This window comes from Trinickia sp. Y13 (assembly GCF_029522115.1).
Classification (GTDB): Bacteria; Pseudomonadota; Gammaproteobacteria; order Burkholderiales; family Burkholderiaceae; genus Trinickia.
Genome location: NZ_JAKWFK010000009.1, coordinates 57,539 through 171,008 on the forward strand (window position 1 = coordinate 57,539; position 113,470 = coordinate 171,008).

A 113,470-nucleotide genomic window follows, 5' to 3' on the forward strand; every position below is an offset into this window, starting at 1 on the left:
CCGCCGCATGGGCCCGCGTGCGTTCGCTGCTGCAAGGCGCGCCGCATGCTTGGCTGCTCACGAGTTCGGAGGGCGTGCGCAACCTCGACGCGCTCGCGCGCGCGCATCTGCGCGAAGACGAGCGGCTCGCGTTGCTGCGCGCGCCGCTCGTCGCGCCGCATCCGCGCATTGCCGAGACGGCGCGCGCGACCGGTTTTGATACGATTACGGCATCCGGCCCCGGCGATGCTCGCATCCTCGGGGCATTGCGCGCCTTATCCGCATCGTCTCGCGCCTTCCTCGAACAACCGGCCACGGCCTCTTTCTCGACCCATTCGCGCATGACTGATACGAACCAAGAATCGGCTTCCTCGCTCCCGCCGGCCCCGCCGCCGCCCTTCCCGCCGTTGACGCCGCCGGCGTACGACGTGCCGCGCCGCCGCCGAGGCGGTTTCGTCTGGATCGTCGTCATCTTGCTGGCGGTCGCGACGGGGGTGGCTGCTTTCGCCTTCAACCGTAAGCTCGACCGGCTCGATGCGCGGCTCGCGGCCCGGCAGCAGGCGCTCGACGCCCAAACGGCCGAGCTGCGCGTGAAGACCGAGCAGGCCGTGGCGACGGCGCATCAGGCCGACGCCGAACTGACGCGGTTGCAAGGCAAGCTTGCCGATGCGCAGACGGCCCAGCAGGCGCTCCAACAGCAGTATCAGGATCTCGCTCGCAATCGCGACGATTGGACGCTCGCCGAGGTCGAGCAGATGCTCTCGAGCGCAAGCGAGCAACTCCAGCTCACCGGCAATACGCAGCTCGCGCTGTTCGCCCTGCAGAGCGCCGATACGCGCCTGGCGGCATCGGCCAGTCCTCAGGCTGCGCTCGTGCGTCGGGCGATCGCTCAGGACATCGACAAACTGAAGGCGGCGCCGTCGACCGACTTGACCGGCCTTGCGATCAAGCTCGACGACGCGATCGAGCAGATCGACACGCTGCCATTGCTCGGCGAAGCGGCGAACCCGCATGTCGGGGCGGCGCCTGGCGCATCGGCGCCGGTGGCCGCGAGCGCCGCGGCCACCGACGAGTCGCGTCTCGCCCATTGGTGGCATGCCTTCTCGAAAGCAGCCGCGGTCGAGCTCAAGAGCCTCGTTCAGGTGCGACGGCTCGACAATGCAGACGCCATGCTCAACACGCCGGAACAAGGGGAATTCATCCGCGAGAACGTGAAGCTGCGCTTGCTTTCGGCGCGCTTGGGCCTGCTCTCGCGCAACTCGGCGACGCTCAAAGCCGACTTGCAAGCGGCCGACGCCGCGCTCGCGCGTTACTTCGACGGCGCATCGAAGCGCACGCAAACGGTCCGCACGCAACTCAAGGACGTGATGCAGGGCGCGGCCACGGTCGAAGTGCCGAACATCAACGCGAGCCTGCAAGCCGTCCACAACTACAAGAGCCGAGGCTGACGATGGCGATCCGAGGACTCGTGTGGCTCGCCTTGTTGTTCCTGATTGCGGTCGTGCTGGCCACGGTAGGCCATTTCGACGCGGGCCAGGTGCTGATCGTCTATCCGCCGTACCGCGTCGATGTGTCGCTGAACCTGGTCGTCGTCGGCGTGATCGCGCTGTTCATCGTGCTTTACGCGCTCATTCGCATTGCACGCAACGTATGGACGATGCCGCAGCGCGTCGCCGCTTATCGCGTGCGCGCCAAGGAAGCGAAGGCCCATGCGGCGCTGCGCGAGGCCATCGGCAATCTCTATGCGGGGCGCTTTTCTCGCGCGGAAAAAGCGGCTCGCGATGCGTTGTCGCTGCAGGCGAACAAAGGCGCGGCCGGGCTCGTGGCGGCCGTCGCCGCGCATCGGATGCGCGAGTACGTGCGTCGCGACGAATGGCTCGCCGCCATCGATTCGCCCGATTGGCAGGATGCGCGCTTGATGGCGAGCGCGGACATGCGCGCCGACGGCCGCGATCCCGAAGGGGCGCTCTCGGCGCTCACGGAGATGCAAGCGCAGGGCACGCGGCGCATTCACGCGCAGCAGATCGCGCTGCGCGCGCAGCAGCAACTGAAGAATTGGGCCGAGGTGCTCAAGCTCGTCAAGACGCTGGAAAAGCGCGAGGCCCTGCATCCGGCCGTTGCTGTGCGGCTGCGCCAGCAAGCGGCCGAAAACCTGCTGCGCGATCGTCGTCACGATCCCGATGCGCTGCTCGCGCTGTGGCATTCGCTTTCGCCGGCCGAACGCCAATCGCCTAGGCTCGCCGATCTGGCCGCCGAACTGCTGATCGCATTGAACCGGCAGCAGGAGGCGCGCAAGATCGTGGAAGACGCGTTGGCGCACAACTGGGACGCGCGGCTCTTGCGCCGTTATCCGGAAACGGCAGGCGACGATGCCTTGCCGTTGATTCAAAAAGCCGAAGCATGGCGCAAGGAACGCCCGGAGGATCCCGACCTGCTATTCGCGCTAGGCCGTTTGTGTCTGCATCAGCAGTTGTGGGGCAAAGCACAATCTTTCCTCGAATCGGCGCTGCGCCTGGCCGAGGACAACGATGCGCTCGTGATCCGCACGCACCGCTCGCTCGCGCGGCTGTTCGAGGAGCTAGGCGATACGGCGCGAGCGGCCGAGCACTATCGTGCGAGTGCGCTGGCGATGAAAATCGTTTAGTCGAATGCGGGGCGCGTTCGGCGGATATTGTCCGCAGGCGCGCTTCGAAGTCACTCGATCCTGAAGGCGTAGTTACGAATGTTGCTCGCGTCGAGCGGCTTCCGGTTCAGCGGTGCTGCGGCTTCGAGACGACATCTTGGGTAGGTGCAGCCTAACCCGCGATGCATCGCCGGCTGTCGCGATCGAGCGAAATCCATCGGACGGCGGCGAAGCGCAAGGACGTGCGCAGCCCAGCTATTTATTGACGAGCCGCGCCGGCACGCTGAGCGCCAGTATCGCGCCGAGCACCATGAACGCGGCGAGCATGTACATGCCCGAATCGTTTGCGCCCGTGACCTGTTTGAGCCAGCCCACGGCGTAAGGGCTCAAGAACCCCGCGAGATTGCCGATCGAATTGACCATGGCGATGCCGGCGGCTGCGCCGGCGCCGGCGAGGAACGCCGTCGGCAAGCTCCAGAACAAGGGCAGCGAGGTGATGATGCCGGCAGTGGCGAGCGTGAGCGCCGCCATGGCAAGCGCCGTGTCGTGCGCCCAGGTGACGGAGAGCACGAGCCCGAGTGCGCCCGCCAGACCCGGCAGCGCGACGTGCCAGCGGCGCTCGCGACGTTTGTCCGCGCTGCGCGCGACGAGCACCATGGCGACGACAGCGACGGCGAACGGAATCGCCGACAGCAAGCCGATCGAGAACGCATCCTTCACGCCCGTCGCTTTAATGATCGTCGGCAACCAAAAGCTCACGCCGTACAGCCCCATCACGAACGACAGATAGATGAAGCTCATGAGCCAGACGCGGCCGCTCGCGAGCACGGCCAGCAGTGGCAATTCTTCCTTGCCTGCGTCTTCGGCGCCGATGTTGCGCGCCAGCAATTGCTTTTCTTCGGTGCTGAGCCACTTCGCATTGTCGATGCGATCGTCGAGCATGAAGAAGACGGCGATGCCCGCGATCACCGAAGGCAGCCCTTCGAGCAGAAAGAGCCATTGCCAGCCTTGCCAGCCGTGGGTGCCGTCGAACGTTTTGAGGATATAGCCGGAGACGGGGCCGCCGACCACGCCCGAGAGTGCGACGGCCGTCATGAACCACGTCGTCATGCGTCCGCGTCGATGCGCGGGATACCAATAGGTCAGATACAGGATGATGCCTGGGAAGAAGCCCGCCTCGGCGAGGCCCAGCAGAAAGCGCATCGCGTAGAACATGGTCGGCGTCGTCACGAACATCGTCAGCGCGGAAATGACGCCCCATGAAACCATGATGCGCGCGATCCATAGCCGCGCGCCGACGCGATGCAGAATCAAGTTGCTAGGAATTTCGAACAGAAAGTAGCCGAGAAAGAAGATGCCGGCGCCCAGGCCGTACACGGCATCGCTCAGATGCAGGGCGGACGCCATCTGCAACTTGGCGAAGCCAACGTTGACGCGGTCCAAATAGGCGACGAGATAGCAGACGAGCAAGAGCGGCAGAAGCCGCCACGACACCTTGCGGTAGGTGGCTTCTTCGAAGGTCGACGCAGGCGCGCCGGCGCCAGGGATGGCGACGGGGTCGAGGGGGTTGGGGCTGGCCATACGGTCTGTCTCCTCTTCGTTATGTGAATGCGATCGTGAGGTGAAACTGGCGGCAAAGCTATCAGACGCAGCGGCCGCCGTCGACTTCGAGGCTCACGCCGGTGATGAAGGCGGCGTCGTCGGATGCGAGATAGAGCGCGGCGTTGGCCACGTCCTGCGGCGTCGAGAAACGGCCGAGCGGGATGCCGGCCAAGAAGCGTTGACGGTTCTCCGGGGTGTCTTCGCAGCCCATGAACTCGGTGAGCAGTCCGGTTTCGCCGATGACCGGGTTCACGCAATTCACGCGAATGCGATCGGGGCCCAGTTCGGCGGCGAGCGCTTTGCTCGCGACGATGACGGCGCCCTTGCTGCCGTTGTACCAAACGAGCCCCGGGCGCGGACGCACGGCCGCCGTCGAAGCGATATTGACGAAGGCGCCTGCCTTTTGCTCGCGAAAGTACGGCACGAAGGCCTGCACGCTCCAATAGAGGCTCTTCACGTTGACCGCGTAGACGCGATCGAATTCGGCTTCCGTCACTTCCAGCACGGGCTTGTTTCGATGCGTCGTGCCGGCGTTGTTGACGACGATTTGCACGCTGCCGAAGTCCTCGAGCGCCGCTTCGCGCAAGGCGTGCCAATCGTCGATCTTGGTCACGTCGCCGGCGACGAAGATCGCGCGGCCACCGGCCAGCGCGATCTCGCTGGCCACGCGCCCGGCGGCCGCGCCGTTCAAATCGTTGACGACGACATTGGCGCCTTCGCGCGCGAACGTCTTCGCGATTCCCTCGCCGAAACCGGAGCCTGCGCCGGTGACGACGGCCGTCTTGCCTTGCAATCGCATGATGTCTTCCTCCTGGCCTCGTGGGCGTCGTTTTGGTGTGATGCCGCTGCAACGCTAGAGAAACGCTGCGGCGCGGCGTTCGTGCTCGATGGACCGTGTGCGTGTGCGTCTGCGTCTGCGTGTGCGTCTGCGTGTGCGTGTGCGTGGGCGACGCGTGCCTACTACTGTCCTATCCGTGACGAATCGCGATCGTCTTGAGCGTGGTGAAACCGTAAAGCGCTTCGAAGCCTTTCTCGCGTCCGTGTCCCGATTGGCCCGTGCCGCCGAACGGCAGTTCGACCCCGCCGCCTGCGCCGTAGTTGTTCACGAAGATCTGTCCCGCGCGCAGACGCCGCGCGAGGCGCAGCTGACGCGCGCCGTCGCGGGTCCAGACGCCCGCGACGAGCCCGTAGCGCGTGCCGTTCGCGAGCGCCAACGCTTGCGCTTCGTCATCGAAGGGCGTGGCCGCGAGCACAGGCCCGAAGATTTCTTCTTGGGCGATGCGGTGCTCGGCCGGGACGTCGACGAAGAGGGCCGGCGCTTGATAGAAGCCGCCGCGTGGCGCATCGGGGACGATCTGGCCTTGAGCCGCGAGCCGGATCCCGTCGCGTCGAGCGTTGTCGACGTATTGAGCGACACGGCCATGCTGCTTGGCGTTGATGAGGGGACCGCAGTCGAGATCGAGCTCGCTCGGGCCTACGCGCAAGGCGTCGAACGCCGCTCGGAGGCGCTCGACGAGCGGCGTATAGATCGCGCGCTCGATCAGTACGCGGCTGCCCGCGGAACAGGTTTGTCCGGCGTTCTGCACGATGGCCGCCATCAGCATGGGCAACGCAGCGTCGAGATCCGCATCGGCGAAGACGATCTGCGGCGATTTGCCGCCGAGCTCGAGGGTGACCGGCGCGTGGTGCTCGGCGGCCAATTGCGTGACGAGCGTGCCCACGCTGGGCGAGCCCGTGAACGAAATGTGGTCGACGCCCGGATGCCGCGCGAGCGCGGCGCCCGCTTCGGCGCCATAGCCCGTGACAATGTTGAGCGCACCGGCGGGTAGACCCGCCTCGGCCCCCAGAGAGGCCACGTGTAACAGCGATAAGCAGGCATCCTCGGAGGGCTTGACGACGCAGGCGTTGCCCGCGGCGAGCGCTGCGCCGACGCTGCGCCCGAAGATTTGCATCGGATAGTTCCAGGGCACGATATGCCCCGTGACGCCGTGCGGCTCGCGCACGGTCATGACCGTGTAGCCGGCTTGATAGGGGAGCGTCTCGCCGTGGAGCTTGTCGCACGCGCCGGCGTAGAACTCGAAGTAGCGCGCGAGCGCGGCGGCGTCGGCGCGCGCTTCGCGCAGCGGCTTGCCGGTGTCGCGGGCTTCGAGACGCGCGAGTTCCTCGCCGCGGGCTGCTATCAGCATCGAGAGCCGAAAGAGGATGCGGCCGCGTTCGGCGGCGCTCGTGTGTCCCCACGGACCCTCGTAGGTTGCCCGGGCGGCGCGCACGGCCGAGTCGATATCGGCTGCGTTGCCGCGCGCGATTTGCGAAAAGACCTGCCCGTCGGACGGATCGATCACGTCGATCGACTCCCCGCTCGAAGGGGATGTCCAGTTGCCGGCGACGAAGTGCTGCGCGTCTTCCATTCAGAGCTCCTTTTGGGGTAGCGCGAATCAGAACGGTCAGTCGTAACGTTACGCGACGGTGATTATGGCCCGATCCGCCGCAAAGTGGGTATCCGCCGCTCGGCTATAATGGCGCGCAATGCTTGCCGCCCGCGCCGGCGGCCTTCGCCCGGCGAGCCTGCACGCCGTTCGGCCGTGTGCCGTCGTCCGTATCGACTGCGGCCACTCCCAGGTTCGGCGTCGCGAGCCAACGTTTTCCCGTTTCCATTTCGTCAAGAGAACGCCATGAGCTTCAATCACGTCCCCGCGGGCAAGGATCTGCCGCAAGACTTCAACGTCGTCATCGAAATCCCCGCGCAAAGCGATCCGGTCAAATACGAAGCGGACAAGGAGCTGGGTCTGCTCGTCGTCGACCGCTTCATTGGCACGGGCATGCGCTACCCGGTGAACTACGGCTACATTCCGCAAACGCTGTCGGGCGACGGCGATCCCGTCGACGTGCTCGTGATCACGCCGTTCCCGTTGATTCCGGGCTGCGTGGTGCGCTCGCGCGCGCTCGGCATGTTGCAGATGACCGACGAATCCGGCGTCGATGCGAAGCTCGTTGCCGTGCCGCACGACAAGCTGTGCCCGATGACGGCGCACATGAAGTCTATCGACGATGTTCCCGGCTATCTGAAAGATCAGATCAAGCACTTCTTCGAGCAATACAAGGCGCTGGAGAAGGGCAAGTGGGTGAAGGTCGAGGGCTGGGCCGACATCGACGCCGCTCACAAGGAAATCACCGAAGGCGTCGCGAACTTCAAGAAGTAACGCGTGTAGGGCGGGTTATGGTTGCGCGAGGCCATCGGCCTCGTGCTCGCCGCCCGCTCTCTCGGGGTCGGGAAGCACCGATTCCAGCGTACGCGTGCCGGCTGCAAGCGCGCGCTTGTCTGCCGGCGAGAGCTGCTTGACACGATATTCGGCGCGCAAGGCGCTCGAACGGTCCGCAAGCTCGAACGACGCGAGCAGCGCAATGGGCTTGCGCGCGCGCGTGTAGCGGGCGCCCTTGCCGCTTACGTGCTTGGCATAGCGCGCGTCCACGTCGGTCGCGATGCCCGTATAGAGGCTGCCGTCCGCGCACTCGATCAAATAGAGAAACCAAGCCATCGTCATTGATTCGCGGTTGTTGGAGCCGGATTCCGATTTGCGAAATTGTATGTCAAGCTCTGGCTCGTTCGGCAAGTATGCTTGAGAGAGCCGTCCGAGCAAGAAAGCGAAGAAACAAAACGAATTCGAATCCGAGGGCTTCAAATTGTCGACCGAGACGATAACGGTTCCTATCGCGCTGAACGAAACCAATCAAGGGACGATTACGTGGCGCTGGTTCGTGCAGCGCACGGAATACAAGCCAAAGCACGCGACGTTTCGGCCGCTCGTGAACGGCGAGGAGGCGTTCGGCGCGGTGTTTGACGCCATCATGGCCGCCAAGCACAGCGTCGACATCATTTGCTGGGGTTTCCAGCCCTCGATGTACTTCAAGCGGGGCGGCAGCGATGCCGTGCCGATCGGCCAGTTGCTCGAGGCCAAGGGCAAGCAGGGCGTCAAGATACGATTGCTAGTGTGGTGCGATGACCTGCGCGTCGCCCAGTTCTCCGAGAATATGATGCCCGGCAACAACCTGGCGTCCCTCATCGGCTCCGATACGCGCAACTCGACCCAGCGGGAGTTCGACCAACTTTGGTATAGGCGTGCGAACCTCACTAACGTGACCCGTCTCACGGCGTTGCAGTCCGCCGATCCGGTGACCGAGGCCAAATATCTTGCCACTTCGGCGGCGAACTACGCGCTGCGTCACAAGGCCTTCGACAACATCGAGTTCGCCACGCGAGAGACTTCACCCTGTGGCAGCGGGTGGAGATCGCGTGGCGCTCGTATACGCAGGCCGCCGACACTAAGCGCAGCAGCGCATCGAAAGATGCGAACGCTGCGGCGATGACCGCCGAGCCGACGCATCATCAGAAAATGGTATTGGTCGACTACGAGAACCCCGCGGACGCGGTCGGCTTCGTGATGGGGCACAACACGCTCGACGCTTACTGGGACCGCGACGACCACAGCAGCATCCGCATGCATCCACAGATGGGGCGCTGCGGTACCCATCCCCGGCAAGACATCTCCAGCCGCGTGACAGGCCCCATTCTCTGCGATCTGAACCAGAACTTTTGCGAGGCGTGGGACGACGCTACCGGGCAGAGCCTCACTCAAGCGCGGAAAGCGCTGGAGTCTCGGTTGGCATTGCGCCGCGACTTCGATACGCCACTGATGGCGCAGATCCTGCGCACCCAGTCACAGTACGCAAAGCAGGACATCAAGGCGTTGTACATGAACGCCGTCAATAATACGGCTAACTTCGTCTACGTCGAAAACCAGTATTTCCGATTCCCGCCGCTGGCCGACAAGCTCAAAGCGGCGGCGAAGGCCCACCTTGCATGGGGACGCGACCCGGGCAAGCACGGTCCGCTGCGCCTGTTCGTTGTCACCAATTCGAACGACGAAGGGATCGGTGCGGGAACTGTCAGCACGTACCGAATGTTGGAAGCGCTCGGGCGCGCCGACACGATTCCGGGTGTGGCCACATTGGAGCGCGAGGATGCGCGTCAGGCGCAGCTTCGCAGCGAATACGACCAAGCACTGGCGCAGCAGGAGCAGGCCAATGACGCGATCATCGGCGCATATGAAGTGCAGCAGTACGCCGGCACCGACGCGGTAGGCAAGCAGGCGGCTGACGCGCAACAAAAGCTCGCGCAGGCAAAGGCGACGCGGGCCGCGCTCGAGAGAGAAATGAAGAAGCCGCCCGAGAAGACCATCGTGCCGAGCGACATCCCTGGCCTGAAGGTACACGTTTGTACGCTGGTCGCGCCGGATTCCCCGCCGGACAAGTGGGACTACGTGTACGTGCATGCGAAGCTGATGATCGTCGACGACGCGTTCATGACCTTGGGCTCGGCCAACGTCAACATGCGCAGCATGGAAGTCGACAGCGAGCTCAATATTTGCCACGAGAACGGTGCGGTGGCGTCGTCGCTGCGAAAGCGGTTGTGGAACATCCATACGAAGGGGCAGGGGGCGCAGGACGATGTGGCAGAGGCGTACGTGCTGTGGGATCGGATCATTACGCGGAATGCTAAAAACCAGCGCGACAAACTGGCACCGATAGCGTCGCTCGTTGGCTTCATGCGTACCTCACCGGCTCGCAGCCGCCTGGATTAATCGATGAACAGAACAATGTTGATCGTACTGCTGGCCGGCCTCGCTTGCGCCTGCACCCATAAGGAGAGCCCGTTGGCTTCGCTACCCGACATGAGCGCTGTCCGCGCCAATCTCGCTTTTACCTGTGTGCACGAGGCCGACCATCTACCGGTCCTCGATCGCGATGCGGACAAACTGTTCCAGTACGGGCGCTATCTGGAAAAAAAAGACGGTCCGAAGGACTTCAACGATATCGCCCGCTACTACCGAATCGCCGCAGCGCACCGCCACTACAAGGCGAATCAAAACCTGCAACTGTTGGTGTCGCAAGGGTTCGCGGATTCGCCCGACGCGCCCAAGGAATCTGTCGATCTTGCGGCGCAATTGGTTAATCAAGGGATACCCGGCGGGTACTATGACATTGGGCACTACCTTGAGCTCGGATATGGTCTGAAACAAGATACGGAAATGGCGCTGCGCTATATGCGCAAGGCGGCCGACTTGGGCAACCCGGATGCGCAATACTACGTTGGCGAAAAGCTGGCGCCAGTCGATGTGGCGCCGGCGATTGCGAAGCAGATGTGGCGGTGCGCGGCAGACCAGGGACACGGCAAGGCGGCGAACACATTAGGCGTCGATCTACAAGCCGATAAATTCTACGCGGAAGCCGTCAAGGTTTTCCAACTGGGGGTCGGATCGGGAGACAGGTCGGCAGCATCATTTCTTGAATATGGATTCAACGATCCTCCTCCTTCGGACCAGTTGAACTATATTGCGTTACCGCATGACCCAGAGCGCTCCCGTCGCTACAAGCTGATCGGCAAATTTCTCGACGACAACGATGGCCGCAACCCGAAAGTCCTCGACATAGACAAGATCGTGCCGCTGCCGCCCGCACCGCTCCCCGCATGGGATGGCACCTTCCAGTGGGAAAAGGACCAAGCGGCGGCCGTACCTCCGCCAAAACCGTCCGACGACCTCATCAAGCGCCTAAGCGAAGAAAAACATCTCGATCCGGCTACCGGTCTGCCTCTGGCCAAACCCGATCATGTCTCGCAGACGGAAATCGCTCCGCCGGCCGAGACGCGATTGCCGATCGGGACCATCGCGCAGACGGGAGAATCGTGCCCAGAAAAGGGCGTGTGGCGTGCGGCTTTGTCGAAAGGCATGGTCGCCGATGCGGAATATCGATTTCCCAAGGGGGTAGCGTTACCTTCGCTGACGGTCTATCGGCCGCGCGCATTCGCCAGCTTGGATGAACGGCTGGGCGTTCGTAAGCAAACGGTGGCCGTGGAGTGGCGGCTTCAGCTACGCGAATGCGAAAATGGCTCCGGTTGCATCGCTCGTCGGCTTTATGCGCACGTCGTCCTCCCGCAGCTATTTAGACTGAACGATGAACAAACGTGCATTGATCACATTGCTGGCGGGGTTCGTCTGCGCCTGCAATCATAGGGAGGACCCGTTGGCTTCACTACCCGACATGAGCGCCGTGCGGGCTAATCTCGCGTTTACGTGTGTGCATGAGGCGGATCATTTGCCTGCCCTCGATGCCGATGCGGACAAGCTGTTTCAGTTCGGGCGTTATCTGCAGAAGCAAGATGGTGAGAAGAGCTTCAACGATATCGCTCGGTATTACCGGATCGCCGCGGCGTACGGGCATTACAAGGCGAATCAAAATTTGCAACTGCTGGTGTCTCAGGGCTTCGCGGATTCGCCCGACGCGCCCAAGGAAACGATCGACCTCGCTGCGCAACTCGTGAATCAAGGCGTGCCGGGCGGCTATTACGACATCGCTCATTATCTTGAATTGGGGTATGGCCTGAAGCAGGATGCGGAAATGGCTTTACGCTACATGCGCAAAGCGGCGGACTTGGGCAACCCGGACGCGCAGTTCTACGTCGGGCAAAAGCTCGCACCGATCGACAATGCCCCCGCGATTGCTCGGCAGATGTGGCAATGCGCAGCGGACCAAGGCCACGGCAAAGCAGCGAACACGTTGGGCATCGATTTCCAAGCAGACAAACACTATCCGGATGCGATCATTGCATTCCAGAAAGCGGTAGCAGCGGGAGAAGCGCAAGGCGCGCTGTCGTTGGAAGCTGCGTTTTCAGGTGTTTCTGAAGGCGACAGGCTAAGCTATACCGGCGAGGGGAAAGACGCAGAGCGATCGCGACGTTATCGCCTCATTCGACAATTCATCAACGACAACGATGGCCGCAATCCGAGGGTCCCCGACATCGACAAGATCGTGCCGCTGCCTCCGGCACCGCTCCCCGCATGGGATGGCACCTTCCAGTGGGAAAAGGACCAAGCGGCGGCCGTACCTCCGCCAAAACCGTCCGACGACCTCATCAAGCGCTTAAGCGAAGAAAAACATCTCGATCCGGCTACCGGTCTGCCTCTGGCCAAACCCGATCACGTCTCGCAGACGGAAATCGCTCCGCCGGCCGAGACGCGATTGCCGATCGGGACCATCGCGCAGACGGGAGAATCGTGCCCAGAAAAGGGCGTGTGGCGTACGGCTTTGTCGAAAGGCATGGTCGCCGATGCGGAATATCGATTTCCCAAGGGGGTAGCGTTACCTTCGCTGACGGTCTATCGGCCGCGCGCATTCGCCTGGTTGGATGAACGGCTGGGCGTTCGTAAGCAAACGGTGGCCGTGGAGTGGCGGCTGATCAGCTACATCGATGAGGCAGAGCAAGCATGACGCGCGAGAGGCTACCGGCGCTAGTGCTCGCCTTGCTCCCGACGGTGTGCTACGCGGATGTCGGCGATCTCGGCAGCATCGTAGTGGTCGTGCTCGATATCTTCCTGGCGACTTGGATAGGCCTGTCGATCATGGTCTTCCTCATCAATCACCGCAAGGTGTCCGTGTGGAAACGGCTTGGGCTGGCCTCGCTATTTTTTATCCACGGCCATAAGCTACCTGCGGGGACCTATATATCGCGGAGTGCGGCCGATTGGGACTTCCTGAGCAACTAGCGTTGGCATGTGCGCATCACATCTCCCCCTACCGCTTCTTGAACGGATCATGTTCGCGCAATTCGTCGAAATGCGCGTGAACGAGGTTCGATTCGTTTTCCAGAAAGCGGGCGACGGCGTCGGAATAAGCGGGGTGCGCAAGCCAATGCGCCGAATGCGTGACGGTCGGCATAAAGCCGCGCGCCATCTTATGCTCGCCTTGCGCGCCGCCCTCGAACACAGCGAGCTTTTCCTCGATGCAAAACTCGAGCGGCTGATAGTAAGCCGTCTCGAAGTGCAAGCACGGCACATGTTCGAGGGCGCCCCAATAGCGGCCGTATAACGCACCGCCCGACGCGTCACGCTGATAAACGATCAGCGAACTGGCGATGGCTCGCCCCTCGCGCTCCGCAATGACGAGCAGCAGATTCTCGGGCATCGTTTGCCCAATCATGCGAAAAAAATCGAGATTCAAATACGGCGACGAAAAATGCTCCCGATACGTCTGCCGATAACAACGATTGAAAAAACGCCAATCGGCGTCGGTCGCGTCCTCGCCGCGCACGCGCCTGAACGTGACGCCTGCTTCGCGCACTTTGCGCCGCTCGGCGCGTATGTTTTTGCGCTTCTTTTGTTCAAGCGTGGAGAGAAATTCGTCGAAGTCGCGATAGCCGTCGTTGAGCCAGTGAAACTGGATGCCTTCGCGCCGCATCATGCCTAGTGCTTCGAGCGTGTCCGCCTCATATTCCGTGGGAAAGAGCACGTGCAGCGACGACACGTCCGATTGCTCGGCCAATGCCACGAGCGTGGCCGCCAGCCGGCTGCGTGCTTGATCGTCGACGGCGATGAGTCGCGTCCCTTGCACGGGCGTAAAAGGGACGGCGCAGACCAGCTTCGGGTAGTAGGCGAGCCCGTTGCGTTGATAGGCATCGGCCCAGGCCCAATCGAACACATATTCGCCGTAGGAATGATGCTTGACGTAAAGCGGCGCGGCGGCCACGAGCACGCCTGTTTGCCCATCGACAAGCGTCACGAAGCGCGGCGCCCAACCCGTTTCTTCGGTCGCGCAATTCGTTAGCGTCAATGCGCTCAGAAACTCGTGCCGCAAAAACGGCGTCGGCTGGGGCTGGCGCGCGACGAGCGCGTTCCATTCGCTCGCGTCGACCTCGAGCGGCGAGTCCAGTAGCCCCATGCGATAATCGATGCGTTCCTGTTTCAACTGTCGTCCGACTGTATTCTTCGGGATGGCGCGATGCGCACCTGTCGCGTTGCGCGCCTGTCGTTTATTTCGCCGAGTCGTCCGGCCGCCACGGCCGCTTGCCGCGCACTGCCATGAACACCCGTATTGCTCTAGCACAAATCAACGTTACCGTCGGCGATTTCGCCGGCAATATCGCCAAGATCGTCGACGTCGCACGCGCCGCGCATCGCGACGGCGCGCAACTGGTCATCACGCCCGAACTCTCGCTATCGGGCTATCCGCCCGAAGACCTGCTGCTGCGTCCGGCCTTCTACGCCGCGAGCGCGGCGGCGCTAGCCGAGCTGGCCGAGCAACTTGCGCCGCTTTCTGGCCTGCGCGTGATCGTAGGTCACCCGCACCGCGCGGCCGATCCATCGGCCCCTGCCGAAACCGCGGCGGCGAGCGGTCATGGTAATGCAAACCGGCCGATCGAGCGCGGCGCGGCGCCCTTCGACACGTACAACGCCGCTTCGCTGATCGTCGACGGCAAGATCGCCGGCACGTATCTGAAGCAGGATTTGCCCAACACCGAAGTGTTCGACGAAAAGCGTTATTTCGCGTCCGATACGACGCCGTTCGTCTTCGACCTCGACGGCGTCAAGTACGGGCTGATCATCTGCGAGGACGCCTGGCATGCATCGGCGGCGCAAATGGCGAAGGCAGCCGGCGCGCAGGTTTTGTTGATCCCTAACGGGTCTCCGTACCATTTGAACAAGGAGGCGACGCGCGTCGACATCGTTCGCGCGCGCATTGCCGAAACCGGTCTGCCGGTCGTCTATGTCAATCTCGTGGGCGGGCAGGACGAGCTCATTTTTGACGGCGGCTCGTTCGTGCTCGATGCGCAAGGGCAGATGGTGGCGCGCATGCCGCAGTTCGTGGAAGGTCACGCCATCGTTCAATTCGACGGCGCGCGCCCGGTACCAGCCGAGATCGCGCCCGCCGAATCGCTCGAGGCGCAGGCGTACGCGGCGCTGGTGCTCGGCGTGCGCGATTACATCGGCAAGAACGGGTTTCCGGGGGCGATCATCGGCCTATCGGGCGGCGTCGATTCGGCGCTCGTGCTCGCGATCGCTTGCGATGCGCTCGGCCCCGAACGCGTGCGGGCCGTGATGATGCCCTCGCGCTACACGGCCGACATCTCGACCTCGGACGCGGCCGAGATGGCCCGGCGCGTCGGCGTGCGCTACGACGAAATCGCGATTGCGCCGATGATGGACGCATTCGGCGGTGCGCTTGCGAGCGAATTCGAGGGGTTGCCGCAAGACGCCACGGAAGAGAACATTCAGGCGCGCATCCGCGGCACGCTGCTGATGGCGCTGTCCAACAAATTCGGCTCGCTCGTGCTGACGACCGGCAACAAGAGCGAAATGGCGGTCGGCTATTGCACGCTGTACGGCGACATGGCGGGCGGCTTCGCCGTCATCAAGGACATTGCGAAAACGCTTGTCTATCGCCTGTGCCACTATCGCAACAGCGCGACGCAGTTCGCCACGCGCGACGTGATTCCCGAGCGCATTCTCACGCGCGCGCCGTCGGCCGAATTGCGCGAGAACCAGACCGACCAGGACAGCCTGCCGCCCTACGAAGTGCTCGACGCCATCATGCGCATGTATATGGAAGAGGACAAATCGCTCTCCGACATCGTCGCAGCCGGCTATGCGCCCGCGGACGTCACGCGCGTCACGCGTCTCATCAAGTTGAACGAGTACAAGCGGCGCCAAGCGCCGATCGGCATCCGCGTGACTCATCGCGCGTTCGGGCGCGACTGGCGCTATCCGATCACCTCGCGTTACGCGGAGCCGATTCAAGCGTAAATGCGTCGCGTCGCGGCGCGGGCCGCCTTGCGGTGGTCGCGGCGTAGAATCGCTTCATCCGTTCGTCCATTTGTTCGTTCTCAGTTCGTTGTGATCTCACGAGGTACGCTATGAAACGCATTACCGCCATCATCAAACCGTTCAAACTCGACGAAGTGCGCGAAGCGCTGGCCGAAGTGGGCCTGACAGGGCTGACGGTGACCGAAGTGAAGGGGTTTGGGCGCCAGAAGGGGCACACCGAGCTGTATCGCGGCGCCGAGTACGTCGTGGATTTCCTGCCGAAGGTGAAGATCGAGGTGGTGGTCGCCGCGGCCCAGTGCGATCAAGTGATCGACGCGATCATCGGCGCGGCGCGCACGGGCAAGATCGGCGACGGCAAGATCTTTGTGACCGAAGTCGAGCGCGTGATTCGCATCCGTACCGGCGAGGAAAACGAGGCGGCGGTCTAGTGGCTTCTCGGTAGCCTAGCGCTTAAGCCGCGGGAACGGTGACGCGATAGAGCGGGGCGCGGGCGGTTGGAATAGCCGCTCGTTTCGCGCACGCTCGATGCGAGTGCGCAATTCGCTCGTCGTCTGACTGCCACGTTGAAAACATAGAACAAAAAAAACGGTGCGACGCCCTGACGGGACACCGCACCGATACGCGCCTCTCGCAGCAGCGTGAAACTGTAAAGCTGTTTAAGTCTGTTCTTTTAGGCTACGCCGCTCGCTTAGAACGAGTGCTGAATACCGGCGTAGACGCCCGATTGGCTGTGGCCGGGCAGCGGGTTGTCCGCATTGCCGACGCCATTCGCTTCCAGGCTGAAGTTCGCATTCTTGCTGTTGCGGGCAGTCGCGATCTGGATGTCGAGCAACGTGCGCTTGGACAGGTTGTACGTGCCGCCGACCGTGTAGATCGTCGCGTTGCCTGCGCCATTGTTGCCGTTCACGTGATAAACCGCAGCGATGGCAGCCAGCGCCGGCGTGGCTTGCCACGTCACGCCACCCCATTCGTGGTCGAGCGTCGTCGGCGTGCCGGCGGCTACACCGGTGGCGCCCGACGTACGGATCGCTTGGTATGCGGCCTGCAGCTTGATCGGACCGAGGAACACGTTCGCAGCAGCCGTGTACTCACGCGAGAACGAGAATGCGCCATCGGCGCCGTTCAGCATGCCGCTCGCCGGATTGCGGATTTCGTCGTAAATGCCGCGCACTTGGAACAGCGAGCTCGTGTACGTCAGTTGCAGACCGGCTTCACGCCCTTGCGGACCCGACCCGTTGCCGTTCCAGCTCGTCTGGTTCGACAGCGCGTACTGACCGTAGATGTCGAAGCCATTCCACTTCGGCGATTGGTACGCGACGTTGTTGCTCGACTGCGGCCAGTTGCGGCCACGCACGAGCGACGCCGACGACCAGCTCGATTGACCGAACGGATCGAAGTCCCACACGCCGTTCGCGATGTAGAGCATGCGGCCCATCGTGAACGTACCGTAGGTCGGGTTGGCGAGACCGACCGTCGCCCACCGATTGAAGAGCGTGCTTTGCAGCGCACCGTTCATCAGGTTGAAGCCGTTTTCCAACTTGAACAGGACTTGGTTACCGCCGCCGATGTCTTCGACGCCCTTCAAGCCCCACAGGCTCGTGCCCCAGTCACCGCTTTCCGCGCGGAAACGCGAGCTCGAGCCGCCGCCCGTAGCGTTGGGGATGCCCGTCATATACTCGATACCGGCATCCACACGGCCATACAGCGTCACGCTGCTTTGTGCGTGCGCGATGACGCCAGCCGACATGAGCGCCGCGGCGAGCAAAGCTTTTTTCATCTTCTCCTCCATTACCCTGTCAAAAGTGAAGCCACTACTGCGAATAGCGCTCGGGCGAGAGCATCGCCCGAGCGGGAATCTTGTTGTGGAGGAGATCCATCGGAACGCTCGAGGGCGAGCTGCGGGCTTGGTAGGCCTCTCGCGCTGCGCTCGGGTTCGAGGCCGCTCGTGGGGCGGTGTCTCCTCGTTTGAAGTAAAACTACATTTGTAGAACTTTGTTTTGCTACTTTGGTTACTAATTTAGCAAAAATACATGCCAGTCGCCAAGCAAATCGTAGTCTTGCTAGCGGGTGTCTCTAAATTGCCATATCCAGATGCTGGGACGCGTGGCCGCGGCCGCCCGCCGCGCCTTGCCGGATGTAGTGCAGCAATGCACTCACAGGTTGTGCAGCGGTGTCGTTCAGGATTTCGGGTATTGACGCGAAATATTGGGTGAGGTAAGTGCGTAGCCGCTCTGTGAAGCCCGGTGTGTGGGAAGTGTGCGGGAGGCGGTGCGAACGAGCGGCGAGATTGGTGCGTTCGGCCGATGCCGACCGACGTGGCCGCGCCTAGGGGACTCGAATCGCGAGGAGTTTGGGGAAAGCCGGAATCGCGTCCGCGACCGATCCCTCGGTCGAACGCTTCGATTGGAAACCGCCCGAGAGCACCCTACTTCAAGCTGCCCGACAAAAACTGCCGGAGCCGTTCGCTCTTGGTGTTGCCGAACACTTCGTCGGGCTTGCCTTCCTCTTCGACTCGGCCCTGATGCAGAAACATCACGTGATTCGACACGTTGCGCGCAAAGCCCATCTCGTGCGTGACGACGATCATCGTTCGCCCTTCCTCGGCGAGCTTTTGCATGACCTTCAACACTTCGCCCACGAGCTCGGGATCGAGCGCCGAAGTAGGCTCGTCGAACAGCATGACGTCGGGGTTCATCGCCAAGGCTCGCGCAATCGCGACGCGTTGCTGTTGCCCGCCCGATAGGTGCGATGGGTATTGCTTCTCGAGCCGCGGCGCAAGCCCCACCTTTTCGAGATACATCCGCGCGCGCTCCTCGGCTTCGCGTCGCGCCAGCCCCAAGACATGCACGGGCGCTTCAACCACGTTCTCGAGCACATTCATATGCGCCCAGAGGTTGAAATGCTGAAACACCATCGACAGCTTCGTGCGCACGCGCTGCAACTGCTTCGGATCGGAAACGCGCAGCGCGCCGCTCTTGCTCTTATTCGTGCGCACCTCTTCGCCGTCGACATAAATACGTCCGGCGCTAGGCTGCTCCAAAAAATTGATGCATCGCAGCATCGTGCTCTTGCCCGAGCCCGACGAGCCGATGACGCTGATCACGTCGCCGGCGTTCGCTTTGAGGGAAACGCCCTTGAGGACTTCGTTGCTGCCGTAGTGCTTGTGCAGATCGTCGATGAAAAGCTTGTGCATGAGTTACTTGCCTTGCGGGCGCAAATAGGCGAGCCAGCGCCTCTCGGCGCGGCGAAACAGTGCGACGAGCGCAAATGAGATAGCCAGATAAAGCAGCGCGGCGATACCGAACGCCTGAAACGACATGTATGTCGCCGAATTGACGTCTCGCGCAATCTTCAAAATATCGGGCACCGTGGCCGTGAATGCCACCGTCGTCGCGTGCAGCATCAAAATCACTTCGTTGCTGTAGAGCGGCAGCGCGCGTCGCAGCGCCGACGGCAGAATCACGCGCCGGTACAGCGTGAAGGTCGACATCCCGTATGCGCGCGCCGCTTCGATCTCGCCGTACGCCGTCGCTTTGATGGCGCCCGCGAAGATCTCGGTGGTGTATGCGCAGGTGTTCAACGTGAACGCGAGCAGCGTGCAATGCATGCCGTCGCGGAAGAAGGCGTTCAGCAGTTCGTGGTTGCGCACGACCTCGAGGCTATACAGGCCCGTATAGCAAAGCAGCAACTGCACGTAAAGCGGCGTGCCGCGAAAGATGTACGTGTAGAGCCAGACGGCGCCAGCAACCAGCTTGTTGCGCGACACGCGGGCGACCGACAGCGGTATCGATAAGCAAAAGCCGATGCCGATCGACACGACGAGCAGCCACATCGTGATGGCAAGGCCCGTGATGTGATAGCCGTCCGTAAAGAGGTAATTGCGCCAGTAGTCGTGGATGATCTCGATCATGGTGATGTGACGTACCTTATAGCTCGGCTTTGCGTACGCCGATCGAGTAGCGCTTCTCGAGCCAGAGCAGCACGAGATTCGATATCGTCGTGATCGCGAGATAGACCGCCCCCGCGATCAGCGTGAAAAAGAAAAACCGCAACGTGCCTTTGCCGGCGTCCTGCGTCGCCTTGACGACGTCGGCCAGCCCAATGATTGACACGAGCGCGGTTGCCTTGACCATCACTTGCCAGTTGTTGCCGATGCCGGGCAGTGCAAAACGCATCATCTGCGGGAACATGATGCGCGAGAACGTCTGCCAGGGCGTCATGCCGTAAGCCGCGCCCGCTTCGAGCTGCCCGCGCGGCACGGACAGAAACGCGCCGCGAAACGTCTCGGTGAAGTAAGCCCCGTAAATGAAGCCGAGCACGATGATGCCGGCGACGAACGGATCGATATCGATCTGATCCCAGCCAACGAGGTCGGTCAGGTTGTTCAGCCAGATTTGAATGCTGTAGAAGAGCAGCAGCATCAACACGAGATCGGGCACGCCGCGCACGAGCGTCGTGTAGACCGTGCCGACGCCGTTGGCGAGCCGGTTTCTCGAGAGCTTGGCCGCCGCGCCGATGAGGCCCAGCACGAAGGCGAGCGCAAGCGACAGCACGGAGAGCTTGACGGTCTGCCAAGTGCCGGCGAGGATCAGCGGGCCGTAGCCTTGTAGAAGCATGGTAGGAAGTGCGGTCCTTGGCGGTGCGCCGAAATGGCGGCGCGCCGCAAAATTCTAGGCGGACAAAAATAGCGTGCCGTAGGGCCGGCGGTTGCGCCGGCCTCCGGCTGCGAGCCTGCGAGGACGGGCTAGGCCGTTCTCGCCACGCTTCGCGGCGCCGATTTTTTTCGTTTGCCCGCGCGCGAGCGAGCCCGTGCAGGGCGAAAAGCGCAGCATTTTACCCGAACGCGCGGTCGGTGCTACTGCGGCGAACCCGGGGGAGGGCGCGCGCGCAAGCGGTCGCGCGGCAAAGCCGTATCTGGGCGCTTTGCGCTCGCGCGCCGATTCACTCATCGGGCTGCCCCGAAAGCCACCGGCGCGCCGATGCTCGAATGCGTGAATGCGTAAACGACGAACGCCGCGACCCGAAGGCGCGGCGTTTCTGGTTTGTCGATTGTCGGTTTCCGGTCGCACCGCGTTGCGCGAGCGGCGCGAGGCGACCGGCACGACTACGCTCGAAGCGTCATTGATTCGCCGGCGCAGCCGCCGATGCGGCGCCGTGCCGCTGTTGCCAGCGTTCGCGCACGTGGTCGCGCATCGACTCCATTTTCGCGAAATGCTGCTTGAACGAGTCGCTGACCACAGTCTTCTGCTGGTCGTCGAGTGCGTTGTAGACGGCGAGCCACGCGCTCGCCGTCTCCTCGTGCAGCCTCTCGCCGTCTTGCCGCGCCTGCATGTGCGTTGTGTGCAACGCGTTCATGTCGAGGATCGGTTGCTGCATCATCGTCTTCAGTTGCGCGTGCAACTTCTCGCGCTCTGCGCGCCCGGCGGCGCCATCGCGCTTCATGGTGTCGGCGGCGCTTTGCCACAGCTTTTCCTGCTCTGGCGTGAGTTTGAGGCGGGCGTGCAAGTCCGCGAGCCGCTTCTCCGTCATGAAGCCGCCGCGGTGATGCCACCCCGCGCCCGGGCCGCCGTGGGGGGCCGGGCCCATTTGCCCGCTGGCCGCGTAAGCGCCGAGTGAGAGGGTCAATGCCGCGGCAGCCGCCGTGAACCAGCGTAAAGGATGACGAGTGGTACGAGATAAAGCGTTCATTCGATAAGCTCCGGTGATCGAGATTGGGCGGCGCACCGCGTTGGCATTCGCCGTCCGTTTCGCCAAGTTAGTCTGGCCTTCGATCGCGGGTGTTACCTGCGACATGCGCGCCGTTACGGTGCATTACGGATTGCTTTCGCCGTAACGTCCAGTAACCCATCCGCCGGGCCGGCGGTGCGTTTCGCGCGCGGCTGGCGTTAAACTTCGCTCCATGGCTACCCAAATCCTTGTCGTCGACGACGACGCCGAACTGCGCGATCTGCTGCGCGACTATCTCGTCCGTCAGGGCATCGAGGTCTCGGTGCTGCACGACGCCGCCACGCTCGAACGCCGGCTCGAACGCGAGCGGCCCGATCTGATCGTCCTCGATCTGATGATGCCGGGCGTGGACGGACTCACCGCGTTGCGCAAGCTGCGTGCGACGGGCGACGACATCCCCGTCATCATGCTGACGGCGCGCGCCGATGACGTCGACCGCATCGTCGGCTTGGAGCTTGGCGCAGACGATTACCTGGGCAAGCCCTTCAATCCGCGCGAACTGCTGGCGCGCGTGCAAGCGGTGCTGCGCCGGCGGCGCACGATTCCGTCGGCGGCCCCCGAGCAGCGCGAGCCTTTCGCGTTCGGGCGGTTCCAGCTCGATTTCCAATCGCGCACGCTCAACCACGAAGGGCGGCCGCTTACGCTGTCCGGCAGCGAGTTCGCACTGCTGAAGATCTTCGTCAATCACCCAATGCGCACGCTCACGCGCGAGCGGCTGCTCGAACTGCTGCATGGGCCCGAGTACGACGGCACGGACCGGGGCATCGACGTGCAGGTGTGGCGTCTGCGGCGCATTCTCGAATCGGACCCGTCGAACCCGCGCTTCGTCCAAACGGTGCGTGGCCGCGGGTACGTGTTCGTTCCCAATGGCGATCCCGATGCGGCGCCCAATTGATTCGCTCTTCGGCAGGCTCGCGTTACTCGTCGTCGCCGTCCTGCTGTTTTCGCATTTCGCTTGGTTCGTGCTCATGCGCGTCGAGCGCAGTCAATCGCAGGCGCGCTACGCCGTCGAGGAAGCGGCGTTCCTGGTCGATGCGGTGCGCCAACACGTCGCCCGCACGCCGTCCGTGCCGCTGCCTTCGCGTGTGCGGCTCGTCGATCCCGTCAGCCCCGAAGTGCCTCCCGCCGATCAGGATCTTCCCCCGCCGCTCAAACGCTTCGTGGAAGATTTGCGCGACCGTTTGCCGCCCGGCTCGCTCGTGCGCGTTGGCTCGCCGGGGCGCCCGCCGATCCTCTGGGTGCACGAGGCGGCCGATCGCGATTGGATCGTCGTGCCGATGCTCGCGCTGCATCCGCCGCGGCCGCGCGATCAGATGCTCGTCTGGCTGGGCACCATTTTTTCGGTCGCGGTCATGTGCGCGCTGTTCGTCGCTTGGCGGCTGCAGCAGCCGCTGGCCGCGTTGGCGGGCGCTGTGGTGCGTTTCGGCCGCGGACAAAATGTTCCGCCGCTCGCCGAGCGCGGGCCGCGCGAGTTGCGCGAACTGACGCGCGGCTTCAACCAGATGGTGCGGGAGGTGTCGCGCACCGACCAGGATCGTGCCGTCATGCTCGCCGGCGTAGCGCACGATTTGAAGACGCCGCTCGCGCGCCTGCGGCTGCGCGCCGAGATGATGGAGGAAGCCAAGCTGCGCGACGGCGTCGTGCGCGATGTCGATTCGCTGGCACACATCGTCGACCAATTCCTCGTGTTTGCGCATGACGGCACGGACCGCAGCGAGCTCGTCCAAGTCGACGAGCAATGCGAGCGCATCGCGCGCAGCTATCGCGCAGTCGCGCCCGGCGGCCCGGCAGTGCGCACGGAATTGACGGCTGGGCCGGGCTTTCGCCTGCCCACCGCGACGCTCGAGCGCATCCTGTCGAACCTGCTCGATAACGCGCATGCGTACGGCGCGCCGCCCGTCGTGGTGGCGACGGCCCGAACGCCGGCGGGCTGGGAGCTCTCGGTCAGCGATCACGGTCGCGGCATCTCGCCGCAAGATCTCGTCAATGCGAGCCGACCTTTCGTGCGCCTCGACCCCGCGCGGGGGGGCAACGGCCACAGCGGGCTCGGCCTGGCCATCGTCGAGCGTCTCGTGCGCCGGGTGGGCGGCGCGTGCGAAATCGGCAACGCCGAAGGGCGCGGCCTACGTGTGGCGATGACGTTTCCCTTCGCAGCGGCGACGCGTGCCGCGACGCGATCGGAAGGCGCCTGGTAAGGTAAGGGCGATCGCCTCGCCTCGATCCCGGCCGACCCGCTTGGATCGAGCCGTCAGCGCGGCGTCATTCGGCGAACAGCGCGTCGAGCGCGGCGGCGGCGTCGCTGTCGACCGTGTTGTAGGTGACGCTGTTCGCCTCGAAGATGTAGTGGGTGGTGTACTTACCGAGCCGGGCCAGAATCTCTTCCTGGACGTCCTCGGGCTGGCTGTCTAGCTTCAAATACCATGCGGTGGACGACAGTCTCGTCTGAAACGCGCCGTATTCGGCCATGAGCTCGTCGAAGGCGGTCGCATCCTGGTCGCGACAAACGATGACCAGATTTCCTTTCATTGGACATCTCCCGGTAGATCGGTGGGGTACTCGCCATGAGAAACCGATGATACCCGCTCTCGTGCAAGTACCGCTCGTTCGCCGTTTGCTCGCCAAGGGCTGTGGCGGCCGCCTCGGCCTCGCGGGTTCCCGTCGCGGCTGCTTCGCGGCATAATTTCACGTTCGCCGGCGCGGCGCCCGCCATTTTCGCGTCGATGCGCGTATCCTCGCTGCGCCAAGGCGCAAAAGGCGGCGGTTGCGCGCGGTTTCACGCGAGGCGCCCGCCGCGGGTCCGGCCGGACGTTTTCGACCGGCGCGGTTGTGCCTGAAACACAGGTTGTAGTAGTGTCGTGCCGTCAAAAAGAAAGGCGACGAAGGCCGGCAGTCGGATCGACGGCTCGACCAGTCGACGATTCGCGCTCAAACGCGTCACCGCAACCCTACGCTCGTCATGCTCGTATTTCGTGTCACGGATCGTTCCGCCGCCTCGCGCGCGGGCTTGCGCATGCTCGTCGGCTCAGGCCTGCTTGCGGCGCCGGCGCGCCCGGCGCTCAGTCCCCGTTCGCCGCGCGGCGCGAAGGGGGCCTGATGGATTTCGGCTTCAATCTGAACCGCACCGCGAATGCGTCGGCGTGGCGCATCGCCCCTAATCGCTGGGATTTCGTTGCCTTTCCGCTCATCATCTGCGCGATCGCGATGGCCGCGATCGGCTTTCACCAGACGATGGCGCCGATTTCGACGCTCAAGGCCCAGGTCATTTCGCTGAACCCCGCGATGCTGCCCGAGTACGCGTTGCGCACGACGCTGCGGATGCTGGCGGCCATCGTCGCGTCGTTCGCGTTCACGCTGGCCTATGGCACGCTCGCGGCCAAGAGCCGCCGGGCGGGCATGGTGCTCGTGCCGATCCTCGACATTCTGCAGTCGGTGCCCGTGCTCGGGTATATCTCGTTTACGGTCACGTTCTTCCTCGCGCTCTTCCCCGCCCGCGTGCTCGGCGCGGAACTGGCCGCGATCTTCGCCATCTTCACGAGCCAGGCGTGGAACATGACCTTCAGCTTCTACCAGTCGCTGCGCACGGTGCCGCGCGATCTGGACGAAGTCTCGCGCGGGTTCCATCTGACGGCGTGGCAGCGGTTCTGGAAGCTCGAGGTGCCGTTCTCGATGCCGGGCCTCATCTGGAACATGATGATGTCGATGTCGGGCGGCTGGTTTTTCGTCGTGGCATCCGAGGCGATCACCGTCGGCAACAACACGATCACGCTGCCCGGCATCGGCGCGTATCTGGCGCAGGCCATCGCGGCGAAAAATCTCGCGGCGATCGGCTGGGTGATCGTCACGATGTCGGTCGTGATCCTCGCCTACGATCAACTGATGTTTCGCCCGCTCGTCGCTTGGACCGACAAGTTCCGCATGGAGACGACGAGTTCGGGCGATGCGCCTGAATCGTGGCTGCTCGATCTCGTGCGCCGCACGCGGCTCATTCATCTGCTGCTCGTGCCCGCCGGCTGGATGTTCGCCAAGCTAGCGCGGATCCCGCTGCGTCTGCCGCGGGTCGACGCCGTGCCGTTCGTCCGCCTCGCTCGCAGCGAGAAGCGCTCGCGTGTGGGCGATGCGCTGTGGGGCGTGCTGGTTTTGGTGGCAACGGTGTATGTCGCCTGGCGCGTCGTGGCCTACGTGCGCACGGGCGTGACGGGTGCGGAAGTCGGCCACGTGCTGATGCTCGGCTTCATCACGCTCGCGCGCGTCGTCGTGCTGATCGCGATTTCGTCGCTGGTCTGGGTGCCGGTGGGCGTGAAGATCGGCCTGCGGCCGCGCATCGCCGAGAAGGCCCAGCCCATTGCGCAATTTCTGGCCGCGTTTCCGGCGAACTTGCTGTTCCCCGTATTCGTGATCGTCATCGTGCGGTTTCATTTGAACCCCGACGTGTGGCTATCTCCGCTCATCGTGCTCGGCACGCAGTGGTATATCCTCTTCAACGTCATCGCCGGGACGATGGCCTATCCGAACGACTACCGCGAGGCTGCGACGAACTTCCGCATCCGTGGCTGGCAGTGGTGGCGCCAAGCGATGCTGCCGGGTATCTTTCCCTACTATGTGACGGGCGCGATCACGGCCTCCGGCGGCGCATGGAACGCGAGCATCGTGGCCGAATTCGTGCAGTGGGGCGATACCAAAGTGGCGGCGCACGGACTCGGGGCCTACATCGCCGAATACACGGCCGCGGGCGATTTCCCGAAGATCATTCTCGGCATCGCCGTGATGTCGCTGTTCGTGACGCTATTTAACCGCCTGCTCTGGCGTCCGCTCTATGCCTATGCGGAAGCGAAGCTGCGGCTCGATTGATCGAGAGCTAGCTTTCGGGCGCGCGCGAACGGCGCGCCTACTCAGTGCTCAATTCAAGAGTGAAGCGCAATGCAAAATCCCAAAGCTGACCTAAGCGCCGGCTCATTCGCCGGCGCCGCGACGGCCGCGCCGCGCCCGGGCGCCGAAGTGCTCGACGTCAAGGGCGTGCGCCGTGGTTTTTCGAAGGCGCAAGGCGAGTTGCTCGTGCTGGACGACGTCAATCTGACGTTGCGCGAGGGCGAAATCGTTGGGCTCCTCGGGCGTTCGGGCTCGGGAAAGTCCACCCTTTTACGCATCATCGCGGGCCTGATCGAGCCCACCGCGGGCGAAGTGCGCTACCTGGGCGAGCCGCTTTCCGGCCCGGCCGAAGGGGTGGCGATGGTGTTTCAGACCTTTGCGCTGTTTCCATGGCTGACGGTGCTGCAAAACGTCGAGGCGGGCCTCGAAGCGCAAGGCGTGGGTGCGCGCGAGCGCCGGGAGCGCGCATTGGCGGCGATCGACTTGATCGGCCTCGACGGTTTCGAGAACGCGTATCCGCGCGAGTTGTCGGGTGGCATGCGCCAGCGCGTGGGCTTCGCGCGCGCGCTCGTCGTCGACCCGACGTTGCTGCTGATGGACGAACCGTTCTCCGCGCTCGACGTCCTGACGGCCGAGACGCTGCGCACCGACTTGTTGGATCTGTGGACGCAAGGGCGCATGCCGATCAAGTCGGTGCTGATCGTCACGCACAACATCGAAGAGGCCGTGTTCATGTGCGACCGCATTCTCGTGCTCTCGTCGAATCCTGGGCGCGTGCTTGCCGAAATAAAAGTGCCGTTCGCCCACCCGCGCAACCGGCTCGATCCCGCCTTCCGCCGGCTGGTCGACGAGATCTACGCGAAGATGACCGCGCGCCGCACCGACGAGGCGACGAAGAAGGGGCTCGAGTTGGGCAGTTGGCTGCCGAGCGTGTCGACGAACTTGATGGCGGGCTTGATCGAGACGCTAGCGGCCCCGCCTTACCATGGCCGCGCCGACATGCCCGAGATCGCGCGTTCGCTGCACCTCGAGGTCGACGATCTGTTTCCGATCGCGGAAGTGCTGCAGCACTTGGGCTTTGCCGACGTGCGCGAGGGCGATATTTTCCTGACGCCGCCGGCTCGCGTATTCGCCGAATTCGGCACCCAAGAGCGCAAGATGATGTTCGCCGAGCATTTGCTGCGTCACGTACCGTTGGCCGCGCGTATCAAGAAAGTGCTCAACGAGCGGCCTGGCCATCGCGCGCCGCGCGTGCGCTTCGAGCAAGAGCTCGAGGATTTTCTGTCCGACAGCGCGGCGGAGGAGACGCTCGACGCCGTCATCAACTGGGGCCGTTACGGGGAAATTTTTTCGTACAACGACCAGACGGAAATCTTCAGCTTGGAAGACGTCGAGTCGTAAGCGGCGGCCAAATTTGCGAGCTCTCCGGCTCGGTGGCCATCTGAAAGACAGCCGCGCCGCACAGCCCATCTGCGGGCGAGTGCGGCGCGTTTGCATTCAGGACTCGGGCATACCGGCGCCCTCGTCTTCTTCCTCGTAAGCGCCCAGGCGGTTATAGAGCGTTTTGAGGCTCACGCCGAGCGCCTTCGCCGCGCGCCGCTTGTCGCCGCCGCAGTACTTGAGCGTACCAAGGATGATTTGCCGCTGCGCCTCGGCGAGCGGCGTACCTACCCAAATGCTCATCGCATCGCCTTGCGTCACCGCTTTCTTCGAGCGTGCGGCAAGCCGCGGATGTTCGATCTCGACGGTTTTCTCGGCGAGGATGAAGGCGCGGTAGACGCTATTCTTCAGCTCGCGCACGTTGCCCGGCCACGAGTAGGTGCGCAGTGTTTCCTTCGCGCGTTTGCTGAAGACTTTATTCGTGCCTTCCTGCTTGTTTAGTTCCGCCAAGAAGTGCTGCGCGAGCAGTTCGCGATCGCCTTCGCGTTCGCGCAACGGCGGCGCGCGAAGCGGAAACACGGCGAGGCGGTACATCAAGTCTTCGCGTAGACCGTTTTCCTTCACTGCCACGAGCGGATCTCGGTTCGTGGCGGCGATGACGCGCACGTCGCTGCGCAGCAGCTCGGTGCCGCCGACGCGATAGAACGTGCCTGTTTCGAGCGCACGCAGCAGTTTGACTTGGCGCACCGGCATCATCTCGGTGACTTCGTCGAGGAACAAGGTGCCGCCGTTCGCGTGCTCGAAGTAACCCGCGCGGCCTTGAATGGCGCCGGTGAAGCTGCCGCGCTCGTGGCCGAACAGCTCGGCCTCGAGCAGGCTGTCGGGAATCGCGCCGCAGTTGACGGCGACGAAGGGTCCGTCCTTGCGCGCGCTGCGATCGTGGATCGTGCGGGCGACGAGTTCCTTGCCCGTGCCGGATTCGCCGACGACGAGCACGGTCGCGTCGGTCGATGCGACGCGCTCGATTTGCTCGTACAACTCGAGCATCGACGGGGAGGAACCGTACAGCAGCCCGTACGATTCGAGTCCAGCCGCGTCGCGCTCGATATTCTTTGCGCAGCGTGCCGCAGCGCCATGCTCGGGCGGTGCGGCCGCAGTTTCGATGTCGGTAAACTCGGCCATGTGGTTGCAGTCGTCCATAGGGCGCTCACGCGCCGGGAATGAGGGTGCTTGTTTCCTTCGGCGCCAACGCGCGTGGCTAGTTCCAAAAGAGTATTTAACCACGCCACGCTCGCGCGACGTAGGGGCTTACGAACGGACGCGCTGGCACGGAAGCTGCGCCTCTGGCAATTCGACGATCAGCGGAACTCCACGTTCGCGGATCGATCCCACAGGGAGTCGGGCGGAGCGCAAGCGCCGCTCGAACTCGTCGATGAACCGAGCAAATGCTAGGGGGATATGATGGCTCGTCCCAGAATCGGCGTTTTCGGCGCCTTGATCGCGGTCGGCGGCATGATCGCTTGGCGCTGGGCGCAAAAGCATCGCGCATCGCAGGCACGGCTCGCGGGCGAGTTGAGCCGGTGGGAAGGCGAAGGCGGTGCAGTCGTGTCCCAGGCGGCTTCGGCCGCCAGCGCCGCTGCCCCCTCGCCAGAGCGCAGCGGACCCAAGGTCGTCCCCAATGGGGCCGGCCATGGCGCTTTCGGCCAAGTGGGTGGGACCCGCGACGCATGGATTTTTCCTCACGGGCATAGCTGACGCCGCTTCGCGCGCGCCGCGCAGCCCGAGCGCGCCGCCCCGTCCGGCGGCGCTCGTTTCACCCCCGAGTTGTGCCGAATTGCTCGCTTCCATCGTCGGCTCTAGGCAAAATGATGCGACGATCGAAGCGGTTAGGGCGTTTGCGCCGCTCCCCGGCTTGCGTCCCTTTTTTTAACCCTTACTTATCACCGACCCGCTAACTCAGATGCCACATGTGCTGATTGTCGACGACGACCCCGAAACCCGCGAAGCCCTCGTATCGATCATCGCCGCCGACGGCTTGACGACGGCGACCGCCGGCGATTTGCGCGAGGCTCGCATTCAGCTCGTGCGCCAGACGCCGGATGTCGTGTTCACCGATCTGCAATTGCCGGACGGCAGCGGCGTCGATTTGTTCGAAGATCTCGATCCGCGCTCGGGGGTCGAAATCATCGTCATTACCGGACATGCGACGGTCGAATCTGCCGTCACCGCGCTCAAGATGGGTGCGACAGACTATCTCGTCAAGCCGATCAACATGCAGCGTGTCAAAGCGGTGCTCGACCGGCTGCCGCGTGCGGGCGATTTGAAAGCGCAAATCGGCACGCTGCGCGGCGAATTGCGCCGCATGGGGCGCTTCGGCTTGATGCTCGGCAATTCACCCGCGATGCAGTCCGTGTACGACCAGATCAGTCGCGTGGCGCCTACCGCTGCGTCGGTGCTCCTCGTCGGCGAGTCGGGCACGGGCAAGGAAGTCGCGGCGCAGACCATTCACGAGCTGAGCTTGCGCCGCAAGCATGCCTTTCTCGCGGTGAATTGCGGCGCGATATCGCCGAACTTGATCGAATCGGAGATGTTCGGTCACGAGCGCGGCTCGTTCACGGGGGCGGACCGGCAGCATAAGGGTTACTTCGAGCGAGCCAGCGGCGGGACGATCTTCCTCGATGAGATCACCGAGATGCCGGCCGAACTCCAAGTCAAATTCCTGCGCGTGCTCGAAACGGGCATGTTCATGCGCGTGGGCACGACCAAGGAGATCGAGACCGACGTGCGCGTGATTGCCGCGACGAACCGCGATCCCGAGGAGGCGGTGCTCGAGGGCAAGCTGCGACTGGACCTTTATCATCGGCTCAACGTGTTCCCAATCAGCCTGCCGCCGCTGCGCGAGCGCGGCAACGACGTATGGCTGCTGGCGCAGGCGTTTTTGGAAGAGCACAACGAACGCCACGGCACGCACAAGCAATTCCCGCCGGCGGTGAAAGACATGATGCTCTCGTACCCGTGGCCCGGTAACGTGCGCGAACTGAAGAATTACGTGCAGCGCGCGTTCATCATGGCCGGTCCCGACGCGGACAGCACCGCGGCCGTGCCATTGCAGATTTCGCTCTCCAAGCCTTCGACGGGCACGGCCGTGACGATCCCGTTCGGCACGTCGCTCGCAATGGCGGACCGTCAGTTGATTCTCGCAACGTTGGAGCAGTGCGGCGGTGTGAAGACGCGGGCCGCGGAGATTCTCGGGATCAGCTTGAAGACGCTGTATAACCGGCTCGTCGAATATGGCGAGGACGCGAAATCGGCGAGCGAGAGCGACACCGCTGGTGACACGGGTGAGGCCACCGCCGGCAAATGACGGGGCCTGCTTCGCAGATGGCGGGAGCATTTCAAGCGGGCCCGATAATCGAGCCCGCCGATGCCGATACGGGTCTGGGCGCGGGGTGCATCGCGGGCCGCTGAGCTCGGGTGCTCGCCGAGTGCACCGCCTGCGCGGTTAGCCGCCAGCCGTTGGCAGGAGACTTGCTGACAGAGACTTCTCGCTAGTGCTCAACGAGGCCTATCTTCCATGTCCATGTCCCGCAGCGAGCGCGTTCGGTTTCACACGCCGGAGCCCGACCCTCCCATTCCTCCCCCGAAAGAGCCGCCGACTCCAGGCCCAGTCCCAGAGCGGGATCCGCCTGAGCCGGGCCATCCCCCGATCGGCGATCCCCCGTCGATTCCCCCGGACGTTGCGCAAATGTACTGATCGTATGAACAAGGGTGCCAGGGGGCGCAGAGTGTATCGGTTACAAATCTGACGCAATTGTTACCGCGCGAACCGTCACCAGGCAGCCTAAACTTAATTACTTTCCCTGCCATTCGCCTGCTCTTGGAGATCGTTCCATGAGACACCCCGCGTTGCGGCGCTCGGCGCGCCATGCGCACAAGCGCGAAGCAAAGAACGGCGGCGTTTTTCCCGCTCCCTCGACGTCGTCGCAGGACCCCACGGCCCAGAACCGCGCCGCGCCCGGTTCGCCGGCTGACGGCGAACAGAACCAAGGCGGTGCACGCGCGGAAGGACTCGACTATCAGCGCGATTTGGGCTCCGAGCAAGACGCGTAGCCCCGTCGCTCGGAGACGCTGTCCAATGGGCGCGCCGGGGCGCGGTCTCGTCTGCGCACGCCCTATTTCGAACGCGGGCGAATAACTGCAACTTCCCAGTGCGCGTAGCCTTTGCTACGTGCGCTCGCTTCGTTGCAGCCTCCTTCCCGAGGGGGGGAGGCATCAATGCCATTGCATTGCTCCGACGTTTATCGCGGCACGCACCTTGCGTACGAGATGTCGGGCGACGGCGAGAAGATTCGCCGCGCAGAAAAATGCCAACCGAAGAGGTGGAGCCGCCAATGAGCAGACTTATCGTGGTGTCAAACCGCGTCGCGCCGACGCAGGAGGGCCGCCCCGCGGCAGGGGGGCTCGCGATCGGCGTGCTGGACGCCTTGAAGGAAACCGGGGGCGTCTGGTTCGGATGGAGTGGGGAAATCGTGGGCGAAGCGCAGTCCCCCTCCATCGACGTGCAGGGCAAGGTCACATACGCAACCGTCGGTCTGACGAGGCGCGATTACGATCAGTACTACAGAGGATTTTCGAACGCGACTTTATGGCCGACGTTTCACTATCGCACTGACTTATCGCGCTACGATCGCCAGGAATACGCCGGCTACTTGCGTGTGAACGCGACGCTGGCAAAGCAGTTGAAAGCGATGCTGCGCCCGGACGACATCATCTGGGTTCACGACTATCACCTTTTGCCGTTCGCGCGCGCGTTGCGCGATATCGGAGTGACCAATCCCATCGGGTTCTTCCTGCATATTCCTTTCCCTGTTCCCGAGATGCTGCGCACGGTGCCGCCGCATGAGGAGCTCGTCAAGGCGATGTGCAGTTACGATGTGATCGGCTTTCAAACGCAAGCCGATAGGCAATCGTTCGTCGACTACGTGGAACGCGGCGGATTCGGTACCGCCAGCGACGACGGCATGATCCACGCGTTCGGTCGCGTATTGAAAGTGGGCGCCTACCCGATCGGCATCTATCCCGACGCCATCGCCAAAGCGGCTCAACAATTCTCCGATCGCAAGCCCGTGGGCACGCTGCGCGATGCGATGCGCGGACGGCGCATCATCATGAGCGTCGATCGCCTCGACTATTCGAAGGGGCTCGTCGAGCGCTTTCAAGCGTTCGAGCGTTTGCTGCTCGGCTCGCCGCATTGGCATGGGCGAGTCTCGCTCGTGCAGATCGCTCCGCCGACCCGTTCCGACGTGCAGACTTACCAGCGGATTCGCCAGACGCTGGAGGGCGAAGCGGGCCGCATCAACGGTCGCTTTGCGCAGCTCGATTGGACGCCGATCCAATACCTGAATCGTAAATACGAACGCAACCTGCTGATGGCGCTGTTCCGCCTCTCGCAGGTGGGCTACGTCACACCGTTGCGCGACGGTATGAATCTCGTCGCCAAGGAATACGTCGCGTCGCAAGATCCGGAAGATCCGGGCGTGCTCGTGCTCTCGCAGTTTGCGGGCGCCGCGGAGCAATTGCCGGGCGCGCTCGTCGTCAATCCGTTCGACCTCACGCAAATGGCCGAGGCGCTCGAGCGCGCGCTGTCGTTGCCGCTCGAAGATCGCAAGGCTCGCCACGCGGACATGATGGCGATGCTGCGGTCAAATGACTTGTCGACTTGGCGCGATGCGTTCTTGGTCGACCTACGGCGCGTCACGAGTGCGGCGTCGGTCACGCGAAAGGCCGTCAAACTCGCCGATATCGCCGCGTGAGCGGCACGGCTTGATCGCGTCAAGGCAGGCGAAAGCGAGTCTCCTTGACGCAGGTCGCTACGATCGAAAGCACGAGGCCGGCATGTAGCCGGCCTTGATTCGTCAAGCCTGCCGACGCAGTTGCGCGGGCGGCACCTTGAGCAAGTTGCGATACTTCGCCACGGTGCGGCGCGCGACGATCATGCCTTCTTGCGAGAGCATCTTCGCGAGCGCGACATCGGAGAGCGGGTTGCGTACGTCTTCCTGTTCGATCATCTCCTTGATCAAGGCACGCACCGCGGCGGCCGAACAGCGGCCGCCCGTCTCGGTTGCCAATTCGCGGGGGAAGAAGTGACGGAATTCGAAGATGCCGCGCGGCGTGGCCATGTACTTGTTGCTCGATGCGCGCGAGACGGTCGATTCGTGCAGGCCCAGTTCTTCGGCGAGCTTGCTCAAGACGAGCGGCTTCAGCGCGATCTCTCCGTAATCGAAAAAGGCCTTTTGATAAGAGACGATGCACTGCGCTACGCGCTGGATCGTCGTGAACCGTTGTTCTGCGTTGCGCAGCAACCAGCGCGCTTCCTGCAATTGCTGCGCGAGCGGCGAACCGGCTCCGCCCGATTGCGCGAATAGCTCGGCATACACGCGATGAATCCGCGCGCGCGGCAGCACCGCCGGGTTGATCGTGGCCACCCAGCGTCCCTTGACGCGGCGCACGATGACATCGGGGATCACATAGTTGTCGTCGGCGCGCGCATAGAACTGCCCAGGCTTCGGATCGAGCCGGCGCACGAGGGCGCAAGCTTTGCGCAGTTCTTCTGCGGAACAACCCAGTTGCTTTTGCAGCTCTGCATGCTCGCGCCGCGCGAGCCGCTCGAGGTGATGCTGAACGATCTCGAGCGCGGCGGCGCGTCCCGGCGTTTCGGCAGGCATCGCGTCGAGCTGCAGGCTCAAGCATTCCGAGAGCGAGCGCGCGCCTACGCCCGGGCGGTCCAGCGTCTGCACGAGACGCAGCGCCACGCGCAATTCTTCTTCGCTAAGCGGGGGATCAGCCTCGAAGGCGCTCGCCAATTCATCGAGCGATTCGCGCAGATAACCGTCGTCGTCGAGCGCCTCGATCACGATCTGCGCCGCTGCGCGATCGCGCTCGCTCAACGGATACAGATGCAAAAGGCTATGCAGATGCTCATGCATCGTCGGCTGGGCATGCGCCCATGCGCCCGGATCGACATCGTCCGAATCGCTGTTGTTGCGCGAGGCCGAGCGGGTGGTCCAATCTTGGCCGAAATCGCCAATGGGATCGTCGCCGGGAGAGGCGCTCGTCACTTCCGAGTTGCCCACCCCTTCGTACGAGTCGACGACGTCCGACGCCGGTGCGGCATCGGCAGCGACGCCAGACTCCAAAGGCGCGGCCCCGTCGTGCTCGTGCGCCCCGTTCGCTGTCGATTCGGCTTCTTCGACGATCGGATCGTCATATTCGAGGAATGGATTGTTGTCGAGCGCCTGACGCAATTCGTGCTGAAACTCCAGCGACGACAACTGCAACAGCCTCACCGATTGTTGCAGACGCGGCGTGAGCGCGACGTGTTGTTTGCTGCGCAATTCTAAAGTCGGCGGCATAGCGAATTGTCCAGTGGAATAGTCCTGGGGTTTAAGCAATGCCCATACCAAGTGTTGCCGCGCGGGGCCAGCGCGCGATTGGACGGCGCACGGAGCATGCCCACCATGCCTTGCGGCGGCACGTTTTACAGGGCGCTGTGCAAAAAGCGTGGCGCCCTTTGCTGCATATGCGTCAGATCCCACGGCCGCCCGTCCGCTCGCGGGCGAGGCAAGAGGGCATGCTCCTTGCGGACGCTCGAAGTACGGGTCGAAACGCGGTTCGGTAGGCCTTCCCGGTCGCCCCGCACGCTCGGCAATTCCTTCCATCTTTGAGCAGGAGAAATCGTGAAGACACTCCCACTACTCAAAATCGCCGCGATTGTTGGTTCCCTCGCACTTGCAGGCGGCGTCACGGCCCAGACCATGGCATCGTCCACTTCGAGCGCGTCCGCGCCCTCGAGCAGTTCCGAGTCGCTTGGGCAACACATCAGCGACGGCACCATCACCACGAAGGTGAAAGCGGCGCTGATGACGGCCAAGGACGTCAAGTCCACCCATATTCACGTGAAGACGCGACGCGGGACGGTGTGGCTCACCGGCACTGTGCCGACGAGCGACGAGAAGACGCGCGCGCAGCAGGTCGTCGAAGGCATCGACGGCGTCCATCGAGTGAAGAACCACCTGAAGGTGAGCGAAGCTGGCGCGTCGCAGTAAGCTATTTCACAGCGCTGGGCGTGCGCAGGCGCATCAAGCTCACGACCGAGGCGAGCCCCGCAACGGCTGCGGCAACGACGAGCGCGAGCATGGGCCCGCGCTCGGGCGATAGACCGAAGATCAGTGCGACGAGGGCAGCGCCGACCGTTTGGCCCGTCAATCTCGCGGTGCCCAGCATGCCGCTCGCGCCGCCGCTGCGCTCGCGCGGCGCGGCGGCGAGCATCTGCCGGTTGTTGGGCGACTGAAACATGCCGAAGCCCGCGCCGCACAGCGCCATGCGCCAGGCGATATCGAACGCGCTCGGGTGCGCCCCGACGGTGGCGAGCAGTGCGAGGCCGAGCGTTAGCGCGAGCAGTCCGATGCCGCCGAGCACCCCTGCCGAATACCGATCGGAGAGCACGCCCGCAAGGGGCGCGGCGAAGATGATCGCAAACGGCCACGGTGTGATCAAGAGGCCCGTCTCGACCTGATCGAAGCCGAACACGCTTTGGAACAAGAAGGGCAGCGACACGTAGGCGAGCATCTGCGCACAGAACGAGCAGACCGACGTGGCAATGGACAGCGCAAACACCGGGATCTTGAGCAGGTCGATCGGCAGCAGCGGCGCTGTGCGGGTCAACTGACGCCGCACGAACACGTAGCCGACCAATATCAAGCAGAGCGTTTGGACGATGAGCCAAACGCTCGCTTCTCCATGACCGAGGCCGTCGATCGTAAAGATCAGCAGGCCGAACACGACCGCATTCATCACGGCGCTCAACAGATCGTACGGCGCGTCGTGCCCGGGGTTCGTCGGTAGCGCACGGCCGGCCCCGATGACGGCGGCGATGCCGATCGGCACGTTGATCGCGAAGAGCCAGGGCCACGACGCGACCGACAAGATGGCCGAAGCGACCGTCGGCCCGACAGCGGACGCGATCGCAACGACCATCGCGTTGATCGCGACGCCGCGGCCGAGCATATTGGCGGGATAGATGGCGCGAACCAGCGCCGTGTTCACACTCATGATTCCGGCGGCGCCGAAGCCCTGAGCGACGCGCACGAGGGCGAGCGCCGGTAGCGAATTGGCGAGCGCACACCCCAGCGAGGCGAGCGTGAACAAAGCGAGGCCCGCCATATAAATGCGCCGGTAGCCGATGCGGTCGCCAAGCGACGCGAGCGGCAACAGGGAGATCGTGATGGACAACTGGTAGGCGTTGACGATCCAGATCGACGCGGAAGCGCTTGCGCGCAGATCCCGCGCGATGGTTGGCAGGGCGACGTTGGCGATCGCGCCATCGAGCACGGCGAGCGTGATGCCGAGCGCGATGACGACGATCGCCCAATAGCGTTGGGGGACGGGAAGGCCTTGTTCTACTTCCATCGGGGATGGGCTCGCTTTGCTACGCTGGGGGCTAGGGCCTGAACAGGGCCGAGCCTTCGCATTCTAAGCATGAACCGGCCGATGTGCTTGCCGGCGCGTCGTTGCCGGGGCGGACGCGTTGGTTGCATCCGCAACGATCATGCCGAGCCGAACGATGGGGGGCGACGCGGGGCGGCCCGCATCGCCGAGAGGGCTGGGCCTCACTTCAACTCGTACAGCCCCGTGTACGTGGTCGAATCGATTTCGTTCAAATGCGTCATGAAGCGCGCGACGGCATTGGTCGTTTCCGGCGTGATCGGCAAGCGATCGACCTTCATCGCGTGCAAGCGGAAGATGTAGCGATGGGGCGTGTCGCCGCGCGGGGGCGCGGCGCCGCCGAAGCCTTGCGTGCCGTAGTCGTTGCGCACTTGAATCGCACCGGCGGGCAGCAGCGAGCCGTCCGCCTTGCCCGCGCCGAGCGGCAGCGAACGGGCATCGGCCGGGATGTTGACGACGACCCAGTGCCAGAAGCCGCTGCCGGTGGGCGCGTCGGGATCGTACACGGTCAGCGCGAAGCTTTTCGTATCTTCGGGCGGCGCTTCCCATTGCAGAGCCGGCGACAGGTTGCCGCCGTCGCCGTCGACGCCGAACGATTTGTCGTTGCACTCCTGTGCTTTCGGCATGAAGCCGTTGATGGGAAAGTCGTCTGACCAGATTCTGAATTCAGCCATCGGATGCCTCCTTTTCTTGAAGGGTTCAACGGTGCAGCACGATGTGCCGCGTGGCGGCGTGCGAGCCGAGTGTATCACCGCGGTTTGAATCGCTCGCTGCGGCACGTCGGCTTCGAAGACGACAGCGCCACGGGCTATAGCAGCACGCGCGAGTCAACGGCATCGAGTGGGAGTCGTTCTCCGCGAAGGAGCAGGACGAAAGGATCGTCGCCGCATACGGCGAAGCGGCTTACGCGCCCGCCGGCGCGAGCGTCAGCCCAGACTGACGCAGCGCGGCCGGCGAGGCGGCGTCGGGCATGTCAGCCTTCGCCGCGCAGCTTGCGCAAGCGCCAGATGAGGCTCGAGGTGTCGAAGCGATTGCCGCCGAGGGCCTGCACGTCGCTGTAGTACTGATCGACGAGCGCCGTGACCGGCAGCGGCGCGCCGTTGCGCTTGGCTTCGTCGAGGCAGAAACCGAGGTCTTTGCGCATCCAATCGACAGCGAAGCCGAAATCGTATTCGTTTTGGATCATCGTCTTGCCGCGATTGTCCATTTGCCAGCTCGCGGCCGCGCCTTTGCCGATGACTTCCAGCACGCGGGGCATATCGAGCCCGGCGCGTTCGCCGAAATAGATCGCCTCGGCCAGCCCCTGCACGAGGCCGGCGATGCAAATCTGATTCACCATCTTCGTCAGTTGGCCTGCGCCTGCCGGGCCCAGGTGCGTGACGGCGACGGCGTAATGCTTGAGGACGGCGGCCGCGCGTTCGAAGGCCGGTGCATCGTCGCTGCCGCACATGATCGTGAGCTTGCCGTTTTGCGCGCCGGCTTGGCCGCCCGAGACGGGGGCGTCGATGAACGCGACGCCCTGAGCGCTCGCCGCCTGGGACAGCTCGCGGGCCACGTCGGCCGATGCCGTGGTGTGATCGGCCAATACGGCGCCTCGCGCCATCCCAGCCAACGCGCCGTCCGGCCCTAACGTGACGCTGCGCAGGTCGTCGTCGTTGCCGACGCAGGCGAGCACGAGTTGCGCGCCGTCGGCCGCTTCGCGCGGCGTGGGCGCCGCACGGCCGCCGTATTGCGCGACCCACGCCTGCGCTTTCGCGTGGGTGCGGTTGTAGACGGTGACGTCGAATCCGGCTTTGGCCAAATGGCCAGCCATCGGATAGCCCATGACGCCGAGGCCGATGAACGCGACGCGGCGAATCTCGTTGGCGGGAGAGGAAGTCGGCTCGCTCACGGCGGCTCCTTTCAGTGACTGAGTGGGGTGGGGGCCCTAATTATCGCAGCCCGATCGCGTTTTCGTGCGGCGGCGCATATTCGCGAACGGGCGCAGCGCGTCTAGAATGGAAACATCCCTGCGAACCGCGGAGGCCGCCATGTTCGATTGGTCGATCGGATTCATGCTTGCGCTGGCGCTTTTCGCCTGTGCGGCGCTTGCCGTGGCGACGCGCTACCACACCGATCATCCCCTTGTCGATTTGCTGCGCTGGATGGATTCGCATCCTTGGTTCGACCGGCTGCATCATCGGCATTGACGGCCGCCGGCGCCGGGCGGCCTGCGCTCTGTCTTCCTACCGGGGCTTTCGCAGCCGTCAGCCTTCCAGGTCGAGGTTCCCCAGCAGGATGAAGGGCTCGGCCTGCGAGCGTGTGGCCAAATCGAAATTACGCGCGAGTTGCCACGCGCGCAGCTTACGCGGCAGCGCTTCCAAGTAATGAGCGAATCGTGCCGGCCCACTGGGCTCGATCAGCGAAGCGATCTCGTACTCGTCCCAAGTCATATGAACGTTTAGCGGATGGCGCGCATCGCGCGCTCGTTCCGAAATGGGGGCGGTGACTTTGAGCGTGGTCGGATGATCGGGGCCGCCGTAGGGCTGGATTTCCACGTGGGCCAGGGGGCCGACGACGTTTCGGATCGCCTGCGCAATGTGGGGCGCGAATTCGGCGTCGAATCGGTGGGCTGTGATCGGGTTCATGTGGCGCTTCCGTAACCGGTCGATGCTAGCACGGGGGGCGGGCTTGGTTCGTCCGGTTTTTTTGGGCGGAAGCGATCGTTCGGCGCATTTATCGAATACAAGAGCGGCGTGCGACGTCGCGCTCGGACTCGGCGATTTGCACGGCTCCTTCAACTCTCTTGTGTTTCGTATCAAATTTGGTACGCATCAATCACTTTGAAATTTGCCGCCGCATCGGCGAGTCGGTCGAGCGAGTCCTTTTTGTTCGTTTCTATCGCGCCGCGAGCGGCAACGAGCCGGCGCGCGAGTGGCTGCGTGGTTTGGACGCGCATGATCGGAAAGTGATCGGTGACGACATCACTTCGCGACGCGTTGGGCGCGGAGTTTTGACAGGAAGGAACGAGAACATGACAAACAAGCACATTGGCAGCAGCTTCGACGATTTTCTCGCGGACGAAGGCCGGCTGGAGGAAGCGACGGCCGCGGCCATGAAGCGAATCATCACGTGGCAAATCGAACAGGAAATGAAAGCGCAGAAGCTGACGAAGACGGCGATGGCCGAACGCATGCATACGAGCCGCGCCGCGTTGAACCGGCTGCTCGACAAAGAGGACACGAGCTTGACGCTGATCACGTTGGCGAGCGCGCTGACCGCGTTGGGTAAGCGTATGGAGTTCAAGCTGGCGGCTTGATCGGCGTGGCGGCGGCGCGTGTGGTCCCCCGACAGAATTCACACCTAACGACTGGATAGGCATTTGCAGGGCAGCGTTGGGAAAAGGACCCCCAAAAAGACCCCCAAGCGTGTGCTGCTACCCCCGATTCTGAGTGGACTGTCCTAAAGTAGGGTTCCGGTCGCCCGACCGTTAGAATCGCCCTTGGCCGCGCCCGATCGACGGATCGCAAACCGAGGTTCCCTCACCCCCGGGTGGCGCGGCCTTACTTCATGAGGGGGCTTGCGTGAGGGCGCAAATGGTAGATGCACTTAAGCGGAAGGTGAACGGTCTATTGCACCGTGACCGCCTAAAATTGACCGAGGCTGGATACGTTGTTGCAGATCGCCTTGATATTCTCGACTGGCACGATGCCGTGGCGCTCCTTGTTGAGCATGTCGCAAATGGGAAGATTCCCGCCATCGTTGAACCGGAGATCAATGACTGGCACGGCAATGTTATTGCGCAGATAGACCCCGATAAATCGACCGTCGCAATGTCCGATCTGCTGGCATGGCTCGACACGCGATCTCTGCCGGCGGGAAGTCGTGCGGAATCAGTGGAGCAGAATAGCCAGGAGCTTCGCGAGCAGGTTTCAGAGCTCGAGGCGAAAATATCCGAGCTAGCGAATGAACTGGCATCCGCCAATGCCAGAATCGATGCGCTTGAGGCTGACCGATCGGAGGGCAAGAGCCGATCAAAGATGCTTCAGGTCATCGGCGCAATTGCCATTGATGCGTACCGCGTGGATATTCACGCGCAGCGCATGACGAATTTTGGGGACATGCTCTCGTCAATTCAAACGGTGGGGGCGGACGTGAAAGAAGATGCCCTTCGTTCTTACCTGAAAGACGCGGCGGACTTGATCGGGAAGCCCGCCAACCGGTAATCGGAACCCGATATCGGCTTGCCCATTCCCGATATCGGCCTTCTCTGACCGCGTTCTTTCTACGCTGTTGCCATGTTCAATCAACCGCGAGGTTATTCACATGGCAGCAAAAGCCCAATCCATCTCCGACGCGCAATCGGAACCGCAAGCGCTTCCGCTCGACGGGTATAGCCGCTGGCGCGATCTGCGCAAATTCATCCCCCTGTCTCATGAGTCCGTCCGTCAACGCGAACTGAAGGGGCATTTCCCGAAGCGCGTTCAACTGGGTTCGGCGCGCTGCGTCGCGTGGCCGAACCGCGAGGTTCACCGCTGGCTGGCTGACCCGGTTGGCTACCGCGCGGAGGGCTGATCGATGAAAGCATCGCGTTTCAACCGTGACTGCGTGCCGACGGTCGCTGACGTGCTGGCGTTGCTGTCCATCGAGGCCGGAAAGCCGAACGGATCGGGTTACACACAGGTCCGTTGTCCGATCCATGGCGAGAGCAATCCAAGCCTTTCCATTCACCTGGAGCGCGGCAACTGGCGCTGTTTCGCATGCGGCGAGGCTGGCGGCGATGCGCTCGAACTGTACCGCCGCGCGCGTGGCCTGAGGTTCACCCAGGCGGCGCGTGAGCTTGGCGCATGGGAGGGCCGATGAGCGCAGTCATCGAGCTGACGGAGCCGTCCGAGCGGGAGAAGTGGAAGAGGGCGGCGCGCGACCTGTTCGACTTCAAGATCAAGGAAGGGTATCAGCCTGTTGGCTTGCACCCGTACCGCGCCGCTGACGGGTCGATCCTGTACGCCCGCGTGCGGATGCATAAGCCGACTGCTGAAGGGCAGCATGAGAAGCTTGTACGCCCCTTCTGGCATGACGGCGCGCGCTGGACACATGGGGAACCGCCCGCGCCGCCGACCGGAAAGGTGCTGTACGGGCTATGCGACGCGCTGGCCGCCCCGGACGCCCTGTTGATCATTGCCGAAGGTGAGCAGAAGGCGGACGCACTCACGAAGATCGGTGATGGTCGAGTCGTCGGCGTGACGAGTGGCGGCGCGACTAGTGCGGGCACCGCGGATTGGTCCCCGCTGGCGGGCCGTCACGCTCTGTTGTGGCCGGACCACGACGCACCCGGCGCGAAGTACGCCGACGAGGTGGAGGCGAAGCTCGAGCCGCACGGATGCACCGTAGAACGTCTGGACGTGGCTGCAATGGGCTTGCCGAAAGCTGGCGATGTGGTGGACTGGATCGAGGCATTCAAGGCCGCGCACGACCGGATGCCGACCGCTCATGAAGTGCTGGCCTTGCCGAAGGTAAGCGCGCCGCCTGCTTGCGTACCGGAAGCCGAGGCGACCGGCGGCGACGACGCGCAACCGGAGACGGACGACGAAGCGATAGGGCGACTCGCTGTGCTCAAGCCAATGCAATACGATCGCGTGCGCAAGGGGGAGGCAAAGCGCATGGGCGTGCAAGTCTCGACGCTCGACAAGCTGGTAGCGGTGGCGCGCACCGAAGGGGGCGACGGCGACGAATCGCCATTCGATACGGTGGAGCCGTGGCATGCGCCAGTGGACGGCGCGGCGCTGCTGGATGAGCTTGTGCGTATCGTGCAGCGCTTCATCGTGTGCGATGCGGCGACCGCGCACGGCACTGCGCTTTGGATCACGATGACGTGGCTGATGGATTCCGTGGACGTGGCACCTATCGCAGCGATCACGGCACCGGAGAAGCGTTGCGGCAAGTCGCAATTGCTATTCCTGATGGGGCGGTTATCGAGCCGCCCGCTTGCTGCGTCCAATATCACGCCCGCCGCTCTGTTCCGCGCTATCGAGGCGTGGCGGCCTACGCTGCTGATCGATGAGGCGGACGCCTTCATGCGCGAGAATGAGGAATTGCGCGGCTTACTGAATTGCGGGCACACGCGCGATAGCGCCTATGTCGTGCGCACCGTGGGCGACAATCACACGCCGAAGCAATTTTTCGTGTGGGGCGCAAAGGCAATTGCCGGCATCGGGCACCTGGCCGATACGCTGATGGATCGATCGGTGACGCTTGAGCTGCGCCGCAAATTGCCGCATGAGCAGGTGGACAAGCTGCGGCACGCCGAGCGGGGCCTATTCGAACGCCTGCGCGCCAAGGTGGCCCGGTGGGCGGACGATAACGAGGATGCCGTTCGCGCTGCCCGTCCGGCGCTTCCTGATGTTCTCCACGACCGCGCCGCCGACAACTGGGAGCCGCTGTTCCAGATTGCCGAAATAGCGGGCGGCGCGTGGCCGGAGACGGCACGACGCGCGGCAATCAAGCTGTCCGGTAGCGAGGGGCAGTCGCAAAGCGCGGGGGGCGAGTTGCTGGCGGACATTCAGGAGGTATTCGACACGCGCAACGTTCAGCGCATTGCGTCCGCCGATCTGCTGGGCTACCTTTGCGACGACGACGAAAAGCCGTGGGCGACGTGGAACCGTGGAAAACCGATGTCCCCGCGCCAGCTATCCAAGAAGCTGTCCGAATATGGCGTAGCAAGCGGCAACATCAAATTCGCCTACGGCGATGTTCGCAAGGGCTACCGAATCGAGCAGTTCGCGGACGCGTTTTCTCGCTACCTGTCAGCTACCCCCCGCTTATCCGCTACTCCGCCACCGCCTAGTAACCGCGAGGGTTTGACGGTAGCGGATTCAGCATCAGGTAGCGCTACTGGAAAGCCTGCCGCTACCCCGAAACCTTTGTCAGATAAGGCCGGTAGCGGAGTAGCGGATAGCAAGGGGGAAACGGTGGAGGGGGGGAAGTCCGTGACCGACGACGAAGCGGAGTATGAGCTATGAGCGTCGCGCAACTTTTGAGCAGGGCGGCGGCGATGGGTGTGACGCTCCGTCTGGATGGTGACGCGGTGAAAGTCGGCGGCCCGCGCGCTGCGCGCGAGGAAATCCGCCCGGAATTAGCTGCTCACAAACCGGAGATCGTGGCGCACCTGCGCGCCGCCGCGAACGACGCGAACGCGATCCCCGCCGATTGTGTCGGTGCGCTGCGCGACCCGGACGGTGGGCTGTATCTGCCGTGGGGACCATGCCTGTCGATTGACGATCTGCGGCGGATGCGTGCCGAGCTGGTGGCGATGACGGAAGAGCTTTGTTCGCTGGAGTGCTGGCCGAAGCGATACCGCGAGGACGTGCTATCGCGGGCGATATGCGGGCCGCTGGCCGATCTGATGCCAAATCTTGCGTACTTCAATGAGCGGCTGTCAGAAGCGCGCGCTGAAGCCGCAGCGAGGGTCGCTATGAAGTGACGCACATGGCGCGGCGAAGGCTTCGAAGACCGGCGCTGGTGTGCCGAATGTAACGGATCGTGCATCGGCACAGCCAAGCGCTGTGCGAGGAAAAAATGATTGACGGACTGGTGATCTCTCGCGCCTACGTGCCTACGAGCGTTTCTAACGTATTGCGCAGCGTCTTTTCGTATAAAGCGTGAGTGTCCGGCGTCTCGGCCGCTGCGGCTGCGTTCAGGTGGGTGACGGCCGCTCGCAAGAGGATTGCGAGTTCGTCTTTCTGAGGATGCGTTGCCAGTAGCGCTCTCATCGCGGTCATGTTCAGGTCGATCTTTGCCTGTTGCTCTATCAATACGGCGATGACGCGCGGATCGGCCTTCAAAGGTTTCTTGCGCGCGCGGAAATCGGTCTTGAGGAGCCACCAGAAGAACGCAACGCCAGCCGGAACCATGACCCAAAGTGACGGATTTTCCACACGAGCCTCCTTTTGTGACGGTGATTGATATGTAGAAACGCAATTCTGGCATGGCCGGAGGCTCCGTCTGTTCATTGCGCTGTACGGCATGGCGCAGAGCCTTTTTTCGTGCCTGTTGATTCTTTCCCGCCTAAAAAGGCGGCATGACCGCCACTAACGCGCGCGCCCGCGCGCGATGGATTAGCAGCGAATGGCAGCGCAGGTTGCAGAAGCAACCCGCCGCCCTGCCAATTCACTGTCGCATCGCCCCGATCGGGATGACGGTGGCACCATCGCGGAGTTGGTCTAGATGTTCGCCCCAGACCTGCATCATGCGGCGACGCTCAGGCAAGTATTCAGCGTGGACGTAAGCGGCTGTGACCTGATTCCGTTCCGCGTGCGCCATTTGCCGCTCAACCACGTCCCGGCTGTAGCCAAGTTCGCGCAAGGCGGTAGCCGCCAGTCCTCGGAAGCCATGTCCCGTCATGCGCGATTTGTAGCCCATGCGGTAGAGGGCGAATAGCATCGTGTTGTTCGAGATGGGGCCGCGCCCCTGCACGCTGTAGAACACATGGCGGTGCTGTCCGTTGATCTGGCGGAGATGGGCGAGCACGTCGAGCGCTTGACGCGAAAGCGGAACGATGTGCGGGTCGCGCATCTTCATCCGTTCTGCGGGGATGCGCCACTCGGCGGCGGCTTCATCAAACTCCGACCATTCCGCGCGGATCATTTCCTTTGTGCGAACGAAGGTAAGGGCCATGAACCGAAGCGCGAGTCGGGTAACGATGTCCCCCTGATACGCGTCAATGTCGCGCATGAGTTGCGGGACTTCCACAGCCTTGACGCGGGCCATGTGCTGCACGCCGGGGCCTTTCTTCAGTACCGTTTGCGCGTCGATGTCTGCTGCCGGGTTTCGCGTACACCGCCCCGTCATGATCCCGTACTGGAACACGGCCCGCGAGCGCTGAAGGATGCGTTTGGCTGTCTCGCGTACTCCGCGAGCTTCAACCGCGCGCACGATGTCAAGCATGTGGGGCGCGTCTATGTCTGCGATTGGGCGCGCGCCAATCTTCGGGAACACGTCAATTTCGAGCGAGTGGATGACTTTGTCCGCGTAGTCGTCTGTCCATCCGGGCCGCTGGGATTCAAACCATTCGCGGGCGACGGCTTCGAACGAGTTGGCGGCGGCGATCTGGGCCTCTCGCTTGGCTTCCTTCTTGGCTTCGCCTGGGTCAATGCCCGCCGAGAGCTTTTCGCGGGCCTCGTCGCGCTTCTTGCGTGCATCCACAAGGGGCACGGCGGGGTACGTGCCGAGCGCAAGGCTTTTCTCCTTGCCGCCGAATCGGTACTTGAGCACCCAGCGCTTGCCGCCGGATGGCTTGATGAGTAGGAACAGGCCGCCGCCGTCGAATAGCTTCTGTTGCGCCTCCGTTGGCTTGGCATTGCGTATTGCCATGTCGGTAAGAGCCATGTCCGCTCCCTCTGCTGGGGTTCCGTTTGATCGATGTGGGGGTTCCGGTTTGGGGGTTTTCTGAGGAACCCCCGAAAGAACCCCCGCTGATGCGCTGCTTTGGTTGGGGGTTCTTTGCAGAAGTTTGCAACAAAAAACCCCGAAAAGCTATGCTGGGCGGGGTCTTTGTTGTGAAACGTGGGAGACGATTGGGGTGCAGCTGGTCCCCCCGACAGGAATCGAACCTGTATCTAGCGCTTAGGAGGCGCTTGTTCTATCCATTGAACTACGGGGAGGATGTGCTCATCGGGCGGTGAACCCGAATGCGAATGTGTCGGCGCGCGCAAAGTATAGCAAACGCTGCACGGTTACCGGCGCGGCGGCGCTCAGCCGCTCGAACGGCCGATCAGAACTCGACGACCGCGAATTCCGCTTTGCCGACGTCGCACAAGGGGCAGCGCCAATCGGCGGGAATATCCGCGAAACGGGTCCCCGGCGCGATGCCTTCATCGGGCAGCCCTTCTTCTTCGTTGTAAACCCAGCCGCAAATCAGGCAAACCCAGCTTTTGTACTCGATCACTTCGCTCACTGCGTCCTACCTCAGTCCCTAGTCCGTTCCGAAAAAGCGGCGGCCACGACGCCACACGGGCGGCCGTTCGTCGCTTCGCCAAGCCCCGCAGCCGGAGCGCCCCGGCCGGCGCGGCGCGCGGCCGTGCGCCGCCGGATCCGCTCGCCGGCAAAAAGCCGCGCAGCCCGAGATTGTACCGAAAGGACAGCGCCAGCCGGTGTCTGCCTCCCGGCCGGTACAATGAACGTTTCGCATTTTGCAGGCGCGCCCCTTCATGTCGCTTTATTCCATCGTCGATGCGCAACTCGCGTTCGGCCACGTCGCTCTGCTCGATCACGCCGACTTCTCGCTCGAGGCCGGCGAACGCGTCGGCCTGATCGGCCGCAACGGCGCAGGCAAGTCGTCTTTGCTGAAGATCGTCGCGGGACTCATGCAGCCCGACGACGGCTTGGTCACGCGGCAGCAGAGTTTGTCCACCGTCTATGTGCCCCAAGAGCCACAGTTCGATGCGGATGCATCCGTCTTCGATGCCGTCGCCGGGGGCCTTGCGGCGGCGCGCGCCGCCCTCGACGAATACGATGCCGTCGCGCACGCGCTTGCGGCTACTGCCGAAGGCCCGGAGCACGACGCGCTGCTCGCGCGCATGAACGCGCTGCAATCGTCGCTCGATACGAGCGACGCCTGGAATTGGCGCACTCGCGTCGCGACGACGCTCGCGCAGTTGAATCTCGATGGGGATGCGCGCATCGGCGCGCTTTCGGGCGGGATGCAAAAGCGCGTCGCGCTCGCCCAAGCGCTCGTCGTCGATCCCGATGTGTTGCTGCTCGACGAGCCGACCAACCACCTCGATTTCGAAGGCATCCGCTGGCTCGAAACCTTGCTCGTCGGCTCGCGCGCAGGGTTGCTCTTCATTACTCACGATCGCGCATTCCTCGATCGCGTCGCCACTCGCATCGTCGAGCTCGATCGCGGCCGCTTGCTCTCGTACCCGGGCAACTTCTCCGCGTATCAAACGCGTAAAGCGCAACAACTCGAAGTGGAGCGCGTCGAGAGCGAGAAGTTCGACAAACTGCTGGCGCAAGAGGAAGTGTGGATCCGTAAAGGCGTCGAGGCGCGCCGCACGCGTAGCGTCGGCCGCATCGCGCGTCTCGTCGAAATGCGCCGGCAACGCGAAGAGCGCCGCAATGTGCAAGGCAACGTCAAGCTCGATGTCGGGCAAGGCGAGCGTTCGGGCAAAATCGTCGCCGAACTCGTCGACGTCACCAAGCGCTTCGGCGAGCGCATCGTGGTCGACCGGTTTTCCACGACGGTCATGCGCGGCGACAAAATCGGCTTCATCGGCCCGAACGGCGCCGGCAAGACGACCCTGCTCAAGCTGATCCTGGGCGAGATTGCGCCCGACGAAGGCAAGGTGCGCGTCGGCACGAATCTGCAAGTCGCCTATTTCGATCAGATGCGCGCCCAGCTCGACCCGGAAAAGAGTCTCGCCGATACGATCAGTCCCGGCAGCGATTGGATCGAAGTCAACGGCGCGCGCAAGCACGTCATGAGCTATCTCGGCGATTTCCTGTTTGCCCCCGAGCGCGCGCGCTCGCCCGTGAAGTCGCTCTCGGGCGGTGAGCGCAATCGGCTCTTGCTCGCCCGTTTGTTTGCGCGGCCGGCGAACGTCCTCGTGCTCGACGAGCCCACCAACGATCTGGATATCCCGACCCTCGAGTTGCTCGAAGAATTGTTGTCGGACTACGATGGCACCGTTCTGCTCGTGAGCCATGACCGCGCGTTTCTCGATAACGTCGTGACGTCGGTGATCGCCTCGGAAGGGGCGGGGCTTTGGCGCGAGTACGTCGGCGGCTTCACCGATTGGCAAACGCAGAGCGAGCGCGCGCAGCGGCTGATGCAAGAGGCGGCGGCCAAGACGGCGCCCAAGGCCGAGGCGCGCGAGTCGGCGCCCAAGGAGAGCGCCGCGGGGCGCAATGCGCAGCGCACCGTCAAGCTCTCCTTCAAAGAGCAGCGCGAACTGGAGGCGCTGCCGGAGACCATCGCGGCGCTGGAAGCCGAGCAGAAAGCCATCGGCGCGCAGCTCGAAGACGGTTCGATCTTCGCGCGCGACGCGCAAGAAGGTGCTCGGTTGACGGAGCGCTACGCCGCCATCGACGACGAGTTGCTCGCTGCATTGGAACGCTGGGAGGCGCTCGAGGCGAAGCGCAAATAACGCGGGGCGCTCGCTCGTCGGCGGCTGGGCGGCGCGCGGCGCGCGGCCCGATCGTTCGGCGGGCCGCAGGCAAAGCGTTGCGCCGCGGGCCGATCGACCGCACCGCAGCGCCGCTTGGCCGCCCCGCCAAAGGGACGCCGCCGCGGCGCATAGGCCACTTTGCCGAATTGCCGCCGCAAACGAAACCAGTAAAATACGCCGCGACTAGGACGGACGACCATCGGCGCACCGCCCGCTGCGCTCGCTTTGCGGGCACGCTGGCCGCGCACGTTGTTTCGATTCGCTTTTTTTGATCTTTCAACGCTTTGTCCACGCGGATATCCACACGCGCTGTGGACAACGACCTACACGAGACCATGTCCACGAAAAAGCCAAGCGCCGCATATAGCGAGGCGTCGATCAAGGTGCTCAAAGGGCTCGAGCCGGTCAAGCAGCGGCCGGGCATGTACACCCGCACCGAAAACCCGCTGCACATCATTCAAGAAGTCATCGACAACGCGTCGGACGAGGCGCTCGGCGGATACGGCCGGCAGATCACCGTCACGCTGCATGCCGACCAATCGGTGTCGGTCGAGGACGATGGCCGCGGCATCCCCTTCGGCATGCATCCCGACGAAGGCGTGCCGGTCGTCGAAATCGTGTTTACGCGCCTGCACGCGGGCGGCAAGTTCGACAAGGCCGCCGGCGGCGCGTACACGTTTTCCGGGGGCCTTCACGGGGTGGGCGTGTCGGTCACCAACGCATTGTCGTCCCGGCTCGATGTGACCGTTTGGCGCGACGGCAAGGTGGCGGAGCTCGGCTTTGCGCACGGGGACGTCGCACGGCCTCTCTCCGTGCGCCCTGCCGAGCGCGGCCAGAAGCGCACGGGTACGCGCGTGACGGCGCTGCCCGATCCCAAGTATTTCGATTCGGCGAATCTGCCGCTCGGCGAGCTGCAAAGGCTCTTGCGTTCGAAGGCCGTATTGTTGCCCGGCGTCGAAGTCGTGCTCATCAACGAGAAGACGGGCGAGCGCCAAAGCTGGAAGTACGACGACGGTCTGCGCGGTTATCTGCTCGAAGGCATGGCCGGGAGCGAGTTGTTGATCCCGCTGTTCGAAGGCGAGCGTTACGCCGATAGCGCGCGCACGAGCGAGGACGCCTTTGCCGAGGGCGAGGGCGCGGCATGGGTCGTCGCCTGGAGCGAGGAGGGGCCGCTGCAGCGCGAATCGTACGTGAACCTCATCCCGACGCCCGCAGGCGGCACGCACGAGGCGGGCTTGCGCGACGGCCTGTTTCAAGCGGTGAAGAGTTTCGTCGAACTGCACAACTTGCAGCCCAAAGGCGTCAAGCTATTGGCCGAAGACGTCTTCGCGCGCGTGTCGTTCGTATTGTCGGCGAAGGTGCTCGATCCGCAGTTCCAAGGGCAGATCAAGGAGCGCCTGAACAGCCGCGATGCCGTCAAGCTCGTCTCCTCGTTCGCGCGCCCGGCGCTCGAGTTGTGGCTCAACCAGCATGTCGAGCACGGCAAGAAGCTAGCGGAGCTCGTCATCAAGCAGGCGCAGGCGCGCACGCGTGCCGGGCAGAAGGTCGAGAAGCGCAAGAGCTCCGGCGTTGCCGTGCTGCCCGGCAAGCTCACCGATTGCGAATCGACCGACATCTCGCGCAACGAGCTGTTCCTCGTCGAAGGCGATTCGGCGGGCGGCTCGGCGAAGATGGGCCGCGACAAGGAATTCCAGGCCATCCTGCCGCTGCGCGGCAAGGTCCTGAACACGTGGGAAACCGAGCGCGACCGGCTCTTTGCGAACAACGAAGTGCACGACATCTCGGTGGCGATCGGCGTCGATCCGCACAATCCCGACGATAGCGTCGATCTGTCGAACCTGCGGTACGGCAAGATCTGCATCTTGTCCGATGCCGACGTCGACGGCGCGCATATCCAGGTGTTGCTCTTGACGTTGTTCTTCAAACATTTCCCGCAGTTGATCGAACGCGGGCATGTCTATGTCGCGCGGCCGCCTCTCTTTCGCGTCGACGCGCCCGCGCGCGGCAAGAAACCCGCGCAGAAGCTTTACGCGCTGGACGAGGGCGAGCTCGAAGCGACGCTCGACAAGCTGCGCAAGGACGGCGTGCGCGAAACGCAATGGGCGATCAGCCGCTTCAAGGGCCTGGGCGAGATGAGCGCCGAGCAACTGTGGGATACGACGATGAACCCCGATACACGGCGGCTCATGCCGATCGCGCTTGGCGAGCTCGAGTACGAAGGCACGGTTTCGCGCATGACGATGCTGATGGGCAAGGGCGAAGCGGCGGCACGGCGCAGTTGGCTCGAGGAAAAGGGCAACGAAGTCGAAGCCGACATTTGAACGCGCGCAGGCTCGGCCGCGTGCATCGCGAGCGGCGCATTTCGGCGCCGCTCACGCGCGCTAGCAGCGCGGCGGCCTTGAAGCAGACGCGGCTACTTTGGTTCTGAACACGGACATTACACTCGATGGATCAACAAGACGATCTGTTCGCACCGGCCGCCGCACCCGACGGCGAGTCGCTGACACTTGGGCATTACGCCGAGCGCGCCTATCTCGACTATGCAGTGAGCGTCGTCAAGGGCCGCGCGCTGCCGGACGTCAGCGACGGGCAAAAGCCGGTGCAGCGCCGCATCCTGTTCGCGATGAGCGAAATGGGCCTTGGCGCCGATGCCAAGCCGGTGAAGTCGGCGCGGGTCGTGGGCGACGTGCTCGGCAAGTACCACCCGCACGGCGATCAGTCGGCCTACGATGCGCTCGTGCGCTTGGCGCAAGATTTCTCGATGCGTTACCCGCTCATCGACGGCCAAGGCAACTTCGGCTCGCGCGATGGCGACGGCGCAGCGGCCATGCGATACACCGAAGCTCGCCTCACGCCGATCGCCAAGCTCTTGCTAGACGAGATCGACGAGGGCACGGTCGATTTCTCGCCGAACTACGACGGCTCGTTCCAAGAGCCGAAGCTATTGCCGGCGCGTTTGCCGTTCCTGCTGCTCAACGGCGCGTCGGGCATCGCCGTCGGCCTGGCAACCGAAATTCCCTCGCACAACCTGCGCGAAGTCGCGGCCGCCGCCGTGGCCATGATTCGCCACCCGAAGATGACGCACGCCGAATTGATGGCGATGCTGCCCGGCCCCGATTTCCCGGGCGGCGGGCAAATCATTTCGAGCGCGGCCGAGATTGCCTCCGCTTACGAGACGGGGCGCGGCAGCCTGAAGGTACGAGCGCGCTGGAAGATCGAAGAACTCGCGCGCGGGCAGTGGCAGCTCGTTGCATACGAATTGCCGCCGAATACGTCCGGCCAAAAAGTGCTCGAGGAAATCGAGGAACTCACGAACCCGAAGATCAAGCTGGGCAAGAAGTCGCTCACCCCCGAGCAGTTGCAGACGAAGCAGACGATGCTGGCGCTGCTGGACGCCGTGCGCGACGAGTCGGGCAAGGATGCGCCCGTGCGGCTCGTGTTCGAGCCGAAATCGAGCCGCATCGATCAGACCGAGTTCGCCAATTCGCTGCTGGCCCATACGAGCCTCGAGTCGAACGCGGCGCTCAACCTGGTCATGATCGGTGCGGACGGGCGCCCGCGCCAGAAGGGCCTGGTCGAGATTCTGCAGGAGTGGATCGGTTTCCGCTTCGCGACCGTCACGCGCCGCACGCGCCATCGGCTCACGAAGGTCGACGATCGCATCCACATCCTCGAAGGCCGGATGATCGTCTTCCTCAATATCGACGAAGTCATCCGTATCATCCGCGAATCGGAAGAGCCCAAAGCGGCGCTGATGAGCGCGTTCGGTTTGAGCGAGCGGCAGGCCGACGACATCCTCGAAATCCGGCTGCGGCAACTCGCCCGGCTCGAAAAGATCAAGATCGAGAAGGAGCTCGAAGGGCTGCGTGACGAAAAGTCCAAGCTCGAAGAACTCCTAGCGAACGAGTCGTCGATGAAACGGCAGATCATCAAAGAGATCGAAGCCGACGCCAAGCAATACGGCGATGAGCGCCGCACGCTGATCCAACAGGAAAAGCGCGCGACGTTCGAGGCGCGCGTGGTCGACGAGCCCGTCACGGTCGTCGTGTCCAAGCGCGGCTGGGTTCGCGCACTCAAGGGGCACGGGCTAGATGTCGCGGGCTTCACGTTCAAAGATGGCGATGGCCTTTACGCGGCGTTCCAATGCCGTACGCCGGACGTGCTGATCGCGTGGGGCAGCAAAGGCCGCGTGTATTCGGTGCCGGTGGCGACGCTGCCGGGTGGCCGCGGCGATGGTGTGCCCGTTACGTCGCTCATCGAACTCGAGGCCGGAACGCATCTCATGCATTACTACGCGGCGCACGCCGAGCAACCGTTACTGCTCGCGTCGAGCAACGGCTACGGGTTCATCGCGCGCGTCGGAGATATGGTGAGCCGCGTCAAAGCCGGCAAGTCGTTCATGACCATCGACGAAGGCGCGCAGCCGCTCGCGCCGATGCCGGTGCTGCCGCAGGCTACACAGGTGGCGTGCTTGTCGGGCGCGGGCCGGCTCGCGGTGTTCGGGCTCGACGAAATGAAAACCCTCACCGCCGGCGGGCGCGGCATCATTCTGATGGGCCTGGACGATGGAGAAACGCTCGTGCAGGCGCTGGCGATCGGCCCGGCAGGCGTCGTGCTGCTCGGCGCGGGCCGCGGCGGCAAGCCGCAAGAAGAAGCGCTGCGCGGCGCCCAGCTAGCGCCGCACGTCGGCAAGCGCGCGCGTCGCGGGCGAGCGCCCGATACCCGCCTGAAGATCAGTGCTTTGCGGCCCGCGCTGGGTTGAGGGCAGGCTCGGACCGGCATTCGAGCATGTCACGCGCGCCGGTCCCAGTCGCCCCGGCTGGTCCACCGGTTGTCTATACCAGAAAGCTCCGCTACATCCACCGCTTTTGGAGAATCTTATGTCCCCGCTGTCGATCGCGATCGACGTTGCCTTATTCGCGCACTTGGCGTCCGTCGCCGTGTGGGTAGGCGGCATGGTGTTCGCGCATTTTTGTCTACGCCCGGCGCTTGCCGACGTTTCGCCGCAACTGCGGCTGCCGCTCATCGAGGCCGTGTTTTCGCGGTTCTTCAATTGGATCACGGCCGCCGTGATCGCGATCTTGATCTCGGGCGGCTTTTTGATGTCGCGCTTCGGCGGCGCGCAGGCCCCGTGGCAAATCGCGCTCATGGCTGCCATCGGCGTCGTGATGATGATGATCTTCGGCCATGCGCGATACGCCGTATTTCCGCGAATTCGCCGCGCGGTGCAGGCTCAGCGGTGGCCCGATGGCGCGCGCGCCGTCGATACGATGCGCCGGCTCGTGCTGGTTAACCTGGTGCTGGGCTTCGTGACGATTGCGGTGGCCGTGCTCTCGCGCGGGTTCTGACGTCCGGGGAACGCTTTCGACGTCGTTGCGCTCGCAACGATTACCTTCGGTTGCATGAAAGCGCTTTGCAGGCTTGATTGCGCGATACTGCACGCTTTACGAGCAAGCAGACGATGGTCACCCACCATTCACAGGCGGCTGCGACGGGCGACGCTCGCCCGTCGCAGCGCCTCGCCCCGGCCGAGCTTTTCCGGGCGTTCGCCGAAATGAGCATCTACGGCTTTGGCGGCGTCATGCCCTGGGCGCGGCGCATGCTCGTCGATCGCCGGCGTTGGGTAGACGATCGCGAATTCGCCGAACTGCTCTCGATCGGGCAAATTCTCCCCGGCCCGAACATTTGCAACATCGCCGTCATCGTCGGCTATCGCTATTGCGGCTGGCGCGGGTCGGTAGCCGCGGCGACGGGCCTTATGCTGCCGCCGTTCTTCATCGTGCTGGCGCTGGGCGCCCTTTACCATCGCTTCGGTGCGCTTCCCAGCGTGCAAGGCGCCTTGCGCGGCATGATGGCCGTGGCTGCCGGGCTCGTGTTGATGACGGGCGTCAAGCTCGCGCAAGGTCAGCCTCGCACCAAGCGCGGCCTCGTCTTCGGCTTACTGTCGTTGGCGGCTGTCGGCGTTCTGCACCTGCCCCTCGGTTGGGTGATGCTCGTGCTGATCCCCGCGGCGCTCCTCGTCGAGTGGAGGGCCCGGCCATGATCTTGCTGGAACTTGCTTGGCGCTTCGCGCTGGTTTCGGCCATGGCGTTCGGCGGCGCGACGGCCGTCATTCCGGAAATGCATCGCTTCCTCGTCGAGCAACATCACTGGATCGACGATACGACCTTCGCGGCGCTGTTCGCCATCTCGCAGGCGTCGCCCGGGCCAAACGTGCTTTTCGTCGCGCTGTTCGGCTGGCAGGTCGCGGGCATGGCGGGCGCGGTCGTGTCGACTTTGGCGATGTGCGGTCCATCGTCGGTGCTGGCGCTCGCGTTCGAGCATTACACGGGCGCGCATCGCGACGCGCGCTGGATGACGATCATCCGCCGGGCGCTCGCGCCCGTGACGATCGGCTTACTGATGGCAACTGGCGCCACGCTCGCCCAGGGTGCGGATCATTCGATCGCCACCGTGGCGTTGACCATCGCGACCGTCGCCGTGGCATTGCGAACCAGCTTCAACCCGCTGTGGTTGATCGCGGCTGGCGCGGTCATCGGCGTGCTCGGTTACGCATAGACGCGCGTCGCTGCTTGTCGCCGCGCGCGGGCTTACCGATAGCCGAGCGCATGGGCGGCAGTGAAAACGAGGGCGACGACGGCATAGACCGCGTAGACGGGCAGCTTGAACCGAGCCAAGCAGACGAGCGCAAATACCGCGGTGACGAGATAGGGTGCTTCGTGCGGCGTGCGCTCGGCGATGCGCACGACGGCCGTCAGCAGGAACGCCGTCGTGGTGGCGCGCAGCACACGCATGCCGTGCTCGAAGCGCTCGTGCGCTTCGAGGCGGCGCAGGTGGCGGCGTGCAAATACGATCAGCATGCCCGACGGAATGAACAGCGCACAGGTTGCGGCGACCGCGCCGATCCATCCTTGCACGAGATAGCCGAGGAACGGCACGACGTTCAGGAGCGGTCCCGGCGAAACGGGGGAGAGCGTAAAAGCCAGCGTGAACTCGCGTGCGGTGATGCCGAGCCCGGGCGCTTCGAACAGCGTTTTGAGCACGGGCAGCGCCGAAAATCCGCCGCCGAACAATGTCACCCCGGCGCCCGCAAGGCGCGGCCAAATCAGATGAGCTGCATACGAGGATGGCACCGGCGCGGCGAACAATGCGACCAGCGTAACGAAAGTCAGCACGATCGCCTTGTCGGCCCGCGAAAGCGAGATCGCTAGTCTTGCGCCGCGAGCGGGGCTAGCGATCCATCCGGTCGCGAACGAGCCTGCCAGGAGCAGCACGAACGCGGCCGTGCCCTGGATCGTCAGCAAGACGAGACAGGCGATGGCGGCCGCGGCCCATTCCAGCGGCGCATTCACGAGAACGCGGGTTTGCCGGTACCAAGTGATGCCGATCAACACCGCGAGGACGATCGCGAAATGATCGATCAGCCCGGGGGCCGCAAGCGAGCGAACGAATGGCGCTTCGTAGAAGGTGGCGAACGCCGTCATCGTGCAGAAGAAGGGCAGCACGGCGGCGATACCCGCGATCCAGGCGCCGATGCGTCCGCGCAATGCATATCCGACTTGCACGGCGACGTTGCAGCCGACGGCTCCCGGGACCATCCATGAAAGCGCGACGAAGTCCGAGTACACGGCCTGGGTGAAGCGGCGCTCGCGCTCGACGTAGTGCAGCTCGAGCTGTGCCATCAGGGCGAGGCCGCCCCAGGACAATGCCGATAGCGCGAACACCACACGAAACAGGGTCCACAGCGATTCGGGTTCGGCGCTGCGCGCCGATGCGGCGGATGACGGTTGACCGGCAGCCATGGCGGCATGCGCCGCGCGCGGGGCCTGTCTGCCTTGCGTGCTTGCCTCGCTCATCTGATCGGTCCTTCTCGTCGTTTTTGCCCGATCGCAGCCCGTGCGGATCCGTTATGCCGATTGTTGGCTCGTGTTCGGCTGGCCTCGACCGTAGCTCCTGTGCGGCTCGTGCATATCGCATACCCCGAAGCGGTCGAGCAGCGCGGCAATGCCGTCCGCGGGGACGGGGCGCGAGAAGAGGAAGCCTTGCGCTTGGATATTGCCGAGCGCCGACAGCCATGCGATCTGTTCTTCGGTTTCGGTGCCCTCGACGACCACGGTCAAGCCGAGCGAGCGCGCGAGGTTGACGATCGCCGACACCATCACGCAAACGCTGCGATCGGCCGGGATCGCCTGTACGAACGAGCGGTCGACCTTGAGCGTGTCGACCGAAAAGCGGTTCAGGTACGACAGCGAGGAATAGCCCGTGCCGAAATCGTCGAGCGCGATGCTCACACCGAGCCGCTTCAACGCGACGATCTTTTCCGAGACGAGTTCCGGGTATTCCATCATCGCCGTTTCGGTGATTTCCAACTCGAGCCGATGAGCGGGAATGCCCGATTCCTCGATCGCGCGAGAGATCGTTTCGTAGAGATCGCCGCGCCAGAATTGGACGGCCGAAATGTTGACCGCGAGCGAGAGCGCCTCGTAGCCCTCGCGCTGCCATTCGGCCAGTTGCCGGCAAGCGGTTTGAATCACGAAATCGCCGATCGGCACGATCAGGCCTGTCGATTCCGCGACGGGGATGAACTCGCTCGCGGAAATGACGCCTTGCTGCGGGTGATTCCACCGCGCAAGCGCTTCGAAGCCCGTGATGCAGCGGCGCGCCAGATCGATTTTCGGCTGATAGACGAGGAACAGTTGTTTCTCGGCCAGTGCGACGCGCAGTTGCTGCTCCCACTGCATCAAATGATCGGCGCGGTGAGACAGGTGCGGCGAATAGAACTGATAGCAGTTTTTGCCCGCATCCTTGGCGCTATACATCGCCAGGTCGGCCTTCTTGAGCAGATCGATTTCGCTTTCGCTGCCGACCGAGAACAAAGCGATGCCAATGCTGGCGTGCAGGACGAACGAGGTGCCGCGCACGTCGAATGGATGCTCGAACGTCTCGCGCACGCTTTCGGCCAGTTGCACGGCTTGCCGCTCGACGTCGCCGCCCTTGAGCACCACCACGAACTCGTCCCCGCCGATGCGCGAAAGCACGCCCGCGCCACCAACCGCGTCGGATAACCGCGAAGCGGTCATCTGCAGGACGATATCGCCGGCGTTGTGGCCGAGCGTGTCGTTGACGGTTTTGAAGTTGTCGAGATCGATGAATAAAAGCGAGAGGCGCCCGACGTTGTTCGGGTCGGCGACGTCTTGCCGCAAGCCTTGCAGCGTAGCGTAACGATTGCGCAGGCCGGTGAGCAAATCGTATTCGACCAAGTGCGTCATCTCGCGCTCGCGCCCGAGCAGTTTGCCGATCAAGCCCGTGGCGACGGCAAAGAAGGCGAGCATCGCGAGCGAGATGAAGCCCGCCATCAACAGATAGACGTTGCGCGTGTGATTGTAGTCGGCGAACTCTTCCGCTTCGGATAAACCGACGAGCACGCCCATCGGATAGCCGTCGATGTGCCGGTACGAAACGATGCGTTTGATGTGGTCGATCGGATCGACCATCGTGCCCGAGACGTGCTCCGAAATAGGGTAACTGCCGCTGGCCGAAAACGCGCCGGGCGTGTTGCGCCCGGTGCCGGTGCGCCGCGCGAGCACGCCGCCGTCGTCGGCGATCACTGCGATCACGCCTTCTTTGCCGATCGCCGCGTTGTTGTAGAAATCGCTCGTGAAGTAGCCCGGATCCTCCGACACCACGACCACTCCCGCGAACGAGCCGTCGAAATGGTTCAGCCGGCGAGTCATTTGAAGCGTCCACTGATGCGAGACGCGGCCGAGCACCGGTTTGCTGATGTAGAGCTGATCGTCGTTTTCGTGCTCGTGGACTTTGAAGTGCTCGCGATCGGACAGGTCGATCGGCGTCGGATTGGCCTCGGCGGTGCTCGCCACCAGGATCCCGTGTTCGTCGATGATCGCTACTTGCACGAGCGTGTCGCTTTGAACGACGCCCTTTTCAACGGTGCTGCCCAAGTCGAAATGCTCCGGGCTCTTTTCGAATTCGTACTTGACGAAGCGAGTGATTTGATCGACTTGGTGTATTGCTTTGACGGTGTGCTGTTCCAGCGCCGAGGACAGGATAGCGGCCGACGCCGCAGCCTCGCGATAGGTGGTATCGCGTTCGACCGACAGACGCGCGGAAATCACGGTCCATAGGAGCGCTAGCACGAGCCCTCCCAGTAGGGGGATCGCGATCAGGGCGCGACGGCGCGAGCCCGCGACGTTGCGTCTCGTGCGGGTGTCTCTCGTCGAATGAAGCCGGGCGAAATTCATCGTTGCAGTGGGTTATGGGTGGCTTCGCAAACCGCAGACGTTCCTCATCGAGGATATTACTGAATGGATAAAAATTAAGATAGCGTCCGTTTATCGGGTAAACGTTTGTCGTGCCAGGCACGATTTCGGCAAGACTGTTCGCGCTCGCGCCCCTCGAGCGCCGCTGTGCCGCGCCGGGAGGCGCTCTAGGAGCGCAAGCCGCGAGCGGGCCTGACCGGCTTTATGCCGCAAGTGCAGATCTCGCATAACGGAGACGCCGAATGAATATTCCAACAGATGGAAAACCGCTGGCGAACGGGAGGGAGAAGAAAGAAGCGCGCTCGAGCCGCGTACGGCTCAAGCGCGTTTGCGACGGCTCGCGCGGCTAAGCGAGCCGTACCGTGCCGTCGACGATCGTGGTCGAGCGGCCGCCAATCCAAATCTTGCCGTCGTCGCTGTAATCGACGATAACACGTCCGTCACGCCGGATCGCGGTGCCTTGCCGCACGGTGTATTGCGAACCGGGACGGCGCTCGCGCGCGGCGAACAAGCAGGCGATGGCCGCGTTTGCGCTGCCGGTGACGGGATCCTCGTAGATGGCTTGCTCGCTATCGATCACGATGCAGCGCACTTCGAGCATCGCGGGGCCGCCCGGGGCATGCGCCGCATAAAAAGCGAGCCCGGTTGCGCCCGTTTTTTGCACTATCTCCCATGCGAAATGGGAATGTGGTGCGATAGCCAGGCAAGCCTGCGGCGAAGCTACACCGATCACGACCCATCGTGCGCCGTTATCGATGGTGCAAGGGGGCAGGACTGTGTAATCGATCTCGTCGCAGCGAAGGGCGGCTTTGAGCGCCTGTAGCGCTTCGGTGCCGAGCGGCTCGATGCGCGCGGGCGGCGCAACAAAGGCCATCGAGCCGTCGTCACGGATGGCGAGCTCGACGAGGCCGACGCCGCATTGTTGGATGAGTTGTCCGGGCCGGCGCGGCCGATAGCCGCTGTCGAGCAAGGCATGCGCCGTGCCGAGCGTCGGGTGCCCGGCGAACGGCAACTCGTACGCGGGGGTGAAGATCCGCACGAGATAGTCGGCTTCCGGGGCGGTCGGCCGGCAGACGAACGTCGTTTCCGATAGGTTCGTCCAACGGGCGATCGCTTGCATCTCATCGTCGCTCAGGCCGTCCGCGTCGAACACGACCGCCAGCGGGTTGCCCTTGAACGGCGCTTCGGAGAACACGTCGATCTGCTTGAAGCGGACCTGTTGCGCGCTCATCGATGCGCTCCTTAGGCGACTTCCGCGATCAATTCGATTTCGACGCACGAGCCCATCGGAATCTGCGCGACGCCGAAAGCCGAACGCGCATGCTTGCCCGCATCGCCGAACACATCGCCAAATAGCTCGGACGCGCCGTTCGTCACCAGATGCTGCTCGGTGAATTCGAGCGTCGAGTTCACGAGACTCATGACTTTGACGATGCGCTTGACGCGGTTCAGGTCGCCCAGATGCGCGTGCAACGTAGCCATGAGATCGACCGCGACCGAGCGCGCCGCCACTTTGCCTTCTTCGGTCGTCATATTGGCGCCGAGCTTGCCGACCCACGGCTTGCCGTCCTTCTTCGCGATGTGGCCGGACAGGAAAACGGTATTGCCCGTCTGCACGCACATGACATAAGCGGCAGCCGGTGCGGCTACGGGGGGCAGTTCGATGCTCAGTTCCTTGAGCTTGTCGTATACGTTGAGATTTGCCATGTCGATTCCTTGAATGGTGAAAATGAAAAATGGATACAGCGAGAATATTTGCGGCGCGCGACGGAGCGGCGTCCCCGGCCGCAGCGGGCCGGGGGCAGTTGGGGTGCGCGCGTTACAGGCGCTCGCGAATCAGCTTGGCCAGCCGCGCGATGCCTTCGTCGATCTTGGCCGGGGGCACGGTGACGAACGACAGACGCAGCGTGCTGTGATCGGGCTCGTGCGCGTAGAACGGGCCGCCCGGCACGAATGCGACGTTCTCGGCCACCGCCGCTTCGAGCAGCTTCATTGTGTTGATGGTGTGGGGCAGATTGACCCAGACGAACATGCCGCCTTCGGGGCGGTTCCACTTCACGTCCTCGGGCATATGGCGCTCGAGCGCCGAGAGCATCGCCGCGCACTGGTCGCGGTAGAGCGCGCGGATGGTGGGCACGTGCTCGTCGAGAAAGCCGTCCTTGACCACTTCGTGAACGATGCGTTGCGTGATGCTCGGCGTGTGAAGATCGGTGGCTTGCTTGGCCTGCACGAGTTTGAAGTGCAATTCTTCGGGCGCGATGACGTAGCCCAGGCGCAGGCCCGGCGCGAGCACTTTCGAGAACGAGCCGCAATGGACGATGTGGTCCGGCGCCATCGACAGCAGCGTCGGCAACGGCGCGCCGGCGTAGTCGAGCGCGCCGTAGGGATCGTCCTCGATCACCGGGAACGGGCTCGTGCGCGCGAACGCGGCCAGGGCCCGGCGCCGCTCGAGCGGCAGGCGGCGTCCCGTCGGGTTTTGGAAATTGGGCTGCGCATAGAGCAGCCGCGCCCCTTGGGTCAGCGCCGGCGTGAGCCCCTCGGGGATGAGACCGTTTTCATCCGTGGGCACTTGCACGTAATGCGCCTCGTACATCGAGAACGATTGCAGTGCGCCGAGGTAGGTCGGCGTTTCGACCAGCACGGGGCTGGCCGGATCGATCAGCACCTTGCCGAGCAGATCGAGCGCTTGCTGCGAGCCAGTGGTGACCAACACTTGTGACGCGCGGATCGAGACGCCATCTTTCGAGTAGCGCGCCGCAATCCATTCGCGCAGCGGCATATAGCCTTCGGTCGCGCTGTACTGAAGCGCGGCGGCCGGCGAATCGCGTAGCACGCGCTCCGACGCCTCGCGCATGCGCTCGGCGGGGAACGTGGCGGCTGAGGGCAGACCGCCCGCAAACGAGATGACTTCGGGCCGTTCGGTGACTTTCAGGATCTCGCGGATGGCGGAGCTCGTGAGTTTGCGTGCGCGCTCGGAAATGCGCCAATTCGTATGCGGCAGATCGCTTTGATCCATGAAACGTCTCCTTAGTCCTCGATGGTGGTTGAGTTGGGTTCCGTCGTCGATACCGAAACACGGGTAATGTTTCGAGACGAGAAGCGCGATTATCGCGCGAGTCGTCCCGTTGCGCGCGCCGGCGTGACGGCCGTGCGCACGGCCGCTTTGCGCCCCAGCACCACGGTGGCGATCACGGCGGCGGCGAACAACCACGTCGACGGCGCGACCGTTTCCCCGAAAAATAACGCGGCGAACGCGATCGTGAAGAATATCTGCAATAGCTGCACTTGTCCCACCCGCGCCGTGCCGCCGATCGCAAGGCCCGCGTACCAAGCGAAGAATCCGATGAACTGCGAGAACAAGGCCACGTAGCCGAACGCGAGCCAGGTGCGCAGCGCCACGGGCTCGGGATGGGTCAGATGCTGCTGCCAGCCGAGCCAAGCCACGGGGACGACCAAAAACGGCGCCGCCAGCACGAGCGCCCAACAAATCACCTGCCAGCCGCCCAGGTCGCGGGCGAGGCGAGCGCCTTCGGCGTAGCCGAGCGCGCCCACCGCCACGGCCGCGAGCATCAGCAAGTCGCCCGCTTGCAGCGAACCGCCGCCGGCGCGCAGCGCGTAGGCGACGACGAGCGCACTGCCCACGGCCGCGCTGACCCAAAACGCCGGCGAAGGCCGCTCGCGCGAGAGCCACGCCGCGTAAATCGCAACGAACAGCGGTTGCAGGCCGTTCACGAGCGCGCCATGCGAGGCTGGCACCGTTTTCATCGCCCAGGCCGAGAACACCGGGAACGCGACGATCACGCCGAGCGCCGTGACGGCCAAGCCTTTGATCTGGGCGCGATTGGGCAGGCGTTCGCGGCGCCAGGCGAGTAGCATGGCGGCGGGAACGGCGGCCGCGAGCGCCCGGCCGAGGCCATTGAGCAGCGGATGGAATTGCTCGACGACGATGTGCGTCATCGGCAGCGTCAAGCTGAAGATGACGACGCCGATGAGCCCGAGCAACATGCCTTTTGTTTCACGCGACTTCGTCACGAAGCGCCTCCTTCTTAGCAATAGGGTGAGCCGGCCGTCGCACGCGCCCTCAAGCGAGCGTGCGCACGCCCGACGGCGTCTCGATGTCGGCCGCGAGCGCCGGCGCTCCATCTGGCGCGCTATCGAGTTCGATCAGGTGAGCCGCGCCGAGCCATTGCAACTGCTCGCGTATGCGATCGGCCTGCGGGTGGCGCCCTTTGAGCCGCTTGAGCGCGAAACCGGTTTCGGGCAGCCTCGCGCTAGGGTGAGCCGCCGTATCCCATTGGATCAAGGTCGGCACGATGCCGTCGCCGGCGCCTTGCCAGCTTGGAAACGCGCCGTCCTCGGGCACCGTCAAGCGCCAGGTGAGACCGCCCCGGGCCATGGGCGTCACGCTCGCGATCCGGTCGGGGTATTGGCTTTGCCAGCGCCCGAGGTCCTTGGGGCGCGGCACGCGGGCGGCCCAATGCGCGAGGTACGGGCCATGCGCCAGCCGTTCCTGCATGGCGGGGTCGTCGAGCGCGAACCAACGCCGGCGTGCCGGCGCTGCGGCGCCGTCCTGGCCGGTGCGCTCGCGCTCGGCCTGCGGATCGACGGCGATGACTTCGAGATAGACGCCGCCCCACAAGCGCAAGAGCCGGTTGTGCGTGCCCATGGCGGGGTGCGTCCCGCCGGCAGCGGGTTCAACGCCGAGCGTGTCGGCGATGAAGCGCGCGCCTTCTTCGAGTGTGCGGGCGGCGACGACGAGGTGGTCGAGTTCGAGCGCGGAGGCGTTTTTCATCTGAAGCGGCAAACAAAGATAGCGGCGTGCCGGCGCACAATGCGCCGATGGGTCTGGGTAGGGCCCTGTGGGGGAATCGAGCCAGGATCCACTCTAATCGTGCGCGCCGGCACAGTAACGGTACAATCGGCGCGATACTATTCGGTACAGTTGGGATCGCCGCCATGTCCACTGCCCTCGACCTCATTCCCGCGCCGCACGGCGCTTCGCAGTTGACGCTCGTCGAGCAGCTCGTGCAATGGGCGCGTCGCCGAATCGAAGAGCGCGTCTTTCGGCCCGGCATGCGCATGCCTTCCATCCGCAAGCTCGCGCAGGACAAGGGCGTTTCGCGCTTCACTGTCGTCGAGGCTTATGAGCGGCTCGTCGCGCAAGGCTATCTGGACTCCCGGCGCGGTTCGGGCTTCTACGTGCGCGAGCGCGCGGGCGCTGCGCCTGGCGAGCGCCGGCCCGGCGCAGCGCGCACGATAGGCGAAGCGCCGGCGCAGCGCCCGATCGACGTCGTTTGGCTCTTGCGTAACACGCTTCATACCGGTGCGCCGGAAAAAGGACCGGGTTTGGGCTATCTACCCGGCCGCTGGCTCGACGGCGAGCTCGTCGCCGGGGCGTTGCGCACGCTCGGACGGCAAAGCGGCGGCCAATGGTTGAGTAGCGGCACGGCGCAAGGTTTTCTGCCGCTGCGCCAGCAATTGCAGACGCGGCTCGAAGAGTTCGAGATAGGCGCGGCGCCGGAGCAGATCGTGCTCGTCTCGGGCATCACGCAGGCGATCGATCTCATTGCGCGTCTTTACGTGCAGGCGGGCGACGCCGTGATCGTCGGCGATCCGGCGTGGTTCCAGATGTTCGGCCGCTTCGCCGCGCAAGGCGCGCAATTGGTCGGTTTGCCCTATACACCGAGCGGCCCGGATCTCGACGCGTTGGAAGCGCTCGTCGAGACGTGGCGTCCCAAGATGCTCGTCATCAATTCGGTGTTGCAGAACCCGACCGGAACTTCGCTCTCGCCGGCGCAGGCGTTTCGCATCCTGCGTCTGGCCGAGGAATACGATTTCGTCGTGGTCGAAGACGACGTTTATGGCGATCTGTGTCCCCCGAGCTACCCGGCCACGCGGCTCGCCAGCCTTGACCAGCTCGGGCGCGTGATCTATCTCGGCAGTTTTTCGAAGACGCTGACGGCGAACTTGCGCGTGGGCTTCGTCGCTTGCGCCCCAGAGATCGCGCAGGCGATCGCGGATCAGAAGGTGTTGATCGGGATGACGACACCGGAGTTGAACGAGCGCGTGCTGTACAAAATCTTGACCGAGGGTCACTACCGGCGGCATGTCGAGCGCCTGCGCGCGCGGCTGGACGGCGTGCGCGACAAGTGCGGGCGCATGCTCGAGCAGGCCGGATTCTCGCTGTTCGGGATGCCCGCGGCGGGCATGTTCTTGTGGGCCGATGCGGGCGTCGACGCCGACGGGTTTGCCGCGGCCGGGCAGGAGGCCGGGTTCTTGCTTGCTCCGGGCAGTTTGTTTTCCCCGCGGCAGTCGCCAACCACTTGGATGCGCTTTAACGTCGCGAATTGCGGCGATCCAGCGCTGCCGGGCTTCCTGGGCGGATACTTGAAGGCGCAGCATCACGCGGTGCGGCCCTTGAAAACGTCGGCGGACACCCCCATTTGAAGGCGACTTCGCGCGCCGCGCCGCCTGCGCGGGCCGCGGGTGGCGCGCGACCCGGCGCTTTTTCCGTCATTTCCGAATTTACGAACGCAACGAGGAACCGAAGAGCATGGCACAAGAAACCATGAGCTTTCAGGCAGAAGTCAAACAGCTTCTGCAATTGATGATTCATTCGCTCTACAGCAACAAGGAAATCTTCCTGCGCGAGCTGATTTCGAATGCATCGGATGCGGCCGACAAGCTTCGTTTCGAAGCGATCGCCAAGAGCGAGCTGTACGAGAACGATTCGAACTTGCGCATCCGCGTGTCGTTCGACAAAACGGCGCGCACGATCACGATCGACGACAACGGCATCGGCATGAGCCGCGACGAAGCCGTATCGCATTTGGGCACGATTGCGCGTTCGGGCACGAAAGAGTTTTTTTCGCAGCTGTCGGGTGACCAGCAAAAAGATGCTGCGCTGATCGGCCAATTTGGCGTGGGCTTTTACTCCGGCTTCATCGTCGCCGATAAGATCGCCGTCGAGACGCGCCGCGCCGGCTTGCCCGCTTCCGAGGGCGTGCGCTGGGTCAGCGCGGGCGAGGGCGACTTCTCGGTCGAGACGATCGAGCGTGCGCAGCGCGGCACGACCATCACGCTGCATTTGCGGCCCGACGAAGACGAACTGCTGTCGGCGTACCGGCTGCAATCGATCATTCGGAAGTACTCCGATCACGTCGCCTTGCCGATTCTCATGAAGAAAGAGGAGTGGGACGCGGAGAAGGGCGAGATGGTCGTCAAGGACGAAGACGAAACGGTCAACCAGGCGAGCGCGCTGTGGACGCGGCCGAAGAACGAAGTCGAAGACGAGCAGTACAAGCAGTTCTATCACCATCTGGCGCACGACGAGCAAGATCCGCTCGCGTGGACGCACAACCGCGTCGAAGGTCGCAGCGAGTACACGCAATTGCTGTACGTGCCTTCGCGCGCGCCGTTCGATTTATGGAACCGCGAGCACCGCGGCGGCCTGAAGCTGTACGTGAAGCGCGTCTTCATCATGGACGACGCCGAACAGTTGTTGCCGTCGTATCTGCGGTTCGTGAAGGGCGTGGTCGATTCGGCGGATTTGCCGCTGAACGTGTCGCGTGAAATCTTGCAGGAAAGCCGCGACGTCAAAGCGATCCGGGAGGGCGTGACCAAGCGCGTGCTGTCGATGCTGGAAGAGCTCGCGGGCGCCGAAACCGAAGAAGGCAAAGCCAAGTACGAGACGTTTTGGAAAGAGTTCGGCCAAGTATTCAAGGAAGGGCTGGGCGAGGACTTCGCCAACCGCGAGCGCATCGGCAAGCTCGTGCGCTTTGCGTCGACCCACACCGATAGCCCGGAGCAAACGGTATCGCTGGCCGACTACGTTTCGCGCATGAAGCCCGAGCAGACGAAGATCTACTACGTCACCGCCGATACGTGGCAAGCGGCCAAGAACAGTCCGCATCTGGAGGTGTTCCGTCAGAAGGGCATTGAAGTGCTGCTGCTGACGGACCGCGTGGACGAATGGGCGTTGGCCTACTTCACCGAATTCGATGGCAAGCCGCTTGCGAGCGTGGCGCGCGGCGATCTCGATCTCGATGCGTTCAACGACGAAGAGAAGAAGGCGCACGAGGCCATCGGCGAGACGATGAAGCCGCTCGTCGAGAAGATGAAGGAAGTGCTCAAGGACAAGGCCAAGGATGTGCGGCTGACGTTCCGGCTCACCGATTCGCCGTCATGCTTGGTCGCCGACGACGGCGAAATGACGGGCTACCTGCAGCGCATGTTGAAAGCCGCGGGACAAAAAACGCCCGATTTTCATCCGATCCTCGAAATCAATCCCGAGCATGCGTTGGTGAAAGCGCTTTCGCCCGAGCAGAGCCAGTTCGACGACTGGTGTCATCTGCTGTTCGATCAGGCGATGCTGGCCGAAGGCGGGGCGCTAGAAGATCCCGCTAGCTTCGTCAAGCGCACGAACGCGCTCTTGCTCGCGCGGTGATGCGCACGGCGTGTCTTCGGTACGATGCAGCGGGCCGCGCCTGGCGCGCGGCCCAGCGTCCCGTATTGACGTTCGATGAAAAGGACTGGCTCACGCGCGGCGGCTCGCTCACTGCGCATTTGCGCACGCTGGGCGTGGTGCGAGTGCGCGTCACGCGCGAGGCTGTCGATTGCGCGTGGCCAGACGAGTGCGCTGCGCTGCGTGTTTCGGCGCGCACTCGCGTATGGGTGCGAGAAGTGGTGCTGGAGGTGGATGGCGTGCCGTTCGTCGTCGCGCACAGCATCGCGCCGCTCGCCGCTAGCCGTGGCGTATGGCAGGCGATGCGGCGGCTGCGTACGCGGCCGCTCGCGGAGTTGCTCTATGCAGACAGCACGGTTGCGCGCTCGGTGCTGGTCAGCGCGCGGCTCGCGTTGCGGCACCCGCTGACGGTGCTGGCTCGACGCCAGATCGCAGGACGCGCGCCGCACGGGTTGCTCGCGCGGCGCTCGGTATTCGTACGGCACGGCGCGCCGCTCATGGTGACCGAGTGCATGCTGCCGGCGCTGTGGGCGCGTCTGGCTAAGCCCGCGCGTGTTGCCGGCTCGGGCGATGCCCCTTCGTTCGTGCTTCGGCACGACCGTGGCGGGCGTCCCGCGCGGCCGTCGAATGCGGGACATGGGCCCAACCGCGCTACCGAGCGCGCGGCGCTGACTCGGCGTGTCGCGCCGCCATCGTCATCGTCGTGACGTTTAAACGTTCGTTTCCACCGGTCGTCGACGAGCATACGCGCGTGCTCGTATTGGGCAGCCTGCCGGGCGAAGCATCGCTTGCGCAAAGTCAGTACTACGCGCATCCGCAGAATCGGTTTTGGCATTTGATCGGGGATGTGATCGGCGTGGCGCTGCCGGGGATGGAGTACGCGGCGCGGCTGCAGGTGCTGCTCGATCACCGGGTGGGGCTGTGGGATGTGATTGCAAAGGCGAAGCGGGAAGGGAGTCTCGACAGCCGTATTCGCGATCACGCGACGAACGATCTTGCGGCGCTTGTGGCTGCGTTGCCAAATCTTGCGGCTGTTGCTTTCAACGGCGGCACTGCAGCGAAAATCGGGATGCAAGCGCTGGCCGAAAGCCGGATATCGCTCGATCTCGTCAAACTGCCATCGAGCAGTCCCGCTTATGCGGCCGTGCCTTATGCGGGGAAGCTCAGGGCGTGGGAGGCGTTGCAGAAGTGGTTGGCGGCGTAGCTTCGCTCAAAGTGAATTCTCTCCGCGCCGTAAGCGCCCGGCGAAGGCATCCCCGGGCGTCCTCGCCGTTAATCAAACGACGGCAGGCGCCAGTGATGCGGTAGAAGCGCGGCGATGTCGTCGGCTCGGTGGGTCGGCAATCGATTGAGAACGTCTTTCAGATAGACGTAGGGATCGTGGCCGTTGAGCTGCGCGGATCGAATCAGGCTCATGATTGCCGCGGCGCGTTGTCCGGCGCGCAACGAGCCGGCAAATAACCAGTTCGACCGACTGATGGCCCAAGGGCGGATTTGGTTTTCCAGCCAATTGTTATCAATAGGCACGTGCCCATCGTCCAGATAACGCGTAAACGCTGCCCAACGCCGGAGGCTGTAGTCGAGGGCCTTGGCGATCGCCGATCCCTCGGAGACGAGTTTGCGTTGGGCGAGCATCCACTCATGTAACGCATCGGCGATCGGCCGAGCACGCGCCTCACGCATTTCTCGTCTACGATCCGGCGTGAGTTCAGCAACATCGCGCTCGACAGCGTAAAGCTCGCCATAGTATTTCAGCGCCTGTTCGGCGATTTGACTCTTGTTGCTGGCATGCAGCTCGAAGAACTTGCGTCTTGCATGGGCAACGCATGCGATTTCGGTGATCCCCAGCTCGAATCCGGCTTTGTAGCCTTTATGGTCATCACAGACCAGCTTGCCACGCCAATCACCGAGGAACGTACGAGCATGTTCACCCGCACGACTATCGGCGAACTCGTAGACGACGGCGCGCACGTCGGCGAACTGCGTCGTGGCGTATGCCCATACGTACGCGCGCTGCGTCTTTCCTTTACCGGGAACGAGCATTTGCACTGGCGTCTCGTCGGCGTGCAGCACATTGTGCTGGAGAAGCACTTCGCGAAGCGCGTCGACCAGCGGCTGTAATCGCACGCCGCATACGCCAACCCACTCGCCCAGCGTCGATTGGGGGATGGCAAGACCGGCGCGTTCAAAGATGCGTTCTTGACGGTACAACGGCAAGTGATCGCCGTACTTGGCGACCAACACTTGGGCGAGCAACCCGACGGTGGGAATGCCCTTGTCGATCACGTGCGGTGGCACGGGTGCCTGAATCAGCGTCTCGCATGCCTTGCAGGCCCATTTGCCGCGGATGTGGCGCTCGACCGTGAACACGCCCGGCGTATAATCCAGCTTCTCGCTGATGTCCTCGCCGACACGCACGCGCTGGCAACCGCAGGCGCACGTGATGTCGTCGGGTTCATGGTGGATGTCGGTGCGCGGCAAGTGCGCCGGCAACGGTGCACGCTTGGGCTGCTGGCGCTGCTTATCTGCGGGCGTATTCGACTGCAACTGCTCGAGCTCGATTTCGAGTGCGGCCAAGTCGGCGTCGATGGCCTCGTTGAGCAAGCTCATCTGCTCGACGTTCAGTTGCTCGCTGCGCTTGCCGAAATGCAGGCGCCTGAGCGTAGCAATCTCGTGCGTGAGCTGCTCGATACGCGTCTGACGGTAGCGCAGTTCCCGCTCGTTCTCGCCAACCTGAGCCATCAACTGCGCAGCCAGCGTGCGCAGTTCGTCGGGGCTCATAGCGTCGAGATTGGCGGGTAGGTTCATGCGGGCAGTCTGCCAGAACCCACCCCGCCGCGGAAGCAAGCCAGTTTACGGCTTTAGGGTCATTACACGACCGTGATCGCGTGATCGTGGGCGAGCGTGCGCCAGGGCAGCCCCATCACCAGCGCCTGCAATTGCTCGGGGTTAAGCGCGGTGGCGATCATCAGATCCCCATTCGTCCAGATGAACCGCCCCTTGTTCAGACGCCGAGAGGCCAGCCAGATACCCAAGCCGTCATAGACAAGCACCTTCATCCGCGTCGAGTTCTTGTTGGCGAACAAGTACGCGTGATGCGGACGCGCCGCGCCGAAGACCTTGACGACACGCGCGAGGATCGTCTCCGTGCCGGCGCGCATATCGAGCGGTTCGGTCGCCAGCCAAATCGCCTCGATGCGAATCACCGCAGCCAACCTTGCAGCCACGCGCCGCAATCGCTGGCGGCCGACAGCGGCCAACGCACCGTGATCGTCGTCGCCCCACGGCGCACTTCCACCTCGATTGCACCAGATACCGGTGCTGTGCTCGGCGACGCGGCGAGCTGTAGCGGAACGAATTCGGCAGACGACACATCGGTTGAACGACTGGGTTGCTTGCCGCCTTGGTGCTTCGTTTGCCGGGTGATCCACGTGCGGACCAAATTGGCATTGAGACGGTAGTGCAGCGCCACCGCCGCAATTGACACGTGCGGCTGCATCGCCGCACGCATCACTTCCGCCTTGAATTCTTTGCTATGCCGGCGGCGGCGCACCGGCTGCACTGCGACTTCGCGATTCGCTGCCAGTTCTTCCATCATGTACACCTGTCCATTAAAAGTTGTTAATGGACACGATGCTCGCGTCAGAACACTTGGGCTTCAAGGCGACTTCGCCGGGCGCTTACTCCGCGCCGTACAGACAATTTGTTCTACTGGTGTCACGCAATTACGAACGCATCGCCCGCACGGCGGCCGAACGACTATTCCCGCGAAGCGGCGTCAGGTGGTGGGCAATATGCGTTCGAGTCCGGATACCGTCTCTATGAGTTCAGCAGTGAGCTGAACCAACTCCGCAGTCAGACTCGCAGGAAGGTCGACGTTGCCTTCATATTCGGCCGCGTTGCGCCTGCGACGACAGTTATCGAGTACGCGCCATTTTTCGGTCGGCCAGCCGATCGTGTGTTCGAGACACTGAAATACAAGGGATCGATCGTCGCTTCGGTAGGCGTGAGCGCGTAAGGCGGCGTGGGCGGCATCGTAAGCGAGAACGAACTGACTCTCCGTTGCCATTGTGCCGCTGCTTGTGACCGTGCCGAGCAGGGTCCGAGCGAAGCCAAGCAGGTGCTCAAATTCGCTGCGGTTTGCCGGGAAGGGCTTTAGTTTTCCAATGCGTACCAGGTTATCCAATATGTTCGATGTCATCCTCTTTACCTATCACCATCAGCTTCGGCTGACGCAGCACTTCCGCAAGGAAGGGATGATTCTTGCGCTTTCTCTCAAGAAATTCATCGAGAGTGTACTGGGTAATCTGTACCGCGCGGCCGAACTGCTTTTCGGCCGGCTCAAGCGCAGCCATGATTTGCCCATAGCTGAGGTTTTCACTGACCAGCATGACGTCAACATCGCTGCTGGCGCGGTCACTGCCTTGAGCTATCGACCCGTATACGAAGGCGAGTTTGATCTCTGAAGCAAGCGGCGACAGCGCTTCGCGGAGAACCTCCACGACTCCGAATGTCTTAAGGATAATGAGCCGTAGTTCATCAAAAATGGGACTGCCTACATAGGCGCGCACCTGTTTGAACCGCCCCGGGAATCGTGGAGGCTGGTTGGTTTAAGTGAATGCAGGTTCGGCGGCGGCCCAGCCCTTCGCCTTCAGCTTTAGATTCGGCGGCAATTGTGGCATAAGTGGATCAGATGCCGGCGGAACGCACGGGCGTCCCTATGGCTTTCCGCGACGGTCTCTTCGGGGTCGGGCTGTGTCAGCCCACTCTTCAAATTCACCGCCGGAAAGCGGCCAGTGGATTCAGCGGCCCGTAAGCGGCCAGTCGGCAGTGCGTACTCCCGACCCTGAAGAGACGCTCAAAACTTTCAACAACGGTCGTTCAGATCAGTCGCGCGGCGTCGCTCCAACGGGTTGAAGGTCTCGGCAGTGACCGTGCGCGAGCGTCAGGCATCGCTTGATGCTGGCCCGTCATCGATCGACTGGCCGAACTTGACCAGGTTACCATCGGGGTCAATCACGTAAAGTTCCGCCATGCCCCATTCCCTTTCTGTAACGTGCTCCAATGCAGGCAATCTTGACTTCAGTTCCGCATGCAGTGCGTATACATCATCGACGCGCACGTAGCATGAGGTGTTCTCTGCAATGTGCTTTTCGTTGCACAACCAGAAATGAATTTCGACGTCGCCTCTTGCGGCCATCCCATACGAGAAATTCTCGATGTGATGCGTTTTGAAACCTAGAACTTCATTGAAGAATTGCAACGTTCGTGCGATGTCGAGCGATGCGAGAACGGGGATAGCTTTGCCAAACGCTGGTTTGTTTTTCGACATGATCTCGCTTCGCCGCTTGGGTTGGATGGGCGCCAATTGTCGGCGATCGAGGCCAGTCTGTCGAATGTCCCCAAATGGCCGAACCCGGAAGTTCGGCTCTGCGCCAGCCAGTCACCGGCTCGGCGTTGCCGCGAAATTCCCTTGTCGACCCTGAGCTGCCCTTCAGCCGCAAGGCCGTAATCGGATAATGTACTACGGGTCATGTGCGCAGGCTATAGTGTTCGGAATGAGTGCGCTCGAAGGATCGATCCCATGCAGTGCGTGGAGGGACGGCATTGAGCGATGACAGCACGAAGAAGGCCACATGCACATACTCGCCTCACACTATCAATCTGAGTTCCTGGCTACGCCGCAACTCATACGACTTGACCATGCCAAGGGAAAAGATGGCTTTGAGCCAACGCTGCTGGTGAAGGGCAGCACGCTCTTGCTGAAATTCATGGTGTTGGGTGCGCGGCTACGGTTTCATCTGGCGCGCGTAAACGGTCGTCTCCTGTATGCATTAACGACGTACGACGATCCATCTAAACCTGCGACGCTATGGTCAGTCGTGGAGAACGAGGCAGAAATCAGAGCGCTTCGGGGGCTGGCATCAGGCGAACCGTCCCCCATATTCCTGTTTAACGAGCTTGCCCTGAATGTTGCATGGTCCACCGTAAAGGCTAGCTTCACTTCGGAGGTGAACGGCTGGATCAGCAACGCGACACTGGGAAAAGGAGATTACACGGCCATTGCTAAAGAGGCGGGCGACCTGCTGGATCGGGCGTTCATCGGCAGTACACCCCCCAGCGAGTTGCTGTCTACAGAAATTGTCCGTATCGACGAGTGGCATGCAGTTTTCAATCACTTCATTACGAGCCACGGCAGTGACAGCCCGGTCGACTTGTTCAGCCGAGACGAGGGCGGACAGCAGGAACAGCTTGCAGTCTGGTTAACCGACAGCCTCCATCCGCGTGGGGTACACCACAGTCCCCAGATACCAAAGGGGAACGGAACACGCGAACTCACGGATATTCTCCTCAGCCACGAGCACGGTGCACTGTTGATCGAGTCGAAGGCTCTCACTGTCTTCAACCGCGACAAGTTGCCTGATCGAACGAAGTTAGCAAACGATGTATCGCAGCACGTCGAAAAAGCAGTTCGCCAGCTGCGCGGAAGCATTCGGCGGCTCAAAGATGGTGCGCCGGTTACCACTCGTGGTGGATCCGCTATAGACGTTGAGCGGTCAAAGCCGGCACACGCCGTCGTTCTCATTCCTGAGTTCGACTTGATAGAAAATCAAGAGAACTACGGTCCGGCGTTTATTGCGGACTTCATGAAGGCGACGGGTGGTTTTATCCATCTGCTGGATCTCGCCGAGTTGCTGCGTGTTGTCCAAGCCGCCGAAATGATCTCCAGAGGCAGCGAGAAGGTCACGCCGCTGATGGCATTGGACTATTACTTGGTGAAGCGAGCCGAGCGAACGCGCGATGCAGGAACATTGTGCATCCAAGTTCTACTCCAAATGCAGGAATGAGCGCGCGCGTGAGCCATGCGCTCTAACTTCTCGGTCGACACGGACGCCTTGCAGCATCCGCGCCTTAGGTCGCTCCTGCGAGTCGCCGGCATCTCTCCGTTGAGCGTCTGCTTTCTCCAGTTGCCACCGACTGCTCTTGGCCGATCCCGGAAATGCGGAGCCCGCGGACCATCGCGCGTCGCCGAGTTGGCGCGAATTTCCGGGGCCGACCCGGAGCATCCCGTCATGCTTCTCAAAAGCGGTCAATCGAATCGGTATCGGCGGGCGCGGGCAGTGTCGATCTGCTGCGAAATCGTTCACTATGTGACGTGCTCAAAGGGTGCGGGATTTGCCGATCGGGGCGTCCCAGCTTGAATCTCAGCGAGCGCGTCGCTCAACGCGTATATCTCCGCAGTCCCTCCCTCTAATCGCCCACTTCGGGGGATCTTTGTTGCATGCCGGCTCATCCAGCGCAGCAGAGACGCCCAAAGCCTCCTTGTTGATTCTGCATCGGAGCCTCTCGGGTGCCGCGCTCCACTCCATTCGATTGAGGAGATAGCGATGGCGCCTGGCTGCGCCTGCGAGCGTTCATGCACATTTACCCAGACTATCCCTGGATGCCCCGGACCGAAGAACGGCTGTTTCGGGTCAGCACCTTGGCGCTGCTCTGTCCACCCCGCCCAAGGATCGTCGATCACGCCGAGACAGTCACCGTACGTGGCGGGTATTAGCGGCAGCGGTCCGCTTGGCACGTGCCAAAGACAATTTCGTCCGGCTTGCAATTGCACTGGGCGGCATGCGCGCCATTTCCCCGCGGTCACCGGTTGAATCATCGCGACATCGCTCGATTGATTCAGAAAGGTCTCAAGGCGTGACATATCTTCGAAGCACGCATAGAAGGGAAGCCAAGGCATCAAACGCTCCGACTAGACAGGTGATCGCTACTGCATCGCGCTCGCGAAACGCCATGATTGTCGACGATCGAGGCACCGGTGTCGAACGGCCGCTTGTGGCCGGTACGAGACCGCCGTCATACATGCCGGATGCCGGACTTCATCGCGTGTTCATGGCAGCGGCAACGAGCGATCAGTCTTGCAACGCTTCAGCGGAAGCACCTTCGCCGAATAAATCCGTACGACTTCACCGGCGCCATTGTCGACATCCATGTCGATGCAGGCGCATCCGTAACCATGTCCGCCCGCATTGGTGACGACCCAATCACGCGAGGTCATGTCAGGGAGATCGTCGAATCCTGGAACCGGCCTCTCTCCCATAACGGAAAGTGTCCAACTTCCATCCTTGTCGACGAGCCACCAGTTGGCGGGGGTGGGGTTTTGCAACCAACCGCAGCGATTTTCCCGAGTGCTCGCAACCGCATGAGGACAGAGTAATGCTGCCGAGATGCAAACGGAGAACGTGCGTACTACCTGACCGAGAGTCATGAAAGAGGAAGATCAGAGATAGTTTGTTGACGATCTACAACTTGGGATCGAGTGACGGCTCATGGTCGGAAGGCGAAGATGGCGCCGAGCCTACCCATCTCTGTCGTTGCACGTCTCGTCATGCAATCGGCGGCGGCGGAGATGCCGTGCTCATTAGTTTATTTGCGAAGGTCTGTGGCGCTTCGACGACTGTTGCCGACGTTGCAGTTACGCGGGTCCGATCAGCACGTCGGCAGGAATATGCAGCGCATCGTGCAGCTTGCGGATCATAGAGAGGCTCAACGCGCGCCGGCCGGCGAGCACCTCATACACGCGGTTGCTGTTCCCGATGTACGGTTGCATGTCGGAGACCGACAGGCCCGCCTGTTCCATCCGAAATTTGATCGCCTCGATCGGGTTCGGCACCGCCATCGGGAAGTGCTCGGCCTCGTACTTCTCAACGAGGATCGCTAGAATCTCCAACTCGTCGCCTTCTCGCGTGCCTGAAGCAGGATCCACGTCGACGAGCGCGGACACCGCCTTCAGGGCGGCCTCGTAATCGGCCTCGGTTCGAATCGGGTGAATGTCCATCTCGTTACTCCATTTCTACGGTTGCCGCATCGACCTTATCGTATTGCGCGTGCGTGCCGATAAACTTCACGTACACCACGCCGATCTGGTAGGCCACGGCGACGATCAACCGGAAGTCGTTGCCCTTGATGTTAAAAACCACGCGGTTCCGACCGACGAAGCTGGCGCTCGCGTACTGGTCCTTGATGTTCTGCGGGGTCTTCCAGTTGGCCTTCGACGCTTCCGCATACCACGCCAACAACGCCTGTTCGGCTTGCGCGTGACGCCCGATGAAGTCGAGCAAGGTTCTTTTGGCAACGATTCGCATTCGTTGCATTTTAGTCCCATTTTGGGACTAACGCAACACAGAGTAGCCTCGGCTATGTAGCCGAACGTCGCTTCCTGGTCGATCCCGGAAATCGGAGCCCGCGGACCATCGTGTGTCGCCGAGATGGCACGAATTTCCGGGGCCGACCCGAAGCCGACGGTCGAGCCACTACAGCTTCAACGGCAGCTATCCGAGTTGTCCGGTCATCCACGCTGGCTCTTCACGAGCAGCATAATCGGCCTTTGCCGTCATTGGAATGGGCCGGGTTCCACGTGAGCAATGTGGCAGGTTGCTGACGGTGACAGCGTCAAGCAGGCGGACGGCAGCATTCTGCGTCCGTGAACTCACATTTCGCCCCGAAGCTGCCGCCAGCCCCCCGAATTGCCGAGCGGCAGCTTTCTGCGTGTTGCCGCCATCTCACCACCGGCGATGGGATCGCGATGCGATTTGTCTTCGACTGAGTAACGAGTCGTCAAAAGCTGTTAATACGTTCCTGCAGATCCTTGGTGATCCCTTCGAGCCCAGGATAGATAAAGCTATGCGTCACCCCAAAGAGAGCAAGCTCACGCTTTATATCCATCCTCGCCGAGAACGGGATATGAAATTTCCTTATTCTGCCCCACCACAGCGGTGCATGTGGCTTTTGCTGAATCGAGAAGAGGCCGCATTGCGAAGTTATTCGAGGACTAACGTGACTTGGAAAGAACACGCCATCACTAGTAAACGGGTCGCAATTTTTTGTGTCGAGAGGTTGATGTTTGACGCGCATGACATAAAATGCCGCGTCTCCGTTGTAATCTGGCGAATTTACCCTCTCACTCCGCAACCAAGAATCATCCACAAATTCGGATACCGCAAAATACAACGCAACAAGCGGATTCGTTGTCCAATCTAGTAGGCGAGTGGGCAAGCCATGATGCTGCGCGAGTGCCAGCCAGTCCCAATCATCGCTCGGCGGCGAAATAAGATGCGGGCGAGCAGCGGCCTTGAATCGTTGAAAAGCTTCGCGCTCGTCGATTATAGTGACTGGGTACCGGAGATCAAGGATTAGTTTCCCGGGCTCAGCCTCCTTCGGCTCACTTGTTACACGACCAATTTTTGGAATCAACGAATAGTCGTTGCGCCGCTCGCCACGAAAGTAGTGGCCGTCGTCCAGAGATATATCTTTCAGGATAGCGCGTACATCTTCAAACGAACAAAGCTCGTGTTTCGTATCTATCATTCAATTCCCCTTGATTAGATTTTCTCTTACGTGACGAACCGTTTAGACGGTTTATGCCAGCCCGACATTTTGCCTTGTATTTGGTCACAAGTCCCCAGGGACGAATCTCTTTCCGATACCTCATCAGGTGGTCGACGCTCAGTTCCGCATGATTATGCGGAACTAGCCCGCGGCCTCGACGAAAGAGCGCGTCTAATCTACATTGGTTAGGCGGCGCACCCGACTAGGTTCAAAACGATACGGTCTGTGGCGTGGCCGTCTATTCGAACGCCTCGCAGGCCGGCAGTCCGGGGAGCAAAAATCTCCGGCGGCCGACGGCCTTCGCGGCAAAGCAGACGTCCGAATGACACGATCTGAGCAACGATGGATGTCGCCTACTGGCCGCTCTGCGTCCGACGACCGAGCGCGGCGATCGCCGCAGCGGCGCGCCTCATGCAAAAGGCATAACGCGACCCACAACAGCCATTGGTGCCAGCACCATGTCAATGGCGGCTTTCACGATGTTGGGGACATGGCGAAGGGCTGCGATGACCAGCGCCTTCTCGCCCGGTGCGATCATCCGCAAGTTGCGGCGCGTCCCATTCTGAACGTCTGCTTCTTTGTGAACCGATTTTTTCGGTGATGTATGAGTGCAACAGGTGCCGGACGGGAGCCCCTTCCCTTCGGGGCCACCCGGTTCGCCGGCCGCTATTGATAGGCATGATATTGTGTGCGGAATGTTCGCTAGGGGAGGCTACGATGCAGGATGCAGTGCCATTTCCGTTTGCCGTTGAGGACTCGGCTTTCATGTCCAGTTTTGGTCAGCGCGTAGCGCAAAAGGTTTCAGACCTACGTAGCGAATACATGTCCAATGAGAACACTCAAAGGTTTATGCACGGCACCGACTGGCAGCCTCATAACAGCAGTGCTCCTGATGAGGTATCAAAGCTTCAGAAACACAGCTTCTACGTCACGTTGTCAAAACAGCAGGTCATCGACGCGGACCTGAGCGCTCTCTTCAAAAAAATTGAGGACTTGGCGGCGGAAATCGATGCGTCGACCCGCCAAATGCTATATCAAACTGTGTCCGCGGCTGCGGAAGGTGTCGGGAATGTAGTGAGTGGAGGAGGAAAGTTGCCGGGTGAAGCTTTCTACGAGATGATCGAACGCTTGGAGTTTGGTGTCGACAAAAATGGAGAGCCTACGTTGCCGCAGATACATGCCGGGGCTGAGACGCTTCGGGCGCTCAGGGACGATCCGTTACATAGCGATACAGAGTTTAAGAAACGGCTGGAGTCGCTGATAGAAACCAAGAAAGACCATGCTCGTGCTAGGGAGGCGAACCGTGTCGCTCGATTTAAACGCGGCTGAGGTTCGTGGCCGTCGCGTGCTGCTTTGCATCGGCTGCGACAAGTATGAAAATCTTGGGCAACTAACTGGCGCCGAAAACGACGCTCAGGATGCGTATGGGATATTTACCAATCCGTCGTTCGGAGATTATCCCCAGGAAGACGCGCGCCTGCTGCTGTCTCCCGATGTGGCGACTGTAAATCGAACTCTAATTGACTTGTTCCGGTCGCGGACTGCGGTGGATACCTTTACTTTGTTTTTCGCTGGTCACGGTGGCGTGATACGAGGGACTTACTACCTTGCGCTGCGCGAAGCGGACCTCGCGATGATGTCGACCTCCGCGCTCTCGCTTTCCGCAGTTTTTCAGGCCATCAACGACGTCGCGCCGGCGCAATGCAACATTATCCTGGACGCATGTCAGGCTGGTGGCCTTGTGTCGGATCTGGGCGCACTGTTGAAGCCGGAATTGATCGGCGACGCGAACACGTCGGGGGTTTCGATTTTCGCGTCCTCGGCTGCCAACCAGACCGCCGATGAAACAGACGGCAGCGGCGTGGGAACAAGAGCGCTCCTTGATGTGATCGCAGGAGAAAAAGTTGTAAACACGCGCAGCCCTTTTCTCGACTTGATCGACGCCGGACGTGTGGCTTCTTTTGAGGTGGCTTCTGCGGGCGGCCAGATCCCGGTCGTGTGGGGTGCCAACTTGTACGGTCAATCCCGTTTTTCGCGGAATCCGCACTACGACGGAAATCAAGCTTCGGCGATTCACGATATGACCCGAATCGTCCCAATATCGACAGCAGGCCGAACGATATCCGGAGCTGCACAGCAGATTTGGCGCCTCTATCACGCCGAGCCTGAAACGATTACTCCCAAAGCGTTGCAAGCGATGCTGCAGCCCGTTGTCGACAAGTTGCATGCTGATCCGCAATCAGCAACCCAGTTCGTACAGGGTGTATGCACCGCCATAATCCCAAAATTGCGAGGCACAAGTAATTCTTTTGCGGTCGTCGAAACCATTGGCACCTGCATTTCGACGCTCCTCGCTTTTGCTGGTGACGAAGGGGCGGTGGATGTTGCCATTTGTGAGCTTGTTTCTGAACTGACACTTGAACTTACGATCGCGTTGCAGGACGTTCTTGCGCATCTGGAAGCGAAGTCTGATTACCTTTTAATCAATTCAATTTCGGATCTGTTCTACCTACCGTTGCGGTTGACTCGTCTGCTCGGTTGGGCAGGGGCCCTGCTGTACTTTTATGAGCAGTTACTCGAACCCCATGAAAGCGCCTCCACGTTAGTCAGTCGCTTAGCCACTCTGTTGCTTGAGAATTATCCGCTGTCCATGACAGGGATGAGCGACAGTGAAACTCCCTACATATTGGTGTTCGCGAATGCAGCACTTTCGCACGATATGACAGAGCAGGCCGAGATGTTGATAGGAATGCTGTTCAACAGTATCCTTTCCGCCAGGGGCGCGCTCGCATCTCCGTCGATAAACCCCGAAGATGTGCTGTCGTATCTACATGCCCGCATTACGGGGAACTTCGGTGACTGCCAAGGGGCGATCGCGCGACCCTGCGAAAGCCTCTCTTTGGTCTTGTTACTCGCTGCTCGCTACGGGCTGGCCGAGGAATGCGATGGGCATCTTCAAACCTTGGATCACTTGACGCACTGCATTTTCCTACCCGATTCTCATCTAGAATTCGCAAAACCTGTAATACGCAACGGTCGCAATCACGTTTTCCAGATTGGGCACAAGGTATGGCAAGCGGCAGACCTTGTCCAGCGATGGCGAGAAGCGTGTGTGCCGCAATTGGAAGCTGACGTTTCCATTCGACATGCAAGCGTACGTATGGCTGCTACCTGCGCCGCACTGGTGTTTCCGGATCGCAGCCCATGGTTTATTGCGAAGGATTATTTCTCGGCTTTGAATGCTCCTGGCTGAATGATGTTCTAACGAGGCGAAAAACCACGTACGCCTTTTTCAGGCGCTAGTCTTTCTCACAACCGGTCATTCGTGGTGCTGCGAAACCAGTGTGGTGATTACCTTTCTGCCCGACTGATTCAAACAACGGTATGAGCGGGCGAGCGGCTATTCTCGATGCGAAGCCGACACACGAATGTCGATTTGCGTCGATGGACGAAAGGCACTTATTGGCCGCGTTTCGCCTCACGGCCGAGCACGACGCTCGGCTCCGGATGTCAAAGGTACTTGAACTTCTCGACCTGAACTTTCCCACTGAGTCGGCCGGCCTTGAACTGGACCGGTTCCGTCGTGTTCGCAGCTGTTCGCTCCAAAATCCACGGCACCGGTCTGTAGGTCGTGAGCCTACCGCCGATCTGAAGATCAAGGGTCTCATATTCTTTTACGCGAACAGGTGTGCGCCCGATCCATTCCCAATGCTCGGGCACAATCCGCTTTGCTAGAACGCTAGCTGTACCCGTCTGGGTCTTCACACCGGCAAAGTTCGCGAAATCGAACATTGCTTTGGCCGCACACACAAGGATGATTGCATAGAGGAAAAAGAACATGCACGCGGCTGCCGGCAGTCCACGATCTAGCAACGTGAATGGAAGTCGCGCGATATTTAGCAGAACCACCACTGAACTCCCGCTTTGAGTGAGACCGATGCGTCGCGCCGAGCAAACCTCCGACGAGATGCGCGATTGTCGACGATTCGCGCCGGTATGTCGAACGACTGATTGTGGCCGGCTACCGCTTGGCGAGCTTCGCATGAACCAAGGGTGCATCGAAGTAGGGCGGCCGGCTGAGTGCGACCCACAACTGCCTTTCGACCCAATGCGAGAGCTATGTCCGGTAGCAAGGTGGAACGGCCATCCGCGCGGTGTCTCGGCTGGCAAGTTGTCGGCCATAGCTGACGGTCGGTGATCCGCGGCTCCGCGGCGGCTGTGCGCTCCATTCGCCAGCAGACACAGGTGGGCCGGATGATGGAGCGACGGCGGCGGAAACCCTAATCGAGGGCAAAGAAGTAAGGAAGGTGGAAATTATGAATGTTCGGCATGTTGAAAGATTCGTTGTCCTGCTCGCGCACTCGGCTTTCTTCGGGGAGATTTTCGTCCCGTTTACTATCTATGAGTGCGCGCAACGATACAGTAACTAGATCGACCAGAGAATTCTGAACCTGTTCAATATCCGATATAAGGTTTTCCAGTCCTGTCTGCCAGTTAGCAGGATCTGCTCTATAGTAAAATGATGTCGCCGTCATAACACTGGATGTCAGGAATAACGTACTCATGGCAAGATCACCACGAATCATTTCGAACCCAATCTCGTTGGTTCTTATTTCCTCCACCCCTCTCCGAAGCTGCTCAAAGGTGCCGAAATGCATGGCATCCATATTTCTAGCGTCGGACAGCCACTTGCAGCCGGACGCATCTGCGTTGAATTTCTTTAGCAAGGATCTGCCACGGTCCTCGCCAATTAAGGAAAAGCAGCGCTTGAATAAAAATTCCTTGACATCGCGATTACCATTTATCGTCTTCTGTGTCTCATGGAGTTTCCCAGCATGAAGGCGCGCGAAAAGTATGGTCTGAAACATGTTCGCATCCTTTATCGCTTGAGGCTGATCCATGGTGCCCTTGCTGACAAACGCGAATTTCGCCAACGCCATCGTTTCGTTGTATATATGCCCGAGCATATTTAGGGCATATATTTCTCGATCTGAAAAATCCGCCAATGCGGAATATGGTATTTCCAAATGCCTCGTATTATGATTATTCATTATGTTTGCAACCGAGCAAGAATGGAATATGTAAACGACAGCACTTAGGCGCACCGCAGTACGCCACTGCCTGCAAGTCCAGACAGCATACAGGCCTTCGAGAACGATAGGGCAAGCAGCCTCGGGCCAACAGAATCGCCGCGCAAAAGAAAAAAGCGACCTCAGGAGTCGCATTAATGGCACTGCCAAGAGAAGGGCCGTTGCATTACCTGAGAGGCTTATGATGCTAAGGCAATGCACCGCAGCAGGTGCTGTCCTGGGACAACGACCCGTGTCGTACCACCGCACACCTCCGCCCTCGTCCTTCTCTTCGAGTGCACGCTTGGCCTCGGTGCGCGCGAGCCCACGGCCAAGCTCCGCCCAGAGTTGCAGGCTCCCATGAATCTCCATGACCTGCAAGGCTGCGCCGCCTCGATGGCAGCGCTGCGCGTGGTGTCCGATGGTGCCGTGAGGGGCAGGCGCGCGAGCAGTCTGCCCGTTCCTGCAATGTCATCGGATACATGATCATTCTCCTGGGACGTCGGGCGTCCCGGTCCTTGCCATGACCGTGCCTGTGGACGGCGTAACGCCAGGGGTGGGGGTTACGTGTGCCTGCACATGGCGCACGTGACGCCCGGGGAAGAAATCTTGCAGAGATCGAGGGTGCGGAAGCGGCGGGTGGTTTGACAAAGAAACCGCATCCTCATAGAATTCATAAAACTTTATGAATGGGGTGTGCGCATGAGCGAAACCGGCGATTACGTCGATCCCGAAGACTACGAAGACGGTGAGCACGACGACGAACAAGAAAATCTCCCGGCGCCGTCTCAACCCAAACTTCCGCAACTCTTTCGTGATCTGGGCCTTGGCAGCGTAAGCACTAAGGATACGTTTACGATGAAATATTCGGAAGGAACCCTCAAGGTTTCCGTCAAACGCCGCGATGGCGTAACGCAAACGGTTCAGCGCAATGTGTCGTCCGGCTTCCGGTCAATGACTGAGTTCGACCCTTCCGAAATGCACGACAAGGCGAACCGCAACGACGAAATCCGCAGGCGATATAGAAAGGGCGCGACACAGCAGGATCTGGCCGAAATCTTTGGCTTGTCGCAGGCAATGATCAGCAGAATCATCGCGGAAGGATGAGAAGAAGGCGTATTGGCTGTATTTACCTATAACGCACGAGAAACTGCCTAATGAGCCTACCGCTGGTGTTAGAAGTGCAACGTATGGCTGTCGATCAGACTTCATCGGTCGTACAACTGGTTCGTACCGCGAAACTCGTAGCAACGAAGCTCTCTTTGACCGACGCAACAGGCTGGATAGATCGCGAACTGAACGGCTACCCAAATCTTCGTTCCTTGCCAAAATATCGGATTTTCGCAGGTCAGTGCCGCGCTCGAAATCCTTTTCACGGATGGATACCCGCCCAGTTCCCAAACGCTGAACTGCACGACCTCTTTTCGGAAGCGCGCGTCGGTCAGTCTCTTGGATCGATGGAACCACTGCTAGCAGACGACAGTGGCTATCTCACGATGCAGTATCCATTCGAATTGGAGAAAGGGCTGAGAGAATTGTTTGCTACGGATATGCAGTTTTCTATCAGATTGTCGAAAGGCAATGTGACTGGAATTTTCGACGCAGTTCGAAATTTAACGCTCGACTGGAGTTTGCAACTTGAGCAAGCGGGTGTTCTCGGCGAGAACATGTCATTTACGAGTATCGAAAAGCTGGAAGCAAAACCTGTGAGCCAACAATTTTTCATCCAAAATGTCGGTGTGATCGGCAATCTCTCGGACAATGCCACGGTAACCAACAATCAGACTGTGAACGGACCGCTATCTATACCAGGCGTTCTCGATCTGGTCTCGCAAGCGAAGTCATCGATTTCAGCGCTCCCTCCGCAGACGCAGGCAGACGTTGCACCGGTTCTCGCTGAACTTGAGGGCGAAGCACGACAGTCCGTGCCCGACCAATCCAAAATGCGCTCTCTGCTTGCCTCAGCAAAAACCATCTGCGAGGGGGCGATGGGCAACTTGGTAGCGACTGCAATCACTGTGGGCATTACAGCGCTACTCGCTGCGCCGAAATAGCTGAAACGCAGGGGTCTTAGCGAGTTATCGGCCCCTGCCGCGACCTAGAACAGGCGACAATAGCCTCAGTCATGTAATCGCGGGGTGCATATGGCAATTGAAATCGACGCGGAGACCGAGCTTAAGCTGCTTGAAAATTCGATGCGTGATGTAATTCAGCTCGTTCTCAAGAATAAATTCGGCCCGCAGTGGCCGAACAACCTGAAAGTGAGTGCAGAGAGAATTACAAGGTGGAAGGAACGGCTGGAGGCCGAGAAAAAAAGGCTCTCTGGAAAGGCACTTGATGGCCGACTGCTTTACTATTCCGACTTCTACGATATTAATACAATCGTCAAAAAGCATTGGAACGATGGATTTAGTGATGTATTTGACGATCTTAAAACGATAGAGGTGTTTCTAGGACAAATGGAGAAACTGCGCGATCCCAATGCGCACAGACGGGAACTTACGAGTCAACAGAAATGCTTGATTGCGGGCATTTCCGGGGAATTGCGAATCCAGATTATGCAGTACCGTGGCAAAGGGGAAAACGTGGATAGTTATTTTGCGGTTATCGAAGCGATCAAGGACAATCTGGGAAATAGCTATCCGTGTCCCCAGGGCGGCAACATGGTGGTTGCAGAGCAGATACTGCATGTCGGTGACACGATTGAATTCTACGTCACTTCAACTGATCCCAACGGTGGGGAGCTTGAGTACTCGATTGCACGCACTGGCAAGCCGGAAGATTGGCAGAAGGAAAATCACAAGACGATCACGCTGACTGAAGAGTACATCGGGAAAATATGTGATTTCAGCATAAGGATTCGCACCGGTAAGCCTTATACGGCACTCAACGGTTACGACGACATTGTGTCCTTTCGATACATCGTCTTGCCAGTTCAGAAGTGACTCGTCAGCTATTGTGTGCGTAGGTCCTTCGTCAGGTTCCGACGTATTGCAGCCGTTCCAACGGCAGGTTTCGCCGCTCGCTGAACGGCAGGTCGTGGCCGATTCTCGACAAATCGAACGGTGCTGTGAGGCGTCGGCAGTTGAGGCGACCCGCATCAAGCTGCCGTCGAGCAGCCCGGCGTATGCGTCCGTGCCTGATGCCGAGAAGTTGACGGCTTGGGAGGCGTTGCGGAAGTGGCCGGCGAGGTAGCTTTACTCAACGCAAATGCTCCCGCGCATCAGTGGCGGCCCGACGAGTGTCTCCCATCAACCAAGTGACAACTCCAACTCGACCCCCGAGTCGTTGACGCGTGGTGCGACTTCCCGACCCTCGCCTTCTTCGAAACGAACAAGCCCATATTGCTCCATTGTTCGAAGCGTTCGCGATAGATTGGATTTCGCTCGGCCGGAGCGTTCGGCCAACTCGGTCAGCGATGCCGGCTTCGTCTCCGCGATCAGTGCAAGCGACGACCGGTTTCTGTCGGAAAGCCCCTGCGCTAGCGTCTTGAGAGACTGGAACCAAACCCTGGGCTCGTCGGGGCTGGGAATGTACTCGCCTATGGCGATTGCCATTGTCCGAGCCTTGTGTTGCGCCAATGATGCAATCCCGACCTTCAATAGGTTAGCTGTACCCATGCCGACTGCTCCTTCTCGCTACAATCGCTTCGACTTCCGCCCAGATGTCCGCTAGCAATTTTGCGGCGTCTTCATAGACATAGAAACGAATTTCGGGGCCACGATGTTTGTGGTCATATTCGACGCGCCTACGCCCGCCTGGTCCTGAGCCCTCGCGGATGGGATGGGCGTTATCGAAGCCCATTAGGCGAGCGCCGATCGCGGATAGGGTGGACACTCGGTCGCAGCGGTCGGCGTGCGGCACACCGGACGCGCTATACTTTCGCGCTTTCATAGCACTGCCTCCAGGCGCCCAGGATCACCTCATGAGCACATTGCCCCCGTGCCCCCAATGCCATTCCGAGTTCACTTACGAAGATGGCGCGATGCTCGTCTGCCCGGAATGCGGGCATGAATGGTCGGCCCAGGCCGCGACGCCGGTCGATGCGGGCGCACGCGTTTATCGCGATTCGGCCGGCAATCTTCTGCAGGATGGAGACACCGTCACGATCATCAAGGATTTGAAGCCGAAAGGCTCGAGCGGCGTGATCAAGATGGGGACGAAGGTGAAAAACATCCGTCTCGTGGACAGCGATCACGATATCGACTGCAAAATCGATGGGTTCGGCGCGATGAGCCTGAAATCGGAATTCGTGAAGAAGGCGTGAGCCGGGCGTGCTCTCGCCGGTGAGATACGTTTGCCCGGTGTAGTCTGCTGCAATCGTTTCGTTCGACAAGGCTTCACCGACGGAACGATGATCGACGGCACGCGCGTCGTCGTACATCACACGGCTCAGCCCGTATCCGCCGACACCACGCGGGTGACCTATCGGACGGAAATCACCGGGGCGAATGCTAGCGAATTCGGCCCTATCGTTACAGGCGATTTCGGTCAAGTGCTGGCGGCGTTGAAATGCCTGGCCGAAGTGCCGCTAACAGCCGGTCAGTGATACCGGGAACCGCACGGTCCCACTTATCCATTGGACATAGCGCCGTGCCGGCGGTCGATCCGGCGGGTAGAATCGCGGGCACTGTGCGCAATGCTTCGCACCCCATCATCGAATCTGCCATGACCGTCACGCCCCATCTGCCGCCCGATGCCGCAACCGATCTTCCCGCCGACGAGCACGTCGCCGACACGCCAGAAGCCGTTCATGAGGACCGGCTATGGTGCGACGGCGGCTGGACCGCTCGCGTGATCAAGAACGAGGATGACGACGGGTGGGCCGTCGAGATGATCAAGGACGGCGAACCCGAGCCCGCGCTCGTCGGTCCCTGGACCATGGGCCGCAACAAGAAGGACCCGAAGCCGCTCGATACCGCGGCGTTCAATACGCTCGTGAAAACGGCATCCGAAGTGTTGCGTCGGCATGAGCAGCAGTTGCGGGCGCAATTGCATCGGCGCGTGAGCGTGGCGGCTGCATCGGGCGATGGCGAATTGGACGTCACGCTCGACATCGTGCCGGAAGAGGATGAGCCCTATGCATTGCTCACCGCTTTCGACGCCTTCGGCGAGCAACTCGCGCAGGTGCAAGTGGCGGTCAACTTCAAGCTCAGTCGCGCGAGCGCTGCGAGCTGGGTGGAGAACGGGTTTCGTCGTCCGGGGTGAGCGCGGCCTTTGCGTCTATGACGGAGCCGCATTGATCAGGTGTTTGGCCTCCTTGCGCAGGACTAGGCGCCGAAGGCACTGCCCCGAGTCTGCTGCGCGAGAATCCGTCCGGTCGCTCGTCTGGCCGCGCCCGTCGCGTGGCAAGGCCTTTCCCTCGGCACAGTCGATGCGCCTCCGAACGTAGGCACATGGATTGCTCTCGTCAATGCACGGCGCATGCGAGCGGTCCGCGCTCGGGATTCGAGCGAACGCGCGCGTACGCCGGGATGGCCGATCGTCAACGCCGCAGGGCGGGCGCCAACGCCAGTGCCTGACGGCCCGTCTTGCCAAGGGAGAGTTCTCATGACACGACTTATCGCACTCGTTTTACTGGGGAGTACCGTCTTGCTGACGGCCTGCAATACCGTTGCCGGGGCTGGCGAAGACATTTCGAAGGGCGGTCACGCCATCACCAACTCGGCCGAGAAGCACTCCGACTAGGCGGGCGGAGTCGCGGTGGCCTAGCCCCAAGCGGGTGGGTTTCACCGCAAGCGCAGTGGGCGGTCGAACGGCATCGACCCGCTCCGTTCTTTTGCAGGGCCGCGTTCCGCCACGAACGCGGCCCGATATCGCGCAAGAAAGCAGTCACGCTCGCGTCTTCGGATAATCCGTTGCGGCTTGTTTGAACGATCGCGACCACGCATTCTTCCTATCCTCGAAGTGCCCTTTGCCTGGGCAGTCTGCCGAAATTTCTCGGAGGCTGCGACGGATGGTTGCGCGCACAACCATGAGACAACGGCTGCGTCAACGTGCCGCAGTCGTCGCGGGCCGCAAAAGCGCCGCTTTTGACCCCTAAACCTCAAGTTCCTCGTAAGCACGCCGTTAAATGGCTGAGGGCGCGGGTGGCGCGACCAAACGCCACGCCGCTTGCCGCACCTGCTCACGATTTACCTGAGGATTGTCATTGATGCGTAACAACGTGCCTGTTACTTCGCACGAATACGAGTTGTCCGACGATGCGACATTGATGTCCACCACCGACACTCAAAGCCGCATCACCTATGCGAACGCGGCGTTTGTCGAAGCGAGCGGTTTCGCATTGGACGAGTTGGAAGGCGAGCCGCACAACATCGTGCGTCATCCCGACATGCCGCAAGAGGCGTTCGCCGATATGTGGGCGACGCTCAAAGGCGGCGAGCCGTGGACGGCGCTCGTGCAAAACCGGCGCAAGAACGGCGATCACTATTGGGTACGCGCCAACGCAACCCCCATCGCACGCGGCGGCCGCACGGTCGGCTACATGTCGGTGCGCACGAAACCCTCGCGCGAGGAAGTCGCTGCGGCGCAAACGTTGTATGCCGCCATGCGCGAGGGCCGCGCAGGCAACCGGGCGCTGCATAAGGGCGTTCTCGTGCGCACGGGATGGTTGCGCTGGACTAGCGCGCTCAAGACGATGTCCGTCCGGTGGCGTATCCGCAGCGCATCGATCGCGCTACTGCCGGTGCTCGTCGGCGCCGCGGCGGCGGGCGCGCAAAGCGGGATAGGGCTCGCGGTATTCACCGCGCTCGCTGCCGTTGCGCTTTGCTGCACGTCGCTCTACTTGGAAGCGCAACTCGCGAGGCCGCTCGAGCGTCTGCGGCGGCATGCGCTCGACGTGGCCTCGGGGCAAGGCCGCCAGGCGGAGGAGCTCGGCCGTGTCGACGAAATCGGCATGACCCTGCGCACGGTCAATCAACTGGGCTTGATGTTCCGCTGGCTCGTCGACGACGTGAGCGAGCAAGTGCGCCAGGTGCAACAGTCGATCAACGAGTTCGCGCAAGGCAACGTCGATCTGAGTTCGCGCACCGAGCAAGCGGCATCGAGCGTGCAGCAGACGGCCTCGTCGATGACGCAAATGACCTCCACCGTAAAAAGCAATGCGGAGACGGCGGCGGCCGCGAACCAGCTGTCGAGCACGGCGAGCAAGTCGGCCACGGCGGGCGGCCAGGCGGTGTCGGAAGTCGTTCACACGATGAACGACATCACGAACAGTTCGCGCAAGATCGCCGACATCATCGGCGTGATCGACGGTATCGCGTTCCAAACGAACATTCTTGCGCTCAATGCGGCGGTCGAGGCGGCGCGCGCCGGCGAGCAGGGCCGCGGCTTCGCGGTCGTGGCGGGCGAAGTGCGCAGCTTGGCTCAACGCAGCGCACTGGCAGCCAAAGAGATCAAGATGCTCATCGACGCGAGCGTCGCGAAAGTCGAATCGGGCTCGAAGCTCGTCGATGACGCGGGCCGCACGATGGACGACATCGTCGCGCAGGTCAAGCGCGTGTCCGACCTCATCGCCGAAATCAGTTCGGCCACGAACGAACAAAGCGCCGGCGTCGTCCAAGTGGATCGCGCGGTCAGCGAGCTAGACAACATCACGCAGCAAAACGCGGCGCTCGTCGAACAGAGCACGGCGGCGCTCGCGAGCTTGAGGCAGCAGGCGACGCGCTTGGTCGACGCCGTCGGCGTGTTTCACTGACGGCGGGCGCGCCGCGTCACTTCGATTCGCCGGACCGAGCAGCGCGGTCTTCCGGCGCATCGTCCTTGCCCACGGCCCGGCGAATCGCATGTTTGGTGGCGTAGTAGCCGGTGCGCGCACCGCTCGCGATGGCATGACCCGCAGCCTTCGCCGTGCTCGCGACGCCGTGCGCCGCTTCACGCGCCCCTTCGCCGACTTTTTTGCCGGCGGTTTTGATGTCTTGTTTTGCTTCGTGCGCCGTTTCTTTGACGCCGGCATGAACGGCGGGAGTCAGCATCGAACAAATCAACGCTGCGGCCAGCAAGCGACGGGTATGCTTCATCGACTTCTCCTTTTATACATCGTTGGATTGGGTGACGGCTCTCGCATGCGTGTCGGCGTCGAGGATGACGGCGGCTCGCCCTGCTAGTAGCACGCGCTCGTCACAGTGCACGGTGAACCGGTAAAGGACCGTGTTGGCATCGCCGCCGATGCGTTGGGCGCTGACGGCGAGCGGTGCGTCGAACGTGTCGAGCCGGTCGACATGGGTTTGCACGCTGCGCACGCTCGCGAGGAAGCCCGCGCGCGGGCGGCCGGACGCCGCGCCTAGCACGGCGCCATGCACGGCCATCGCTTGCGCCGCGTACTCCACGCCGCAAACGGCGCCGAGCCGGCCGTTCAAGCGCAGCGGGTTGTGCGCGTCTCGGTGCGTCGTTGCGCTGCATTCGATCGTTTCGTCGTCCCAGCGCACGACTTCGTCGAGCAGACACATTGCATCGCTGTGAGGGATGTGCGCCGCAATCCAAGCGTGATCGAGCGGCGGTTCGAGCGGACGTTCGAATGAAGGCGTCGTAGTCATAGCGGGGCAGGTTGCGGACGGGCGCTCACGGGCGCGATGTCGATCCGCACACGCAGATCGTCGAGATAATCGAGCACGACGGTCGCGGCCTGTCGCGCGGCCACGGCCTCGAGCAACGGCAACGCCCGGGCCGCCGGATTGTCGAGCCGCAGCATCTCGAGCGGCGGCGATGCGAGCGTGGTGGGCGGCGCTTCGGTCAATTGCGCGTCGATGCGGGCGAGCGTGCGCGCGCTGGCGGTCGGCGCGAGCACGAGGGCGACGCCGAACGCATCGCGGGTAGGGCGCACGGCGCTCAGTGGTGGCGGATACTCGGTGTCGGCTGCGATCAGCAGCGCGTCGTGCGCATCGACGGCGACCTGGCAAAGGCTTTCGAGCAACCCGGCGGCGAAGCTGCCGTCGTACGCGCACAGCACGTTCGATGCGGGCATCGCACGTACGGCGATGCTCCAATAGCCCGCCGGTGCGTTATGCACCGAGTTGTGAAAACGCGTGGGCGAGATGTAGCGATCGTCTCCCGCCAGCATCTCGCAGATCGCATGGCAGTTCTGACCATCGCCGCCCGACGAAGCAAAGACGCTGCAAAGCTGGGCCGGATCGCGTTCGGCCGCTTGCGCGGCTTCGCTGCCCACCGCCAGCGTCAACTTGACCGGTAGACTCGTGCGGCGGCGCTCGGCTGCCGGTAGCGAGGCCGGCGCCGGAATGACGGCGGGCTCGCGCACGTACTCGGCCGCGCCGGTCAAGACTTGCGCGGCCTGCGGCCAATTGGCGAGCCCCGGGCCGATGAGCCCGATGCCATCGATATAGGCGTGCAGATGCGTCATCGTTCGCCGCTCCTTTCATGGATGAGATCCGCGCGGCCCAGCACCAGGCTGCAGTTGGTGCCGCCGAAGCCGAACGAGTTGCTGAGAACCGAGCGCAGCGGCGCATCGCGACTTTCGAGGACGTAGCGAAGATTCAACGCCGGATCGGGCGTTTGGGTGCCGATGCCCGCAGGCATGAACTGGTAACGCAGCGCGAGGGCGCAGATCACCGCCTCGAGCGCACCCGCCGCGCCGAGCGTATGGCCCGTCGCGCCTTTGGTCGAGTTGCACGGCGTGCCGTCGAACAATGCGTTGACCGCCAGGCTCTCCGCCGCATCGTTGCCCGGCGTCGCCGTCCCGTGCAAATTGATGTAGTCGATATCGGACGCAAGCAGGCCGGCGCCGGCCAGCGCGCCTTCGATCGCCAGGCGCGCGCCAAGTCCTTCGGGGTGCGGGCTCGACATGTGGTGCGCATCGTTGGACTCGCCGATGCCGAGCAGCATGATGGCGTCGCCGTGCGCATCGGGACGAGCGCCGCTGGTTGGCTGCGGGCGCTCGAGCAAAGCGAATGCGGCCGCTTCGCCGATGGAGATGCCGCGGCGTTCGACGTCGAACGGCCGGCACGGCTCACGGGAGAGCAACTCCAGCGAATTGAAGCCGTACAGCGTCGTCAGGCAGAGCGAATCGACTCCGCCCACGATAGCCGCGTCGATCAGTCCTGCTTCGATCATGCGCCGAGCCGAGCCGAATACCTTCGCCCCCGACGAGCATGCCGACGAAATCGACACGGCGGGCCCTTGCAGCGCGCAGTAGGCGCGCACGAATGAGGCGAGCGCGTAGCAGTTGTGCGTTTGCGCATAGTGGAAGTGCGCGGGTAACGCCCCGCTTTGGGCATCGCGCTGGCGATAGGCTTGTTCGGTCTCGAGGATGCCCGAGGTGCTCGTGCCGACGAAGACGCCGACGCGCGTCGCGCCGTAGCGTGCCCTCGCCGCCGCGACGGCCTCGGCGAACCCGTCTTGCGTGAGACCAAGCTGTGCGAGCCGGTGATTGCGGCAGTCGAATTCGCGCAGATCGGCGCGCACGGGCTCGTCGTCGATGCCATCGACGGCGCCGGTCCACGTGACGAGATCGGCGCGCTCGAAACGGCAGGGCGCAAGGCCGCTGCGCTGCTCGCGCAACGCCTGCAACGTTGGGGCGAGGCCACGCCCGATACAGCTCGTCGCAGTGAAATGGGTGAGGTGCAGAGGGTTCACGGCAGTCGATCCATTGACCTATTCATTGACTTCGAAAGATGCAGACTCGGCGCGCGTTGCGGCGGCCAGCGGCAGGGTGTCCGCGCTCCCAAGCGCCGCGCGCAACGTGATGCACGGCAGCGCGGCGTCGCGCGCGGCGCGCAACACGTGCTCGAGCGCATCGATGACGACGGGGCGGCCTCGCTCGTCGCGTGCGGCATGACCGTCGTGCAGGAGCAGAATGTCGCGCGCCGCGAGGCCGTGCAGCAACCGCTTCGCAACGAGCGCCGCGTCGGCCGTGCGCGTGTCGAAGCCGCGCCGCGTCCAACTGGCGAGCTGCAGGCCGAGTGAACATAGAACCGGCTCGAGAAACGGATTGCGCAGTCCGGCTGGCGCGCGGAAGAACAGCGGTGCGGCGCCGCTCGCATCGTGCAGCGTGCGCTGCGCGGCTTCGATCTCGCGCCGCAATGCGCGCGGGCCTTGCAGCGAAAAATAATGACGATGATGCTGGCTGTGATTTTCCACGGCATGGCCGCGGGCGGCGATCGCTTCGACGATGCGCGGATGACGCCGCGCCATTTCGCCGATGCAAAAGAAGGTGGCTTGCGCCGCATAGCGGTCGAGCAGGTCCAACACGCGGGGCGTCACCTCGGGATCGGGGCCATCGTCGATCGTGATCGCGATCCGAGCGCCCGCTTGCGCGGGGAGGTGCGTCCAATTCGGACCGAGCAGCGAACTGCGCGGCCAGAGCCCGGCGGCGGTCAAGACGGCATGGGATGCTGCGACTGCGCCGGCCGCGTAGGGCCAGGCCGACGGCTGCGCTACGGCTAACCCGGCGGCCGCGGCGTGCAACGCGACCGTGCCCGCAACCACCGGCGTCGGGCGCCAGGGCCGGGGAGCGCCGGCAAGCGGCGAAGCAGGCGGTCGCGGTGTGGCGTTCATGCGGTATTCCTTTTGCGCTGGGCGGCCGTGAACGAGGCGCAGCCGGTCGCTTGCGGCGCGCGCGGCGCCAGGATTGCCGAGAACAGCAGGGCGAGCATGGCGCCGGGCCCGACCGTCAGGCCGAACGATTCGAGCATAGGCACACGAGAGAAGGCAAGCAGCCCGAAGCCGGCGACGGTCGCGAGGTTCGCGACCAACAGCGATACGAGCGTTTGCGGGGCGATACCCTGCGAGGGCGCTGACGAGCCGGTTGGCGACGCCGCGTCGCGCCGGTTGAAAAAGAGCGCGTAGTTCGAGCCGATTGCGACGATGAGCAGCAGGCCAATCAAATGAAGGATCGTCAAGGGCTCGTGCGCGAGCGCGAAGCCCGCGGTCACGGCAAGCACGGCAGCCATCAGCGGCGCCAGCGTGCCGGCGACGCGGCGGGCGTCGCGCAACGCGGCGAAGAGCAGCGCGACGATGGCCGCCAGCCCCGCGAGCGACAAGCGAATGTCCTCGCGCACGTAGTCGATGTAAAGCGTATCGGCCTCTCGTTTCAAATCGACGAAGAGCGCGCCGGGGACATGGGCGCTAGCGACGGCCGCTTCGACGCGCTTTGCGTCCAGATCCGGTTCGTCGACCGAGGTCCCTTGCGATGGCGAGGGACGTGCGTTCGGCGTCGCGGCCGATGCTGCGTTGGGCGCGCGCAGCGACAGCATCGCTTGCCAGCGGCCCGAACGTTCGTTGAGCAAGGCATCGACTTCGAGCCCCATCGAGGTTCCTCGCAGATCGGCGCGGCGCAGCAGCGGCGCGTTGCGCGCTTGCTCGACATCCGCGATGAATGGCGCGAAGACGGCCGGTTTCACCTCGATCGCTTGGCCGGCGAGCGCCGAGCGCATTCGCTCCTCGAGCACGTTCGCGGGCGGCAAGCTCGCGCGCCGCGCACGCTGCGTGGCGTCGCTTGGCAGAAAGCGCGAGGGGCTGTCGAAACCGGCTAGCGCGCCGGCATCGACGAGCGGCTGCAGCCGAGCGGCGATTTTCTCCGCGCCTTCGAGCGCCGCCTGCTCGCTCGTTCCCGATAGCACGACCAAATAGCGCACGTCCGGGGCGCCCACGTCGGCGCGCAGCGTGGCATCGAGCGCCTGACTGGCAGCAGGCACGGGGCTCAGCGCGGAAAGCTCGTGGCTCCAGAGTTGACCGCGGTGCAATACGAGCGCGGTTACGGCGCCGATCATGAGCGCGGCGAACGGCCAGCGCAGGCGAGGGGCGGCGCGGGCGGCATCCGCGAGCCGCGCGCCTAGCCGGGAAAGATCGCGCACGGCAATCGCGCGGCGATGCAGATGGGGTAGGACATAGCGCGTGACCGCGGCGGCCGCGACGAGTCCGGCGATCGAGTAGACGCCGAGTTGCACGAGCCCGGGAAAACCGGAAAACAGCATCGATGCGAAGCCGCACACCGATGTCAGCATGCCGAGCCTGATGGTCGGCCAGTAGGCGGCGATCCAAGCATGGAGCGAAGCGCGCGCCTCTGGGCCGGCGCTAGGGCGCGCCGATTGCACGAACAAATAGATCGAATAATCCACGGCTTCGCCGATGAGCGTGGTGCCGAACCCGAGCGTCAGCCCGTGTACCGTGCCGAATACGAGGCTCACGAGCGCAAGGCCCGCGGCGACGCCCGACAAGACGGGCACGAGCCCGAGCGCGAGCGTGCGTGGCGACCGATAGACGAGCAAGAGCAAGCCGACGACGAGCGCGAGACTGAGTGCGGAAAGACGTTCGACGTCATGCTTGATCGTGTCGCGCGTCTGCACTGAAAACACGCCCGGCCCGGTGAGCACGAGCCGGCACGACGAGGCGTGCGCCATGGTGGAGGCCGCCGAGCGGAAGGCGGCGCGTACCGCGGCGATCGCGCTTTCCTGGGCATCGGTGTCGGAACCGGCAGCGGCCGTTTGCGCGACTAGCACGGCGCGCGAGCCCTCGCGCGAGACCCACACGCCATCCTTCGAGACCGGTTGAGCGTCGCCGGCGAACTGGTCGACGATGGCGGTCACTTCGCCGGTGGGATCGTGCGGCAGCAGCGCCTTCGTCATCAATCCGGCCGATGAGCCGAGCAAGTCCAGGCTGTCGCCGAGCGCCCGGTGCAGCCCGTCGGCCGAGAACCGCTGCGGCGTCACGGCGGGGCTGAGCAAGTAGCGGTGATCGAAGACGAAGCGCTCGTCGCGCGCTTGGGTGACGCTCTCGCCGTTGTTCACGGAAACGAAGCGCGAATCTTTGCGCAGCGCCGCCGCCATGCCGCGCGATATCTCCGCGCGGGTGTGCGCATCGCCGCCTTCGATGCCCGCGAGGATCAGGCGCGAGACGATGCCCTCGCGCAATTGATCGACGAGCAGACGCTGCCGCGCAGTGGGGGCGTTCGGCAGAAACGCCGAGAGGTCGGCGCTGAAGTGGGCGCGCGAAATGACGAGCGCGCAAACGATCAGAAACGACAGCCAAAGCAGCACCGCGCCACGCGCCGTGAGGGCGCGAACTTGGGCGGCGGGCGGCTCGTGCGTGTCGCGTTTCATCTTCGTCACCGTCTTGCCGCGTCGCGCAACTGCATGACCGAATGGTCGCCATCGGCTTGCTCGATCACGACCGTGTGCAACACGTCGCGCGTGCCGTCGAGCGTGATCGTGCGCACGGCCTTGAGCATGCGCGCATCGAGCGGTGTGAGCGTCAGGGTCCAGTTCTCGCCCTGACCGTCGATCGACACGTGATAGAGCCGCTCGAGCGCATAGCGATTGCCAGCCAGTGTCGCGCGAATGCTGTCGATGAACGCCGCGACTTCCGGATAGCGCGCGAGCGACATCGTGTACGTGCGTTGGTTGCGCTGCACCGTCAGCGTGTCGCCGTCGACCACGAGCCGTTCGGGCTTCGGGCTCACGGTGTCTTTTTCTAAATGATCGGGCGCGACGAAGGCCAGTTCGCCCGACGATTCGATCGGCTTCGCAGCAATCGAGAGGTACTTCGTTTCCACGAACTTCGCATGCCCGGACTTGTTTTGCGCGAGCGTGGACATGAGCCGATCGAGCGTCCAGTCCGAGTTGCCGCCGGCTGTCGCGGTTGCGGTTGCCGCTGCGGCCGTTAGCGGCAACGCCGAGCAAAGGCTGGCCAGCACGCACGCCATGAGCGCTCCGCGCGAGCGAGATGCGCCGATGAGGGAAAGAAGCGATGCCGTCATGTGTCGAAGATCCTCGCCGAAGACGCGTCCGCTTGCGGCGACGGCTCGTCGGCCGGTTCCGCGCCTTCGCGCCAGAAATCGAAGAAGTTGAACCAATTTTCCGGTGCGCTGCGGCAGTGCTGCTCGAGCATCGCGACGTAGCGCTGCACGGCCGCTCGCACCTGCGCGGCGCGTTCGCCGCGCGACGTATCGGAGAAATCGGCGAGCGCCTCGAAATGCAAATCGTAGCGATTGCCGCCTCGGTAGATGCCGGTCATGAAGATGACGGGCCGCCGCAGCATTGCCGCCATGCGCATCGGGTCCACGGGGAAGCCGACGCGCCCGCCGAGAAACTCGAGCGACATCAGCGCGCGCTCGCCTTCCTGCCGCAGCGTGCGATCGGCCAGCATCCCGATCATGGCGCCTTCGTCCAGATACCCTAGCGCCTCGAGCATGGCCTCCGGGCGGCCGAGACTGATGACGTCGTGCTTCACGGCAGGATTGACGGTGGCGAGCGCGGCGCTGACGTTGCGGGCGTTTTCCTCGTACATCATGACCGCCACGCGCAGGCCCGGCCGCGTGCGGCCGATGGCGCGCAGCACCTCGAAGCTGCCGAAGTGCGCTCCGACGAGCAATGCGCCGCGACCGGCCGCCAACGCGGCGTCGACGAACTCGCCGCCGTGCACGCGCAAATCGAACAGATCGAAGCGCTCATTGAGCAGATAGACGCGATCGTGGATCGTGGTGGCGAACACGAGCAAATGGCGATAGACATCGCGCCAGCGCGCAGGCCGCCCGAGCACGCGCGTGAGGTAGGCCGCGGAAACTCGCCGCGTTGCGGGCGCGAACAGGAGGAAGTAGAGCACGATGGCGCGCAGCAGGACGCGGCCGACCGGCCTTCCGAGCCACAACGAGAGCCTCGTCATGAGCCGCAGCAGCGTGAGGTTGCCGCGCTCCTGGCGTTCGGCCCAGCTGGAGTGGCTGGCATGCTTGCGCGTGCTCATGGCGCCTGTCGCTCGGTCAGCACGCCGGCAGCCGCGATGCGCTCGCCTGCGCGAATCGTGAATCGAATCGCGCCGCCCTCGTCGCAGCGAAACGTCAGCGTGAGCGCCTCGCCGGGCGCGACCGGCGCGGTGAATTTCGCCGATCCGATAGCGCGGATATCGAGCATGCGTCCCAAGGCCGTGCCGATTTGCGCGATCGCATGGTCGAGCAATACGACGCCGGGGACGATCGGCCGGCCCGGAAAGTGCCCGGGCAGGGCGGGGTGGCCGGCCGCAATCGCGAATTGGATCGGCGCGTGCGCTGTATCGACCGGCTCCGTCTTCGGCACGGATGTGCCGATGCGGCTCGCGCCCGCACTCGCACTGCCCCGGCGTTCAAGCAATGCGGCAACGAGCTCAGCGAGCGTGTCGTGCGGCAGCTTGCCGGTCGCGTTGCGCGGCAATGCGTCGACGAACAGCAGCGGTCGCGGCATGAACGCGGCATCGATGCGCTCGCGCAGGCTGCGTTGCAGCTCGGCTGGCGCAAGCGCCGGCGCGACGACGAGCGCAACGAGCCGTTGGACGGCGGCTCGATCTTGCCCGTCTGGGCTCTGGGCCTCCGCGTTCGTGGGGGCGTCGCCGGGCATGAAGAACACGCCGTCTTCGACGCCTGGGATTGCGGTCAATTGGTGGTTCAAGTAGGCGAGGGACGTGCGCTTTCCGGCGATGTTGACGAGGTCCGCTTTGCGTCCATGCAATAAAAAATGCCGTGCGTCGATGAGTTCGAGCGCATCGCTCATTCGAACCGGCGCTTCGACGTGACCACCGGCGGCCCACATCTGTTCTTCGTCGGCGTCGTCCTGCGCCGGGCGGGCCGTCAACACGACGTCGGGGAACAGTTCCCACGCGGCGCCGTGCGCCGTCCGGCGCGTGGCGATCTGGCCGGTTTCGGTGCTGCCGTAGATTTCCATCAGCGGTGCTTGCAGGCGGGTTTCGGCCTGCGTGGCCAGTTTTTCGGAAAGCGGCGCCGTCGCGGACAGGATCAACGATGCACTCGGCAGGGCCGGCTCGGACGATAGCAGCGCCCGTAGGTGAATCGGCGAGGTGACGAGAATGCGCGGGGCCGGCACGGCTTCGAGCGCGCGGCGGATATCGCTCGGATAGAACGGTTGTGCGTTGCTGAAGGCGATCGCGCCGATCAACGCGAGCAAGACGGTCGATTCGAAGCCGTACATATGCTGCGGCGGCACCGTGCCGACGAGCGTACCCGCTGCCGTCTCGGCGATGCCCAGGCGTGCCGCCGCGGCGCGCACGTTCTTCACGAGAAAGCCCCACGTTTTTCGATGCGGCACGGGCGTGCCGGTCGAGCCCGAGGTGAACACGTACGCCATCACGCGCTCGCCGTCGATCAGCGGCGCAGCTTCGTCGCTCGACGCGGTGTGCGCGGATGGGCCTGGGAGCGCATATCGAAAGCGGGGCAGTGCGATGTCGCAGTCGTCGGCATCGTGCAGGCAGAAGGCATCGGGCGCGAAGCGTCGCAGCTCCCGCACGGTTTGCGGCGTATAGGTGGACGGCAACAGGCTCACCTTGCCGGCGACCAGTGTGGCGCACAAGCCGACAGTAAAGCGATAGCGGTCCCGGCAGACGTTGAAGACGTGGCCGCCCCTGGGTAGCAGGGCCGCAAGCGCGCCGACATCCGCGAGAAACTCGCGCACCGTCACCGGCGCGCCGTCGCGCCAGGCGATGATGCGATCGGGCGAAGCATGAGAGACCAGCGGAAAACTCGGCATAACGTTGGCGGCAAATTGGCGAAATCGACTACGGGCGAGTGCGGCGCGCGAATCGGACCGCTGCGACCGCTATCGAAGGTTATCGAAGTTGTCGAAAGTCATCGAAACTGAACGGGCCGGCCCCCCGCCGAGCGCCGGTAGGCGCGGATGCTCGCGAGCATGCCGGAGCTTTCGATCCCAGGCAGCGCCAAGCGTCTGCAAGCATGTTCGCCCACGAACATGAGGGCGGCGAGCGGCAGCGTCAGATAGTTGGCGAAGGTCGACCATGCCGAAAGCGAAGCCGTGGCGAACAGCACGGTGGAAACGGCGACGACGCCCACGAAGAACAGCGTCCAAGCCACCGTGATGCGGCGCGTATAAGCGGCGATCTCCGGTGCAAGCGGCCTGCCTCGCACCATGGCGGCGAATTGGCTGCAAAGCGGTTCGCGCCCGGGAGCTAGGGTGCGGCCGAACAGATAGCCCAGGGCGCCGTTGAACACGACGTGTTCGAAGAACAATCCCCAGGCGTAATGGCGCACGAGCGCGGCGCGCGAAACCCACAGCATGATGCACGCGGCGGCGATGGGCGGCATGAGCAACGCGCGCCGCGGGGAGCGCGCCGCGAGACTCAGCGCAAGAATTGCCGCCGGCGCAAGAACGAGCGTCAGCCCTAGATTTTCGAAGCCCGGCGTGGTCACGGCATGATGCGCACCGACCTCGTAGACGAGCACGAGCGCCGCGCCGGCGGCCTCGCTTGCAATCGAGCCGAAACGATTCACTCGACCCCTCCCCGCGCAATACGCTGCTTTACGACACCCGAGTCAAAGCGGGCGAAACCAAAATCAATAGAAATCGACACCATTCGAACCATGACGACTACCGTCGACTGTCCCCCATTGCTGCGTTCGACGGATCATACGGAGTTCGCGACGGCAAGGGGATGCGTTTTGTAACTTTTTATATAGTCGGACCTGGGAGCGCAGCGCGTCTTTCCCAGCGGCGCTCGCGCGCGAGCCAAGCGCGGCGCGTATTCGGGCGCTGCGATGCCCGGCGTGAGGGCTTGCCCGAGCGCTTCATTCAGTAACCTTTCTGGTATATACGTCAGTCAGGGGTTCGTCTAGAATCGCTCGAACTTGAACGGACCCTATTTGCATGGCGGGAGTCGCGCCGCCCCGCCGGGGGCGACGAATTGGTCTGCTTGCCATTGCTCGCGTCCACTCGATTCAGGCCGCAATTTTCGCAGTCAGCCTGCGGTAAGTATGATGAATGAACTGGAAAGAGAACTCGCCGAACTGATGATCCGCGAATTGAACCTCGAGGACATTCAGATCGCCGATGTATCGCCTGATATGGTCCTGTATGGCGAAGGTTTCGGGCTCGATTCCATCGATATTCTCGAAATCGCATTGCTGATCTCGAAGAAGTATGGGTTCGAGCTGCGTTCGGATAACCCGGACAACAAAAGGATCTTCGCTACGCTCGGGGCGTTGGCCGCTTACGTGGCCGAACATCGCGTTCGATGACCTATGGCGCACGTCCCAATGAAAGCATTGGTGACCGGCGGCAGCGGCGCGCTTGGCGGCGCGATCAGCCAAGCGCTCGCGGCGGCGGGCCATGAAGTCTACGTGCATGCGCATCGCAATCTGGCGGCCGCCGAAGCGGTCGTCGCCCGCATTGCCGAAGCGGGCGGCGCGGCCCATGCCGTTTCGTTCGACGTGACGGACGAGGCGCAAGCGCGCAGCGCGCTCGAGCGCATCGTCGAAGACGGCCCCGTGCAAGTGTTGGTCAACAACGCGGGCATCCACGACGACGCACCCATGGCGGGCATGTCGCCGCAGCAGTGGCGTAGCGTCATCGAGGTCACGCTGAACGGATTTTTCAACGTCACGCAGCCGTTGCTGTTGCCGATGATCCGCACGCGCTGGGGGCGCATCGTCAATATCGCCTCGGTCACGGCGTTGACCGGCAATCGCGGGCAGACGAACTACGGCGCGGCCAAAGCGGGACTCATCGGGGCAACGAAGTCGCTCGCGCTCGAGCTGGCTTCGCGTGGCATCACCGTCAATGCGGTGGCCCCGGGCATCATCGAATCGCCGATGACCGCCGCCGCGTTTCCGCCCGAGCGCATCAAGCAGATCGTGCCGGCGGGCCGCAGCGGGCGGGCCGAGGAAGTCGCCGCGATGGTGGCTTACCTCGTTTCCGACGCGGCGGCCTTCGTGACGGGACAGGTCATGTCCGTCAACGGCGGACAGGCTTAGCTGCGAGCGCCCATCCGTTCTGCTGCGCAACCGCGACAATCCAAGCGCGTCATCTAGCAGCCCGGCTGCGAGGAGAAGAGCTGTGACGAATGAACCAAGCCAGGCCCAGGCGCCGAGCTGGGATGTCGTCGTGATCGGCGGCGGACCGGCCGGTTCGACGGTGGCGACGTTGTTGGCCGATGCCGGCCACCGCGTGCAACTGCTCGAGAGGGCGCGCCACCCCCGCTTTCATATCGGCGAATCGCTGTTGCCGGCGAACTTGCGGTTGTTCGAGCGGCTCGGAGTGGCGGACGCCGTGCGCGCGATCGGTATGTACAAGGGGGCGGCCGAATTCGTCTCGCCGCAGCATGGCAATCGGCTCGAGCGGTTTCGCTTCGCCGACGCCTGGGACAAATCGATCCCCTATGCCTATCAGGTGCGCCGCTCCGAACTCGACGAGATCTTGCTGCGCAATGCGGCTCGGCACGGCGTCGATGTCGTCGAAGGGTGTCACGTGCGCGACGTCGAATTCCTCGAAGCGGACGATGGCGCCATCGTGAGCGCGGCGCACGACGATGGACGCGCCTACCGCGGCCGCGCCCGGTTCGTCGTCGACGCATCGGGCCGGGACACGCTGCTGGCCAATCGCCTCGGCACCAAACGGCGCGATACGAAGCACAACAGCAGCGCGCTATACGCCCACTTTCGCGGGGCGCAGCGCCATGGCGGAGAGGACGAAGGCAACATCAGCATCTACTGGTTCGAGCGCGGTTGGTTCTGGTTCATTCCGCTTGCCGATGGCGCGACGAGCGTCGGCGCGGTGGTCTGGCCGCATTACCTCAAGCAGCGGCAACGCGGCGCCTCGATCGAGGCCTTCTTCCTCGAGACCATCGCACTGTGTCCGCCGCTCGCCGAGCGGCTTGCGAGCGCCGAACTCGCGACGAGCGTCGAAGCCACCGGCAACTATTCGTACACGGGCGAGATCACGCATGGGCGCAACTTCGTGTTGCTCGGCGATGCATTCGCTTTCATCGATCCGGTGTTCTCCTCGGGCGTGATGCTCGCGATGCAAAGCGGGTTCATCGGTGCGCAGGCCGTCGACGTTTGCTTGCGCGAACCCGCTCGCGCGCACGCCGCGCTCGCCAAGTTCGACCGTGACGTGCGCCACGGGCCGAAGACGTTCTCCTGGTTCATCTACCGTATGACCTCGCCGGCGATGCGCAGCCTTTTCATGAAGCCGCGCAATGTCTTTCGCGTGCGAGAAGCCGTGCTTTCGCTGCTGGCGGGCGACATCTTCGGCGATACGCCGATCTGGCTGTCGCTGCGCTTGTTCAAGGTCATTTACTACCTGTCGGCCGTGCTCGATGCGCGCAATTCGCTGCGGGCGTGGAAGGCGCGCCGCCGCATGCTGCGGCAAGCCGACGAGCCGAGGACGGCGGCAGGGTGAGGCGCGAATGTCGATCGCTGCGCTGAAACTGATTCGGCTCGCACCTGCTGGCCTGGCGGCGCGCTTGAGCGATGCGCCCGCTGCCGCCCCGCACGACGCGTTCGCACGCGCCTATCCGGGCGCGATTGGCGCTGCATGCTTCGGTAACGCCGAGCGCTGGCCGCCTCTTGCCGATGCGGCGCCCGAATTGCCGCTTGCGCCCGCATCGATGGCGCGGCTCGTTCCCGCGTCCGAACGTTCGGACCCGCTCGATGACGCCAGTTTCGAAATCTGGCAGTGCGATGCGACGGACCTGATCACCCGCACGCACGGGCCGCTGCGTTACCGATTCAGCGAATCGGCCGGCATCGTGTTCGGCAGCGTTTCGATTCAAGAAGCACAGGCCGCCAGCGCGTCCGCCGCCGGTGCGACGCCGCTCGAACGTGCCGCCTATGCGGCGTACGAATCGATCTTTCGCGTGCTCGATGCGCTTGGCATGCGGCACCCGCTCCGGATCTGGAACGTCGTGCCGGCGATCAACGCCGAGCAGTTCGGCAGCGAGCGCTATCGTCAATTCAACGTGGGCCGTCAGCGCGCTTTTCAGGCGTTCGGGCGGCCCGTCGTCGATAGTGTGCCGGCCGCGAGCGCGCTCGGCGCGCCGGTGCGCATCGACGGTGACGAATCGAGTGCGACGCCGCTCGTCGTCTCGTTCCTCGCCATGCGCACGCCGTCCGAGGCGATCGAGAATCCGCGCCAAGTCAGCGCCTATCGTTATCCGGCCCAATACGGTCCGAGCGCGCCTACGTTCGCGCGCGCCGCTGTGTGGCGCGATGTGCGCCGCCCGAGCGACGCGCCGATGCTCTTCGTCTCGGGCACGGCAAGCATCGTCGGCCACGAAACGGTTCATCGCGGCGACGTGTTGGCGCAGTTGCGCGAAACGCTCGCCAATTTCGATGCCATTCTCGGCGAAGCGGCCCGCAAGGGACACGGACAGTGGGCGCTATCGGACCTGACTTACAAAATCTACATGCGCGATCCGTCCGACCTCGGCATGCTGGCCGCCATCGACGATACGCTGCGGGCGCGCTGCGGCTCGCCCTTGCGCGCGCTCTATCTGCATGCCGATATCTGCCGCAGCGACTTGCTGCTCGAAATCGAAGCGAGCGGCGGGCATGGCGTCGAGGTGCGCGCATGAGCGATGTGAGCGTACGTGCGGCGCGGCGCTTCGGGACGGGCTCGATCCGGCGCGCCTTCGAGGGGCTGCGTCAGTACGTCGTGTTCTATTTCGCGTTGCTCTTGCTCGCGATCGTCTGCTTGGCGTGGCTGCCCTGCGCGGCCGTGTTGCACGTGGTGTTGCCGCGCGCTTTCGCGCGCGTGCTCGGACGCGCCGTGATCCGCCATGTCTGGCGGCTGTACTTTCAAGCGCTCACGGCGCTCGGCGCTGCGCGTTTCGACTTGAGCGAGCTGGCGGCGCTGCACGGCGCGCCGCCGATGATCCTCGCGCCCAATCATCCGACGCTGATCGACGCCATGCTCGTTGCTTCCTGTGTGCCGGACGTATGCTGCGTGATGAAACGCGAGATCGTCGGCAACGTGTTCTTGGGCGCCGGCGCGCGACTCGCGGATTACATCGCGAACGACGCGCCGAAGGCCATGATCAAGAGCGCGGTTGCCGACTTGCGGCGCGGCCATCCGTTGCTGCTGTTTCCGGAGGGCACGCGCACCGCATCGATGCCGGTCAACCCGCTGAAGTCGGGGGTCGGGCTCATCGCCGCGCGCGCGGGGGTTCCCGTGCAGACGCTGATCGTCCAAGCGGACTCGCCGTTTTTGGCGAAGGGCTGGTCCATACTGCGCAAACCCGCATTGCCGCTCACCTATCGCGTGCGGCTGGGGCGCCGGTTCGCGCCGCCGCAGCGGCGCCCAGAAGCGCTGCGAGCCTTCGTCCTGCAGTTGCACGATCACTATCGCGCGGAGCTGTCGAATGGACCGTCTTCGCGCGCCTAGCCGTCCCCGCGCCACCATGCCGATGCCCATAGCCTCGACCACACATCTCGTCCTCATCCCTAGCTACAACCCGGGAGAGAAGCTCGACGACACCGTCCGCCGCGCTCGCGCTCAATGGACGCCCGTTTGGGTCGTCGTGGACGGCAGCACGGATGGCAGCGCCGAGCGGCTTCAAGCGATGGCGAAAAACGATCGGGGGCTGCGCGTCATCGTTTTGCCGCGCAACGGGGGCAAGGGCGCAGCCGTGCTCGCGGGGCTGAACGAAGCGGCGGCGTGCGGCTTCACGCACGCCTTGACGATGGATTCCGACGGTCAGCATCCTGCCGAACTGATCGGGGCGTTCATGTCCGCGTCGATGGCGCAGCCGCAGTGCATGGTGCTCGGCCGCCCGAAGTTCGACCGCAGCGCTCCGCGCATCCGCGTGCTGGGACGGCAGTTGTCGAACTTCTGGGCGCATGTCGAGACGTTGTGGGCTGGCGTGGGCGATTCGCTGTACGGATTTCGGGTATATCCGATTGCGCCGCTGCGCGCGTTGATGGCGAAGCAGCCTTGGATGCGGCGTTTCGATTTCGATCCCGAGGCCGCCGTCCGGCTATGCTGGCGCGGCGTCGAGCCCATCAACCTCGATGCGCCGGTGCGCTACTTCAAGCGCGAGGAGGGCGGCGTCTCGCACTTCCACTATGGGCGTGACAACCTCGTGCTCAGTTGGATGCATTTGCGGCTGCTGTTGGAGTTCATCCTGAGGCTGCCGCTGCTCGTCGCGCGCCGCTTGTCGCAGCTTGCCGCCCGGTAGCAAGGCAAACCCGGCCTTTTCTTCGGCAGCATGGGCGACGGTGCTATCCTCTCGTCCGATTCAACCGAGCGCCCACACGCGCAACACTTCTCCATGACTGACCTCATCAAGCGCGCCTCGGCCGAAGCGCGCGCATTCGCACGCGCCGAGCGCGCCGATGCCAAGACCGGCAAGGCTGGCAAGCAAGCCGCCGCTTCCAAACGCGCTTCGCGCTCGGCGCGGGCCGACGCTTTCGACGACGCGCACGGCCGCGCCGCGCCGCGCATCGAGATGCCGCGCAAGCCGCGCTTTGCCCCCGTGACGTTTTCCGAAGAGCGCGGCGTGCGCTATCTGCACTTCGGCACCGAGTGGGTGCAGGGCGCGATGCGCATCAACAAGCCGGACCGGATCGAGCTCGAATACGCGCAGCAAATGATGGCGTGGCTGCTCTTTCTCGAAACGCCCAAACGCATCGTTCAATTGGGGCTTGGCGCCGCGGCGCTGACGAAGTTCGCCTACCGCTTCCTGCCGCGCGCGCACGTGGAGGCCGTCGAACTCAATCCCGCTGTCGTCGTCGCGGCGCGCACGATGTTCGCGTTGCCTCCCGACGACGCGCGTCTGACGGTGCATGAAGCCGATGCGTGGGACTTCGTTACCGACCGGGCCAATCACGGGACGGTAGGCGTGATGCAGATCGATCTGTACGACGCGACCGCGCGCGGCCCCGTGCATGAAAGTCTCGCCTTCTATCGGGCCGCTCGCGCATGTCTCACGGGCGCGGGCATGGCCACGATCAACTTGTTCGGCGATCATCCGAGCTTCGTGCGCAACATGAAGCAACTGAACGCGGCGTTCGACGGCCGCGTCATCGCGTTGCCCGAAGTCCACGAAGGCAATCGCATCGCGTTGGCGTTCTCGGGGCCCGCGCTGGCCATTCCTTATGCGGCGCTCGAGCGTCGCGCCAAGCTGATCGAGGAAAAGCTCGGTTTGCCCGCCCGCGGCTGGGTCAAGGCGCTGCGTCAGGCGGCTGCTGCGTCCGCTTCGGCGGCCTCGGCGGAAACGTTCTCGCTTTGAGCGGGGGCTACGCATCTGCGTCTTCCCGCCCTTCGCTAGCGCCCGCCGGTGCTTGCGTTGACGGTTCCGGCCCCGGGTCTGTCCCGCTTGACCGCCCGCGCAAGGTCCTTATACTCTTGCCAGGCTTAATAAAGCTGAAGGATTGGCCTTGCCCTGCCGCTCGCGCGCTGGGCGCAAGGCCGGTCGAGATAGGGGTGTCCCCGAATGGGCTGCCCTCGGGGCGTACAAGAGTAAAAGAGGAGACGTCATGGCTCACAACGCCGACGCCAATCGAGCCGCCAAACGCTGGCTCTGGCTGCTGGTCATACCCTGGATCGCCATGATCTGGGTGCCGTCGTATAACAAGGTCGAACCGCAAGTCGCGGGATTCCCGTTCTTCTATTGGTACCAGCTGTTCTGGGTGCTCGTAAGCGCCGTGATCACGGCCGTCGTCTACTTCAAGACCAGATCGCGTTCGTCCAACGCCTCTGCCGGAGGCGCTCGATGAACGCAACCGCAACCTTCGTTTTCGTTCTGTTCTTCATCGGCGTCACGATCCTCGGCTTCGTGGCCGCGCATTGGCGCCGGGGCGATCTCGCCCACCTGGAGGAATGGGGCCTGGGCGGCCGCCGCTTCGGCACCGTCGTCACCTGGTTCTTGCTCGGCGGCGATCTCTACACGGCCTATACGTTCGTGGCCGTGCCGGCTCTGGTGTTCGGCGCCGGTGCGATGGGCTTTTTCGCGCTGCCCTACACGATCCTCATCTATCCGTTCGCGTTCGTCGTGTTCCCGAAGCTGTGGGCGGTGGCCAAGCGCCACGGCTACGTGACCTCGGCCGACTTCGTCAGCGCCCGTTACGGTAGCCGTATGCTGGCGCTCGCGGTGGCCGTGACGGGCATCGTCGCGACGATGCCGTACATCGCGCTGCAACTCGTCGGCATCGAAGTGGTGATCGGCGGTCTCGGTTTCAATACCTCCGGGTTCGTCGGCGATCTGCCGCTCATCATCGCTTTTGCGATTCTCGCGGCGTACACGTACACGTCGGGCTTGCGCGCGCCGGCCATGATCGCCGTCGTCAAGGACTTGCTGATCTACATCACGATCATCGCGGCGATCATCGTCATCCCTGCGCAACTCGGCGGCTTCGGGCACATCTTCAGCACAGTGCCGCCCGCCAAGCTGCTGCTCAAGGCGCCTGACGTGTCCGGCATGAACGGCTACAGCGCGTACGCGACCCTTGCCGTCGGGTCCGCCCTCGCCCTGTTCTTGTACCCGCACTCGGTGACGGCGATCTTGTCCTCGGCCTCGGGCAACAGCATTCGCCGAAACATGGCGATGCTGCCGGCGTACTCGCTCGTGCTCGGCCTCTTGGCGCTGCTCGGTTATATGGCGCTCGCTTCGGGCGTGAAGGACATGCCGGAATTCGCGCCGTACTTCAAGGCGTTCGGGCCGAACTTCGCCGTGCCGGCGCTGTTCCTGCATTACTTCCCGTCGTGGTTCGTGGGGGTCGCGTTCGCGGCCATCGCGATCGGCGCGCTGGTTCCCGCGGCAATCATGTCGATCGCCGCCGCGAACCTGTACACGCGCAACATCCACCGCGAGTTCGTCAATCGCAACATGTCGCACGCACAGGAGACGAGCGTCGCCAAGCTGGTGTCGCTGATCGTCAAGGTCGGCGCCGTCGCGTTCATTCTCGGCCTGCCGCTTACGTATGCGATCCAATTGCAATTGCTCGGCGGGATCTGGATCATTCAGACGCTGCCGGCGATCGTGCTCGGCTTGTATACGCGCAAGCTCGATGCGCGTGGCCTGCTGGCGGGCTGGGCTGTCGGTATCGGCGTGGGTACGTGGATGGCCGCCTCGTTGCATTTGAAGGGCTCGATCTACGCGATCCATTTGGGCGGTTATGCAATTCCGGGCTATGCCGCCGTCTGGTCGCTGATCGTCAACTTGGCCGTGGCCATCGTCGTGAGCTTCGCGCTGCGCGTAATGGGTGCAAGCCGTGCCGAAGACCGCACGAGCCCAGAGGATTACCTGGACCCGGTCGAGAGCTGAGCCGAAGACGAGCGAAGCAATATCGATAGTTGAAAAGGGCGGCACGGTAAGCGTGCCGCCTTTTTTTGTCGCTGGTGAAACGCGCTTTCGTTTCGGATCGCGGCGGGGACACTGCCGCGTGAACAGGCCCTACCGTATCGACGAAGCACCGCGTTTAGCCGACAATCGAGCCGTGGCCAACTTTCTTACCCCATTCCGCCAGCTTGCGACGCCGTTCGTGCGCGTCGTCGTTTCGCCTTATTACCGGTACCGCCACGCACGCGTGCTGCACGCCTTGCGTGTGGGGCTAGCGATGCTCGCCTCGATTCTGGTGACGACCGGCATCAACGTGCCCAACGGCATCTGGGCTTCCGTGACCGTGCTCGTGGTCATCGGCGGCTTGCAGCATCACGGCAACATCCGCAAGAAGGCGACCGATCGCGCGCTTGGCACGATGCTCGGCGCTTTCGTCGGGTTGTTGCTGATCGCGCAGTTGCATGTGATCGGGTCGGTGACGCTCACGCACATCCTGATGTCGATCGCCGCCGGGGTCTGCGGCTATTACGCCATCAGTAGCGCCGGCTACATTGCGCTTTTGACGGCGATCACGATCTGCATCGTGGCCGGGCACGGGGATAGCACCATCGACACCGGCTTATGGCGCACGCTCAACGTCATGGTCGGCATCGTCGTCGCACTCGCGTTCTCGTTCGCATTGCCGCTCTATGCGACCTACTCGTGGCGCTACTTGCTCGCGCGCAATCTGCGCGATTGCGCGCGCATTCGCGCTCGCATCGCGCGGGGCCAGCCGTTGGACGTCGAGGCCCACGTTGCCGCTTTCGCCGCGTTGAATGGGCGGCTCGTCAAATTGCGCTCGTTGATGCCGTCCGTAGCGAAGGAAGTCGACATTCCGGTGAAACGGCTCGAAGCCATTCAGCGGATGCATCGTTCGATGCTGAGCGCATTGGAAATGATGTCGACGAGCGCGGCTGTTCATCCGGCGCCGCCGGGGCGGCCCCTCGACGATGCGCGTGCGGTGCGCGCGTCGTTGCTGCGCATGGCGCGCGCGTTGCGATTCGGTTCGGAGTCGCGCGCCGGCCAGCGCCTGTCCACAGCGGTCGACGAGGTGCGGGCGCGGGGCGATGCACCCGCTACGAACGCGCAGGCAAGCGAGGCGCGAGGCACGCCGGACGATGCTTTACCGGGGCCGCGTTGGGTGGCGCAATGGTTCGCCGAGCAGGTCGATGCGCTGCGCGCGCTACTCGCCGATACCGAGCGGCAATGGCATATCGAAGGGGACGCCGGGGCGCGCGCCCAAATGCGTCGGGGCGAGTAGATCAAAACCGAGCTTGCCGATCCGTCGCCCGACCGCCGTTTTCATCGGCCCGAGCGGTGCGGGCCGGCCAGCATAAGCCTCGCGAGCGCGAGGCGGCGCCGGGCCGCCGCGCGCCCATCCCCTCGATCAAGGCTCTTTGTTTTCAACGTTGACCATCCACGGCACGCCGAACTTATCCGTGACCATGCCGAACCCCTTGGCCCAGAAGGTCGACTGCCACGGCAAGCGAACCTCGCCGTCCTGCGCGAGCGCATTGAATATTTTTTCGCCCTTGGACACGTTGTCGAGCGAGAGCGAGATACTGAATCCGGCGTACTTAGGCGTCGCAGTGTCGCCGGGCATGCCGTCGGTCGCCATGAGCGTGTTCTGTCCCACTTTGAACGACGCGTGCATGATGCGCTCGCCCGCTTCACCCTGAGCGGCGTATTCCGGGGGCGCCTCCTTATTACGCATCTTGAACGTGACCTGAGCGCCCAAGGCTTGCTCATAGAACGCAAGCGCTTCGTCGCAGCGGCCGTAGAAGTACAGATACGGTTGGACCACCATCATTGCCTCCTTGATTGTCAACGTCGATGGATGCCGATCGATCGCGGTCGTCCCGCATCGGCCGCGACGCGGCGAGCGGAGCCGCACCGAGCATGCGGTGCGGCTTGGGCGGCGCGCTCATCAAGCCGCCCGGCGGCGCTCAACGCAGGCCGTCGATCAACTTTTCGAGCTTGATGGCGTCGGCTGCGAACGCGCGAATGCCTTCTGCAAGTTTCTCGGTCGCCATGGCGTCGTCGTTCAGTTGGAAGCGGAACGACGGTTCGTCGATGGCGATGCGCTCGATGGTCTCGCCCTGCTGGGCGTCGTGCGAGAGTTTACGCTCGACCTTCTCGTTGCTGTCATGCAGCTTTTGCAGCAACTCGGGGCTGATGGTCAGCAAATCGCAGCCGGCCAGCTCGACGATCTGGCTCGTCGTGCGAAAGCTCGCGCCCATCACTTCGGTGCGATAGCCGAACTGCTTGTAGTACGCGTAGATGCGGCGCACCGACTGCACGCCCGGGTCGTTGGCGCCGCCCATGGTCGCTTCGTCCCAGGCGCTGCCTGCTTGCTTCTTGTACCAGTCGTAGATGCGGCCGACGAACGGGGAGATCAGCTTCGCGCCCGCTTCGGCGCAGGCCGCCGCTTGCACGGGGGAGAACAGCAGCGTCATGTTGCAGTTCACGCCTTCCTTTTGCAGCACTTCGGCCGCGCGCACGCCTTCCCAGGTCGAGGCGAGCTTGATCAACACGCGTTCGCGGTCGATGCCGGCGGCTTCGTACAGCTTGATGAGCTCGTGGCCTTTCTCGATCGAGCGCTTGGCATCGAACGACAGACGCGCATCGACCTCGGTCGATACCCGGCCCGGAATGATCTTGAGGATTTCGCAGCCGAAGGCGATCAGCAACTGATCGATGATCGCTGCGGCTGGCTTGCTGCCGTGTTCGCGCACGGTTTTTTCGAGCAAC

Annotated in this window: 109 protein-coding genes, 1 tRNA gene and 1 pseudogene (2 of these 111 cut by a window edge); 57 read left to right on the plus strand and 54 right to left on the minus strand. The window is 63.0% G+C overall.

Going from position 1 to position 113,470, the window contains the following annotated elements:
• Positions 1-1,427 carry the 3' portion of a fused uroporphyrinogen-III synthase HemD/membrane protein HemX gene (gene hemDX / locus MMB74_RS16915; RefSeq protein WP_277429816.1) on the plus strand. The gene continues 697 nt to the left of window position 1, outside the view, so the window shows 1,427 of its 2,124 coding nt (coding positions 698-2,124); its start codon lies beyond the left edge, outside the window; the stop codon is at positions 1,425-1,427.
• Positions 1,428-1,429: 2 nt separating this feature from the next.
• Positions 1,430-2,623, plus strand: coding sequence for a heme biosynthesis protein HemY (locus MMB74_RS16920; protein ID WP_277429817.1), 1,194 nt, complete (start codon positions 1,430-1,432; stop codon positions 2,621-2,623).
• Positions 2,624-2,857: 234 nt separating this feature from the next.
• Here MMB74_RS16920 and MMB74_RS16925 read toward each other — a convergent pair whose 3' ends face one another.
• From MMB74_RS16925 to MMB74_RS16935, 3 genes are all read right to left on the minus strand, one after another.
• Positions 2,858-4,183: an MFS transporter gene (locus MMB74_RS16925; RefSeq protein WP_277429818.1), complete on the minus strand. Its 1,326-nt coding sequence runs from the start codon at positions 4,181-4,183 to the stop codon at positions 2,858-2,860.
• Positions 4,184-4,244: 61 nt separating this feature from the next.
• On the minus strand, positions 4,245-5,003 hold the full coding sequence (locus MMB74_RS16930) for an SDR family oxidoreductase (RefSeq protein WP_277429819.1): 759 nt from the start codon (positions 5,001-5,003) through the stop codon (positions 4,245-4,247).
• 169 nt (positions 5,004-5,172) lie between these two features.
• Complete coding sequence (locus MMB74_RS16935) at positions 5,173-6,612, minus strand: aldehyde dehydrogenase family protein (RefSeq protein WP_277429820.1); 1,440 nt, start codon at positions 6,610-6,612, stop codon at positions 5,173-5,175.
• A 264-nt stretch (positions 6,613-6,876) separates the two neighbouring features.
• Between MMB74_RS16935 and ppa the strand changes: the two genes are divergently transcribed.
• Entirely contained in the window at positions 6,877-7,404 is a 528-nt protein-coding gene (gene ppa, locus MMB74_RS16940; protein ID WP_277429821.1) for an inorganic diphosphatase, read from the plus strand.
• Between the two features lie 15 nt (positions 7,405-7,419).
• Here ppa and MMB74_RS16945 read toward each other — a convergent pair whose 3' ends face one another.
• Positions 7,420-7,740, minus strand: coding sequence for a GIY-YIG nuclease family protein (locus MMB74_RS16945; protein WP_277430027.1), 321 nt, complete (start codon positions 7,738-7,740; stop codon positions 7,420-7,422).
• Positions 7,741-7,885: 145 nt separating this feature from the next.
• Here MMB74_RS16945 and MMB74_RS27420 point away from each other — a divergent pair, with 145 nt between their 5' ends.
• The 3 genes from MMB74_RS27420 to MMB74_RS16955 are packed head-to-tail and all read left to right on the plus strand — an operon-like array spanning position 7,886 to position 11,274.
• Complete coding sequence (locus MMB74_RS27420; protein ID WP_346780682.1) at positions 7,886-8,569, plus strand: hypothetical protein; 684 nt, start codon at positions 7,886-7,888, stop codon at positions 8,567-8,569.
• A complete protein-coding gene (locus tag MMB74_RS16950; RefSeq protein ID WP_346780683.1) occupies positions 8,566-9,843 on the plus strand; it encodes a phospholipase D-like domain-containing protein in 1,278 nt (425 codons plus the stop codon). The genes MMB74_RS27420 and MMB74_RS16950 overlap by 4 nt, the downstream gene beginning before the upstream one ends.
• Positions 9,844-9,858: 15 nt before the next feature.
• Complete coding sequence (locus MMB74_RS16955; protein ID WP_277429822.1) at positions 9,859-11,274, plus strand: sel1 repeat family protein; 1,416 nt, start codon at positions 9,859-9,861, stop codon at positions 11,272-11,274.
• 19 nt (positions 11,275-11,293) lie between these two features.
• Here MMB74_RS16955 and MMB74_RS27425 read toward each other — a convergent pair whose 3' ends face one another.
• Entirely contained in the window at positions 11,294-11,587 is a 294-nt protein-coding gene (locus MMB74_RS27425; RefSeq protein ID WP_346780684.1) for a hypothetical protein, read from the minus strand.
• On the opposite strand from MMB74_RS27425, the gene MMB74_RS16960 reads away from it, so the two are divergent.
• Entirely contained in the window at positions 11,579-12,529 is a 951-nt protein-coding gene (locus MMB74_RS16960) for a DUF6396 domain-containing protein (RefSeq protein WP_346780685.1), read from the plus strand. The two genes, MMB74_RS27425 and MMB74_RS16960, sit on opposite strands and share 9 nt — an antisense overlap.
• The gene (locus MMB74_RS16965) at positions 12,526-12,804 is read left to right on the plus strand and encodes a hypothetical protein (RefSeq protein ID WP_277429824.1); all 279 of its coding nucleotides are present in this window, start codon (positions 12,526-12,528) and stop codon (positions 12,802-12,804) included. Before MMB74_RS16960 ends, MMB74_RS16965 begins: the two co-directional genes overlap by 4 nt.
• A 28-nt stretch (positions 12,805-12,832) precedes the next feature.
• Here MMB74_RS16965 and MMB74_RS16970 read toward each other — a convergent pair whose 3' ends face one another.
• Positions 12,833-14,002, minus strand: a complete 1,170-nt coding sequence (locus tag MMB74_RS16970; RefSeq protein ID WP_277429825.1) for a GNAT family N-acetyltransferase — start codon at positions 14,000-14,002, stop codon at positions 12,833-12,835.
• 113 nt (positions 14,003-14,115) lie between these two features.
• Between MMB74_RS16970 and MMB74_RS16975 the strand changes: the two genes are divergently transcribed.
• Entirely contained in the window at positions 14,116-15,837 is a 1,722-nt protein-coding gene (locus tag MMB74_RS16975; protein ID WP_277429826.1) for an NAD+ synthase, read from the plus strand.
• A gap of 110 nt (positions 15,838-15,947) precedes the next feature.
• On the plus strand, positions 15,948-16,286 hold the full coding sequence (locus tag MMB74_RS16980; RefSeq protein WP_102649078.1) for a P-II family nitrogen regulator: 339 nt from the start codon (positions 15,948-15,950) through the stop codon (positions 16,284-16,286).
• Between the two features lie 260 nt (positions 16,287-16,546).
• On the opposite strand, the gene MMB74_RS16985 is transcribed toward MMB74_RS16980, so the two are convergent.
• The 5 genes from MMB74_RS16985 to MMB74_RS17005 form a co-directional block, all read right to left on the minus strand.
• Entirely contained in the window at positions 16,547-17,635 is a 1,089-nt protein-coding gene (locus MMB74_RS16985) for a porin (protein WP_277429827.1), read from the minus strand.
• A 648-nt stretch (positions 17,636-18,283) separates the two neighbouring features.
• Positions 18,284-19,051: an ATP-binding cassette domain-containing protein gene (locus MMB74_RS16990; protein WP_277429828.1), complete on the minus strand. Its 768-nt coding sequence runs from the start codon at positions 19,049-19,051 to the stop codon at positions 18,284-18,286.
• 3 nt (positions 19,052-19,054) lie between these two features.
• Positions 19,055-19,768, minus strand: coding sequence for an ABC transporter permease (locus MMB74_RS16995; RefSeq protein WP_277429829.1), 714 nt, complete (start codon positions 19,766-19,768; stop codon positions 19,055-19,057).
• Between the two features lie 16 nt (positions 19,769-19,784).
• Positions 19,785-20,474 (minus strand): histidine ABC transporter permease HisQ, encoded by a 690-nt coding sequence (gene hisQ, locus MMB74_RS17000; RefSeq protein ID WP_277429830.1) that lies wholly within the window; start codon positions 20,472-20,474, stop codon positions 19,785-19,787.
• Between the two features lie 502 nt (positions 20,475-20,976).
• The gene (locus MMB74_RS17005) at positions 20,977-21,546 is read right to left on the minus strand and encodes a periplasmic heavy metal sensor (protein ID WP_277429831.1); all 570 of its coding nucleotides are present in this window, start codon (positions 21,544-21,546) and stop codon (positions 20,977-20,979) included.
• 211 nt (positions 21,547-21,757) lie between these two features.
• Between MMB74_RS17005 and MMB74_RS17010 the strand changes: the two genes are divergently transcribed.
• The gene (locus MMB74_RS17010) at positions 21,758-22,480 is read left to right on the plus strand and encodes a response regulator (RefSeq protein WP_277429832.1); all 723 of its coding nucleotides are present in this window, start codon (positions 21,758-21,760) and stop codon (positions 22,478-22,480) included.
• Positions 22,464-23,780 carry an ATP-binding protein gene (locus MMB74_RS17015; RefSeq protein ID WP_277429833.1) on the plus strand — a complete coding sequence of 439 codons (1,317 nt, stop codon included), beginning with the start codon at positions 22,464-22,466 and terminating at the stop codon, positions 23,778-23,780. The genes MMB74_RS17010 and MMB74_RS17015 overlap by 17 nt, the downstream gene beginning before the upstream one ends.
• Before the next feature lie 64 nt (positions 23,781-23,844).
• Here MMB74_RS17015 and MMB74_RS17020 read toward each other — a convergent pair whose 3' ends face one another.
• Entirely contained in the window at positions 23,845-24,111 is a 267-nt protein-coding gene (locus tag MMB74_RS17020; protein ID WP_277429834.1) for a hypothetical protein, read from the minus strand.
• A 567-nt stretch (positions 24,112-24,678) separates the two neighbouring features.
• Here MMB74_RS17020 and MMB74_RS17025 point away from each other — a divergent pair.
• Both MMB74_RS17025 and MMB74_RS17030 read left to right on the plus strand, forming a co-directional pair.
• Positions 24,679-26,433 (plus strand): ABC transporter permease subunit, encoded by a 1,755-nt coding sequence (locus tag MMB74_RS17025; RefSeq protein ID WP_277429835.1) that lies wholly within the window; start codon positions 24,679-24,681, stop codon positions 26,431-26,433.
• A gap of 69 nt (positions 26,434-26,502) precedes the next feature.
• Entirely contained in the window at positions 26,503-27,852 is a 1,350-nt protein-coding gene (locus tag MMB74_RS17030) for a nitrate/sulfonate/bicarbonate ABC transporter ATP-binding protein (protein WP_277429836.1), read from the plus strand.
• Between the two features lie 96 nt (positions 27,853-27,948).
• On the opposite strand, the gene MMB74_RS17035 is transcribed toward MMB74_RS17030, so the two are convergent.
• Positions 27,949-29,031, minus strand: coding sequence for a sigma-54 dependent transcriptional regulator (locus MMB74_RS17035; protein WP_277429837.1), 1,083 nt, complete (start codon positions 29,029-29,031; stop codon positions 27,949-27,951).
• A 261-nt stretch (positions 29,032-29,292) separates the two neighbouring features.
• Between MMB74_RS17035 and MMB74_RS17040 the strand changes: the two genes are divergently transcribed.
• The 4 genes from MMB74_RS17040 to otsA all read left to right on the plus strand — a co-directional run bounded on the left by MMB74_RS17040 (position 29,293) and on the right by otsA (position 33,644).
• Positions 29,293-29,586: a hypothetical protein gene (locus MMB74_RS17040; protein WP_277429838.1), complete on the plus strand. Its 294-nt coding sequence runs from the start codon at positions 29,293-29,295 to the stop codon at positions 29,584-29,586.
• A 205-nt stretch (positions 29,587-29,791) separates the two neighbouring features.
• A complete protein-coding gene (locus MMB74_RS17045) occupies positions 29,792-31,195 on the plus strand; it encodes a sigma-54 dependent transcriptional regulator (RefSeq protein ID WP_277429839.1) in 1,404 nt (467 codons plus the stop codon).
• Positions 31,196-31,722: 527 nt separating this feature from the next.
• Positions 31,723-31,941, plus strand: a complete 219-nt coding sequence (locus MMB74_RS17050; RefSeq protein ID WP_277429840.1) for a hypothetical protein — start codon at positions 31,723-31,725, stop codon at positions 31,939-31,941.
• A 281-nt stretch (positions 31,942-32,222) separates the two neighbouring features.
• Positions 32,223-33,644 carry an alpha,alpha-trehalose-phosphate synthase (UDP-forming) gene (gene otsA, locus MMB74_RS17055; protein ID WP_277429841.1) on the plus strand — a complete coding sequence of 474 codons (1,422 nt, stop codon included), beginning with the start codon at positions 32,223-32,225 and terminating at the stop codon, positions 33,642-33,644.
• Between the two features lie 102 nt (positions 33,645-33,746).
• On the opposite strand, the gene MMB74_RS17060 is transcribed toward otsA, so the two are convergent.
• Entirely contained in the window at positions 33,747-35,243 is a 1,497-nt protein-coding gene (locus tag MMB74_RS17060) for an RNA polymerase factor sigma-54 (protein WP_277429842.1), read from the minus strand.
• Positions 35,244-35,567: 324 nt separating this feature from the next.
• Here MMB74_RS17060 and MMB74_RS17065 point away from each other — a divergent pair, with 324 nt between their 5' ends.
• Positions 35,568-35,936: a BON domain-containing protein gene (locus MMB74_RS17065; RefSeq protein ID WP_277429843.1), complete on the plus strand. Its 369-nt coding sequence runs from the start codon at positions 35,568-35,570 to the stop codon at positions 35,934-35,936.
• Between the two features lies 1 nt (position 35,937).
• Here MMB74_RS17065 and MMB74_RS17070 read toward each other — a convergent pair whose 3' ends face one another.
• The 3 genes from MMB74_RS17070 to MMB74_RS17080 all read right to left on the minus strand — a co-directional run bounded on the left by MMB74_RS17070 (position 35,938) and on the right by MMB74_RS17080 (position 39,226).
• On the minus strand, positions 35,938-37,299 hold the full coding sequence (locus MMB74_RS17070) for an MFS transporter (protein WP_277429844.1): 1,362 nt from the start codon (positions 37,297-37,299) through the stop codon (positions 35,938-35,940).
• A 200-nt stretch (positions 37,300-37,499) separates the two neighbouring features.
• Positions 37,500-38,009, minus strand: coding sequence for a YbhB/YbcL family Raf kinase inhibitor-like protein (locus MMB74_RS17075; RefSeq protein WP_277429845.1), 510 nt, complete (start codon positions 38,007-38,009; stop codon positions 37,500-37,502).
• A 299-nt stretch (positions 38,010-38,308) separates the two neighbouring features.
• Positions 38,309-39,226, minus strand: a complete 918-nt coding sequence (locus MMB74_RS17080; protein ID WP_277429846.1) for an NAD(P)-dependent oxidoreductase — start codon at positions 39,224-39,226, stop codon at positions 38,309-38,311.
• 106 nt (positions 39,227-39,332) lie between these two features.
• On the opposite strand from MMB74_RS17080, the gene MMB74_RS17085 reads away from it, so the two are divergent.
• Complete coding sequence (locus MMB74_RS17085; protein ID WP_277429847.1) at positions 39,333-39,524, plus strand: hypothetical protein; 192 nt, start codon at positions 39,333-39,335, stop codon at positions 39,522-39,524.
• A 57-nt stretch (positions 39,525-39,581) separates the two neighbouring features.
• On the opposite strand, the gene MMB74_RS17090 is transcribed toward MMB74_RS17085, so the two are convergent.
• Entirely contained in the window at positions 39,582-39,962 is a 381-nt protein-coding gene (locus tag MMB74_RS17090) for a DUF5594 family protein (RefSeq protein WP_277429848.1), read from the minus strand.
• Positions 39,963-40,348: 386 nt separating this feature from the next.
• Between MMB74_RS17090 and MMB74_RS17095 the strand changes: the two genes are divergently transcribed.
• From MMB74_RS17095 to MMB74_RS17120, 6 genes are all read left to right on the plus strand, one after another.
• The gene (locus tag MMB74_RS17095) at positions 40,349-40,633 is read left to right on the plus strand and encodes a Fis family transcriptional regulator (RefSeq protein WP_277429849.1); all 285 of its coding nucleotides are present in this window, start codon (positions 40,349-40,351) and stop codon (positions 40,631-40,633) included.
• A 277-nt stretch (positions 40,634-40,910) separates the two neighbouring features.
• The gene (locus MMB74_RS17100; protein ID WP_277429850.1) at positions 40,911-41,540 is read left to right on the plus strand and encodes a hypothetical protein; all 630 of its coding nucleotides are present in this window, start codon (positions 40,911-40,913) and stop codon (positions 41,538-41,540) included.
• Positions 41,541-41,640: 100 nt separating this feature from the next.
• A complete protein-coding gene (locus tag MMB74_RS17105) occupies positions 41,641-41,889 on the plus strand; it encodes an AlpA family phage regulatory protein (protein WP_277429851.1) in 249 nt (82 codons plus the stop codon).
• Positions 41,890-41,892: 3 nt separating this feature from the next.
• Positions 41,893-42,177 carry a CHC2 zinc finger domain-containing protein gene (locus tag MMB74_RS17110; protein ID WP_277429852.1) on the plus strand — a complete coding sequence of 95 codons (285 nt, stop codon included), beginning with the start codon at positions 41,893-41,895 and terminating at the stop codon, positions 42,175-42,177.
• Positions 42,174-44,333, plus strand: a complete 2,160-nt coding sequence (locus MMB74_RS17115) for a DUF3631 domain-containing protein (RefSeq protein WP_277429853.1) — start codon at positions 42,174-42,176, stop codon at positions 44,331-44,333. The genes MMB74_RS17110 and MMB74_RS17115 overlap by 4 nt, the downstream gene beginning before the upstream one ends.
• Complete coding sequence (locus tag MMB74_RS17120; RefSeq protein WP_277429854.1) at positions 44,330-44,794, plus strand: hypothetical protein; 465 nt, start codon at positions 44,330-44,332, stop codon at positions 44,792-44,794. Before MMB74_RS17115 ends, MMB74_RS17120 begins: the two co-directional genes overlap by 4 nt.
• A gap of 124 nt (positions 44,795-44,918) precedes the next feature.
• Here the strand turns inward: MMB74_RS17120 and MMB74_RS17125 are convergent, their stop codons facing one another.
• From MMB74_RS17125 to MMB74_RS17140, 4 genes are all read right to left on the minus strand, one after another.
• Positions 44,919-45,248: a hypothetical protein gene (locus MMB74_RS17125; RefSeq protein WP_277429855.1), complete on the minus strand. Its 330-nt coding sequence runs from the start codon at positions 45,246-45,248 to the stop codon at positions 44,919-44,921.
• Positions 45,249-45,480: 232 nt separating this feature from the next.
• The gene (locus tag MMB74_RS17130) at positions 45,481-46,698 is read right to left on the minus strand and encodes an integrase arm-type DNA-binding domain-containing protein (RefSeq protein WP_277429856.1); all 1,218 of its coding nucleotides are present in this window, start codon (positions 46,696-46,698) and stop codon (positions 45,481-45,483) included.
• Positions 46,699-46,898: 200 nt separating this feature from the next.
• Positions 46,899-46,973: transfer RNA gene (locus tag MMB74_RS17135), tRNA-Arg, on the minus strand.
• A 110-nt stretch (positions 46,974-47,083) separates the two neighbouring features.
• Entirely contained in the window at positions 47,084-47,266 is a 183-nt protein-coding gene (locus MMB74_RS17140; protein WP_277429857.1) for a rubredoxin, read from the minus strand.
• 253 nt (positions 47,267-47,519) lie between these two features.
• Here MMB74_RS17140 and MMB74_RS17145 point away from each other — a divergent pair, with 253 nt between their 5' ends.
• From MMB74_RS17145 to MMB74_RS17170, 6 genes are all read left to right on the plus strand, one after another.
• Positions 47,520-49,457 (plus strand): ATP-binding cassette domain-containing protein, encoded by a 1,938-nt coding sequence (locus MMB74_RS17145; protein ID WP_277429858.1) that lies wholly within the window; start codon positions 47,520-47,522, stop codon positions 49,455-49,457.
• Between the two features lie 356 nt (positions 49,458-49,813).
• Positions 49,814-51,799, plus strand: coding sequence for a DNA topoisomerase IV subunit B (locus MMB74_RS17150; protein WP_277429859.1), 1,986 nt, complete (start codon positions 49,814-49,816; stop codon positions 51,797-51,799).
• A 125-nt stretch (positions 51,800-51,924) separates the two neighbouring features.
• Positions 51,925-54,240, plus strand: a complete 2,316-nt coding sequence (gene parC / locus MMB74_RS17155) for a DNA topoisomerase IV subunit A (protein WP_277429860.1) — start codon at positions 51,925-51,927, stop codon at positions 54,238-54,240.
• 127 nt (positions 54,241-54,367) lie between these two features.
• The gene (locus tag MMB74_RS17160; protein WP_277430028.1) at positions 54,368-54,826 is read left to right on the plus strand and encodes a CopD family protein; all 459 of its coding nucleotides are present in this window, start codon (positions 54,368-54,370) and stop codon (positions 54,824-54,826) included.
• A 77-nt stretch (positions 54,827-54,903) separates the two neighbouring features.
• A complete protein-coding gene (locus tag MMB74_RS17165) occupies positions 54,904-55,521 on the plus strand; it encodes a chromate transporter (protein ID WP_346780686.1) in 618 nt (205 codons plus the stop codon).
• Positions 55,518-56,036: a chromate transporter gene (locus tag MMB74_RS17170; protein ID WP_277429861.1), complete on the plus strand. Its 519-nt coding sequence runs from the start codon at positions 55,518-55,520 to the stop codon at positions 56,034-56,036. Before MMB74_RS17165 ends, MMB74_RS17170 begins: the two co-directional genes overlap by 4 nt.
• 32 nt (positions 56,037-56,068) lie before the next feature.
• Here MMB74_RS17170 and MMB74_RS17175 read toward each other — a convergent pair whose 3' ends face one another.
• The 7 genes from MMB74_RS17175 to MMB74_RS17205 form a co-directional block, all read right to left on the minus strand.
• Positions 56,069-57,280 (minus strand): chromate transporter, encoded by a 1,212-nt coding sequence (locus tag MMB74_RS17175; RefSeq protein WP_277430030.1) that lies wholly within the window; start codon positions 57,278-57,280, stop codon positions 56,069-56,071.
• A 105-nt stretch (positions 57,281-57,385) separates the two neighbouring features.
• Positions 57,386-59,737 (minus strand): EAL domain-containing protein, encoded by a 2,352-nt coding sequence (locus MMB74_RS17180; RefSeq protein WP_277429862.1) that lies wholly within the window; start codon positions 59,735-59,737, stop codon positions 57,386-57,388.
• 364 nt (positions 59,738-60,101) lie between these two features.
• Positions 60,102-60,986, minus strand: coding sequence for a PhzF family phenazine biosynthesis protein (locus MMB74_RS17185; RefSeq protein ID WP_277429863.1), 885 nt, complete (start codon positions 60,984-60,986; stop codon positions 60,102-60,104).
• Positions 60,987-60,997: 11 nt separating this feature from the next.
• The gene (locus MMB74_RS17190; RefSeq protein ID WP_277429864.1) at positions 60,998-61,462 is read right to left on the minus strand and encodes a RidA family protein; all 465 of its coding nucleotides are present in this window, start codon (positions 61,460-61,462) and stop codon (positions 60,998-61,000) included.
• Between the two features lie 112 nt (positions 61,463-61,574).
• Positions 61,575-62,771, minus strand: coding sequence for a PLP-dependent aminotransferase family protein (locus MMB74_RS17195; RefSeq protein ID WP_277429865.1), 1,197 nt, complete (start codon positions 62,769-62,771; stop codon positions 61,575-61,577).
• An 89-nt stretch (positions 62,772-62,860) separates the two neighbouring features.
• Positions 62,861-63,760 carry a DMT family transporter gene (locus tag MMB74_RS17200; RefSeq protein ID WP_277430031.1) on the minus strand — a complete coding sequence of 300 codons (900 nt, stop codon included), beginning with the start codon at positions 63,758-63,760 and terminating at the stop codon, positions 62,861-62,863.
• 76 nt (positions 63,761-63,836) lie between these two features.
• On the minus strand, positions 63,837-64,547 hold the full coding sequence (locus MMB74_RS17205) for a VOC family protein (protein ID WP_277429866.1): 711 nt from the start codon (positions 64,545-64,547) through the stop codon (positions 63,837-63,839).
• Positions 64,548-64,711: 164 nt separating this feature from the next.
• Between MMB74_RS17205 and MMB74_RS17210 the strand changes: the two genes are divergently transcribed.
• The 4 genes from MMB74_RS17210 (at position 64,712) to MMB74_RS17225 (ending at position 69,423) form a co-directional block, all read left to right on the plus strand.
• Positions 64,712-66,202 (plus strand): PLP-dependent aminotransferase family protein, encoded by a 1,491-nt coding sequence (locus tag MMB74_RS17210; protein ID WP_277429867.1) that lies wholly within the window; start codon positions 64,712-64,714, stop codon positions 66,200-66,202.
• A 106-nt stretch (positions 66,203-66,308) separates the two neighbouring features.
• Entirely contained in the window at positions 66,309-68,201 is a 1,893-nt protein-coding gene (gene htpG / locus MMB74_RS17215; protein WP_277429868.1) for a molecular chaperone HtpG, read from the plus strand.
• Positions 68,201-68,926 (plus strand): chorismate lyase, encoded by a 726-nt coding sequence (locus tag MMB74_RS17220; protein ID WP_277429869.1) that lies wholly within the window; start codon positions 68,201-68,203, stop codon positions 68,924-68,926. The genes htpG and MMB74_RS17220 overlap by 1 nt, the downstream gene beginning before the upstream one ends.
• Positions 68,923-69,423 (plus strand): DNA-deoxyinosine glycosylase, encoded by a 501-nt coding sequence (locus MMB74_RS17225; protein ID WP_277429870.1) that lies wholly within the window; start codon positions 68,923-68,925, stop codon positions 69,421-69,423. The genes MMB74_RS17220 and MMB74_RS17225 overlap by 4 nt, the downstream gene beginning before the upstream one ends.
• A 68-nt stretch (positions 69,424-69,491) precedes the next feature.
• On the opposite strand, the gene MMB74_RS17230 is transcribed toward MMB74_RS17225, so the two are convergent.
• The 6 genes from MMB74_RS17230 to MMB74_RS17255 all read right to left on the minus strand — a co-directional run bounded on the left by MMB74_RS17230 (position 69,492) and on the right by MMB74_RS17255 (position 73,551).
• Entirely contained in the window at positions 69,492-71,027 is a 1,536-nt protein-coding gene (locus MMB74_RS17230; RefSeq protein ID WP_277429871.1) for an IS66 family transposase, read from the minus strand.
• Between the two features lie 62 nt (positions 71,028-71,089).
• Entirely contained in the window at positions 71,090-71,446 is a 357-nt protein-coding gene (tnpB, locus tag MMB74_RS17235) for an IS66 family insertion sequence element accessory protein TnpB (RefSeq protein ID WP_277429872.1), read from the minus strand.
• Positions 71,422-71,817, minus strand: a complete 396-nt coding sequence (locus tag MMB74_RS17240) for a transposase (RefSeq protein ID WP_277429873.1) — start codon at positions 71,815-71,817, stop codon at positions 71,422-71,424. Before MMB74_RS17240 ends, tnpB begins: the two co-directional genes overlap by 25 nt.
• A gap of 180 nt (positions 71,818-71,997) precedes the next feature.
• The gene (locus MMB74_RS17245) at positions 71,998-72,420 is read right to left on the minus strand and encodes a hypothetical protein (protein WP_277429874.1); all 423 of its coding nucleotides are present in this window, start codon (positions 72,418-72,420) and stop codon (positions 71,998-72,000) included.
• The gene (locus tag MMB74_RS17250) at positions 72,398-72,721 is read right to left on the minus strand and encodes a nucleotidyltransferase domain-containing protein (RefSeq protein WP_277429875.1); all 324 of its coding nucleotides are present in this window, start codon (positions 72,719-72,721) and stop codon (positions 72,398-72,400) included. Before MMB74_RS17250 ends, MMB74_RS17245 begins: the two co-directional genes overlap by 23 nt.
• Before the next feature lie 443 nt (positions 72,722-73,164).
• On the minus strand, positions 73,165-73,551 hold the full coding sequence (locus MMB74_RS17255; protein ID WP_277429876.1) for a VOC family protein: 387 nt from the start codon (positions 73,549-73,551) through the stop codon (positions 73,165-73,167).
• Between the two features lie 304 nt (positions 73,552-73,855).
• Between MMB74_RS17255 and MMB74_RS17260 the strand changes: the two genes are divergently transcribed.
• Positions 73,856-75,067, plus strand: a complete 1,212-nt coding sequence (locus MMB74_RS17260; protein WP_277429877.1) for a hypothetical protein — start codon at positions 73,856-73,858, stop codon at positions 75,065-75,067.
• A 1,043-nt stretch (positions 75,068-76,110) separates the two neighbouring features.
• Here the strand turns inward: MMB74_RS17260 and MMB74_RS17265 are convergent.
• The 4 genes from MMB74_RS17265 to MMB74_RS17280 all read right to left on the minus strand — a co-directional run bounded on the left by MMB74_RS17265 (position 76,111) and on the right by MMB74_RS17280 (position 78,587).
• Positions 76,111-76,488 (minus strand): DUF4087 domain-containing protein, encoded by a 378-nt coding sequence (locus MMB74_RS17265; protein ID WP_277429878.1) that lies wholly within the window; start codon positions 76,486-76,488, stop codon positions 76,111-76,113.
• A 207-nt stretch (positions 76,489-76,695) separates the two neighbouring features.
• Positions 76,696-77,058: a transcriptional regulator gene (locus MMB74_RS17270; protein WP_277429879.1), complete on the minus strand. Its 363-nt coding sequence runs from the start codon at positions 77,056-77,058 to the stop codon at positions 76,696-76,698.
• A gap of 4 nt (positions 77,059-77,062) precedes the next feature.
• The gene (locus MMB74_RS17275) at positions 77,063-77,365 is read right to left on the minus strand and encodes a type II toxin-antitoxin system HigB family toxin (RefSeq protein WP_277430032.1); all 303 of its coding nucleotides are present in this window, start codon (positions 77,363-77,365) and stop codon (positions 77,063-77,065) included.
• 472 nt (positions 77,366-77,837) lie between these two features.
• A complete protein-coding gene (locus MMB74_RS17280; RefSeq protein WP_277429880.1) occupies positions 77,838-78,587 on the minus strand; it encodes an FRG domain-containing protein in 750 nt (249 codons plus the stop codon).
• A 738-nt stretch (positions 78,588-79,325) separates the two neighbouring features.
• Between MMB74_RS17280 and MMB74_RS17285 the strand changes: the two genes are divergently transcribed.
• Both MMB74_RS17285 and MMB74_RS17290 read left to right on the plus strand, forming a co-directional pair.
• Positions 79,326-79,937: a hypothetical protein gene (locus MMB74_RS17285; protein WP_277429881.1), complete on the plus strand. Its 612-nt coding sequence runs from the start codon at positions 79,326-79,328 to the stop codon at positions 79,935-79,937.
• Positions 79,912-81,861: a caspase family protein gene (locus MMB74_RS17290; RefSeq protein ID WP_277429882.1), complete on the plus strand. Its 1,950-nt coding sequence runs from the start codon at positions 79,912-79,914 to the stop codon at positions 81,859-81,861. The genes MMB74_RS17285 and MMB74_RS17290 overlap by 26 nt, the downstream gene beginning before the upstream one ends.
• 257 nt (positions 81,862-82,118) lie before the next feature.
• Here MMB74_RS17290 and MMB74_RS17295 read toward each other — a convergent pair whose 3' ends face one another.
• On the minus strand, positions 82,119-82,448 hold the full coding sequence (locus MMB74_RS17295; protein WP_277429883.1) for a hypothetical protein: 330 nt from the start codon (positions 82,446-82,448) through the stop codon (positions 82,119-82,121).
• A 440-nt stretch (positions 82,449-82,888) separates the two neighbouring features.
• Positions 82,889-83,659 carry a hypothetical protein gene (locus MMB74_RS17300; RefSeq protein WP_277429884.1) on the minus strand — a complete coding sequence of 257 codons (771 nt, stop codon included), beginning with the start codon at positions 83,657-83,659 and terminating at the stop codon, positions 82,889-82,891.
• A 720-nt stretch (positions 83,660-84,379) separates the two neighbouring features.
• Here MMB74_RS17300 and MMB74_RS17305 point away from each other — a divergent pair.
• The 3 genes from MMB74_RS17305 to MMB74_RS17315 all read left to right on the plus strand — a co-directional run bounded on the left by MMB74_RS17305 (position 84,380) and on the right by MMB74_RS17315 (position 86,622).
• Positions 84,380-84,784: a hypothetical protein gene (locus MMB74_RS17305; RefSeq protein WP_277429885.1), complete on the plus strand. Its 405-nt coding sequence runs from the start codon at positions 84,380-84,382 to the stop codon at positions 84,782-84,784.
• A 50-nt stretch (positions 84,785-84,834) separates the two neighbouring features.
• Positions 84,835-85,731, plus strand: coding sequence for a hypothetical protein (locus MMB74_RS17310; RefSeq protein ID WP_277429886.1), 897 nt, complete (start codon positions 84,835-84,837; stop codon positions 85,729-85,731).
• Between the two features lie 90 nt (positions 85,732-85,821).
• Entirely contained in the window at positions 85,822-86,622 is an 801-nt protein-coding gene (locus tag MMB74_RS17315; RefSeq protein ID WP_277429887.1) for a Swt1 family HEPN domain-containing protein, read from the plus strand.
• Between the two features lie 306 nt (positions 86,623-86,928).
• On the opposite strand, the gene MMB74_RS17320 is transcribed toward MMB74_RS17315, so the two are convergent.
• The gene (locus MMB74_RS17320) at positions 86,929-87,297 is read right to left on the minus strand and encodes a helix-turn-helix domain-containing protein (protein WP_277429888.1); all 369 of its coding nucleotides are present in this window, start codon (positions 87,295-87,297) and stop codon (positions 86,929-86,931) included.
• 305 nt (positions 87,298-87,602) lie between these two features.
• Between MMB74_RS17320 and MMB74_RS17325 the strand changes: the two genes are divergently transcribed.
• The 5 genes from MMB74_RS17325 to MMB74_RS17345 all read left to right on the plus strand — a co-directional run bounded on the left by MMB74_RS17325 (position 87,603) and on the right by MMB74_RS17345 (position 91,376).
• The gene (locus MMB74_RS17325; protein ID WP_277429889.1) at positions 87,603-87,944 is read left to right on the plus strand and encodes a zinc ribbon domain-containing protein YjdM; all 342 of its coding nucleotides are present in this window, start codon (positions 87,603-87,605) and stop codon (positions 87,942-87,944) included.
• Positions 87,945-88,031: 87 nt separating this feature from the next.
• Entirely contained in the window at positions 88,032-88,226 is a 195-nt protein-coding gene (locus MMB74_RS17330; protein ID WP_277429890.1) for a hypothetical protein, read from the plus strand.
• Positions 88,227-88,345: 119 nt separating this feature from the next.
• Positions 88,346-88,885 (plus strand): hypothetical protein, encoded by a 540-nt coding sequence (locus MMB74_RS17335; RefSeq protein WP_277429891.1) that lies wholly within the window; start codon positions 88,346-88,348, stop codon positions 88,883-88,885.
• Between the two features lie 342 nt (positions 88,886-89,227).
• Complete coding sequence (locus MMB74_RS17340) at positions 89,228-89,365, plus strand: entericidin A/B family lipoprotein (RefSeq protein ID WP_277429892.1); 138 nt, start codon at positions 89,228-89,230, stop codon at positions 89,363-89,365.
• A gap of 466 nt (positions 89,366-89,831) precedes the next feature.
• Positions 89,832-91,376 carry a PAS domain-containing methyl-accepting chemotaxis protein gene (locus tag MMB74_RS17345; protein WP_277429893.1) on the plus strand — a complete coding sequence of 515 codons (1,545 nt, stop codon included), beginning with the start codon at positions 89,832-89,834 and terminating at the stop codon, positions 91,374-91,376.
• Positions 91,377-91,392: 16 nt separating this feature from the next.
• On the opposite strand, the gene MMB74_RS17350 is transcribed toward MMB74_RS17345, so the two are convergent.
• The 10 genes from MMB74_RS17350 to MMB74_RS17395 all read right to left on the minus strand — a co-directional run bounded on the left by MMB74_RS17350 (position 91,393) and on the right by MMB74_RS17395 (position 101,897).
• Positions 91,393-91,698 (minus strand): hypothetical protein, encoded by a 306-nt coding sequence (locus MMB74_RS17350; protein WP_277429894.1) that lies wholly within the window; start codon positions 91,696-91,698, stop codon positions 91,393-91,395.
• A 12-nt stretch (positions 91,699-91,710) separates the two neighbouring features.
• Complete coding sequence (locus MMB74_RS17355; RefSeq protein WP_277429895.1) at positions 91,711-92,214, minus strand: hotdog family protein; 504 nt, start codon at positions 92,212-92,214, stop codon at positions 91,711-91,713.
• The gene (locus MMB74_RS17360; RefSeq protein ID WP_277429896.1) at positions 92,211-93,035 is read right to left on the minus strand and encodes a beta-ketoacyl synthase chain length factor; all 825 of its coding nucleotides are present in this window, start codon (positions 93,033-93,035) and stop codon (positions 92,211-92,213) included. Before MMB74_RS17360 ends, MMB74_RS17355 begins: the two co-directional genes overlap by 4 nt.
• Positions 93,032-94,267 (minus strand): beta-ketoacyl-[acyl-carrier-protein] synthase family protein, encoded by a 1,236-nt coding sequence (locus MMB74_RS17365; protein ID WP_277429897.1) that lies wholly within the window; start codon positions 94,265-94,267, stop codon positions 93,032-93,034. Before MMB74_RS17365 ends, MMB74_RS17360 begins: the two co-directional genes overlap by 4 nt.
• Positions 94,268-94,285: 18 nt before the next feature.
• Positions 94,286-95,188, minus strand: coding sequence for a polysaccharide deacetylase family protein (locus MMB74_RS17370; protein WP_277429898.1), 903 nt, complete (start codon positions 95,186-95,188; stop codon positions 94,286-94,288).
• Entirely contained in the window at positions 95,185-97,731 is a 2,547-nt protein-coding gene (locus MMB74_RS17375; RefSeq protein WP_277429899.1) for an MMPL family transporter, read from the minus strand. Before MMB74_RS17375 ends, MMB74_RS17370 begins: the two co-directional genes overlap by 4 nt.
• 5 nt (positions 97,732-97,736) lie before the next feature.
• On the minus strand, positions 97,737-98,333 hold the full coding sequence (locus tag MMB74_RS17380) for a LolA-related protein (RefSeq protein ID WP_277430033.1): 597 nt from the start codon (positions 98,331-98,333) through the stop codon (positions 97,737-97,739).
• 50 nt (positions 98,334-98,383) lie between these two features.
• Positions 98,384-99,370, minus strand: a complete 987-nt coding sequence (locus MMB74_RS17385) for an acyl-CoA synthetase (RefSeq protein ID WP_277429900.1) — start codon at positions 99,368-99,370, stop codon at positions 98,384-98,386.
• Complete coding sequence (locus tag MMB74_RS17390) at positions 99,367-101,139, minus strand: AMP-binding protein (protein ID WP_277429901.1); 1,773 nt, start codon at positions 101,137-101,139, stop codon at positions 99,367-99,369. The genes MMB74_RS17385 and MMB74_RS17390 overlap by 4 nt, the downstream gene beginning before the upstream one ends.
• A gap of 98 nt (positions 101,140-101,237) precedes the next feature.
• On the minus strand, positions 101,238-101,897 hold the full coding sequence (locus MMB74_RS17395; protein ID WP_277429902.1) for a hypothetical protein: 660 nt from the start codon (positions 101,895-101,897) through the stop codon (positions 101,238-101,240).
• 477 nt (positions 101,898-102,374) lie between these two features.
• Here MMB74_RS17395 and MMB74_RS17400 point away from each other — a divergent pair.
• From MMB74_RS17400 to MMB74_RS17445, 10 genes and pseudogenes are all read left to right on the plus strand, one after another.
• Positions 102,375-102,641 (plus strand): annotated as a pseudogene (locus tag MMB74_RS17400) (phosphopantetheine-binding protein); the annotation flags it as partial.
• A gap of 18 nt (positions 102,642-102,659) precedes the next feature.
• Positions 102,660-103,376, plus strand: coding sequence for a 3-oxoacyl-ACP reductase FabG (fabG, locus tag MMB74_RS17405; protein WP_277429903.1), 717 nt, complete (start codon positions 102,660-102,662; stop codon positions 103,374-103,376).
• Positions 103,377-103,458: 82 nt separating this feature from the next.
• Positions 103,459-104,802, plus strand: a complete 1,344-nt coding sequence (locus tag MMB74_RS17410) for an NAD(P)/FAD-dependent oxidoreductase (RefSeq protein ID WP_277429904.1) — start codon at positions 103,459-103,461, stop codon at positions 104,800-104,802.
• Positions 104,803-104,809: 7 nt separating this feature from the next.
• Complete coding sequence (locus MMB74_RS17415; RefSeq protein WP_277429905.1) at positions 104,810-105,976, plus strand: endoribonuclease L-PSP; 1,167 nt, start codon at positions 104,810-104,812, stop codon at positions 105,974-105,976.
• A complete protein-coding gene (locus MMB74_RS17420) occupies positions 105,973-106,785 on the plus strand; it encodes a lysophospholipid acyltransferase family protein (RefSeq protein WP_277429906.1) in 813 nt (270 codons plus the stop codon). The genes MMB74_RS17415 and MMB74_RS17420 overlap by 4 nt, the downstream gene beginning before the upstream one ends.
• A complete protein-coding gene (locus MMB74_RS17425) occupies positions 106,763-107,578 on the plus strand; it encodes a glycosyltransferase family 2 protein (protein ID WP_277429907.1) in 816 nt (271 codons plus the stop codon). Before MMB74_RS17420 ends, MMB74_RS17425 begins: the two co-directional genes overlap by 23 nt.
• A 93-nt stretch (positions 107,579-107,671) precedes the next feature.
• Positions 107,672-108,631: a spermidine synthase gene (locus tag MMB74_RS17430; RefSeq protein ID WP_277429908.1), complete on the plus strand. Its 960-nt coding sequence runs from the start codon at positions 107,672-107,674 to the stop codon at positions 108,629-108,631.
• A 247-nt stretch (positions 108,632-108,878) separates the two neighbouring features.
• A complete protein-coding gene (locus MMB74_RS17435; RefSeq protein WP_277429909.1) occupies positions 108,879-109,118 on the plus strand; it encodes a DUF3311 domain-containing protein in 240 nt (79 codons plus the stop codon).
• Positions 109,115-110,665, plus strand: a complete 1,551-nt coding sequence (locus MMB74_RS17440; protein ID WP_277429910.1) for a sodium:solute symporter — start codon at positions 109,115-109,117, stop codon at positions 110,663-110,665. The genes MMB74_RS17435 and MMB74_RS17440 overlap by 4 nt, the downstream gene beginning before the upstream one ends.
• Positions 110,666-110,837: 172 nt before the next feature.
• Entirely contained in the window at positions 110,838-111,980 is a 1,143-nt protein-coding gene (locus tag MMB74_RS17445) for an FUSC family protein (RefSeq protein WP_277429911.1), read from the plus strand.
• Between the two features lie 126 nt (positions 111,981-112,106).
• Here the strand turns inward: MMB74_RS17445 and yjdN are convergent, their stop codons facing one another.
• Both yjdN and tal read right to left on the minus strand, forming a co-directional pair.
• Entirely contained in the window at positions 112,107-112,526 is a 420-nt protein-coding gene (gene yjdN, locus MMB74_RS17450) for a VOC family metalloprotein YjdN (protein WP_277430034.1), read from the minus strand.
• A 139-nt stretch (positions 112,527-112,665) separates the two neighbouring features.
• Positions 112,666-113,470, minus strand: partial view of a transaldolase gene (gene tal, locus MMB74_RS17455; protein WP_277429912.1) — the 3' portion only. 149 nt of this gene lie beyond the right edge of the window; 805 of the gene's 954 nt are visible here — the last part of the coding sequence; its start codon lies off the right edge, out of view; it ends in the stop codon at positions 112,666-112,668.

Excerpts from the sequence above, each read along its gene's own strand:
- MMB74_RS17260 (WP_277429877.1), top strand. The coding sequence starts at position 73,856 with ATGCACATACTCGCCTCACACTATCAATCTGAGTTCCTGGCTACGCCG.
- yjdN (WP_277430034.1), bottom strand. The coding sequence starts at position 112,526 with ATGGTGGTCCAACCGTATCTGTACTTCTACGGCCGCTGCGACGAAGCG.
- MMB74_RS17305 (WP_277429885.1), top strand. The coding sequence starts at position 84,380 with ATGAGCGAAACCGGCGATTACGTCGATCCCGAAGACTACGAAGACGGT.
- MMB74_RS17210 (WP_277429867.1), top strand. The coding sequence starts at position 64,712 with ATGTCCACTGCCCTCGACCTCATTCCCGCGCCGCACGGCGCTTCGCAG.
- MMB74_RS17280 (WP_277429880.1), bottom strand. The coding sequence starts at position 78,587 with ATGATAGATACGAAACACGAGCTTTGTTCGTTTGAAGATGTACGCGCT.
- MMB74_RS17220 (WP_277429869.1), top strand. The coding sequence starts at position 68,201 with ATGCGCACGGCGTGTCTTCGGTACGATGCAGCGGGCCGCGCCTGGCGC.
- MMB74_RS17310 (WP_277429886.1), top strand. The coding sequence starts at position 84,835 with ATGAGCCTACCGCTGGTGTTAGAAGTGCAACGTATGGCTGTCGATCAG.
- MMB74_RS17205 (WP_277429866.1), bottom strand. The coding sequence starts at position 64,547 with ATGAAAAACGCCTCCGCGCTCGAACTCGACCACCTCGTCGTCGCCGCC.
- MMB74_RS17415 (WP_277429905.1), top strand. The coding sequence starts at position 104,810 with ATGTCGATCGCTGCGCTGAAACTGATTCGGCTCGCACCTGCTGGCCTG.
- MMB74_RS17045 (WP_277429839.1), top strand. The coding sequence starts at position 29,792 with ATGCCACATGTGCTGATTGTCGACGACGACCCCGAAACCCGCGAAGCC.
- MMB74_RS17110 (WP_277429852.1), top strand. The coding sequence starts at position 41,893 with ATGAAAGCATCGCGTTTCAACCGTGACTGCGTGCCGACGGTCGCTGAC.
- MMB74_RS17090 (WP_277429848.1), bottom strand. The coding sequence starts at position 39,962 with ATGAACCCGATCACAGCCCACCGATTCGACGCCGAATTCGCGCCCCAC.
- MMB74_RS17230 (WP_277429871.1), bottom strand. The coding sequence starts at position 71,027 with ATGAACCTACCCGCCAATCTCGACGCTATGAGCCCCGACGAACTGCGC.
- MMB74_RS17320 (WP_277429888.1), bottom strand. The coding sequence starts at position 87,297 with ATGGGTACAGCTAACCTATTGAAGGTCGGGATTGCATCATTGGCGCAA.
- MMB74_RS17035 (WP_277429837.1), bottom strand. The coding sequence starts at position 29,031 with ATGGACGACTGCAACCACATGGCCGAGTTTACCGACATCGAAACTGCG.
- MMB74_RS17355 (WP_277429895.1), bottom strand. The coding sequence starts at position 92,214 with ATGACTACGACGCCTTCATTCGAACGTCCGCTCGAACCGCCGCTCGAT.
- MMB74_RS17425 (WP_277429907.1), top strand. The coding sequence starts at position 106,763 with ATGGACCGTCTTCGCGCGCCTAGCCGTCCCCGCGCCACCATGCCGATG.
- MMB74_RS17315 (WP_277429887.1), top strand. The coding sequence starts at position 85,822 with ATGGCAATTGAAATCGACGCGGAGACCGAGCTTAAGCTGCTTGAAAAT.
- MMB74_RS17330 (WP_277429890.1), top strand. The coding sequence starts at position 88,032 with ATGATCGACGGCACGCGCGTCGTCGTACATCACACGGCTCAGCCCGTA.
- MMB74_RS16990 (WP_277429828.1), bottom strand. The coding sequence starts at position 19,051 with ATGCACAAGCTTTTCATCGACGATCTGCACAAGCACTACGGCAGCAAC.
- MMB74_RS17265 (WP_277429878.1), bottom strand. The coding sequence starts at position 76,488 with ATGACTCTCGGTCAGGTAGTACGCACGTTCTCCGTTTGCATCTCGGCA.
- hisQ (WP_277429830.1), bottom strand. The coding sequence starts at position 20,474 with ATGCTTCTACAAGGCTACGGCCCGCTGATCCTCGCCGGCACTTGGCAG.
- MMB74_RS17115 (WP_277429853.1), top strand. The coding sequence starts at position 42,174 with ATGAGCGCAGTCATCGAGCTGACGGAGCCGTCCGAGCGGGAGAAGTGG.
- MMB74_RS17360 (WP_277429896.1), bottom strand. The coding sequence starts at position 93,035 with ATGACGCATCTGCACGCCTATATCGATGGCATCGGGCTCATCGGCCCG.
- MMB74_RS16935 (WP_277429820.1), bottom strand. The coding sequence starts at position 6,612 with ATGGAAGACGCGCAGCACTTCGTCGCCGGCAACTGGACATCCCCTTCG.
- MMB74_RS17015 (WP_277429833.1), top strand. The coding sequence starts at position 22,464 with ATGCGGCGCCCAATTGATTCGCTCTTCGGCAGGCTCGCGTTACTCGTC.
- MMB74_RS17345 (WP_277429893.1), top strand. The coding sequence starts at position 89,832 with ATGCGTAACAACGTGCCTGTTACTTCGCACGAATACGAGTTGTCCGAC.
- MMB74_RS17245 (WP_277429874.1), bottom strand. The coding sequence starts at position 72,420 with ATGACATCGAACATATTGGATAACCTGGTACGCATTGGAAAACTAAAG.
- MMB74_RS17300 (WP_277429884.1), bottom strand. The coding sequence starts at position 83,659 with ATGAATAATCATAATACGAGGCATTTGGAAATACCATATTCCGCATTG.
- MMB74_RS17010 (WP_277429832.1), top strand. The coding sequence starts at position 21,758 with ATGGCTACCCAAATCCTTGTCGTCGACGACGACGCCGAACTGCGCGAT.
- MMB74_RS16920 (WP_277429817.1), top strand. The coding sequence starts at position 1,430 with ATGGCGATCCGAGGACTCGTGTGGCTCGCCTTGTTGTTCCTGATTGCG.
- MMB74_RS17295 (WP_277429883.1), bottom strand. The coding sequence starts at position 82,448 with ATGTTCTTTTTCCTCTATGCAATCATCCTTGTGTGTGCGGCCAAAGCA.
- MMB74_RS17200 (WP_277430031.1), bottom strand. The coding sequence starts at position 63,760 with ATGTTGCTCGGGCTCATCGGCGTCGTCATCTTCAGCTTGACGCTGCCG.
- MMB74_RS17150 (WP_277429859.1), top strand. The coding sequence starts at position 49,814 with ATGTCCACGAAAAAGCCAAGCGCCGCATATAGCGAGGCGTCGATCAAG.
- MMB74_RS17005 (WP_277429831.1), bottom strand. The coding sequence starts at position 21,546 with ATGAACGCTTTATCTCGTACCACTCGTCATCCTTTACGCTGGTTCACG.
- MMB74_RS17030 (WP_277429836.1), top strand. The coding sequence starts at position 26,503 with ATGCAAAATCCCAAAGCTGACCTAAGCGCCGGCTCATTCGCCGGCGCC.
- MMB74_RS16975 (WP_277429826.1), top strand. The coding sequence starts at position 14,116 with ATGAACACCCGTATTGCTCTAGCACAAATCAACGTTACCGTCGGCGAT.
- MMB74_RS16980 (WP_102649078.1), top strand. The coding sequence starts at position 15,948 with ATGAAACGCATTACCGCCATCATCAAACCGTTCAAACTCGACGAAGTG.
- MMB74_RS17335 (WP_277429891.1), top strand. The coding sequence starts at position 88,346 with ATGACCGTCACGCCCCATCTGCCGCCCGATGCCGCAACCGATCTTCCC.
- MMB74_RS17145 (WP_277429858.1), top strand. The coding sequence starts at position 47,520 with ATGTCGCTTTATTCCATCGTCGATGCGCAACTCGCGTTCGGCCACGTC.
- MMB74_RS17340 (WP_277429892.1), top strand. The coding sequence starts at position 89,228 with ATGACACGACTTATCGCACTCGTTTTACTGGGGAGTACCGTCTTGCTG.
- MMB74_RS17050 (WP_277429840.1), top strand. The coding sequence starts at position 31,723 with ATGAGACACCCCGCGTTGCGGCGCTCGGCGCGCCATGCGCACAAGCGC.
- MMB74_RS17070 (WP_277429844.1), bottom strand. The coding sequence starts at position 37,299 with ATGGAAGTAGAACAAGGCCTTCCCGTCCCCCAACGCTATTGGGCGATC.
- MMB74_RS17275 (WP_277430032.1), bottom strand. The coding sequence starts at position 77,365 with ATGCGAATCGTTGCCAAAAGAACCTTGCTCGACTTCATCGGGCGTCAC.
- MMB74_RS17350 (WP_277429894.1), bottom strand. The coding sequence starts at position 91,698 with ATGAAGCATACCCGTCGCTTGCTGGCCGCAGCGTTGATTTGTTCGATG.
- MMB74_RS17430 (WP_277429908.1), top strand. The coding sequence starts at position 107,672 with ATGACTGACCTCATCAAGCGCGCCTCGGCCGAAGCGCGCGCATTCGCA.
- MMB74_RS17095 (WP_277429849.1), top strand. The coding sequence starts at position 40,349 with ATGACAAACAAGCACATTGGCAGCAGCTTCGACGATTTTCTCGCGGAC.
- MMB74_RS17270 (WP_277429879.1), bottom strand. The coding sequence starts at position 77,058 with ATGGACATTCACCCGATTCGAACCGAGGCCGATTACGAGGCCGCCCTG.
- MMB74_RS17240 (WP_277429873.1), bottom strand. The coding sequence starts at position 71,817 with ATGATGGAAGAACTGGCAGCGAATCGCGAAGTCGCAGTGCAGCCGGTG.
- MMB74_RS16955 (WP_277429822.1), top strand. The coding sequence starts at position 9,859 with ATGTTGATCGTACTGCTGGCCGGCCTCGCTTGCGCCTGCACCCATAAG.
- ppa (WP_277429821.1), top strand. The coding sequence starts at position 6,877 with ATGAGCTTCAATCACGTCCCCGCGGGCAAGGATCTGCCGCAAGACTTC.
- MMB74_RS17440 (WP_277429910.1), top strand. The coding sequence starts at position 109,115 with ATGAACGCAACCGCAACCTTCGTTTTCGTTCTGTTCTTCATCGGCGTC.
- MMB74_RS17085 (WP_277429847.1), top strand. The coding sequence starts at position 39,333 with ATGGAAACATCCCTGCGAACCGCGGAGGCCGCCATGTTCGATTGGTCG.
- MMB74_RS17375 (WP_277429899.1), bottom strand. The coding sequence starts at position 97,731 with ATGAAACGCGACACGCACGAGCCGCCCGCCGCCCAAGTTCGCGCCCTC.
- MMB74_RS17105 (WP_277429851.1), top strand. The coding sequence starts at position 41,641 with ATGGCAGCAAAAGCCCAATCCATCTCCGACGCGCAATCGGAACCGCAA.
- MMB74_RS17195 (WP_277429865.1), bottom strand. The coding sequence starts at position 62,771 with ATGGATCAAAGCGATCTGCCGCATACGAATTGGCGCATTTCCGAGCGC.
- MMB74_RS16995 (WP_277429829.1), bottom strand. The coding sequence starts at position 19,768 with ATGATCGAGATCATCCACGACTACTGGCGCAATTACCTCTTTACGGAC.
- MMB74_RS17385 (WP_277429900.1), bottom strand. The coding sequence starts at position 99,370 with ATGAGCACGCGCAAGCATGCCAGCCACTCCAGCTGGGCCGAACGCCAG.
- MMB74_RS17040 (WP_277429838.1), top strand. The coding sequence starts at position 29,293 with ATGGCTCGTCCCAGAATCGGCGTTTTCGGCGCCTTGATCGCGGTCGGC.
- MMB74_RS17435 (WP_277429909.1), top strand. The coding sequence starts at position 108,879 with ATGGCTCACAACGCCGACGCCAATCGAGCCGCCAAACGCTGGCTCTGG.
- MMB74_RS16925 (WP_277429818.1), bottom strand. The coding sequence starts at position 4,183 with ATGGCCAGCCCCAACCCCCTCGACCCCGTCGCCATCCCTGGCGCCGGC.
- MMB74_RS16965 (WP_277429824.1), top strand. The coding sequence starts at position 12,526 with ATGACGCGCGAGAGGCTACCGGCGCTAGTGCTCGCCTTGCTCCCGACG.
- parC (WP_277429860.1), top strand. The coding sequence starts at position 51,925 with ATGGATCAACAAGACGATCTGTTCGCACCGGCCGCCGCACCCGACGGC.
- htpG (WP_277429868.1), top strand. The coding sequence starts at position 66,309 with ATGGCACAAGAAACCATGAGCTTTCAGGCAGAAGTCAAACAGCTTCTG.
- MMB74_RS17180 (WP_277429862.1), bottom strand. The coding sequence starts at position 59,737 with ATGAATTTCGCCCGGCTTCATTCGACGAGAGACACCCGCACGAGACGC.
- MMB74_RS17120 (WP_277429854.1), top strand. The coding sequence starts at position 44,330 with ATGAGCGTCGCGCAACTTTTGAGCAGGGCGGCGGCGATGGGTGTGACG.
- MMB74_RS17075 (WP_277429845.1), bottom strand. The coding sequence starts at position 38,009 with ATGGCTGAATTCAGAATCTGGTCAGACGACTTTCCCATCAACGGCTTC.
- MMB74_RS17420 (WP_277429906.1), top strand. The coding sequence starts at position 105,973 with ATGAGCGATGTGAGCGTACGTGCGGCGCGGCGCTTCGGGACGGGCTCG.
- MMB74_RS17255 (WP_277429876.1), bottom strand. The coding sequence starts at position 73,551 with ATGTCGAAAAACAAACCAGCGTTTGGCAAAGCTATCCCCGTTCTCGCA.
- MMB74_RS17170 (WP_277429861.1), top strand. The coding sequence starts at position 55,518 with ATGATCTTGCTGGAACTTGCTTGGCGCTTCGCGCTGGTTTCGGCCATG.
- MMB74_RS17185 (WP_277429863.1), bottom strand. The coding sequence starts at position 60,986 with ATGAGCGCGCAACAGGTCCGCTTCAAGCAGATCGACGTGTTCTCCGAA.
- otsA (WP_277429841.1), top strand. The coding sequence starts at position 32,223 with ATGAGCAGACTTATCGTGGTGTCAAACCGCGTCGCGCCGACGCAGGAG.
- MMB74_RS17025 (WP_277429835.1), top strand. The coding sequence starts at position 24,679 with ATGGATTTCGGCTTCAATCTGAACCGCACCGCGAATGCGTCGGCGTGG.
- MMB74_RS16930 (WP_277429819.1), bottom strand. The coding sequence starts at position 5,003 with ATGCGATTGCAAGGCAAGACGGCCGTCGTCACCGGCGCAGGCTCCGGT.
- fabG (WP_277429903.1), top strand. The coding sequence starts at position 102,660 with ATGAAAGCATTGGTGACCGGCGGCAGCGGCGCGCTTGGCGGCGCGATC.
- MMB74_RS17390 (WP_277429901.1), bottom strand. The coding sequence starts at position 101,139 with ATGCCGAGTTTTCCGCTGGTCTCTCATGCTTCGCCCGATCGCATCATC.
- MMB74_RS16985 (WP_277429827.1), bottom strand. The coding sequence starts at position 17,635 with ATGAAAAAAGCTTTGCTCGCCGCGGCGCTCATGTCGGCTGGCGTCATC.
- MMB74_RS17060 (WP_277429842.1), bottom strand. The coding sequence starts at position 35,243 with ATGCCGCCGACTTTAGAATTGCGCAGCAAACAACACGTCGCGCTCACG.
- MMB74_RS17175 (WP_277430030.1), bottom strand. The coding sequence starts at position 57,280 with ATGGCTGCCGGTCAACCGTCATCCGCCGCATCGGCGCGCAGCGCCGAA.
- MMB74_RS16950 (WP_346780683.1), top strand. The coding sequence starts at position 8,566 with ATGACCGCCGAGCCGACGCATCATCAGAAAATGGTATTGGTCGACTAC.
- MMB74_RS17190 (WP_277429864.1), bottom strand. The coding sequence starts at position 61,462 with ATGGCAAATCTCAACGTATACGACAAGCTCAAGGAACTGAGCATCGAA.
- MMB74_RS17285 (WP_277429881.1), top strand. The coding sequence starts at position 79,326 with ATGCAGGATGCAGTGCCATTTCCGTTTGCCGTTGAGGACTCGGCTTTC.
- MMB74_RS17130 (WP_277429856.1), bottom strand. The coding sequence starts at position 46,698 with ATGGCTCTTACCGACATGGCAATACGCAATGCCAAGCCAACGGAGGCG.
- MMB74_RS16945 (WP_277430027.1), bottom strand. The coding sequence starts at position 7,740 with ATGGCTTGGTTTCTCTATTTGATCGAGTGCGCGGACGGCAGCCTCTAT.
- MMB74_RS17380 (WP_277430033.1), bottom strand. The coding sequence starts at position 98,333 with ATGGCGTGCGTGCTGGCCAGCCTTTGCTCGGCGTTGCCGCTAACGGCC.
- MMB74_RS17020 (WP_277429834.1), bottom strand. The coding sequence starts at position 24,111 with ATGAAAGGAAATCTGGTCATCGTTTGTCGCGACCAGGATGCGACCGCC.
- MMB74_RS17370 (WP_277429898.1), bottom strand. The coding sequence starts at position 95,188 with ATGAACGCCACACCGCGACCGCCTGCTTCGCCGCTTGCCGGCGCTCCC.
- MMB74_RS17100 (WP_277429850.1), top strand. The coding sequence starts at position 40,911 with ATGGTAGATGCACTTAAGCGGAAGGTGAACGGTCTATTGCACCGTGAC.
- MMB74_RS17325 (WP_277429889.1), top strand. The coding sequence starts at position 87,603 with ATGAGCACATTGCCCCCGTGCCCCCAATGCCATTCCGAGTTCACTTAC.